The sequence below is a fragment of the Mameliella sp. MMSF_3455 genome, from assembly GCF_030733205.1.
In the GTDB taxonomy this organism is placed as follows: Bacteria; Pseudomonadota; Alphaproteobacteria; order Rhodobacterales; family Rhodobacteraceae; genus Antarctobacter.
Window position 1 is genome coordinate 1 of sequence record NZ_JASHJL010000019.1, and the last position, 95,455, is coordinate 95,455.

A 95,455-nucleotide genomic window follows, 5' to 3' on the forward strand; every position below is an offset into this window, starting at 1 on the left:
CCCCCCCCCCCCCCCCCCCCCCCATACTTGGCTTTGATCTTTTGTGCGACGACTTGTGGTCGGTTCCGTCAGATCCGCTCGATCGCCAGCGCGATGCCCTGACCGCCGCCGATGCACATGGTGATCAGCGCCCTGGATCCTCCGATCCGCTCCAGTTCATGCAGCGCCTTGACCGTGATGATCGCGCCCGTCGCGCCGACCGGGTGGCCCAGGGCGATGGCGCCGCCGTTGGGGTTCACCTTTGACGGATCAAGCCCCAGTTCCTTGTTCACGGCCAGCGCCTGCGCCGCGAAGGCCTCGTTCGATTCGATCACGTCGAAATCGCTTGCCGTCAGGCCGGTCCGCTTCAACAGGGCCTCGACCGCCGGGACCGGGCCAATGCCCATGACCTCGGGGCGCACACCGGCATGAGCATAGCCCAGCACCCGCGCCCGGGGTTTCAGGCCCGCGCTTTCGGCTGCCGAGGCCCGCGCCAGCACCAGCGCCGCCGCGCCGTCGTTGATGCCGCTGGCATTGCCCGCCGTGACGCTGCCGTCCTTCTGGAACACCGCGCGCAGGCCAGACAGCGCCTCCAGCGTCGTGGCCTTGGGGTGTTCGTCGGTGTCGAAGTCCACCATGTCGCGCTTCTTGCGCACCTGCACCGGCACGATCTGCTCGGCGAAACGTCCCTCGGCAATGGCCTTGGCCGCGCGTTCCTGGCTTTCCAGCGCAAAGGCGTCCTGCGCCGCGCGGCTGATGTCATGTTCCGAGGCGACATTCTCTGCCGTCACGCCCATGTGGCCGGTGCCGAAGGGGCAGTTCAGCGCGCCCAACATCATGTCCAGCGTCTTGACGTCGCCCATCTTGGCGCCCCAGCGCTGATCGGTGATGGCAAAGGGAGACCGCGACATGGCCTCGGCCCCGCCGGCCAGCGCGAAATCCGCGTCCCCCAGCATCAGCGACTGCACCGCCGAGACGATCGCCTGAGCGCCCGACCCGCAAAGCCGGTTGACGTTCATGGCCGGGGTACTGTCAGGGATGCCTGCCTGCATTGCCGCCACGCGGCTAAGGTACATGTCGCGCGGTTCGGTATTGATGACATGGCCGAACACCACATGCCCGATCTGCCCTCCGTCGACGCCCGCACGCTCCAGCGCGGCCTGGGCCGCCACTGTCCCGAGGTCAATGGGCGGCGTGCCTGCAAGGCTGCCGCCGAACGTGCCGATGGCGGTGCGCGCACCGCTCAGGATGACGATATCTTCGCTCATGGTCCCCTCCTGAATATGGGGGGACTATGCGCGTGCGACATGGGTTTGTCAGCCCTCAGGGCGGGTTTGCAAATTGAGACGTAACGGCACGCCACTTGTGGTAAACCGGACGAACAACTGGGAGGAAGCGCAATGGCCAACAGCGTTCAGGTGCTCTATCCGGCCACGGAGGGCACTCATTTCGACCATGACTACTACGTCAGCACGCACCTTCCGATGGTGACCGAGATCTGGGGGCCCTACCTCAAGACCGCCCTTGCCACCAAGGGGTTGTCCGGCGGGCCAGACACGCCGCCCGGCTTTCATGCCATCGCGACGCTGGTGTTCAAGGATGGCGCCGCGTTGAAAGAGGGCATGGGCAAGGCGCAGCCGCTGTTGGACGACATTCCGAAATTCACCGATTGCCAGCCACAGATGCTGGTCGGCGAAGTGATCGGCTGAAGCTCCCGGTCGCGTGTGTCAGTCGATGACTGGCGGGGCCGGGCCCTCATCCTTCAGCACCCGCACCTCGCGCTGCGGGAAGGGGATCGAGATGCCGTTGGCCTGGAAGGCGTCCCAGAGGGCGAGGTAGACGTTGCCCCGGATATTGGTCAGCCCGCCCGTGGGGTCGGTGATCCAGAAGCGCAGGACATAGTCCACCGAGGAATCGCCAAAGCCTATGATGTGGCAGACAGGGGGCTTGTGGCTGAGCACCCTGTCGACGCTTTGTGCGGCGGCAATGGCGATGCGGCGCACCTCATGCGGGTCGTCCTGGTAGGAGGTGCCGAAATGGATGTCGAGCCGCACGAAATCATTGGAATGCGACCAGTTCACCACCTGCCCGGTGATCAGGTCCTCGTTCGGGATCAGGTATTCCCGGCCATCGCGCGTGACCACGCTGACATAGCGCGCGCCCAGTGACTCGATCCAGCCAAAGGTCTCGCCCAGGCTGATGACGTCTCCGGGCTTGATCGACTTGTCGAGCAGGATGATGATGCCGGACACGAGGTTGGACACCACCTTTTGCAGGCCAAAGCCAAGGCCCACGCCGATGGCGCCGGACAGCACCGCCAGGCCGGTCAGATCCACCCCCACCGATTTCAGCGCGATGAAGAAGGCAGAGCCGAACAGGATCACCTGCAGGACCTTGACCGCCAGCACCTGCATCGAGGGGCTGATCGCGGTGTTCCGCCGGATCGAGGCCGCCGAGGCACCCGCCATCAGCCGGGCCAGGGCCAAGAGCACTGCCATGCTGACAACGGCCTTGATGATCAACCACATCGAAAGCCGCGTCTCTCCCATCGTGATGGCAATGGATTCCAGCGTGCTTTCCGCCTCGTCGGTCCAGCCGAGGATCGACAGCGTGGCCCAGGTCCAGGCGCCGTAGCGGACCACCACGCCCAGTGCCGGGTTCGCGATCAACCGAGTCGCGAAAGCGATGAACAGCCAGGCTGTCGACAGGTTCGCCACCACCCGCAGCAACAGCGACCGGTATGACCAGGTGAGTTCCTTCATCACCAGGAAAGCGATCCAGATCATCGCGACGAACAGCATCATCCGCATCCGTCGCTGCACGATCAGGCCGATCCGCAACCGCCATTTCGGCCAGTTCTCGCGGCTGCGCAGCCATTCGGAATAGCGCGGTCGGATGAGGGCACGCAGAACCCAGGCCAGCAGGAAGACGGCGAGAATGATCCCGATCTGGTAGGTGGTCCAGGGCCGCATGGCCTGTCGCCACAGCAACTCGCCTTCGGCCAGCAGGAATTCCCAGAGGCCGATCAGCGCCTCGGGGTCCAGCGGCAGCGGTTCCTGTGGGTCCATGTCACCTTCCGTCGGTGCGGGTTCGGGCAGTCAAAGACTATTGCAAAGGGGGCACCGTGCAACCCTCTGGCTTGCTTGACTTGTGGCCGAGGGCGGCGCAGCTTCGCGCCATGATCCTGAATTCTGCCATCGAGGCTATCGGAAACACGCCGCTTGTCGACCTCACCCGCGCCTGCGCGGCGCTTGGGGTCGAGGGCCGCATCCTGGCCAAGCCCGATTTCCTGTTGCCGGGGTTTTCCAAGAAGGACCGGGCGGCCCGCGCCATCATCGAGGCGGCGCGAGACGCGGGCGCGTTGCAGCCCGGGCAGCCGGTGGTCGAGCTGACCTCGGGCAACATGGGCACCGGGCTGGCCATCGTCTGCGGGATCCTGGGCCATCCCTTTATCGCGGTAATGAGCCGGGGCAACTCGGTCGAACGGGCACGCATGATGGCGGCGCTGGGCGCCGAGGTGGAGCTGATCGATCAGGCGCCGGGCAGTACGCCGGGCCAGGTCTCGGGCGCAGATCTTGCGCGGGTCGAAGAGGCGGCGCAGCGTATCACGCGGGACCGAGGCGCCTTTCGTGCCGATCAGTTCGGCCATCCGGGCAACCCCGCGGCGCATGAAACCGGCACCGGGCCGGAGTTCTGGACGCAGTCCGGGGGCGTGATCGAGGTCTTTGCGGATTTTGTCGGATCCGGCGGGACGCTGGCGGGCACGGCGCGGTTTCTCGCCCCCAGGGGCGTGCGTTGCTATGCGGTGGAACCTCGCGGCGCCGAGGCCATCGCCGGCGGTGATACCACGCAGCCGGATCACCCGATCCAGGGCGGCGGCTATGGCATGGCGGACCTGGTGCATCTGCGGGACGCCCCGTTGTCGGGAACCCTGTCCGTCAGCGGCGATCAGGCCCGAGAGCACGCCCGCCTGTTGGCACGGACAGAGGGTCTGTTTGCCGGCTATTCCTCGGGCGCGAACCTTGCTGCGGCGGCGGAACTGCTACGCGGGCCTGAACAGGGCCGTACCGTGGGGATCGTGCTGTGCGACAGCGGTTTGAAATACCTTTCGACCGACCTCTGGGCCGATGCGACCTGATCGTTCCGGCAATTCCTGAAAACGAATGACGCCGCCCCTTGGGGCGGCGCGGCGCTGGCACCCGTGGGGCCGGTCCGCCTGACAGGGCGACCGGTGTCCCGGCGTCACTCGACCAGAACGGTCAGCGGGGTGATCCCGCTTGATTCCACACGGGCCTGCACGCTGAACGCTGCCACGATCAGCACGGCGATCAGGCCAAGGTTGACGATGTTCAATGCGCTGCGCATCGGATGCCTCATTTCCTCATGCAACGGGTACGCAATGCCCCGGCACACGGATCAAGATTTTCGGAAGTCTTGCGCGGTATTTTCCCGCGGACCGCTGGAAAATGGGCCAGATCCTGTCATGCAACAAGGGGGCCGCGTCAGTTTGTCCACAGGCCGGAGCGGCCATGTGACCCTTGCCCGGCAAACCGCCGCCGCTGAATGTTTCTTTGTCATGGTGTGGACAGGCTGCCAACGTCGGGCATGCCTGGGGGTGTGTTTCACGGCGGGTCAGGAACCCTGCCGCGTATCCGCCAGGTGGTGCGAGCGGCAAGGGTCCACGTCCTTTAAGAGCGGCCCTGACGGGCGTCGGCGCTCTCTTGCGGGAATCTGTGCGAGGCTGTATCAGGCGGGATCATGAAACCCCATGTCGACAGGACAGACCGCGCGCGCTTGCGCGAACGTTTCTACGGCGCCACGCATACCGTGCTGGCCCGGCTACAGGCGCGCGCCTGAATTGCCCGGCGCGTGCCCGCGCCACCCTTCCGACAAGCCATTCGCCAATCAACGGGAGAGGACCGATGTCCCCCAAGACGCTTTATGACAAGATCTGGGATGCCCATCTCGTCCACGAGGACGAAGACGGCACCAGCCTCATCTACATCGACCGCCACCTCGTGCACGAGGTGACAAGCCCGCAGGCCTTCGAAGGTCTGCGCATGGCGGGCCGCTCCGTGCGCGCGCCGGACAAGACCATCGCCGTGCCGGATCACAACGTGCCCACCACGCAGGGCCGTGAGAATCCCGACCAGATGCCCGAGGACAGCCGCATCCAGGTGGCCGCGCTGGACCAGAACGCCAAGGAATTCGGCATTCACTATTACCCTGTGTCGGACATCCGTCAGGGCATCGTGCACATCGTCGGCCCCGAACAGGGCTGGACCCTGCCGGGCATGACAGTGGTCTGCGGCGACAGCCACACCGCCACGCATGGCGCTTTCGGCGCGCTGGCACATGGCATCGGCACGTCAGAAGTCGAGCACGTCCTGGCCACCCAGACGCTGATCCAATCCAAGTCCAAGAACATGAAGGTCGAGATCACCGGCAAGCTGGCGCCCGGTGTGACCGCCAAGGACATCGTCCTGCGCATCATTGCCGAAACCGGCACCGCCGGCGGTACCGGCTATGTCATCGAGTATTGCGGCGAAGCGATCCGCGACCTCTCGATGGAAGGCCGCATGACCATCTGCAACATGGCCATCGAAGGTGGCGCCCGCGCTGGCCTGATCGCGCCGGACGAAACCACGTTCGAATACGTCAAGGGCCGCCCCCACGCGCCGAAGGGCGCCCAGTGGGAAGCCGCGCTCAACTGGTGGAAGACGCTGTATTCGGACGATGACGCGCATTGGGACAAGGTGCTGACCATCCCCGGCGAGTCGATCGAACCCACCGTGACTTGGGGCACCTCGCCCGAGGACGCGCTGCCGATCTCGGCGGTCGTTCCCGCGCCCGACAGCTTCAAGGGTGGCAAGGTTGCCGCGGCACAGCGGTCGCTGGACTACATGGGCCTCAAGCCCGGCACGCCGCTGACCGACATCCAGATCGACACCGTGTTCATCGGTTCCTGCACCAATGGCCGGATCGAGGATTTGCGCGCCGCTGCCGAGGTCGTGAAGGGGAAAAAGATCAAGGACGGCATGCGTGCGATGATCGTGCCCGGGTCGGGCCTTGTCCGTGCGCAGGCCGAAGAAGAAGGCCTGGCCGACATATTCAAGGAGGCGGGTTTCGAATGGCGCCTTGCAGGCTGTTCCATGTGCCTCGCCATGAACCCCGACCAGCTGTCCGAGGGTGAGCGCTGTGCCTCCACCTCGAACCGCAACTTCGAGGGCCGCCAAGGCTACAAGGGGCGCACGCACCTCGTGTCGCCCGCCATGGCCGCTGCTGCCGCGCTGACCGGTCACCTGACCGATGTGCGCGCGCTGATGACCGAAAACGCCTGAGGATCCTGACCGATGGAAAAGTTCGAAAAACTCACCGGGATCGCGGCGCCCATGCCGCTGGTCAACATCGACACCGACATGATCATCCCCAAGGTCTTTCTGAAGACCATCAAGCGGTCGGGTCTCGGCGTGAATCTCTTCGACGAGATGCGCTATGACCGGCAGGGCAACGAGATCCCCGATTTCGTGCTGAACCAGCCGCAGTACCGCGAAACGGAGATCCTTGTCGCGGGCGACAACTTCGGGTGTGGTTCCTCGCGGGAACACGCGCCCTGGGCGCTCAAGGATTTTGGCATCAAGGCGATCATCTCGACCTCATTCGCCGATATCTTTTACAACAACTGCTTCAAGAACGGCCTGTTGCCGATCAAACTGCCGCAAGAGGCCGTGGACGTGCTGATGAAGGACGCCGAAAAGGGTTCCAACGCGCGCATGATCGTCGATCTGGAGGCACAGACCGTCACGACCTCGGACGGCGAGAGCTTCAGCTTCGAGATCGATCCGTTCAAGAAGCACTGCCTGCTCGAAGGCCTGGACGACATTGGCCTCTCGATGGAAAAGGCGCCCGCGATCGACGCCTTCGAGGCGCAGGCTGCGCAGGCACGTCCCTGGGTCTGATCCCGAGACTCTCGCCCCCGCCGCGGTCCGTGGCGGGGGCGTTTCCGGCTCTCCCAAGGGCCGTGATCGCCACACTCGCTAACGCCGGGTTAATGGATGGCCCGAATTTCGGGCAGGCCTCTTGTGGCAGTTTTTTCTTTTCCCCCAAGATATTGCGGTGTGTTCTTAACGCGCCTTTTTTGTGCCGCAGAATTGATGCAATCCCGCACCAGTGACTCCCCGAAAGGGACATGAATCTGAGCAAGCCTCCCTTGAATGCTTGAGCGATCCGGGGGAAAGGGGCAAAACTTGGGCAAGATTGAGGCAACCCGTCTTCAAGCGCGGGCTCGGGATGGAACAAGGGCGCGGCATCGTATCGCTCCCGTCCGGAACGAAAGGGCAGAACTGTGATCACGCGAATGGTGGCCGCCGGGGCGCGGGCATTCCTTGTTGTATTGCTCGTGGCGACGCCTGCGTTGCTGATGCCCGGAACCCGTGCCGAGACCACCCAGATCATAGCACTGATCGGCCTCGTGGCCGCCATCCTGACCCTCGTGGAATACTTGGCCGACGCGCCCTCGCTGATCGAATTCCGCTCGGCCCCGCCGTTCAATCGCATCCGCTTCTTCTCGCTTGCGCTGACGGTAATCCTTTTGACGCTGATCTGCCGCGGCGCGGTCCTGCCCTCGCCTCTGACAGACGGTCTGATTGCCTTTGGCCGTGGGATAGGAGAGGCGATGGATTTCTCCTTTTCGCCCGTGCACCTGATGCTGCTGGCGGTACCTGGTGAGGGCATGATCGAAGAGATCCGCCCGCTTGCGGGGCTGGCCTATGTCATTTCCCTTGTCACCATCCTGGTGTTTGTGGCGCTTGTGCGGATCCTGAACTGGCCCCTGGGGCGCGGTGCCTTCAATTTCTGGATCAACCTGCCGCTTTATGATCCCACCGCCGGTGGCGACATCCTGCGACGACTGCGCCGGGACAGCCACGTTAACGTAGCCTTAGGGTTCCTGCTGCCATTCTTGATTCCGGCGCTGCTGAAGGCCGCCGGGGTTCATGTGACGACCTTGTCCTGGGCCGAACCGCAAACACTGATCTGGACAATGAGCGCATGGGCCTTTTTGCCGGCAAGCTTGATCATGAGGGGGGTTGCGCTGATGCGCATCGCCGACCTGATCGAGGAAAAACGCCGCCGCGCCTACGCGCAGGCGGATCTGCAGGCGGTCTGATCCTCTTTTTCAGCTACATCCTGGTGGCTTGGGCGGCCTGTGCCGACCCGGTGCGCCTTGCCACCTGGCACGGCGATTTCAGCCGCAAGGGACCGGGACTGATGCTGGCGGACCTGGAAAAGGCGCCGCCTGACCTGTCGCCGATTCTTGCGACTGGTCCGGACATCCTGCTCTTGACCGACATCGACTATGACGCCGGACAGGCCACGTTGGGAAAACTGCGTGACCTTCTGTTGGACCAGGGACTGCGCTATTCGCATCTCTTTGCCCTGCGGCCGAATACGGGAATGGCGACGGCGCTGGACATCGACGGCGACGGCTACCGTGGCGGTCCGCGCGATGCGCAGGGGTTCGGATGGTTCGCAGGGCAGGGCGGGATGGCTTTGCTCTCGCGCTATCCGGTGGAACTTGGGGCCGATCACTCCGCGCTCTTGTGGAAGGACGTGCCTGACAGCGCGATTGCCCCCGACGATCCGGCCCAGGACGTGCAGCGCCTGTCCAGTTCAGCACATTGGGCACTGCGCGTGGCAACGCCCGAGGGCGGGCTGACTTTGCTGACACTGGCGGCAACCCCCCCGGTCTTCGACGGCCCCGAGGATCGGAATGGGCGTCGCAACCGGGATGAGGTTCTGCTTTGGACCCATGCGCTGGACGGCAAGTTGGGGTCCGTTCCCGACGCACCTGTCGTGGTGATCGGAAACCTCAACCTTGATCCCGCACGCGGCAATGGTCTGCAAGCGGCCGCGCGCCGGGTGCTGGAACACGCGCGCCTGCAGGATCCGATGCCCGATGCGGAAACCGTGACCTGGGACAGCACGGGGCCGATGCGGGTCAGCTATGTCCTGCCGGACCGGCAACTGTCTGTCATCGACAGTGGCGTCACGCCACCGTCGCCGGATCTTGGCCCGCATGGCCTCGTCTGGGTCGATCTGACCCTGCCTTGAGGACCGGCGCCACGGCAGCGGCCAGTGCGTCGTCCACCGGGGTCGATCGAAAGTCCGGCAAGAGCGCGTCGAAACTGTCCTTGGTCAGGTGATGCGGCTTGTCCCAGAGATAGCGCATTTCGACCAGTTTCGCGCCAAGGGGCCAGACCAGCGCAGCCAGGCGGACGGGCCACCACGCCATGCGCTTGACCCGCACCTGGCGTTTCAGGGTGCCACCGATCAGACCGGCCATGTCCTGCCCGGTCAGCGTATATCCGGGGAAATTCACTTCGGCGAACCGAGGCAACATCTCGCGCCGCTCCGCCAGGGCCACGGCGGCGCGGGCCATGTCGGGCAGGAAGGCCCAGGCATGCGGTACGGCCGGGTCGCCGGGATAGGTCAGCACACCCTTTTTCAACGAGGGCGCCATCTGGAGGTCGAACCAGTTGCCCGAAGCCGCGGTGTCCAGGAAATCCCCGGCGCGCAGCAGGATCACGGGGATGCCCGCGTCGCGGTAGGTCTGTTCCATCTCGATCCGTACGCGGCCCAGGGGGTTCCGCGCCGCATGGGGGACACCGGGGTCAAATGCCTCTGGCGCATCCTTGCCGAAGACATAGACATTGCCGGGAACGATCACCGTCGCGCCCGAGGCACGCGCCGCCGCGATCACCTGTTCGGTCAGACCCGGAACCTGCGTGGCCCAGTCTGTGTAGGCCGGGTTCCAGCCATTCACGATGATATCCACCCCCCGCGCCGCTTGCGCCAGGTCGTCCTGCCCGCGGTCGAACAGCGTGACCCGCCAGCCCGCGTTCCAGAAAGCCTCTGCCGCGTGACGTCCGAACCGCCCGCTGCCGCCCAGGATCAGCACATTGCCCGTCATCTGACGATCCTCCATCTGACATGCCACCCATGGTGCCTCATTCGCCAGATTTGAGGAATTGCCAGAATCCGCATCTCATGTATTCATGAATGAATGGATGCAATTGTCACCAAGCTTGACTGGTCGCTGGTCCAGACCTTCCTGACCGTGGCCGAAACCGGGTCACTGTCAGAGGCAGCACGACGACTGGGGATCTCGCAACCTACCGCTGGGCGGCAGGTTCGTCAGATCGAGACCACTCTGGGGTTGGAATTGTTCCGCCGCCAGCCGCGCGGACTCGCGCTCAGCGACGCCGGCGCCGAGTTGTTGCCCCATGCAAGGAGGATGGCCGAAGGGATGCGGGGGCTCAGCCTTGCGGCCGCAGGGCGGGCAGAGACACTCTCCGGTCCCGTGCGGATCACCGCCAGCGTCTTTACCGCGCAATACCATCTGCCGCCGATCCTTGCGAAATTGCGTGAGGCGGAACCGGAAATCAGCATCGAGCTGGTCCCCACGGACCGGTCCGAGAACTTGTTGTACCGTGAGGCGGATATCGCCGTCCGCATGTACCGTAGCGAACAACTGGACATTGTCACGCGCCACTTGGGCGACTTGCCGCTGGGGATCTACGCGGCGAAATCCTATATTGCGCGCCGGGGTCGGCCGGACACCTTCGAGGCGTTCCTTGACCACGACCTGGTTGGGTATGACCGCTCTGACCTGATCCTGCGCGGCATGCGAGAGATGGGTGTGGACGCGCAGCGGGACTGGTTTGCCACCCGCACCGATCACCACCCCGTCTATTGGGAGTTGATCAAGGCAGGCTGCGGGATCGGCTTTGCCCAGCGCAGCATCGGTGACGACGAACCGCTGGTGGAACGGGTGCTGCCGCAGATCCCGCTGCCGAGTCTGCCGCTCTGGCTGGCCGCGCATGAGGCGGTCCGGAACACGCCGCGACTCCGCCGCGTCTGGGAGGCGCTGGCCGAGGGCCTTTCGGTTCATGTCGGGCCGTAACAAGCGGGGTGATATTGACCAGAGTGCCCTCGCGCGCTACGGGCCTGACGTCACGAATAGGAGAGCCCGACCATGTCCAACCCTTCGCTTCTCATCCTGCCGGGCGACGGCATCGGCCCCGAGGTCATGGCCGAGGTCCGCAAGGTCATCGACTGGTATGGCGCAAAGCGCGACCTGGCCTTCGACGTGTCCGAGGATCTGGTGGGCGGCGCGGCCTATGACGCGCACGGAATGCCGCTGCACGATGATACGATGGCCAAGGCGCAAGAGGTGGACGCGGTTCTGCTGGGTGCCGTCGGCGGCCCGAAATACGACGTGTTGGATTTCAGCGTGAAGCCCGAGCGCGGCTTGCTGCGCCTGCGCAAGGAGATGGACCTGTTCGCCAACCTGCGCCCGGCCCAGTGCTTTGACGCGCTGGCGGATTTCTCGTCGCTGAAACCGGACGTGGTTGCGGGCCTCGACATCATGATCGTCCGCGAGCTGACCAGCGGCATCTATTTCGGCGAGCCGCGCGGAATCATCGAGGAAGGCAACGAGCGAGTGGGCATCAATACCCAGCGCTACACCGAGTCGGAAATCGACCGCGTGGCGCGGTCCGCGTTCGAACTGGCCATGAAGCGCGACAAGAAGCTGTGCTCGATGGAAAAGGCCAACGTCATGGAAAGCGGTGTGCTCTGGCGCGAGGTGGTGACCGAGGTGGGCAAGGACTACCCCGAGGTCGAGCTGAGCCACATGTACGCCGACGCGGGCGCCATGCAGCTGTGCCGCTGGCCCAAGCAGTTCGACGTGATCGTGACCGACAACCTGTTCGGCGACCTGCTGTCCGATGCCGCCGCCATGCTGACCGGCAGCCTTGGCATGCTGCCCTCGGCCAGTCTTGGCGCGCCGATGGCCAATGGCCGCCCCAAGGCGCTGTACGAGCCGGTGCATGGGTCCGCGCCCGATATCGCCGGTCAGGGAAAGGCGAACCCGATCGCCTGTATCCTGTCTTTCGCGATGGCGCTGCGCTACAGCTTTGACCTCGGTGACGAGGCGACGCGCCTGGAACAGGCCGTGGAAAAAGTGCTGGCCGACGGTGCACGTACCGCGGACCTGCTGGGCGAAGAAGGGGTCGATCCGGTGTCGACCAGCCAGATGGGCGACGCCATCGTCGCCGCTCTGGACGCCTCGCTGTAAGAAATTTCCCTCTCGACAGGGATGCTCGGGCCGGACAGGATCATCCTGTCCGGCCCGAAAGGTTTCTGCCCATGATGCGTCCCGCCTTGATCGCCTGCCTGCTTGCGTCGCCCCTCGTCGCCGAAGAGGTCCAGATCCTGCCCGACTATTCCGATTTCCGTGCGCCCCCAGCCCAGGTGACGGACATGCCGATGTCCCTGGTCCAGGACCTGGTCCTTGGGTTTCCGGGTGAAGGTGAGGGGCTGCCCCGGTTGGAGCTGACCGCAGAGATCACGGACGGACGGCTGATCATCGAGGTCTCGGAGGACGGCCTGGCCGATGATTCGACCCGAGCCCTTCAGCGCCGGTTCGAGTTCGTCCGCGCCGATGGCGGGTGGCAGCTCGTTGCCTTCGGTCATCGTCAACGCTGTAGGCGCGGCAACAGCGACGGCTGGACGGACCAGCCCTGCCCCTGACCGGGCGAAGATGCGCCTGTCCCCCTTGCGTTCCGGGCGCAATCATCCTGTGATAGCGATAACACGCGGTGCCAATTCACTCAGCATTACGGATTCCGGATGTCTCATAACGCCAAAGGCGCCCTTTTGGCGCTGCTCGCTTTCGGGGTGTTCTCGCTTCACGACGTCATCGTGAAGTGGCTGGGGGCCAGTTACAGCCCGGTCCAGATCGTCTTTTTCAGCGGGCTGTTCTCCTTTCCGCTGGTGACGCTGCTCCTGATCCGCGAATCGCAGCCCGGGACATTGCGCCCGGTACATCCCTGGTGGCTGTTGGTGCGGACCCTGTCCGCAGTCGCTACCGGCCTGTCGGCTTTTTACGCCTTTTCCGTTCTGCCCCTTGCGCAGGTCTATGCGATTCTCTTTGCCGCCCCCCTGCTGATCACGCTGCTGGCAATCCCGATCCTGGGCGAACAGGTGGGCCTGCGCCGCGGCATTGCGGTGGTCGTCGGCCTCTGCGGCGTTCTGGTGGTTCTGCGTCCGGGGACCACCGAACTGAGCCTGGGACATTTGGCGGCGCTGGTCGCGGCCTTTGCCAGTTCGCTGGCCTCGATCATCGTGCGCAAGATCGGCCATGACGAACGCAGCGTCGTGATGCTGCTATACCCGATCCTGACCAATTTCATGATCATGGGCGCGGCTTTGCCTTTTGTCTACAAGCCGATGCCGGCCCTGGAACTGGGCGGGCTGGCGTTGATGTCGGTCATGGCCTTTGCGGCCTCGGCGCTGGTCATCATGGCCTACAAGGCGGGCGAGGCCGTGGTGGTTGCCCCGATGCAGTATTCGCAGATTCTCTGGGCGGTCTTCACCGGGGCGATCTTCTTCAACGAGTACCCTGACGCTTGGACGGCGGCGGGTGCGGGAATCATCATCGCCAGCGGCACCTACATCGTGCTGCGGGAGGGCGGAAAATCCTCGACCAACCGCCCGGTGCTGCGGTCCCGGACCCGGTTCGAGACGGGGATGGTGCCCCGTGTGCGATTTTTCAGGAAAGACCAGGCGGCACGCGCGAAAGACCCGCAGCAAGCGCACGATTGAGCCTTGCCAAAGCCCCGGCGCTGGGCTATCCCGCCCGCCACGGTCGGAGTGTAGCTCAGCCTGGTAGAGCACTGTCTTCGGGAGGCAGGGGCCGGAGGTTCGAATCCTCTCACTCCGACCAATTTGATCATCCAGTGCGTCGGGGCCCTCTTGGGGCCCTTTTTTCGTTTCCGGAGAGATCGACGCAGCCTCCCTTCTTCGAACGAAAAGAACGCGGACGACGTCTTGCGAACGCCATTAATTCGAATATACATGAATTATGGAAAAGACTGATGCCATTGCCTCCCTCTCTGCCCTGGCGCATGACGCGCGGATCGACGTGTTCCGCCTGCTGGTCAACGCTGGCCCCGAGGGCGTGACCGCAGGCCAACTCGCGGAGCGGTTGAGCATCCGTCCCAACACCCTGTCAAACAATCTCAACATCTTGTCCGGGGCCGGCCTTGTGCGCTCTCTGCGCGAGGGACGGTCGGTGCGCTATTTCGCGAATATCGATGCGATGCGCGGACTGTTGGCCTTCCTGATGGAGGACTGCTGCGGCGGTCGACCCGAGCTTTGCCAGCCGTTCCTGGACCGGATCACCTGTGCGCCAACCGCGCCAACCGACATGGAGCCCGACCAATGACCGATACAACCGCCGATCCCGCGATGGGCACCTTTGAACGCTATCTCAGCCTCTGGGTGGCATTGGCCATGCTGGTGGGCCTGGGCATCGGCGTGATGGCCCCCGGTCTGGTGCAGGCCATCGCGGCGGCCGAGGTCGCCCGCATCAACCTGGTCGTCGCGGTGCTGATCTGGGCAATGGTCTTCCCGATGATGGTCGGGGTCGATTTTGGCGCGATTTCCGGCGTGGCGCGGCAGCCAAAGGGGCTGATCGTGACGCTGGCGGTCAACTGGCTGATCAAGCCGTTCACGATGGCGCTGATGGCGGTTCTGTTCTTCGACTATGTCTTTGCCCCCTGGATCGCGCCCGAGGATGCCGCGCAATACACCGCCGGGCTGATCCTGCTGGGGGCCGCGCCCTGTACCGCGATGGTCTTTGTCTGGTCCCAGCTGACCCGTGGGGACGCGACATATACGCTGGTGCAGGTGTCGGTGAACGACATCATCATGGTCTTTGCCTTTGCACCCATCGTCGCCTTTCTGCTGGGCGTGACAGAGATTTCCGTGCCTTGGGAAACGCTGGTCCTGGCAACGGTGCTCTATGTCGTGCTGCCGCTGATCGCGGGGTTGCTGACGCGGCGGGCATTGGGCAGCCAGCAAGCGGTCGAGAGGTTCACCGCGCGGGTCAAACCCTGGTCCGTGGTCGGACTGATCGCCACGGTGGCCATTCTCTTTGGCCTGCAGGGCGAGGTGATCCTGGCCCGGCCCCTGGTCATCGTTCTGATTGCCGTGCCGATCCTGGTGCAAAGCTACGGCATCTTTGCGCTGGCCTATGGCGCAGCCTATGCGCTGAAGGTGCCGCACCGGATCGCGGCGCCCTGCGCGATGATCGGCACGTCGAACTTCTTTGAACTGGCCGTGGCCGTCGCCATCAGCCTCTTTGGTCTCAATTCGGGCGCGGCGCTGGCGACGGTCGTGGGCGTGCTGGTCGAGGTGCCGGTGATGCTATCGCTGGTGGCCTTTGCCAACCGCACACGCGCGCGGTTCCCTGCCGCCTGAGCCTAGATCGAGGCGGTGATGCCGCCGTCGACAAACAGCGTGTGCCCGTTCACAAAGCTGGAGGCATCCGAGGACAGGAAGACGCAGGCCCCCACCAGTTCCTCGACCTTGCCCCAGCGGCCCGCGGGCGTGCGCTTTTCCAACCAGGCGGAAAACTCGGGGTCGTTGAACAGGGCCTCGTTCAGGGGTGTGTCGAAATAGCCCGGCGCGATGGCATTGCACTGCAGTCCGTGGCGGGCCCAGTCGGTCGCCATGCCCTTGGTCAGGTTGCCGACCGCGCCCTTGGTCGCCGTGTAGGGAGCGATGCCGGGCCGGGCGAGGGCGGTCTGGACAGAGGCGATGTTGATGATCTTGCCACGCCCGCGCCCGATCATGTGCCGCGCGCAGGCCTGGCCGACGTGAAAGACGCTGGCGACGTTGGTCTGCAGCAACTTGTCGAACATCTCGGCGGGGAAATCCTCCAGCGGGGTCCGGTGCTGCATGCCGGCGTTGTTCACCAGGATGTCGATGGCGCCGTGTTCTGTCTCGAACCCGTCGACCGCCCCGCGAACGGCGTCATGGTCAGTGGCATCGAAGGCAAGCTCATGCACCGTTGCGCCGGTGCCGCGCAGGGTTTCGGCGGCCTTGGCCAGCCTGCCCGCATCGCGTCCGTTCAGGACGATCTCGGCGCCGGCCTCGGCCAGGCCCTGCGCAAGGGCGTATCCGATCCCTTGTGAGGATCCGGTGACAAGCGCGCGTCGGTCGGCAAGCGAGAAAAGCTGGGACATTGGGTCTCCTCCGGTCGGGTTCGGGGCGATAGCGCGCGCTTCGGGCGGCGATGTCAACCCGCGCGGGGCTTGCATCCGGACGCTTGGCAGGGTCATTGGAGAGGCCGGACCATGTTCGGCGCAAGGATCGGAAGGGAGCAGGGACCATGCCGACAGATGCACTCTCGTGGATTGCCGTGGACTGGGGGACCTCGCGATTGCGGGTCTGGCCGATGGATGCAGAGGACCGTCCGCTGGAGTTGATCGAGTCCGACCGTGGCATGTCGCGCCTGGCGCCCGACGCCTTCGAGCCGACGCTGCTGGACCTCCTTGGGGTTCGCCTGCCCGATACGACCGTGCCGGTGGTTATCTGCGGCATGGCGGGTGCGCGTCAGGGGTGGGCAGAGGCGCCGTATGCCGCCGTCCCCTGTGAGCCGCCGGTTCGCGGGATCCGTCCGCCGGTGCAGGATCCTCGCCTGTCGGTGCAGATCCTTCCCGGTGTCCAGCAGGACCGCCCTGCCGATGTCATGCGCGGAGAGGAAACCCAGATCGCCGGCTTCCTGGCGCAGGAGCCGCGCTTTGACGGCGTTCTTTGCCTGCCGGGAACGCATACGAAGTGGGCCCACATCAGCGCCAGGGAAATCGTGTCCTTCCGGACCTTCATGACAGGTGAACTTTTCGCCCTTCTGAGCAACCAGTCGGTCCTGCGTCACACGATGACCGACGAGGGCTGGGATGCAGAGGTCTTTGCCAGCGCGGTCAGCGATTCGCTGTCCCGCCCCGCCGGACTTGCCGCCTCGTTGTTTACCCTGCGCGCCGATGCGCTGTTGCACGCGACCGGATCGGCAGCATCCCGCGCGCGCCTGTCGGGCCTGCTGATCGGGGCGGAACTTGCCGCGGCGCGCCCCTATTGGCTGGGCCAGGAGGTGGTGATCCTGGGCGAGGACGCGCTTGCCACCGCCTATGCCACGGCGCTCGAGCCGCAGGGTGTGCAACCCCGCCTGCTGCCCGCCGGGGATGTAACGCTTGCCGGTCTGACCGCAGCATACCACCAGATGAAGGACCCGACATGACCAGAGAGCTCATCGCCATCCTGCGCGGCCTGACCCCGGATGAGGCCGCCCCTGTCACTGAGGCGTTGATCGAAGCCGGGATCACCAAGATCGAGGTGCCGCTGAATTCCCCCGACCCGTTCGAGAGCATCCGGCGGATGATCGCCCATGCGGGCGACAAGGCGCTGATCGGGGCAGGGACGGTTCTGGACCCGGTCGAGGTGGGGCAACTTGCGGCGTTGGGGGCGGGCATGGTGGTTTCGCCCGACTGCAATCCGCGCGTGATTGCTGCGGCCAAGTCGGCGGGGCTCTTGTCCTATCCGGGCGTTTTTACCGCGACAGAGGCCTTTACCGCCCTGCGCAACGGCGCCGACGGGTTGAAGTTCTTTCCAGCGTTCAAGCTGGGGCTCGACGGGTTCTCGGCACTCAAGGCGGTGCTGCCGACCGAGGCCGCGACCTATGCCGTGGGCGGTGTCGGGCCAGAGGATTTCATCGACTGGCAAAAGGCCGGGATCACGGGGTTCGGTATCGGATCAAGCCTGTACAAGCCCGGGCGCACTGCCGCGGACGTCAAGACGCGCGCCGCGGAACTGGTGGCTGCCTATGATGCCGCTTTTGGGTGAGGCTTGACAGCGACGGCGCGGAATGTACGTTATAACATAACGAAACGGGGGAAGAATTTTCTCCCAATTGGAATGCCGTGCCGCCTCATGCCGTCCCTTTTTCTCGCAGTCGTGACCGCAAGCGCCCTGCCTGATCATGGGGACTACAGGTTAGGCGGCGCACGAGGAGCAGTGCTCTGATGGCAATGCCCCTGCAAATCTCTGACCTGGAGGTGCGCGCAGGCCGCCGGATGCTTTTGACGGTTGCCGAGCTTTCCGCACCGGCGGGCGCCCTTATCGGCATTCGCGGCCCGTCAGGCGCCGGGAAATCGACATTCCTGCACGCCCTCAGCGGCCTGATCGAGGCGCGTGGGCGCCTGTGCTGGGGAGAGGTGGACCTGCCCCGCCTGCGGCCGGAACGCCGAACCGCCTTTCGCGCACGGAACATGGGCCTGATCTTTCAGGACTTCCTGTTGTTCGAAGAACTGTCGCCGCAGGACAACGCGGGGCTTTCAGGCCTTTTCAAGCCACGCCGTAACCGAGAGGCAATCGGCGCCCGTGCCGCCAAGGCGCTGGCCCGGCTGGGCGTGCCGGAGGGCACCCGCACGGTCGGGTCCTTTTCCGGCGGCGAGCGGCAAAGGGTGGCCATTGCGCGTGCGCTGGCAACCGATCCGGGCCTGTTGCTCGCCGATGAACCGACCGCAAGTCTGGACCGCAGGGCTGCCGATGCCTTGATCGAAGATCTGACCGGCCTGGCGCGCGCTGGCGGCAAGACCCTGATCGCGGTGAGCCACGATACCCACCTGCTTGAACGACTGGACCGCGTGCTGACGATCGAGGACGGGCAAGTGACGGAGGATACCGGGGTGCAGGCCGCATGAGGGACAGTTGGGACAGCCTCCCCGTCCTGGCGCAGGACCTGATCATTGCCGGGGCACTCTTGCTGCCTTTGCTGGTGATCGGGGGCGTTTTGATGCGGGGATTCCGCCCCCTGCCGTTGGTCCGCGCGCTGATGTGGCGGTTTCGCTGGGCCAACCTGTTGTTCATCCTGTTGATCGCCGTGTCGACCGGCATGGGCATCGGGCTGATCGCGCAAGAGCGCGGGCTGCGGATCGGCAGCGCGCAGGCGGCGGAGAAATTCGACCTGGTGGTGACCGCGCCCGGATCGGAACTGACCATGATGCTGGCGGCGGTCTTTCTGCAGCCCAGTGCCGTGCCCCTGCTGGATGGGGTGGCCTATGACCGGATTGCCAACCACCCCCAGGTACAGATCGCGGCGCCCATCGCCTTTGGTGACAGCCACGACGGCGCGCCGGTGGTCGGAACTATCACGGATTTTGTTACCTACCTCAGCGATGGCCGGATCGAAGGGCGGATATTCGCCCGCTCCGGCGAGGCCGTGGTCGGGGCGGCCATCGACCTGCAGATCGGCGATAGGTTCACGCCAGCCCACGGCCGGGGCAGTGGCGCAGATGCCGAGGCCCATGAAGGGGTCGAGATAGAGGTGGTCGGGCGGATGGCGCGCAGCGGCTCGCCCTGGGATCGCGCGATCCTGATCCCGGTCGAGACCGTCTGGGAGGTTCATGGCCTGGCCAATGGCCACACCTTCGAAGAGGGCGACAGGATCGGCCCTCCCTTCACCCCCGAGCTGTTCCCGGGCACCCCGGCGGTGATCGTTCATGCCGGAGAGCTCTGGGCCAATTACGCGCTGCGGTCGGAATTCACCGTGGCCGGTGAGACGATGGCCTTTTTCCCGGGCACCGTTCTGGCCGATCTTTACCGGGTTATGGGGGACGTGCGGCAGGCCATGTCGGTGATGTCCATCGTGACCCAGGTGCTGGTGGCGGCCTCTGTCCTGTTGGGCCTGTTCATCCTCACACGCCTGTTCCAGCGGCAGTTGGCGATGCTGCGGGCGCTGGGGGCGCCGCGCCGCTTTGTCATGGCGGTGGTCTGGGGGTATGGCGTCACGCTGCTGGTGGCGGGAACGGCGCTTGGGCTGGCGTTCGGCTATGCCGCGGCCTTGGTCCTGTCGCGGATCGTGACGCAACGGACCGATATCCTGGTGACCGCGTCGATCACCTGGGCCGAGGTGAACCTGGCGCTGGGCTTTCTGTCGGCCATGTCTCTTTTGTCGCTAGTTCCGGCGCTTGTCGTCCTGACGCGCCCCGTAGTGGAGAACCTACGCCAATGAAACACCTGCTTGCCGCACTGTTGCTGATGACCACCCCGGTTCTGGCCGAAGAGGGGCATGACCACGATGAGCCGGCCCACGCCTTTGAAATCGGCGGGCTGGAAATCCTGCATCCTTGGACCAATGCCACCGATCATGATCACGCGCTGCTGTTCATGGATCTGCACAACGAAGGCGCGGCCCCGGTCGAGATCCTGGGCGCACGGCTGGACAGCGGCGTGGAAGGGCAGTTGGTCGGCTTTCGCATGAAGGGCGGCGAAATGGGGTTCGAGACCTTGCCGCCGATCCCGGTGGCCCCTGGTCGGCAGCTGGCGCTGGCGCCGGACGGGTTGGCGATCCGTTTCGACGGGCTTGAGGCAGTGCTGGAAGAGGGGCACCACTGGGAAGTGATCCTGCTGACCTCGGCCGGGGAACTGGAGATCGATGTCGTGATCGAGGCGGAAGACGCACGCCAGCACGGCCACGCGGGTCATTCGCACTGAGTTTTGTCGCAGGACCGGGCGGACGGGACCGGTGCGGCCCGCCTTGATGACCTTGCCCGGGGAGTTTTCCAGAGACGACACACGTAATGGCGTGGCTTTCAGCCTATACATACTGCATACTTTTCGTATCCAGAATGTATTGAGGCGTCCTGTGGACGAAACGCGATGACTGCCAGCCCAAAGGAAATCTGCCGCGAGGCGCTGCGAGAACGGATCCTGTTGCAGGACCTGCCGCCGGGGACAGAGTTGGACGAGGGCCGGATTGCCGCCGATTTCGGCCTGTCACGCACGCCGCTGCGTGAGATCTTTCAGGTCCTGGCGGGCGAAGGATACCTGCGGTTGGAGGCAAACCGGGGCGCCCGGGTCGTTTCGCTAGAGCTTGCGAGTTTGCGGGCGTTCCTGCAGACCGCACCGCTGATCCTGGCCACGGCTGCGCGATTGGCGGCCGAGGTCCGGGGTGGCGAGGGGCTGGAGGCGCTGAAGGCGGCGCAACTGCGGTTCCAGCAGGCCCTGGAAAGCGCGGACGACGGGGCGGCGGCGCTCGCGGATCACGGGTTTCATGCGCAGGTCGGCGAGATGGCGGCGAACCCCTACATGCTGCCCGCGCTGAACCGGTTGCTGATCGACCAGACCCGCCTCAGCCGCGGACTCTACAGCCCCGGCACCAAGAAAGCGCGCAAGCTGGTCAAGAAGGCCGTGCAGCAGCACGAGGCCCTGATCGGCGCCATCGAAACCGGCGCAGCGGACCAAGCCGCCGACCTGGCCCTGCAACACTGGGAACTGTCTCGTGGCCATATGGAGAGTTTCCTGCGCCCTGATCCGCTGCCGATGGCGCCGGTGGCGCAGGGCGCGGGTGCGGACTAGTTCCCTTCGGCCAGGTCCTTGAGGATCGGGCAATCAGGACGGTCATCGCCGTGGCAGGCATCAACCAGGGTCGCCAGCGTATCGCGCATCCCCTGCAACTGGGCGATCTTTTCGTCGATCCGGGTAAGGTGTTCCTCGGCCACACGCTTGACGTCGGCGCTGGCACGGTGATCGTCCTGGTAGAGGCCGACAAGAACGCGGCAGTCCTCGATCGAAAACCCCAGCGCGCGGGCCCGCGCCAGAAAGGCCAGTTTGTGCAGATCGCTGTCGCGAAAGGCGCGGTAGCCGTTGGCGTCGCGCGGCGGTTTCACCAGGCCGATGTCCTCGTAGTAACGGATCGTCTTGGCCGGCAGTCCGGCCCGTTCCGCGACCTCTCCGATGTTCATGCCGTTACCTCCCGGGTTTGGGGCTCTGTGGCGGCGGGGGCGTCGCCAAGCGCCCCTTGCAGCCCGCGCAGGCGCAATGCGTTGGTCAGGACAAAGACCGAGGACAGCGCCATCGCGCCAGCCGCCAGCATGGGCGAGAGCAACATGCCGGTCAGCGGATACAGCAGGCCTGCCGCAACAGGGATCAGCGCCACGTTGTAGCCGAAGGCCCAGACCAGGTTCTGCCGGATGTTGCGCATCACTGCCCGGCTGACATGCAGCGCATTGACGGCCCCGGCGACCGCCCCTGAGGACAGCACCACGTCGGCGCTTTCGATGGCGACATCTGTGCCGGTGCCGATGGCAAGGCCGACATCTGCCTCTGCCAAGGCGGGCGCGTCGTTGATGCCGTCCCCGACAAAGATCACGGGGCCAAAGCGGTCACGCAGTTCGCGCACGGCATCCAGTTTGCCTTCGGGCAGCACCTCGGCCTGGATCTGGTCGATGCCCAGGTCTGCGCCGATGGCCTCGGCTACGGGCCGCGCATCGCCCGAGATCATGGCCACGCGTATGCCGGCCCGTTTCAGGGCGTCCACGGCAGTGCGGGCGCCGGGCTTGATCCGGTCGGCCACCGCGAAGGCGCCGGCCAGCATGCCGTCCACGGCAACCAGCACCGGGGTCTGGGCGGCACGTTCCATCTGGTGCAGAGCGTCGGAGAGCGGGGTCATGTTGATGTTCTCGCGCGCCATCAGCCGCGCATTGCCGACCAGAACGGCGTGGCCTTCGACCCGCGCGCGCAACCCGTGTCCGGGAATGGCCTCGACCTCTTGGGCGGCAGGGGCTGGACCTGCGGCTTTCTCCAGGGCGCGGGCGATGGGATGTTCCGAACCCTGTTCGGCGGCGGCGGCGAGGCGCAGGACCGTGTCCGCATCGAACCCGGGCGCGGGTTCGCTGTGCACCAGTGCGGGGCGACCCTCGGTCAGTGTACCGGTCTTGTCAAAGGCGATCACCTTGGCGCCATCCAGCCTTTGGAGCGCCTCGCCTTTGCGAAACAGGATGCCCAGTTCGGCCGCGCGCCCAGTGCCCACCATGATCGAGACCGGCGTGGCCAGGCCCATCGCACAGGGGCAGGCGATGATGAGGACAGAGACACCGGCGACCAGCGCAAAGGTCAGGCCGGGCCCGAAGATCAGCCAGGCGAGGACCGTGAGGGCGGCGATGACCAGCACCGCGGGGACGAACCACAGCACCACCTTGTCGGCCAGCGCCTGGATCGGAAGCCGCGCGCCCTGCGCCTGTTCCACCATCGAGACGATGCGCGACAGGACCGTGTCGGCGCCCACCGCCTCGGCCCGTACACGCAGCGCGCCGGCGCCGTTGACCGTACCGCCGATGACCTGCGCGCCTTCGGATTTCTCGACCGGGGCAGGTTCCCCGGTGACCATGCTTTCCTCGACAAAGGACCGGCCCGAGATCACGATGCCATCCGTGGCGATCCGTTCGCCGGGGCGGACCTGCAGGATGTCGCCGGTCTGCAGTTCAGTAAATGGAATTTCTGCGGTTCCGAAGTCGCGTTCGACGCGGGCCATGTCGGGACGCAGGTCGAGCAGGTGGCGAATGGCGGCGCCGGTGCGCCCCTTGGCGCGCGCTTCCAGCCAGCGGCCCATGAGGATCAGCGTGACGATCACAGCAGCCGCCTCGAAATAGACGGCCCGGGCGGATTCCGGCAGCAGCGCCGGGGCAAAGAGCGCAACCGAGGAATAGCCCCATGCCGCCAGCGTCCCCAGCGCGACCAGCGAGTTCATGTCGGGGGCGCCCTTGACCAGCAGTGGCAGGCCAATGCGGTAGAACCGGCGGCCCGGCCCCACCAGGACCAGCGTCGTCAGCATGAATTGTACCGTCCACCACAGCGTTTGCCCCAAGGTGGCGTCAATCCAGTGGTGCAGGGCGGGGACGAGGTGGCCGCCCATGACACCGAGGAAGACCGGCAGGGTCAGGGCGCCCGCGATCAGGGTTTGCCGTTTCAGTGCAGCGGCTTCCTCGGCCTGGCGGGCGGTTGCATCGGGGGTCTCACCCGAGTCCAACGGCGTGGCCGGGTAGCCCGCCGCTGTCACGGCCTCGACCAGGGTCTGCGGATCGACACTGCCTGCCAGAAGCAGTGCCTCGGCGGTCTGCGCAGTCAGGTTAACACGCGCTTCCAGCACGCCGGGCAAAGCGGCCAGCGCCATTTCCACCCGGCCCACGCAAGAGGCGCAGCTCATGCCTTCGATGCGCAGGCGGATGCGCTGTTCAGCGGCAGGATACCCGGCCGTCTCGAGCGCGTCGCGCAACTCCCCGGCGCCGGTTTCGGTCTCGACCGTGGCCATCCGGTTGGCGAGGTTGACGTTTGCCTCGCCCACGCCTTCGACGCCTTCCAGCGCGCGCGTTGCCCGTCCGGCACAGCCGCCGCAGGTCATTCCGGTTACTTCGAATCGCAATCGAGTCATGGATCGTGCCTCCTGCGACTGGATATGGGGGTTCCAGTCATGGGAAGGTAAAGACCTGACGACGTTTTTTTTGAGGCTTAGCCCAGACCGGTTTCCTGCGCGATCTGCGCGCGCGACTTGCGTGCCCGTTCCGTGGCGGATTTCAACTGCCCGCAGGCTGCCATGATGTCCTCTCCCCGCGGGGTGCGGATCGGCGAGGCATAGCCGGCCTTGTAGATAATATCCGCGAACTTCTCGATCCGCGACCAATCCGACCGCTGGTAGGGCGAGCCGGGCCATTCGTTGAAGGGGATCAGGTTGATCTTGGCCGGGATACCCTTGATCAGCTTGACCAACCGCCGCGCGTCCTCGTCCGTGTCGTTCACATCCTTGAGCATCACGTATTCAAAGGTGATGCGTTCCGAGTTCGACAGGCGCGGGTATTCGCGCAGCGCGTTCAGCAGGGTTTCGATGTTCCAACGCTTGTTGATCGGCACCAGCTTGTCGCGCACCTCGTCGGTGGTGGCGTGAAAGCTTACCGCCAGCTGACAACCGATTTCCTCGGCGGTCTTGGCGATTTCCGGCACCACGCCAGAGGTGGACAGGGTGATACGGCGGCGCGACAGGGCGATGCCTTCACCGTCCATCGCGATCTTCATCGCGTCACGAACGTTCTCAAAGTTGTACAGCGGCTCGCCCATGCCCATCAGGACGATATTCGACAACAGGCGCGGGCCGCTCTCGCCCGTGCCGGTGCCCGGTTCCGGCCATTCGTCCAGGTCATCGCGCGCCAGCATGATCTGCCCGACGATCTCTCCGGCGGTCAGGTTGCGAACCAGCTTCTGTGTGCCGGTATGGCAGAAGGAACAGGTCAGCGTGCAGCCCACCTGCGAGGAAATGCACAGCGTGCCGCGGTCTTCCTCGGGGATGTAGACCACTTCGACCTCGTGCCCGCCGGCGATGCGGACAAGGTACTTGCGCGTGCCATCGGCCGAAACCTGACGCGAAACCATCTCGGGCAACGCGATCACGAAGTTTTCCGCCAGCAATGCGCGATAGGGTTTGGCCAGGTTGGTCATGGCGTCGAAATCGCGCACGCCCCAGTGATACAGCCACTGCCAGACCTGGTTGACCCGCATCTTGACCTGTTTTTCCGGTGTGCCGGCGGCCAACAGCGCCTCGCGCAGTTGCGGGCGGGTCAGGCCGATGATGTTCATCAGTCCCTCCGGCAGCTTGCGGGGGACGGTCAAGAGATCCTGGGTAATGGGCGTCGTCGCAGTCATGCGAAAAGGCTCCTGTCTGGCGCGAAGCCCGCCGTATACAGGATTCGCAGGCAAAGCCAAAGGGCCGGATGACATTTCGTCACGCGGCCCCTGCTTCTTCTCTCTTCAAATACTCAAGAAACGGCCTTGGGCCGTTCCCCTCGGATCAGGAACAGCGCGCCTCGGCGTCTTCAAAGGCGGCGGTGAACCCAAGCAGCGAGAAGGTGTCCTTGGTGGTGGTCCCGCGCGAGGAAACGGCGGTGATCACCGCGTCCGCGCCGCGCTTCATCGCGGTGATGATCCGGGTGTCGTCCTGCGGGGTGGCCGGCCAGGCCCATTCGCCTTCGGTATAAAGCTCGAACTCGCTGTCGCCGATCACCACGTTGACGGTCGACCCGTCCGCGAAGGGATAGCCGCCGGTAAAGGCGACCTGGCCGCTGACCCCTGCCTCGGGACGGAAGAAGACCATCAACAGGATCTCGCCCCGCGTCACGGCGACCACGCGGCCGTCCTTGGTGTTGACGCTTTCCTTGTAGGTGGTCACGGCCCAGCATTCGCGGGGCGTTTCCTCTTCGAACACCGACCAGTCCGTCATCGCGTCCACGCGCGCCGTACTGCTATCCTGCGCGCCTGCTGCCGCCGCGCTCAGCACAAGGGCGAGCGCGCCCAATCCCCGACCCAGACCTGAAATCATTCCTGCAGCCTCCAGCTGTCTCTACCTCGACTTCCGCACTGGGCCTTGAATGTCCCGGATGGCCCGCACACGAAAGGGTTTTTATCTCGACGGCGGGACAATAGCCTGAAAGAAGTCGGGCGTAAAAGCCCCGGTGGCAGATTATCGCTCAACTGTTGGAGGTTGTTCATGACAGCGGTTCCCCTGGTCGAAATTCATCGCGGACCCGTGATCGAAAGCTGGCATTCCGGGCACGCCGTGATCTGTGACACCGCGGGCGAAATCGTCGATGCCTGGGGCGACCCCGAGGCGGTAATCCTGCCGCGCAGTTCGGCCAAGATGCTCCAGGCGCTGCCGCTCGTGTCCTCGGGCGCGGCGCGGGAGGCCGGGCTGGGGGCAGAGCGGCTGGCACTGGCCTGTGCCTCTCATAACGGGGCGCCGCTGCATGCGCGGCTGGTGGGCGATTGGCTGGCCGAACGGGGCCTGACCGAGGATGACCTGCTGTGCGGGCCACAGCCCTCGCGGGACAAGGAATTGCGGTTCTCGATGATCCGGGAGGGGCAAGACCCCGGGCGTGTGCTGAACAACTGTTCCGGCAAGCACACCGGCTTTCTGACCTTGACGCAGCACTTGAAGGCGGGACCGGATTACGTCGATCCCGCGCATCCCGTGCAGTTGGCCTGCCGCGAGGCCTTCGAAGAGGTGACCGGCGAAACCAGCCCGGGGTTCGGCATCGACGGCTGTTCGGCCCCGAACTTCGCCACCACGATGACCGGCATGGCGCGCGCGATGGCGTTCTTTGCGGGCGCAGCGGGGCGGGGCGATGCGCAGTCGCGGGCGGCGGCGGAACTGGTGGAGGCGATGATCGCACACCCCGTTCTGGTCGCGGGCGAGGGGCGTGCCTGCACCCTGCTGATGCAGGCCGCGAAAGAGCCGGTGGCACTCAAGACCGGTGCAGAGGGATATTTCATCGCCATACTGCCCGCGCGCGGCCTGGGCGTGGCGGTCAAGATCGCGGATGGGGCGACGCGCGCCTCGGAATGCGTGATCGCGGCGCTGATGGTGCGATTGGGGGTGCTCGACGCGGACCACCCGGATGTGGCGCGCTTCCTGAATCCGCCGATTAGCAACTGGGACGGGTTGGTGACCGGGGAAATCCGGCCCGTGGCGGGGCTGGTCAGGCAGTGACGAATTCGCCCCTGGCATAGCCCTGCAGGTAGAGCAGGGCTGTCAGGTCACCGTGGTTCACCCGCAGGTCGCTCTGCGCCTGGACCGAGGGTTTCGCGTGCAACGCCACGCCCAGCCCGGCGCGGGTCAGCATGCCCAGGTCATTGGCGCCGTCGCCCACGGCGATCACGTCACAGGCGGAAATCCCCAGTTCGCCGGTGATTTCGTCCAGCGCCTGGACCTTGGCCTCGCGGCCCAGGATCGGGCGGCCGACCTCTCCGGTCAGCTCACCGTTCTCGATCAACAGCGTGTTGGCGCGGTTCTCGTCAAAGCCCAGCAGTGCTGAAACCCGCGTGGTGAAGGCGGTGAACCCGCCCGAGACCAGAACGCAATGCCCGCCCGTCGCGTGCATCGTCGCCAGCAGGGTCTTGCCGCCTGGCATCAGCGTGATGCGGGTCTCGACCACCTTGTCGATGACGCTCTCCGGCAGGCCCTTGAGCAGGGCGACCCGTTCGATCAGGGCGCCTTCGAAATCCAGCTCGCCGTTCATGGCGCGGGCGGTGATCTCTTTCACATGCGCGCCGACGCCCGCCTCTTCGGCCAGTTCGTCGATGCATTCCTGCTGGATCATGGTGCTGTCCATGTCCGCCAGCAGCATCCGCTTGCGCCGGTTCGCCTCTGGCAGGACGTTCAGGTCCGCCATCTCCGCGATGGAGGCGCGGATCTCGTCGAGGTTGCCGGGCGTGGTTTCCAGCGGGAATTCAGCTGCCTCGTCCGGGGAAAGCCAGCTGACCGTGCCGCCCCCCAGCGCGTTGCGCAGGTTTTCGACCAACGCCGGGTCGAGCTGTCCGGGTTTGGCGATGAGAGAGGCGATCTGCATGGGCGGCTCCGTCCTTGGTCGTCGCGTTTTTGTCATGGGCCGGCGCGGATGACCAGTGGCGCTCAGGCAAAGCTGCCCTGGCAGAACCAGCCGGGTGAGGCCATGCCGCCATGCGCGTAGAACAGCCAGAGCCTTTCGCCGCGGTCCGTATCGACCCGCCAGTAGTCACGCGGGCCCGAGCGCCAGTCGGGATCGTCCAGCCACCATTCCGGCGCGATCCGTTCCGGACCCGCTCGGGCGGTGGCCTGCCAGTCCCGTCCGCGCCAGCGAAACCGCTGCGGCGGGCGCGGCTGGTCTGGGGCGGCGACAGGCTCGGGCCGCCAGAGCAGCAGGGGGCGGATCACCGGGGGCGCGGGCCAGTCGCGTGCGGCCTGTGACCAGGCAGCGGCCAGGATTTGCGACGCCTTTTCAGGGATGTGACTGTCGGCAGGGGCGCGGCGCGTGATCGCCTCCATCCCCAGCCGGGCGCCAAGGCGACTGACCAGGTCCTCGAGCGCGGCGCCGCCGTGGATGCGGCGGGTGCCCTGTTGCGCGGCCTCCAGGTGGCCGGCGCGGGTGCGGGCATGGAGCGGTTCGTGCACCACCGCCTCCAGCCGCAGCATGTCGATGCCGGGCCCGGCATCCAGATCGGGGATCTTTAGCCTTATCAGGGGCATGAGCCGGTGGGGCTGGTCGCTGGCCACGGCGCTGGTGACGGTCTGCCAGTACATCTGGTGATCGCAGCGATGCGCCTCGATCCGCAGTGATCGGATGCCGCGGCCCCTGGCCTTGAGCGTGGTGCAGAGCCGTTCCGTCATGCGCGAGAGCGCCTCGGCCACGTCTTCCTCCAGCCCGATGGGATCGGGAAAGGACATGCGCAGGGCAAAGCGATCCGGCGGCGCGCTGGGCGAGACCGGTTCCGGCGCGGCGCCGGTGGCCTGGTCCAGCCGATCGACCAGGCCGCGCCCGAACCGGCGTGCCAGCGGCGCGCGGGGCTGACCCAGAAGATCTCCCACGCGGCGCAACCCGAGGCGGGAAAGCTGTTCGATAACATGGGGTTCCAGCCGTAATGCCGCGATGGGCAGGGGTGACAGCGCGCGCCAGCCCTGGCCGGGGGGCGCGATGCGTGTCCTGGTGCCCTGCGCGGCGGAGCGTGGCGGGGCGGTGCCGCCGCGGGTCCAGTGGCGGCGCTTGCCGGCGCGGGCGCGGGTGGCGGGGGCCTCCTGGTCGATGGCGTCGCCGGAGCGGGCGGGGTCTGCCTGTTGTTGCGAGAAGCGCGCCAGCGCCCAGGCCGCGCCCAGCGTGTCGGCGATGCCGAAATGCACCGTCAGGCCAAGGTCGGCGCAGTCCTGCGTGGCCTGTTGTGCCAGCTGTTCCTCACCGCCAAAGAGATGCGCGCAGCCGGTCAGGTCGATCACCAGAGCATCGGGCGGCTCCACCGCGACCCAGGGCGAAAACTTGCCCGCCCAGCGGTGCAGGGCGCCAAGAAAGGCTTTCTCCTGAATGGGTTGCGCCGGACGGGTGAGCAGGCCCGCGCACATGGCATGGGCGTCGCGCAGCGGCTGACCGGGGCGCAGTCCGGCCAGGGAGGCGGCCTGTGACAGCGATCCCAACACCTGCGCCGAGCCCTCTTGCGCGACGGTGGCAAAGGGCACTTCGGCCAGGTGAGGCTGGGCGCGGATCAGGCGTTCGGCGCCAAGGCGGGGGAACCAGAGCGAGAGGATTCGGCGGTTGGGCATGGGGAGTCGCGGGCAGAATGTTCTTGTTATGTTCTAATCCTCGCAGCACGCGGAGTCGAGTCCGGGAGGCGGGGTTTCAAGAGCGCACGGTGGGGTAACGGGGCGTACGCCGTGCGCGCAACACAAGACCTTGGGGGCGCGGTGTCCGCGACCACAAGGCGGAGGGCAGGTGTCACCCCGGCCCCGTCGCTGCGAATCGTACAAAACGTACAAAAGGTACGGCGATTCCAGCATTTTGTACAAAACGCGGGGCGGCCTCCGGCGTTGCGACGCGGCGCCGGCCGGAAATCCGGTTAACGGGCGCAAAGGTCGCAGGCCGGACGGGGGAGATCGGCGGCGCTGGTGTCGCATTTGTCGCGTGTCCGGTCGCCCCGTGACCTTTGGGAAACCCGCCTTGGCACCGGGCGTCCGGCGCCGGGCGAAGCGTGCCCAAAAAGGCCCGGCCCGCGCTTGCGACGGCCCTCGGTTTGCATCAGAGTCCGCGCAAATACAAATCCACGAGAAGGATGGACGATGCGCACAAGAGCCGCAGTAGCCCTGGAAGCGGGCAAGCCCCTTGAGGTCATGGACGTGAACCTGGAAGGTCCCAAGGCCGGCGAGGTCCTGGTGGAAATCAAGGCGACGGGGATCTGCCACACCGACGAGTTCACCCTGTCGGGTGCCGACCCCGAGGGGCTGTTTCCGGCGATCCTGGGCCACGAGGGCGCGGGCGTGGTGCTGGAGGTCGGCCCGGGCGTGACCTCGCTGAAGCCGGGCGACCATGTCATCCCGCTTTACACCGCCGAATGCCGCCAGTGCGAATACTGCCTCAACCCCAAGACCAACCTCTGCCAGAGCGTGCGCGCGACGCAGGGGCAGGGCCTGATGCCGGACGGCACCTCGCGCTTTTCGATGCTCGATGGCACGCCGATCCTGCACTACATGGGCTGTTCGACCTTCTCGAACCACACGGTTCTGCCCGAGGTCAGCCTGGCCAAGATCAACCCCGACGCGCCCTTTGACAAGGTCTGCTACATCGGCTGTGGCGTCACCACCGGCATCGGCGCGGTGATCTATACCGCCAAGGTCGAGATCGGCAGCCGCGCGATTGTCTTTGGCCTGGGCGGCATCGGTCTGAACGTGATCCAGGGCCTGCGGCTGGCGGGTGCGGATCAGATCGTCGGCGTCGACCTGAACCCCGACAAACGCGCCATGGCCGAGAAGTTCGGCATGACCGATTTCGTCAATCCCAACGAGGTCGAGGGCGATCTTGTGCCCTACCTGGTCGACCTGACCAAGGGCGGCGCGGATTATACCTTTGACGCGACCGGCAACGTGAACGTCATGCGCACGGCGCTGGAATCGGCGCACAAGGGTTGGGGCGAGTCGATCATCATCGGCGTGGCACCCGCCGGGGCCGAGATCTCGACGCGTCCCTTCCAGCTGGTCACCGGCCGGGTCTGGCGCGGTACCGCCTTTGGCGGCGCGCGGGGCCGGACGGACGTGCCGCAGATCGTCGACTGGTACATGGACGGCAAGATCGAGATCGACCCGATGATCACGCACACGCTGACGCTGGACGAGATCAACAAGGGCTTCGACCTGATGCACGCGGGTGAATCGATCCGCTCTGTCGTGGTCTACTGACCGGGACGGCGGAAACCCCGCCCCAGGCTTGTGGAAACGCCGGTCCATGAAGGGCCGGCGTTTTTCGTTCGGGGGGAGCGCGATGCCGGGTCATCGCGCCAGCCCCCCGGGCGTCTTTCCCTTCCCGGAAAACCGTCCTAGTCTTTTGCCCAGACCACCAAAGGACGGCCCATGCGCAACAAGATCCGTGAGCTCTATGTCGGTGAGAGCGACCGGGCGCACAGGTTCCGCTACGCGCTGCTGTTCTTTGACATCGGCACCATCCTCTTCGTGATTGCCACGTCCTTTACGCAACACGGCCCCTTCGTCGAGACGGTGGACGCGGTGTTCGGTGTCATCATCCTGGCGGAGCTCGGCGCGCGGTTCTGGATCTCGACCAACCGGGTGCGGCTGATGACGCGGCTGGTGACGATTGCCGACCTGATCGCCATCGTTTCCTTCCTGGCGCCGCTGGCGGGCGAGGGGCTGGGATTCATGCGGGTGATGCGGACGCTGCGGCTATTGCACACCTACCACCTGTCGGCCCAGCTGAGGCGCGACTTTGCCTATTTCCGCCGCAACGAGGATGTGGTGCTGGCGGTGCTGAACCTGGCGGTCTTCATCTTCATCATGACGGGGCTGGTCTATGCCACGCAGTACACCTTCAATCCGCAGATCCAGAACTATGCGGACGCGCTTTACTTCACCGTCACGGCGCTGACGACGACGGGGTTCGGCGACATCACCCTGCAAGGGGATGTGGGACGGCTGATTTCGGTCATCGTGATGATCTTTGGCGTCACCTTGTTCCTGCGGCTGGTGCAGGTATTGATCCGCCCCAACAAGGTGCGCGAGGAGTGCGAACAATGCGGGCTGGTGCTGCATGACGCGGACGCGGTGCATTGCAAGCATTGCGGCGCGGTGATCCATATCAGGACGGAGGGGCAGGCGTGATCATACGCAAGGCTGTCGAGGCGGACCGGGCGGCGGTCTGGACCATGCTGGAACCGGTGTTCCGCGCAGGCGACACCTATGCCATCGACCCGGACATCCCGCGCGAAGCGGCGCTGGACTACTGGTTCGGGCCGGAACGGCATGTCTTTGTCGCCGAGGACGCGGGAGAGGCCCTGGGCACCTACTACATGGTGCGCAACCAGAAGGGCGGCGGCAGCCATGTCTGCAACTGCGGCTATGTCACCGCCCCGGCGGCGCAGGGGCGCGGCGTGGCGCGGGCGATGCTGGCGCATTCGCTGGAAGAGGCGCCGCGGCTGGGGTTTCGCGCGATGCAGTACAATTTCGTCGTCTCGACCAACACGCGCGCGGTGGCGACATGGCAGCGCGCGGGGTTCGAGGTGGTGGGGCGCCTGCCCGGCGCCTTCCTGCATCCCGCCGAGGGTTATGTCGACGCGCTGGTGATGTACCGCACGCTGGCGGACAGGCAGGTGGCCTGACACCTTCCTTTCGGCCTAGTCCGCCGGAGGCGTTATCGTGAGTTCGACGGCCGAGTACCAATCGGCGATCGCGCGAATTTCCTCGTCGGTCAGCTCTGCGGCGACGGCGGACATGATCTCGTGTTCGCGTTTGCCGCGCTTGAAGGCCTTGAGCTGCGTGTCGATGTAGATGTTCGTCTCGCCGGCGAGGTTGGGGGCGTTCAGCAGGAGCGAGATGCCGTCCGCGCCGTGGCACGAGACACATTGCTGCGGGGCGTCTTCGGGGGCGACCCCCTCCGGCAGCCTCGTCTTGACCCCGTGCGCGGCGTACCAGGCCGCCACGTCCGAGATCTGCTGTGCGCTGAGGCCCGCAGCGACGACGCTCATCATCTCGTGCTGGCGCTGGCCGGTCTTGAAGGCCATGAGCTGCGCTTCGAGGTAGTCCTCCGGCTCGCCGCCGATGTGCGGCGCGATGGGGATCGCGGCATAGCCGTCGATGCCGTGGCAGGTGCGGCACATGTTCGCGATCTTGCGTCCGGCGGCGGGATCGTCTGCTGCGGCGGGGAGGACCAGGGTGATCCCGGCGAGCGTCAGCCCGCCGAGGATCGTTGCAAGGATGCGCCGCATCATTCGGCGGGCGCCGGGTTGTAGGCGATACGCCAGATGGCGCCGGCGAAGTCGTCGGAAACGAGCATGGACCCGTCCTTGAGGAAGGCGATGTCCATCGGGCGGCCGCGATATTCGCCGGTCTCTTCATCCAGCCAGCCATCGGCAAAGATCTCTGCGCTGACCGCGTCGCCGTTTTCGTCGAGGCGGGTGAACATCACCCGCGCGCCGACCGGCGTGGTACGGTTCCACGAGCCGTGCTGCGCCCAGAAGATGCCGCCCTTGTAGTCATCCGGGAAGGAATTGCCGCTGTAGAACCGCATCCCGAGATCGGCGGCATGGGCCGTCAGTTCCAGTTGCGGTTCGACGAATTCGACGCCTTCGGGACGCGGGACATCCTTGAAGTCGGGGATTTCGACACGCGCATTGGTCCAGGGGAAGCCGAAATGCTGGCCCGCCGCCGTCTGACGGTTCAACTCGCCCGGGGGAATGTCATCGCCCATGCCGTCGACCTGGTTGTCGGTGAACCAGAGATCGCCGTTGGCGGGGTTGAAGTCATGACCCACGGAATTGCGGATGCCGCGCGTATAGACCTCTCGTCCGGTTCCGTCCGTGTTGATCCGGATGATGCCGCCGATGCCGATTTCGTCGTACATCTCGACCTTGTCGGCGGGCTGCACGTTGTGCGGCTGTCCCAGCGAAATATAAAGCTTGCCGTCCGGGCCGACGCGACAAACCCGCGCGGTATGGTTGAAGCTTTCCTCTTCCTCGGGGATCAGATCGCCCTTCTCGACGACAACGCCCACGGCCGGGTCGGGCCCTTCAAAAAAGAACTCTGCCGCGGGGAAGGTCAGCACGCGGTTGCGCTCGGCGATGTAAAGGAACCCGTCTGGCGAGAAACAGGGGCCGTTCGGAATGTCGAAAGTGATTGACGGCGCAAAGTCGAAAACCTCGTCGGCCACGCGGTCGCGGTCGCGGTCCACCACCGACCAGACCTTGTCTTTGCGGGTGCCGACGAAGGTCACGGTGCCCTGCGGAGCCACCGCCATCGACCGCGCATCCGGCACGACCGCGTAGAGGCTGATTTCGAAACCGTCGGGGACATTGATGTGTTGCAGGATGCCTTCCAGCGCCTCGGCCCGGTCGCCGTCCTGCGCCACATGGGTGAACGTGGCGTCGGTGCGCTGCATGTTCGTCAGCTTGTCCATGTTGTCCTGTGCGAGGGCCGGCAGGGCCGTCATCGAGGCCAGGGCCAAGGCAGAGGCCAAGTGTCTTGTGGTCATAATTTCCTCCCAATTTTTCAAATTTGGTCGGCTTATCGTTGCGAAATATTGGCGCCGACTCGCGCTAGAGTAAATTGAACGCCCTTCAAGCTGTCAACAAATCTTACCAATTTGGCGATTTTCGTTTGCGATTGCGCCGGTCCCGCATTGGGGTCAGGATGCGCCCATGTCAAAAAACACTCTCCTCGCGGTGCTGATCGACGCCGACAACACCTCGCCGAAATACACCAAGGCGCTCTTTGACGAGATCGCGATCCTGGGCGAGGCCAGCGTGCGCCGCTGCTATGGCGATTTCTCCAGCCAGCAGATGTCGGGCTGGAACAAGGTGCAGGCGGATTTCGGCATCGTGCCGCATCACTCGCCCGCCAATACCGTGGGCAAGAACGCCAGCGACATCGCGCTGGTGATCGACGCGATGGACCTGATGCACACGGGGCGTTTCGACGGCTTTGTGCTGGTGAGTTCGGACAGCGATTTCACCCGGCTGGCCAGCCGTATCCGCGAACAGGGGCTGGATGTCTACGGCATGGGGATGCAGAAGACGCCAGATGCCTTCCGCAAGGCCTGCAAACGCTTCATTTTCCTTGAAAACCTGGATTCGGCCCCCGAGAAGGCCCCGGGCGACAAACCCAAGGCCAAGACCGATCTGACGCAGGCGCGGGACCTGATCTTCAAGGCGATGGAATCCATCGACCAGGACGACGAATGGTATCGCCTGGGCGATATCGGGCAGGTCATCACCGCCGCCAACCCGGATTTCGACACCCGCAGCTACGGCAAGCGCAAACTCTCGGACCTGGTGGCGGAACTGAAGGTTTTCGAAACCAAGCGCAGCGCCAGCGGCAACCAGCTTTTGCTGCGCCGAGTCGACTGAGCGGGATTTCCGGGAACCCGGAGCCCGCCTCGTGCGTTGATCCTGACGCCGTCCCGGAGGAGGCCGGTGCGGCGTGCGCAATCGTCAGGACATCAGAGGAGGATGGACTAATGGATCCAGTCAAGGCGACCGAAATCGCACATGCCCTTTACCGGGCGCATGGGGGCAAGGCCGAGGCGGAGGCCGCGCAGCGCGAACGGGAGTCCCGGGATGCGGGCGACGACCGGGAGGCGGAGAACTGGCGCGCGATCCGGGGCAGCATCCGCCAGATGCGCGGCGCCAACCAGAGCTGATGTAGGCGCCCGCTCTCGCGGCTGGCTCAGGGCCACCAGCTGGTGACCGTGGCGATCACGGCGCTGACCGTGACGATGCTGGCGGTGGTGGAAATCAGGATAGAGGCCGAGACGCGCTGCGGCGCGATGCCGTAGTGTTGTGCCAGAATAAAGACGTTGCCCGCCACCGGCAGCGCGGCGGCCGCAACCGCCACCGAGGCGCGGTAGGCATCGACCGGAAAGAAGATATAGACCCCAAGCCCCACGAACAGCGGGTGCAGCACCAGCTTGGCGAAACTCAGCCAGGCGGCGATTTCGATCCGTTCGGCGGATTTTGAGGCCAGCGAGGCCCCGATGGCAAAGAGCGCGCCCGGCGTGGCGGCATTGCCCAGCGTCGTCAGGAAGCTGTTGGCGACCTCGGGCACGGGCAAGCCGCTGGCCGAGACGGCAAGGCCGAGACCGATGGAGACGATCATCGGGTTTTTCAGCAGTCCCAGCAGCAGCTTCCACAGGATGCCCAGCCCCATGTGCCCCTCGCGCGCGCCCGTCACCAACAGCGTCAGGAGCGAGGAAAAGACGATCAGGTCGATGGAAAGGATCAGGATGATCGGGCCCACGGCCTCTTGCCCCAAAAGCAGCGCCAGCATGGGAACGCCAAGAAAGCCGGTGTTGCCGATGGCGGCGCATTGCGCCTCGATCGAGGCGGTGGGCAGGTCCAGCCCGCGCAGGAAGGCCACCGCCATGCCCAGGGCCCAGGTGACGGCGGTCCCCCAGAGATAGGCGCTGGCCAGCCGCGGCTCGAAGATCTCGTCAAAGCGCAGATTGGCCGAAAAGCGGAAGAGCATCGCCGAAAGGGCGAAGAAGAACACGAACTTGGTCAGTGCGGCGCTGGCCTCTTCCGAGAAGAACCGCGTCTTGGCGGCGCCATAGCCCAGCCCGATCAGGCCGAAGAAGGGCAGGGTCTTGAGGAAGATATCCAGCATGGCGCTGCTGTAGCACGGGGAACGGCGGGGTCAACGGCGCAGGCTCCCGGCTTGTTGATCCAATTGGAGGGCGACACCGTTGACAGCCATGCCCCCGGCCCCGGATCATGAGGCCATGACACCGGGAAAGGCCTTTTTGACGACGGAGGAGATTCGCAGCCTCTCGGCCCGTTCCGACCTCTGGGGCGCGGCGTTGCTGGCGCATTGCTGGGGGCTGATCCTTGGCGCGCTGGCGCTGTTCCTGTGGTGGCCCGGCGTGCTGACCTTTGTGCTGGCTTTCATGGTGATCGGCTCGCGGCAGCTGGGGCTGGCGATCCTGATGCACGAGGCGGCGCATAACGCGCTGTTCAAGTCGCGGAAACTGAACGAATTTGCCGGTGTCTGGCTGTGCGGGGCGCCGATCCTGGCGGATCTGGCTAGCTACCGGCACTATCACCTGATGCACCACCGCCATACGCAGACGGAACAGGACCCGGACCTGCGCCTGTCGAAACCCTTTCCGACCACCCGGGCCTCGCTGCGGCGCAAGCTGATCCGGGACATCACCGGGCAGACGGGGATCAAGCAGCGGGCGGCGCAGGTGGCCTTTGCCTTTCGCCTTGTGGGCGAGACCGAGGGCGTCAGCAGCCAGGACCTGGCGCAGGCCTTTCACGGGCCGGTGCTGACCCGGGCGCTGGTGGCGAACGTGGTGCTGTTCGCGCTGTTCTGGGCGCTGGGCGGCTGGTGGCTGTGGTTCGCTCTGTGGCTCTTGCCGCTGCTGACATGGTTCCAGATGGTGCTGCGGATCCGCAATATCGCCGAACATGGCGCGACCGAGTTCAGCGAGGATCCCTTGCGCAACACGCGCACCACCCTGGCCGGGCCGCTGGAGCGGCTGTTTCTTGCCCCCTACTGGGTGAATTACCATCTTGAACACCATCTGGTGATGCATGTGCCCGCGCATAACCTGCCGCGCCTGCACGCGATGTTGCGGGCCAAGGGCGTGACGGGGCGGATGATGCTGGCGAATGGCTATGCGCAGGTGCTGCGCGCGGCCTCGGCCCGGACGGCCTGACCGCCGCATGAGCTACAGGCGCCACCAGTTCATGACCTTGCCCGCCGAGGGCCGCGCCGAGCTGTGGCGGCTGGGCATCGGGCTGGTGCTGATCGTGGTGATCTGGTTCGCCCTGGCACGCGGCGTGATCGCGGTGCTGGGCAGCCTGATGGCGGGCGACGCCTACCTGACCTTGCTGGACAACCTGCAAAGCGGCGACACCCCCGGCAGCCTGACCCTTGTCCTGTTGCTGAGCGGGGCCCTGTGGATCGCCGCGATGGCGGTGGCAGAGATCCTGCACAAGCGGCCGGGGCGCAGCCTGATTGGCCCATGGCCGCTGTTCTGGCGCGATTTCCTGCGGGTGACTGGCGCTGTGGCGGTGCTGAACGCCGCGGTGTTGCTGTTGCCGCCCTGGGATTACCTGTCTTCGACGGTGCCGGGCCTGCCGGTGAACAGCTGGATGCTGTTCCTGCCGACGACTCTGGTGGTCCTGATCATCCAGACCGGCGCCGAAGAGGTCTTTTTCCGCGGCTATTTCCAGTCGCAGCTGGCGGCGCGCTTCCGGCATCCGCTGATCTGGCTGGGCTTGCCGTCGGTCGTTTTCGGCGTTGGCCACTACCTGCCCGGTGTCTATGGCGGCAACGCGGCGCTGATCGCGGTGTGGAGCGCGCTGTTCGGACTGGCAGCGGCGGACCTGACGGCGCGGGCGGGCAACCTCGGCCCGGCGATCGGGCTGCATTTCGTTAACAACTTCATGGCTTTCGCGGTGACCGCCCTGCAGGGGGAAATGTCCGGTCTGGCGCTGCGGCAGTTGCCCTTTGGTCCCGGCGACGAGGCGGCGCTTGCGGCGCTCTTGCCGTTGGATCTGGCGCTGATCGGGGTCAGCTGGCTGGCGGCGCGCGTGGCGCTGCGGTTGTAGGGCAGGGGATTGCCTGCGCGGGCGGGGCCACTGGCTTTGGTTGATTGCAATTCCGGGGCGGCTTGCCTATTTCTCGCCCATCCTGGAACCCGCGCGAGCCTTTCATGAACTGGATCACCAACTACGTCCGCCCCCGGATCAACTCGATCTTTTCGCGCCGCGAGGTGCCGGAGAACCTTTGGTCCAAATGCGACGGCTGCGGCACGATGCTGTTCCACCGCGAGATCAGCGACAACCTGAACGTCTGCACGAACTGCGGGCACCACATGCACATCACGCCGCGCGACCGGTTCCTGTCGCTGTTCGACGGCGGTGTGTTCACCGAGGTCGCGGTGCCCGACCCGCTGCCTGACCCGCTGCATTTCCGCGACCAGAAACGCTATCCCGACCGCATGAAGGCGGCGCAGAAGAGCATCGGCGAAAAGGAAGCCATGCTGGTGGCCGCCGGAGAGATCGGGCGGACGCCCATCGTCGCCGCTGCGCAGGACTTCAGCTTTATGGGCGGGTCGATGGGGATGTACGTCGGCAACGCCATCATCGCCGCGGCGCAGGAAGCGGTAAAGCTGGGCCGCCCGCTGGTGCTGTTTTCCGCCGCCGGTGGCGCGCGGATGCAGGAAGGCATCCTGAGCCTGATGCAGATGCCGCGATCCACGGTCGCCGTGCAGATGCTGAAAGAGGCCGGGCTGCCCTACATCGTGGTCCTGACCCATCCGACGACGGGCGGTGTGACCGCGTCCTACGCGATGCTGGGCGACGTGCAGATCGCCGAGCCGAACGCGCTGATCTGTTTCGCCGGTCCCCGCGTGATCGAACAGACGATCCGCGAAAAGCTGCCCGAGGGGTTCCAGCGCGCGGAATACCTGCTGGAACACGGGATGCTGGACCGGGTGACGGACCGCCGCAAGATGCGCGAAGAGCTGATCGTCATCACCCGTATGCTGATGAAGATGCCGCCGGCGACCTGGGGCGACCTGCCCGCGCCCGGCCCGGACGATCTGAAACCCTCCGCCGAGCCGAACGCGGCACTGGACGATTCCGCGGAGTAGTCTCCGCCTCTCGATAGGTTCCACCAAGATGACCGTAGTCGCGCCTGGGTCCGACCAGTTGCTGCAGCGCATGATGACGCTGCACCCCAAGATCATCGACCTGACGCTGGACCGGGTCTGGCAGCTGCTGGAGGCGCTGGGCCATCCGGAGCAGGAACTGCCGCCGGTGATCCACCTTGCGGGCACCAACGGCAAGGGATCGACCCTGGCCATGATCCGCGCCGGGATCGAGGCGGCGGGGCAGAGCTGCCACGCCTATACCTCGCCGCATTTGGCGCGGTTCCATGAGCGCATCCGCCTGCGCGGAGAGCTGATTTCCGAACAGGCCCTGACCGAGGTGCTGGACGAATGCGTGACCGCCAATGGTGGCGCGTCGATCACCTATTTCGAGATCACCACCTGCGCCGCCATCCTGGCGATGAGCCGGGTTCCGGCGGATTTCGTCCTGCTGGAGACCGGGCTGGGCGGGCGGCTGGATGCCACCAACGTCGTGGCCCGGCCCGCGGCGACGGTGATCACGCCGATCTCGATGGACCACGAACAGTTCCTGGGCGACACGCTGGCGCGGATCGCCGGGGAAAAGGCCGGGATCATCAAGCGGGGTGTGCCCTGCGTGGTCGGCCCGCAACCGGACGAGGCGCTGGAGGTGATCGAGGCGCGGGCCGAGGCGCTGGGCGCGCCCTTGCTGGCGCAGGGGCAGCACTGGCACGCCTGGGAAGAGCGCGGGCGGCTGGTGTTCCAGGATGAGAACGGGCTGCTGGACCTGCCGCTGCCGGCGCTGCCGGGCGCCCACCAGATCGAGAACGCGGGCGCGGCGCTGGCGGTCTTGCGGCACCTGGGCCTGGGAGAGGCCGCATTCGAGGGCGCCATGACCGAGGCGAACTGGCCCGCGCGGATGCAGCGGTTGCGGCAGGGGCCGCTGACCGAGATCGCGCCCGAGGCGGAACTGTGGCTGGACGGCGGACACAACCCGGCGGCGGGCAAGGCGCTGGCTGCGCATCTGGGCGGTCTGCCCGAACGCCCGACGCACCTGATCTGCGGCATGCTGAACACCAAGGACGCGCGCGGTTTCCTGGCGCCGCTGGCGGCGGTGGCCGACAGCCTCACCGCAGTGAACATCCCCGGCGAGGCCAATACGCTGTCGGCCGAGGACACCGCCCGCATGGCCGAGGAGTCCGGCCATCGGGCCCAGATGGCCGAAGACGTGGCTGCGGCCCTGCGCGCCATCGTGGCCGAGACGCCCGGCGCACGGGTGCTGATCTGCGGATCGTTGTACCTGGCGGGCTCCGTGCTGCGCGAGGGGATGAGCTGACGCCGGGCCCATGGCGTCCGCGTACAGGCCGAATCAGCCTTTTGATTTGGCTTGAGTTCCCCAGAAACTTGTAGGCCGCGAATCACTTTGTCTTGACTGATTCGCGGCGCTTTGCCTATATTTGGACAAGCTGCCGCGCCGAAACACACGGGGATGACGTGTTTCGCCGCATCTTGGGGGACAACTGAAAATGCTGCACAAAATGCGCTGCGCATTCGCAGTCGGACTCTGTCTGCTTGCCGCGCCGACCCTCGCCCGGTCGGTCGAGGTGACACAGGCCCCGACCCCGCAACCGCAGACCGCCAACCCGGCGTTGGCGATCACAGCGGCGCTCAGGGCCTCGCAGGGGGCAGCGGGCAAGGCCCCGGGGGTGGGTGCCGGCCCGGACGCACTGCGGACACGTCCCCGGGCCCGGGCAGAGGTCCATACGGTCCGGCAGGGCGACAGCCTGACCGCGATTTCCTACCGCTCTTACGGCGACACGATGCAATACATGGTGATCTACGACGCCAACCGCGACAAGATCTCCGCTCCAGACAGGATCCGGGTGGGACAGGAGCTGACCATCCCGGTTTTGTGACCAAGAAGACTACAGGCAAGCAACGAGCATAAAACTGGGGCCGGTTCTACCGGCCCCCTTTTTTTGCGCCCGGTGCCGGCCCTGTGTCAGGTGGACCACTCGGCGGCCTGCATTTCGCGCAGGCGGCTGGCGGTGCGTTCGAACTCGAAACTGCCCTCGCCCTCGACATAGAGCATTTCGGGCTGCGCGGCGGCAGAGGCGATCAGCTTGACCCGCGCCTCGTAGAGCGTGTCGATCAGGGTGACGAAGCGTTTGGCCTCGTTGAAGTTGCGGCGCGAGAGCTGCGGAATGTTCTCGATGATGAGGACGCGCACGCTCTCGGCCAGCTTGAGGTAGTCGGCGGGGCCCAGCATCCGGCCGCAGAGGTCAAAGAACGACGCCCGCGCGACACCGTTGTGATAGCGCGGCAATTCCACCTCGCGGCCCTTGACGTGCAGGGTCAGGGGTTCTTCCAGCCCGTGGGTCAGTTCCTCCCACAGGGCGTCGATCTGGCTGCGGGCCTCGGCGTCTGCGGGGGTGAAAAAGACCTTGGCCCCGGCCAGCCGGTCCTGCCGGTGGTCGCGGTCCGAGGCCAGTTCGCGCACCACCATCCGCTCCTTGAGGAAGTCGATGAAGGGCAGGAACAACTGCCGGTTCAGACCGTCCTTGTAGAGATCGTCGGGCAGCCGGTTCGAGGTGGTGACAACGGTGGTTCCGCCGTCGAACAGCGCCTCGAAGAGGCGGCCCACGATCATCGCGTCGGCGATGTCGGTGATCTGCATCTCGTCGAAGGCCAGCACGCGCACCGTGTCGCTGATGTCCTTGGCGACGGGTTTGATCGGGTCCTCGGCACCCTGGCTGCGCAGCTTGTGGATCGCGGCCTGGACCTCTTGCATGAAGGCGTGGAAATGCACCCGGCGCGCGGGCACGTCCAGCGTGTCGACAAAGAGGTCCATCAGCATGGATTTGCCCCGGCCGACGCCGCCCCAGAGGTACAGGCCCTGCGGCGCCTCGATGGTCTTGCGGAAAAAGCCGCGCTTGACCGGCTGTGCCAGGTCGGTGCGCAGCCGTTCCAGTTCGGGCAGGACGGCGGTCTGCGCCTCGTCCGGCTTGATCTTTCCCGATGCGACACGGGATTGGTAGACTTCTGTGACAGTGGCCATGCCCTCGCATAGCCAATGCGCGGGGCCTTGTGTAGAGGCGCCGTGCGGCTTGCGGGGGGACGGCGGCACATGGCAGGGTCGCTTGATGCGGTGACAGGCGGGGGGCGCGGATGGAGGACGAGGAACGGCTGCAAGAGCTGTGGCTGGACGGGACCGCCGTCACCGACCTGTCGCCGCTGGCGCGGTGCCGGGGGCTGCGCCAGCTGTCGATCCGGCGCACCGGGGTGACGGACCTGTCGCCGCTGAAGGGGCTGCCGAAGCTGGCGGTGCTGGACCTGCGCCCGATCCTGGGCCTGCCCGCGCTTTGCGAAGGCGAGGGCGAGGTGGGCATTTCCTTCGAGGACACGCCCGCCGCCCTGCGCGACCGGGCACTGGCGCGGATCGCCGAGACCGAGGACTCGGAGGTACGGGCCAGCGACCTTGTCGATCACCTGACCGGGGGCGCGCGCCTGACCGGCTGGCGCGGCGACGCATAAGGAATACTGAACCGAAACATCACGCATTCGAGATTGACGCTGGGGGACGAACGGGCGACTTCTCGGCGCCCGTGTTCCGGAGGTTCCATCATGTCGTCCCGTGCCCCGCTTTTTACGCCGGTCCTGATCGTCGGCTGCATCATCATCCTGGTCAGCTTTGCCGTCCGGGCCAGTTTCGGGGTCTTCCAGATCCCGATTGCCGAGGAATTCGGCTGGGCCCGGGCCGAGTTCAGCCTGGCCATCGCGATCCAGAACCTGGCCTGGGGCATCGGCCAACCGCTGTTCGGCGCCTTTGCCGAGCGGATGGGCGACCGGGTGGCAATCATCCTGGGCGCGGTGATGTATGCCATCGGGCTGGTCCTGTCGGGCCTGTCGAGCGATCCATTTTCGCTGCAGGCGCTGGAGGTTCTGGTGGGCTTCGGCATCGCGGGCACCGGCTTCGGCGTGATCCTGGCGGTGGTGGGCCGGGCGTCGAGCGATGCGAACAGGTCGATGTCGCTGGCCATTGCCACGGCGGCGGGCAGCGCGGGCCAGGTGGTGGGCGCGCCGGTGGCCGAGGCGCTGCTGGGGCTGATGTCCTGGCAGATGGTCTTTTTCGTCTTTGCCGGCGTGCTGCTGACGGTGCTGCTGACGCTGCCTCTGATGCGGGCGCCGGCGGCCTCGAAGACCGAGATCGAGGAGAGCATGGGCGTGATCCTGCGGCGGGCGTTCCGCGATCCCTCTTTCTCGCTGATCTTCATCGGGTTCTTTTCCTGCGGCTATCAACTGGCCTTCATCACCGCGCATTTCCCGGCGCTGGTGACCGAGATGTGCGGGCCGATTGCCGTGGGCAGCACGCTGCATTCTCTGGGGGTGACGACGACCTCGGCCTTGGGGGCCGCCTCGATCGCGCTGATCGGGCTGTTCAACATCGCGGGGACGCTGACGGCGGGCTGGCTGGGCAATCTCTTTCCGCGCAAGTACCTACTGGCGCTGATCTATACCGCGCGCACGGTCGTGGCCGCCGCCTTCATCCTGATGCCGATCACCCCGGGCAGCGTGCTGGTCTTTTCCGCCGTGATGGGCTCGCTCTGGCTGGCGACGGTGCCGCTGACCTCCGGCCTCGTCGCGCATCTGTACGGGCTGCGCTACATGGGCACGCTCTACGGCGTCGTCTTTTTCAGCCACCAGGTCGGCGGCTTCCTTGGAGTCTGGCTGGGGGGACGCCTGTATGACGTGACCGGGGATTACACGATGGTCTGGTGGATCGGCGTGGGTGTCGGAGCGTTGAGCGCGCTGGTGCATCTGCCGATCCGGGAAAACCGCCCGGCACCTGTGCCCGCGGTCGCCTGAGGCAAGGGGGGCGTTGCCCCCCGGCTCTGCGAGCCTCCCCCCAGAGGTATTCGGGGCCCAAAGAAACGCTGGACGTTCAGAGGTCGAGCGCGCGGGCGAGTTGATCCGTGTGGGTGTAGGTGAGGCCATGGCCGGCGCCGTCGATGACCTCTTGCCGGGCGGCGGGATTCCAACGGGCCAGGGTGCGCAGGGCGCCGAGCGGGATCACCTTGTCCTCGCGGCCCCAGACCGCCGTGACGGGGATCCCGGTCCCGGCGATCTTGCGGTGTTCCGCTTCCAGGGGCGCGTGCAGGATGCCCCGCAGCGAGGACAGCACCGACCACAGGAACCCGCGCCGGTCGAGCTGGGCCAGTTGCAGATCCGTGATCCCCTGGACCGAGGAGGGCAGGGCGCGTTCTGCCGCGATGCCCGCGCGCAATTGGCCGGGATACATCATGTGAAAGAGCCAGTCACCCAGCACGGGCACGCCGGTGGTGAAACGGGCAATCGGCCCGAGATCGTGGCCCAAGCCCGCGGGGGCCACGAGGGCCAGCCGGTGCACGCGGTCCGGGTGCGCGGCGGCAAAGCAGGTGACGATGGCGCCGCCCATCGAGTAGCCCACAAGGGTCACCGGGCCGTCGATCCCCTCATGCGCCAGCAGGTCGGACAGCTGCCGGGTGAAGAAGGCGCCGGTCTGGCGGCCGGGCGGCGCATCGGAAAAGCCGCGCCCGTAAAGATCATAGCTGAGCACCCTTGCGCCTGCGGCGGTCAGGTGAGGTATCAGGCCGCGCCAGACGAAGGAGGGGGTGGTCAACCCGTGGACGCAGACCACAATCGGGGCCTCCTCGGGGCCGGACCACTGGTAATGGGTGCGCCCCTGCGACAGGTCGGCGAATTGCCCGGGAGCGTTGGTCTGGAGACCGGCGACGTCTTGGCGGCGGGTTTCGCGCCAGGCGGGCAGGGCGGCGGCGCCGAGGGCGGCAAGCGCCAGAGCGCCGCCGGCCAGGGTCATGCCGCCTGCCAGGCGTCGAGGATGTAGCGCGCGCACATCAGGTCCAGATGCGCGCCGCCGCCGTTCTTGAACAGGGTGATCTCGTCGTCGCTGCGGCGCTGGAAAAGGTCCGGCGCATAGTAGTCGGCGACGATGTCATGGCCGGTGATCAGCCCGTTGGTCAGGGGGATCTTGAGCTCTCCGATATGGGCGAGGGTGGTGTCGTAGCTGTCCACGAAAAGGCGCGCGCGCTTGATCGCCGTGTCGTCGGCCTCGCGCATGTCGGGGCGGTAGGCGCCGATCAGGTCGATGTGCTGGCCGGGGCGGAACCAGTCGCCTTTCAGAAGGGGATCCGTGCTCATGGTGGCCGAGGTGACAATATCGGCGGCGCCCACCGCCTGTTCGAGATCCTCGGCCCAGGCGATACCACGCTCTTCGGCGAAGGCGCGGGCCTTGTCGGGTGTGCGGTTCCAGACCGTGAACTCTGCATCCGGGAAACCGGCGGAATAGGCCTGGTGCAGTGAGGCGCAGACCGTGCCCGCGCCGACGATCAGGATCCTGCGGCTGTCGGGCCGGGCCAGTTTCAGCGCCGCGCAGAGGCTGTCGCCGGCGGTCTTCCACTTGGTGACGAGGTGGAAATCCACCACCGCCGCCAGGCTGCCGTCGGTATCGTCGAAGAGGTTGACCGCGCCGCCGATCATCGGCTTGCCCTTGTCCGGGTTGCCGGGAAAGACCGTGGCCGCCTTGACCGCGATTCCCAGCCCGTCGATCCAGGCCGAACGATTCAGCAGCGTGTCCTTGCCGCGGTAGAGAAAGACATCCTCGATCTCGGCCTTGGGGCGCTGGTGGCCCGCGTCAAAGGCCCGCGCGAGGCCAAGCCAGTCGAGGTTCGTCTCGCCCTCGTCGAAGGGGATGATGGTGGTCATTGCGCCTCGCTTTCGGTCAGCAGACCTTCGGCGACGAGCCGTTCTGCCCAGCCGTCAGGTCCGGTGAAGTGATGGGTGTGCCAGCCGCGCGCGGCGGCGGCGGCAATATTGTCGGCGCGGTCGTCGGTGAACAGCAACGCCTGGCCGGGCAAGCCGAGCCGGGTTTCGACCTGTTCGTAGATCTCGGCTTCGGGTTTGATGACGCCCATGTGGCCGCTGACGAAGGCCTGGTCGAACTCGTTCAGGAAGTCGTAGGCCGGGGTGGCGATTTCCCAGGTGCCGATGCCGAAGTTGGTCAGCGCATGGACCGGCGTGCCCTTGGCCTTCAGCGCCCGCATCACGCGGACGGAACGGGGGATGGCCGGTTTCGCCATTTCCAGCCAGTCGTCGTGCCAGAGGCGGATTTCCTCACCCCATTCCGGGGTCTTTTCCGCCCAGTCGTAGACCGTGCCGCGGAAATCGCCGCCGCGGTCGATGACGTCGTTCATGCCGTGCAGGTCCAGTTGGGCGAACATGGCGCGGCGCCGGTCCTCGCCGATCCGTGCGTCGTAGTAGCGTTCGGGCTGCCATTCGATCAGCACGTTGCCGATGTCGAAGATCACCGCTTTGATGGTCATGTCTTTGTCTTCCCTGCCTGCCGGACAGCCCGTTCCAATGCGTCGAGGAAACGGCTGCGGTCGGCCTTTGTAAACCCCTTGCCCGCCCCCTGCCGAAAGGGATCGGCGGCGCGCAGGTCGCTCATCAGGTCGCGCATCGCCAGTTGTGCCCCGATGTTGGCCTGCGTCAGGGCAGAGCCGTCCGGGCGCAGGACCTGCGCGCCCGCCTCGACGCATTTGGCCGCCAGCGGGATGTCGTTTGTGATGACCACGTCGCCGGGGCCTGCGCGGTCGGCGATCCACTTGTCCGCCTCGTCGGGACCGTCGGGGACGATCTGCAGGCTGACCAGCGGGTTGCGCGAGGGGCGCAGCCCGCCGTTGGCGACCAGAACCTTCGCCAGCCTGTGCCGGGTGGCGACGGTTTCGGCCTCTGCCTTGACCGGGCAGGCATCGGCGTCGACATATAGCGTCATCGCGCGCTCCCGCGCGGGAGGAGATCCCGGCGCGGGGCGGGGACCGGGTCACGCATGGAGCGCCTCGGAGTGGAAGGCGACGTGGTCTTCCATGAAACTCGAGACGAAGAAATAGCTGTGGTCATAGCCTTTCTGCATCCGGAAGACGCCGTCCTGGCGGCGGGCGGCCATCGCCTCTGCCAGGCATTCGGGTTTCAGCAGGTCAAGGAACTGGTCGTCGCCGCCCTGGTCGATCAGCACCGGCCCGTCAAAGCCCTTGTCCCGCATCAGCAGGGTGGAATCATGCGGTGCCCAGGTGGTTTCGTCCGCGCCGAGATAGGCGCCCAGCTGCTTGCGGCCCCAGTCGCTGGCGGAGGGGTTGGTGATCGGCGCAAAGGCCGAGACGCTGGCGAAACGGCCCGGCAGGCCCATCGCAAGGGTCAGCGCCCCGTGTCCGCCCATCGAGTGCCCGGTGATCGCCTGCCGGCTCATGTCGAGCGCGAAGTTGGCGCCGACGAGGGCCGGCAGTTCCTCTGCCACGTAGTCCCACATGTTGAAATGCGGCGCCCAGGGCGTCTCTGTCGCGTTGACGTAAAAGCCGGCGCCCTTGCCCAGGTCATAGGCCTCGTCATCGGCCACGTCGTCGCCGCGCGGCGAGGTGTCGGGAAAGATCAGCGCCAGCCCGTGTTCGGCGGCCCAGCCCTGTGCGCCCGCCTTGACCATTGCATTTTCATGCGTGCAGGTCAGCCCGGAGAGATACCAGAGCACGGGCACCGGCACATGGGCCGCCTCTTCGGGCAGGAACAGGCCAAAGGTCATGTCGCATTTGCAGGCGTCGGAGGCATGCGTGTAAACGCCCTGGGTTCCGCCAAAGCATTTGTTTTCGGATACGGTCTTCATCGTGTCTCCCAGCGCGCCCGCCGGGGGCGCTTGTCATGTTCCGTAGCGTGCCATGAAGGTTTCGACGGCACCATCCACGACTCGTGCGATGTCGTCATCGCTGAAACTGGACTGAATGCCAAATATGATCTTGGGCCAGAGGTCCGCCTTGCAAAGCTCCGCGAACTGGTCCGAGGCCAGCGTCATGTCGTCGATCTTCAGTTCGCCGCGTTCGCAGGCGGCGGTGAGATAGTCCGTCATCACCTGGCGCATGATCATCGGCCCGCTCTGGTAGAACTGTCGGCCAAGCTCGGGGAAACGGTCGGATTCGGCGACGCAGATACGGAAGATCCGCTGTCCCATGTCGGAATAGAGAAAGCCCAGGAACTTGCGCCCGGCGCGCGCGAGAACCTCACGCGGGGGGCGGGTGAGGTCCATCGTCAACAGGGCTTGGTCGGCCTGGTTGCGGCATTGGGCGCTGGCCACTTCGATGAAGAGCAGGCGTTTGTCGGGGAAATAGCTGTAGAGCGTCGCCTTCGAGACACCCGCCTCGCGTGCGATGTCGTCGACGCTGGCGCCTTCGAAGCCGTCGCGCAAAAAGATATCACGCGCGCCATCGACCACTTGGTCGAACTTGCGCCCTTTCCGGACCGCCGGTTGTGTATTCATTGCGCCCCTCTCTTTCGCAGTGTCGATTATAGACTGATCAGTTCAGTTTGGGCAAGGAAGGCGAGGGATCACTTGCAGTCCTGCTGTTCCGTGCAGCCCTGCGAGGACACGTCGGGCTGTGGCTGTGGCGCGGGGAAGATGAGGTCGGGCAGAAAGGCCGGGCCGAGGTGGGCCAGCGCGGGACCGGAGACAAGGGCCGCGGCGGCGATGAGGGGAAGGAGGATGCGTTTCATGACTGGCTCCATCGCTGAAATCAAACTGAACGGTTCAGTAAGGTGAACTATGCGGTTCAGTTTCATTTTCAAGGGGCTGCTCGAATGCGGCAGATTGGCCAAGCGAGGGACTAGAGGCTTGCTCTTGGAGGAATGCCGGCTACTGTTTAGAACAATTCTAAAAAGAGGCTCCACATGCTCTACATGGGAAATCGCCGGCGGTTCCGTGATCTTTCGGAACAGGAGGTTCTGGCGCTGGCCATCTCCTCGGAAGAGGACGACGCCCGCATCTATCGCAGCTTTGCCGAACGCCTTCGGGCCGATTACCCGGACACGGCGGCCGTCTTTGACGGCATGGCCAAGGAAGAGGATGGCCATCGTCGCGCCCTGATCGACCTGCACAGCGCACGCTTCGGAGAGGTGATCCCGCTGATCCGCCGCGAACATGTGGCAGGGTATTATGCGCGCCGTCCCGTCTGGTTGACGGAAAACCTGTCGCTGGAACGGATCCGTGACGAGGCTGCCAGCATGGAACGGCAGGCAGAGCGGTTCTACCACATGGCGGCACAGAACGCGCAGGACGCGGACACCCGCAAGCTGCTGGGTGATCTCGCCGCGATGGAAGCCAAGCACGAGGACCGGGCGCACGAACTGGAGGCCGAGCACCTGGGCGGAGAGGCCCGCGACGAGGAGGACGACCGCGCCAAGCGGCAGTTCGTCCTGACCTGGGTGCAGCCGGGACTGGCCGGGCTGATGGATGGGTCGGTCTCGACCCTGGCGCCGATCTTTGCCACCGCCTTTGCCACCCATGATCCCTGGACGACCTTCCTTGTGGGGCTTGCCGCCTCTGTCGGTGCGGGGATCTCGATGGGCTTTACCGAGGCCGCCTCGGACGATGGCGAACTGTCGGGGCGCGGGTCGCCGATGAAACGCGGGATCGCCTCGGGCGTGATGACGACGGTGGGCGGGCTGGGCCATGCGCTGCCTTACCTGATCCCGCATTTCTGGACCGCCACGACCATCGCGCTGATCGTCGTTTTCATCGAGCTCTGGGCGATTGCTTGGATCCAGAACAAGTTCATGGAGACGCCCTTTCTGCGCGCAACCTTCCAGGTGGTGCTGGGCGGGGCGCTGGTCTTTGCCGCCGGGGCCTTGATCGGGTCCGGGTGAGGGGCGGTTCGGGACGGTGGGCGCCGCTCTTTCAGCAAGCTGAAATTCGCCCCGCCCGCCGTCCCACCGGGCGCCTGCCGCCGGGGGCCGTGGTGGTATACAGGGCGGTGCTAGACGCTTGTGCCGCTGTCGGGGCTTCGCTATTCCAAGAAAAACCCACTCCACGGGAGGAGCCAAGCCCATGCTCAAGCGTCCATTCGACAAGACCACACTGCCCAGCCGCCATGTTACCGAAGGCCCGGCGCGCGCTCCGCATCGGTCGTTCCTGTACGCGATGGGCCTGACCGAGGAAGAGATTCACCAGCCGCTGGTCGGCGTGGCGACCTGCTGGAACGAGGCCGCGCCGTGCAACATCGCGCTGAACCGTCAGGCGCAGGCGGTCAAGCTGGGCGTCAAGGAAGCCAGCGGCACACCGCGCGAGTTCACCACCATCACCGTCACCGACGGTATCGCGATGGGCCACGAGGGGATGCGCGCCTCTCTGGCGTCGCGCGAGGCCATTGCCGACACGGTGGAGCTGACCATGCGCGGCCATTGCTATGACGCCATCGTGGGCCTTGCGGGTTGCGACAAGTCGCTGCCGGGGATGATGATGGCGATGGTGCGCCTGAACGTGCCGTCCGTCTTCATCTATGGCGGCTCGATTATGCCGGGCCGGTACAAGGGCAAGGACATCACCGTCCAGGATGTCTTCGAGGCGGTGGGCAAGCACCAGGCCGGCGCCAACAGCGACGAAGAGTTGCGCGCCATCGAAAAGGCGGCCTGCCCCTCGGCCGGGGCCTGCGGCGGCCAGTTCACCGCCAATACGATGGCCTGCGTCTCCGAGGCGATCGGCTTGGCGCTGATGAATTCCTCGGGCGCACCGGCGCCCTACGAAAGCCGCGACGCCTATGGCACCGCTTCGGGCATCGCCGCGATGCACCTGCTGGAACAAAACATCCGTGCGCGCGACATCGTCACCCGGAAATCGCTGGAGAATGCGGCGCGTGTCGTGGCCTGCACCGGCGGTTCCACCAACGCGGGGCTTCACCTGCCGGCCATCGCGCATGAGGCGGGGCTGGAATTCTACCTTGACGATGTCTGCGACATCTTCCGCGACACGCCCTATTTCGTCGATCTCAAGCCGGGCGGAAACTACGTTGCCAAGGACCTGTACGAGGCGGGCGGTGTTCCGGTGGTGATGAAGGAACTGCGCAAGGCGGGCATGATCCACGAGGACTGCATGACCGCCAGCGGCCGGGCCATCGGCGAAGAACTGGACCTGATCGAGCGCGAGGCCGACGGCAAGGTGATCTATCCGATCGAAACGCCGATCACCAAGACCGGGGGCGTCGTCGGCCTGAAGGGCAACCTTGCCCCGCAGGGCGCCATCGTGAAGGTCGCAGGCATCGCGGCCGAGGACCAGGTCTTTACCGGCCCGGCGCGGGTGTTCGAATGCGAAGAGGACGCCTTTGAGGCGGTCAAGATGCGCGCCTACAAAGAAGGCGAGGTCATCGTCATCCGCAACGAGGGTCCCGCAGGCGGCCCCGGCATGCGCGAGATGCTGGCCACCACGGCGGCGCTGTCGGGCCAGGGCATGGGCAAGAAGGTGGCGCTGATCACCGATGGCCGGTTCTCGGGCGCGACGCGGGGGTTCTGCGTGGGACACGTCGGCCCCGAGGCGGCGCATGGCGGTCCGATCGCGTTGGTGCAGGACGGCGACGTGATCACCATCGACGCGGTGAACGGTGCCATATCGGTCGATCTGACGGACGAGGAACTGGCCGCGCGCAAGGAGGCCTGGGCAGGCCCCAAGGAGACGATCTACGCTTCGGGCTCGCTGTGGAAATACGCGCAACTGGTGGGCGAGACCTACAAGGGTGCGGTGACGCATCCCGGCGGTGCCGCCGAGAAACACGTCTACGCGGACCTCTGACCCGGTGGCGGCGCGCAATCTACTGATGTGCGCCGCCGGCGCGCTGTTCCTGGCGGGGTGCAACACCCTGCCGGGGTCGAACCCCGACGGCGCGGACGCCGAGGCGCGCGCGGGTCTCGCCGCCTTGTTCGCGGGGACGGGCGGACAACGGCGCGCGCCGCTGGCCAAGGCCAGCCTTGCGGGGGGCGACGTGGTGGTGGCTGGCCCGGATGGTTACTGCCTGGATCCGGACACCAAGCGCGCCGGACCGGAACGCGGGTTCGCGGTGATCGCCTCGTGCCATATCCTCAGCGGCGGACAGGCAGGGCGTCCGGTGGCCCCGGTGCTGATCACCGTGACGGTGGGTCCGCGGGGCGACATGACCGACCTGCCCACGCCGCAGGCCCTGGCTCAGGCGGCGGGGTCCGAATTGTTGGACGGGAATACCCGCAGGGGCCGGGTCACCGCCCATCTTTCCAGCGGTGGCGACACGATGTTCGAGGGCAGCGACCCGCGCTATTGGCGGGCGGCCTTCCTGCAGGGCGGGCGACTGGTCGGGCTTGCGCTTTATGCGCCGCGCGGCAGCGCGCTTGCAGGAGGCAGGGGGGAGGCCATGCTTGGCAGGGTCAAAGACAGTATATCGCGTCTCAGCCCCCAGGATGCAGGAGGCGCGCAGCCAAAACCGGCAAACGGTCTGCTGGGGCGTTTATTCAATCGTTAGGATTTGCCAGAGTAGTTTCCGATACGGAGACGGGTCCCCGTGACCATTGCGCTTTGGCGCGACAGGTCGGGGTCGGACTAGAACACGGGGGCGACAGTGCAGGACTGGTTGGGCCGGGCAGGCCATGCCGCCATGCTTCGGCGCTGGACACGGCTGGCGCGTGCCGCGGCCGGGATGGATCTGGCCGAATTGCGCCGACAACGGACGCGGGCCCGACGGCTGCGGGCGCGTCTGGACGAGGTTCTGCATGTCGCGGATGCGCGGCTTGCGCTGCCCCAGGTCGGCAACCAGTCCTTTCCGCGCCCCAGGGATGCTGACTGGGCCTGGCGCCCCGAGATATGGAGCGGACCGCTGCCGGTACAGGGTATCGCCGAGGTCCAGAGCAAGACCCCGCTGGGACAAGAGGCGCGCCTGTTCCACGATTGCCCGCGGTCCGAGATCACGATGCGCCAGGTTCGCAACCGGCGCGTCGCAGACCTTGCCGCCTATGGGCTGCAACTGGATGTCTTTGGCTTTTCGGGATCCTACCTGTCGCTGGCGGTGGAATTGCCGGAGACGGCGGCGCAGGGGCTGACGAAACAGCATCTGGTCCGGGTCGAAACCATCGTCGAAATGGAGCGTCCGCTGGAGATTTTCGCCCGCCTGAACGTCAAGCACGGTCCGAACACCGAACAGGTTGTCCGCGAACTGCCTTTGAACGCCGAGTCCGTGCAGGTGGAGTTTGACCTGGCCTATTCGCGCCTGAACGAGAAACGGGTCGAGAAGATCTGGCTGGACCTGATTTTTGAGGGGCCGCGAATGAACCAGGTCACGCTGCGCGACCTGACCTTCAGCCGTCGTCGCAGGGCGGCGTTGTGACTGCCGGAAAGGCCAAGCCATGAGCGTGTTCACACTGACCAAGACAGGGTTTCGCGATGGCCTGTGGGAGGGGTTGTTGGTGCGGCAACAAGGCTCTGAACAGGCGCCCGAGATCGTGGCCAGCTTCGGGGATCGCCCGGTCCACGGCGTCACCCTGACCGACGCCACCGAACCGGGCCGCTGGGTCGTCGAGGTGCCCGTCCCGGTCGAGGCCCTGGGCGACGGGGTCAGCACTGTCCTGATCCGCGACGCGCGCGACGAGACTGTGCTGGACAGTTTTACCCTAATCGCGGGTGAGGCGCTGTCAGAGGACATCCGCGCCGAAGTTTCATTGCTGCGCGCCGAACTGGATCTCTTGAAACGGGCCTTTCGCAAACATTGCCGCGATGTCGATTGACCTGACATAGGGGGCCAAGGGGGCGATTGACCTTCGCCGCGCGCAGGTCCAGTGTTGCGCCATCCCCGAAGGAGCCCCCATGTCCCCGCTGCGTGGCATCGCGCTGAAACTGACTTCTGTTGTTCTGTTCACCATTATGGCCTCGCTCATCAAGGCGAGTTCTGCCCATGTGCCAACCGGCGAGGCGGTGTTCTTTCGATCATTCTTTGCCATGCCGGTGATCGTGGCCTGGCTGGCCGTGCGGGGCGATCTCAAGACCGGGCTGAAGGCGAAGAACCCGGTGCTGCACGTCTGGCGCGGGCTGATCGGCGTGACGGCGATGGGTTGCGGCTTTGCGGCGCTGGGATTGCTGCCCCTGCCAGAAGTGACGGCGCTGGGCTTTGCCGCGCCGATGCTGACGGTGCTGCTGGCCGCGTTGCTGCTGGGAGAGCGGCTGCGCCTGTTCCGCCTGTCGGCGGTGGTCCTGGGGCTGGTCGGGGTGTGCATCGTGCTTTGGCCCCGGCTGACGCTGGATGCGGTCGACAATGCGGCCATGCTGGGGGTGGCGCTGGTGCTGGCCTCGGCGGTGATGCGGGCGCTGGCGCAGATCCAGATTCGGCGCATGGTCGCGGTCGAGGAGACCTCTGCCATCGTCTTCTATTTTTCGCTGACGGCGACGGGGTTTTCCCTGCTGACGCTGCCCTTCGGCTGGGTGATGCCGGACGTGCATGTGCTGGCGATGCTGGTGGGGGCAGGGCTGATCGGCGGCGTGGCGCAGATCTTCATCACCTCGGCCTATCGCTTTGCCGGGGCGGCGGTCGTGGCGCCCTTTGACTATGCCTCGATCCTTTTCGCGATACTGTTTGGCTATGCCTTTTTCGATGAGGTGCCGACGGCGATGGTTCTGGTCGGCTCGGCCATCGTGATCGCGGCGGGCGGCATCATCATCTGGCGCGAGCGCCAGTTGGGCATCCAGCGCGGCAAGGCCCGCCCCAATATGACCCCGCAGGGGTGAGGCGCGGCCCGGGCATAGCCCCGGCCCGAAAGGAGGCGCAGCCCGGGCGTGGCTTCGACAAGTGCCTACAGATCGAAGGCCTCTGCCATCAGGTAGCCCGGTGCCATGAGCAACCGGCGCTTCCGACCAAGCGGAAAGCGCGGCGGCGGGGTGGCGAGCCAGTCCGGGGCTTCGGGGCGATTGCCCAAAACATGATCCGCCGCCAGCCGTCCGGCATAGGAACCCATCGCGACACCGTTGCCGTGAAAACCCAGCGCGGCGAACAGGCCGGGGTGGTCCGGCACCGGCCCGACAAAGGGCACGAGGTTGCGCATCAGGCAGACGAGACCGGACCATTCATGCGTGATCTCCACGTTCTTCCAGGCCGGGAAGATCCGCGCGAAATCTGACCGGATGCGGCGCGACAGCCGCGCCTCGGCGCCCGGCGTCGCGCGCAAGCCCCCACGCATCCCGAAGAGGAACCGCCCGTCCGGCAACTTGCGAAAATAGTGCAGCAGAAGCCGCGTGTCATAGGCCATCTGGTCCGACCACCAGCCCGCCGCCTCCTGTTCCGCCGCGCTCAGCGGGCGGGTGACAATCACGTTGGATTGCAGCGGCAGAGTCCGGGCGCGCAGCCAGGGCGGCAGGGTCTCGTGGCTGTAGCCATTGGTCGCGAGGATCACCTTGCCGGCGGTGACCGTGCCGCGAGCGGTTGTCAGGCGCCAGCTGTTGCCGTCCCGTTCCATCCCGGTGACGGGACTGTGGGCGAAGAGGCGCGCGCCCTTCGCTACTGCCGCCCCGGCCAGCGCCGCATGGTACTTGCGCGGGTTCAGGGCAAAGCCGATGGGCAGGGTCATGCCGCCATGCCACGGTCCGCCAAGGCCCCGCGCGGCGAGATCCTCCGGCGGATGCAGTTCAGGCGTTACCCCATAGAGTGCGGCGGTTTCATCGGCCTCTGAGCAAAGCGCCTTGTAGGCGCGGGGCTTGTGCGCCAGCAGGGTTTCGCCCTGTGAATGCCGGTCGACCTGCCAGCGGTGACGGTCGATCAGTCCTTCGACATGGGCCACGGCGGCCTTCTCGGCCTCGGCCCAGCCCTGAGCGGCGCCTTGTCCGAACCGCCGGTTCAGCAGCGCGGCGGGGGCCTTGCTGCCGCCAAGGCAACAGAACCCGCCATTGCGTCCCGAGGCGCCCCAGCCGGGATGTTCGGCCTCCAGCACGGCGAGTGACGTGCCGCGCGTGGCCAGATGCAGGGCGGCGTTCAGACCGGTAAATCCGCCGCCGATCACCGCGACATCGACGGTCAGGTCGCCGTCCAGCCGCGGCCAGTCACCGGCCGTGACCGTATCGGCCCAGAAACAGGCCCCCTGTGGCCCGTAGGCCGCCGGTTCATACAGACGGCTCACGCGGTACGTTGCGCGGCCTGCTCCTCGCGCCGGCGCTGGACCGCGGCACGTTTCGACACCAGCGAGGCAGTGATGACCCCCACGGTCACGATGCCGATGAGCAGGGTGGAAAGCGCGTTGATTTCCGGCGAAACCCCCAGACGGACGGCGGAGAAGACCTTGATCGGCAGGGTCGTTGCGCCCGGCCCTGTGGTAAAGCTGGCGATCACAAGGTCGTCCAGCGACAGGGTGAAGGCCAGCAGCCAGCCGGAAATCACGGCAGGCGCGATGATCGGCAGTGTGATCAGAGTAAAGCTTTCGAAGGGCGAGGCGCCAAGGTCCAGCGCCGCCTCTTCCAGCGCCTGGTCAAAGGTGCTGAGCCGCGACGAGACCACGACCGAGACGTAGCACATGGAAAATGTCGTATGTGCCAGCACCACGGTCAGCACGCCCCGATCCAGCCCGATGCCGATGAACAGCAGCAAGAGGGACAGACCGGTGATGACCTCCGGCATGACAAGCGGCGCGTAGATCATGCCTGAAAACAGCGTCCGGCCCGGGAAACGGCCCGCGCGGATCATCACGTAGGCCGCCATCGTGCCCAGCACCGTGGCGATGGTCGAGGAAAAGAAGGCAACCTTGAGCGTGACCCAGGCGGCGTCGAGGAATTCCTCGTTCTGCAGCAGTTCGCCGTACCACTTGGTCGAGAAGCCCGCCCAGACCGTCACCAGCCGGCTTTCGTTGAAGGAATAGACCACAAGCAGGATCATCGGCAGGTAGAGAAAGGCAAAGCCGAGGGTCAGGGAAGTGGCGTTGAACCAGCTGAAACGTCTCATCGTCCCGCCTCCCGCGCCTTTTCCTCGGACCGCTGGAACAGCACGATCGGGATGATCAGTATCAGCAGCAGGACCACCGCCACGGCGCTTGCCACCGGCCAGTCGCGGTTGGAGAAGAACTCTTCCCACAGGACCTTGCCGATCATCAGGGTATCCGACCCGCCCAGAAGCGAGGGAATGACGAATTCGCCGATCGAGGGGATGAAGACCAGGAAACAGCCTGCCACGATACCGTTGCGCGACAGCGGGATCGTCACCAGCCAGAAGGCGGCGAGCCGGGACGAGCCCAGGTCCTCTGCCGCCTCCAGCAGGCTTTCGTCCATCTTCTCCAGTGCCGAGTAGATCGGCAGGATCATGAAGGGCAGGTAGGTGTAGACGATACCGATGTAGACGGCGGTGTTTGTATTGAGGATCGTCAGCGGTTCGCCGATCAGGCCGATCCCCATCAGGAACTGGTTGAGTACGCCCTCGGTCGACAGGATGCCGATCCAGGAATAGACCCGGATCAGGAAACTGGTCCAGAACGGCAGGATCACCAGCATCAGCAGCGTCGGGCGCCATTCCTGCGGCGCGCGGGCCATGCCGTAGGCGATCGGATAGCCCACCAGAAGGGTGCAGAGCGTGGCGACGGCGGCGATGCGGACAGAGCTGAGATAGGCCTTCCAGTAGAGATCGTCGGTGGTCAGGAAGGTGAAGTTTTCCAGATCCAGCCCGGTAAAGAAGGCCCGTATTCCCGCCCAGCCTTCGTTCAGGTCCAACTGCGGTGCGTAGGGCGGCCGGGCCAGCGCGATGTCCGAAAGAGAGATCTTCAGGACGATGATGAAGGGCACCAGAAAAAGGGCCAGCAGCCAGAGGTAGGGAACGGCGATCAGGACGGCGCGGCGCATCATTCGTCCTTCAGGACAACGCCGGCGGTGGCGGTGAAGCTCAGCCAGACCTCGTCTTCCCAGGTGATGTCACGTCGCGCAATGCGGCGGGTGTTGGCGGCCTGCGCCTTGACCATCACGCCGCCCTCGATCTCGACATGGTAGGTCGAGATATTGCCGAGGTAGGCGATGTCGATGACCTTGCCTTTCAGCGTGTTGGGCGCGTCGGGACGGGTCTTGGCGATGCCCAGCTTTTCCGGGCGCAGCGCAAGGACGACCTTTTCGCCGTCCAGCACGGGATCGCCGTTTGCGGCGATGATCGCCGCCTGGCCTGTGGACCAGTCGATTTCCAGCCCGCCGGGTGGAATGTCCTGCGGCCGGGGTGGGGCGGCCGGTGTCTGTGGGGCTGCGGCCCTGGGCGCCTCGGCGGCACTGGGCGGCGGCAGGCGGCGGGGTTCATCCTCGATCCACTTGCCGAAGATCGGGCTGAGCAGCTTGTCATGCAGGGCGCGGCCAAGCGTGTTGGGCTGCGGTCCTGTGCGTTCGGCGATGGAGGCAGAGGTGCTGGCCGTCGCCTTGGGGGGGGCCGGTTTCGTTTCCGGTGTGGGCTCGACGGCTGCTTCGGGCGGGCTGTCCGCGGGCCGTGCCCGCGCCGTGCCGCGGATCAGGTTCACGTCACCGATGAAATCCGCGACGTAGACCGAATTCGGCGCTTCGTAGATCACGTCGGGTGTCGCCACCTGCACGATGCGGCCCTCGTCCATCACCGCGACCCGGCTGGCCACGGTCATCGCCTCTTCCTGGTCATGGGTGACGATGATGAAGGTGGTGCCGGTCTTTTCCTGGATATCCATCAGCTCGAACTGCGTTTCCTCGCGCAGTTTCTTGTCGAGCGCGCCCAGAGGTTCGTCGAGCAGCAGGAGTTTCGGCGCCTTGGCGAGGCTGCGGGCAAGCGCCACGCGCTGGCGCTGGCCGCCGGAAATCTGGTGCGGCTTGCGTTGGGCAAAGCGGTCGAGCCGCGTCAGGCGCAGCATTTCCTTTACCCGTGCGTGGATTTCGTCCTTGGGCTTTTTCTCGCGGCGCAGGCCGAACGCGATGTTGTCGTAGACCGACAGATGCGGGAACAGGGCGTAGCTCTGGAACATCATGTTCACGGCGCGCTTGTTCGGGGGAACATGGCCGATATCGACGCCGTTCAGCAGGATCTGACCCTCGGTCGGTTCCTCGAACCCGGCCAGCATGCGCATCAGGGTTGTCTTGCCGCAGCCCGACGGCCCGAGCAGGGCAAAGAATTCGCGTTCGTAGATGTTCTGGGTGAGGTCGTCGATGGCGGTGAAATCGCCGAAACGCTTGGTCACGCCCTTGAACTGGATGAGAGGTTTCGCCTCTGGATCATTCCAGGGGGCAAAGACGGAGTCGGCCATGATTAGTCACCACGCAGAAGGCGGACCGCGCCCTTGGGACGCGGTCCGGATTTGGGCTCAGGTGCCCGATTTGATCTTGGTCCACAGGCGCGTCACGGTACGTTGCACGCGCGGCGGATAGGGCGTGGTGGTAAAGGTGTTGTCCAGCGCCGCGGCATCCGGGTAGATCGCCGGGTCGCCGATCACGTCCTCGGCCAGGTATTCCTGCGCGGCCTTGTTGCCGTTGGCGTAGTAGACGTAGTTCGACGCCGCCGCCATGTTCTGCGCATCCATGATGAAGTTCAGGAAGGCATGGGCGCCCTCGGGGTTCGGAGCATCGACCGGGATGGCCATCTGGTCGAACCACATTTGCGCGCCCTCGTCCGGGGCGTAATAGCTGACCGTGACGCCATTGTCGGCTTCGGCTGCGCGGTCGCGCGCCTGCAGCACGTCACCCGACCAGCCCACGGCCACGCAGATGTCGCCGTTGGCCAGCGCGTTGATGTATTCCGAGCTGTGGAACTTCTGGATGTAGGGGCGGATCGGCATCAGCACCTCTTCGGCGCGGGCGATCACGTCCGGGTCATGGCTGTCGGGATCCTCGCCGAGGTAGTTCAGCGCAGCCGGGATCATCTCTGCCGGGGCATCCAGCATGTGGATGCCGCATTCCGCCAGCTTTTCCGCGTTCTCGGGCTTGAAGATCAGGTCCCAGGAGGTGACGGGCGCGTCCTCGCCCAGGATTTCCTTGACCTTGGGTTCGTTCACGCCAAGACCGGTGGTGCCCCACATGTAGTTGATGGCGTATTCATTTCCGGGGTCGTACTTGGCCGTCCGGTCCGAGATCACGTCCCACATGTTGTCGATGTTGGGCAGCTTGGACTTGTCCAGTTTCTGGAAAGCGCCGGCCATGATCTGGCGCTGCAGGAAGGTGCCGGTGGGCACCACCACGTCGTAGCCCGAGCCGCCGGCGAGCATCTTTGTTTCCAGAACCTCGTTGCTGTCGAAGACGTCGTAGACCAGCTCATAGCCGGTTTCCTGCTCGAATTTCTCCAGCAGGCTCTCGTCGATGTAGTCAGACCAGTTGTAGACGCGCACCTCCTCGGCGGAAGCCATGCCGGCCGCCAGCGCAAGGGACGCCATCATCGTCACAAGTGTCTTGGTCATGTTATTCTCCCGGTTGGTGGCGGGGGTCTTACGCGCCCCGTCCCCAAATTTTGATCATAAGTTGCGCTGTGGTGCAACTTCGGCGATGTTTCCACGGCCTGCTGTCCTGCGCAAGGGATGGCGGAAACGGTATGCCCCGGGGGGACGGCGATGGCGGAAAATGCGGCAGAGGCGCGAACGCAGGCGGGGATGCCGGCGCATGAACAGGTGTACCGCAGTCTGCGGGACGCGGTGCTGTTCGGAGTGTTGGCGCCGGGAGAGCCGGTGACGATCCAGGGGCTTGTGGAGCGGCTTGGGGCGGGGATGACGCCGGTGCGTGAGGCGATCCGGCGGTTGACGGCCGAGGGGGCGTTGCAGGCGCTGGGGAACCGGCGGATCGAGGTGCCGGTGCTGGGGGCGGCGGCGGTAGAGGAACTGACCGAGGCGCGTCTGGCGCTGGAGCCGCGGCTGGCGGTGCGGGCGGCGGAGCGGGCGGCTCCGGAGGACGTGGCGCGGCTGGTGGAGATCGATGCGCGGCTGGACCGGGCGATCCTGCGGGGCGACATCGAGGGTTACCTGCGCGAGAATCATGCCTTTCATTCCGTGTTGAACGATACCGCCGAGGCGCCGGTGATGAAGGCGCTGACAGAGTCGCTCTGGCTGCGGTTCGGGCCGTCGCTGCGGGTGGTCTGCGGCCAGATGGGCACGCGCCACCTGCCGGATTGCCACAAGGACCTGGTGCGTGCACTGGAGGCGCGGGACGGCGCGGCGGCGGTTCGGGCGATCGAGCAGGACGTGGCGCAGGGGATGGAAATGATCCTGCAGAGCCTTTGAGCGGGCGCGCCGTTCGGAGGCGGCTGCTCGGGGTGCGGACCGGCCCGCCCACCGTCTAGAAAGGCGTTGTGCGGCCGCGGAAACTGAACTGGTCAGTCTGTACGTTTTGTACAAAATGTACGCCGTTTTCAGCATTTTGTACAAACCGGTAGGGGATCGTTAACCTTGCCTGGCCGGGGGTCGCGCGCGGCATGGAGGGGCGTGGTTGGTGACCTTTGCCGCGCAAAGGCACCCTTGTCGCTGGCCGCGCAAGACGGGGCTTGCGCGGCGTGATTCGATTGACTTCCGGAAATTTGATCATATTCTGCGCCCCAACCCAATTCCGGAGGCCGCGCATGACCCTGCTTACCCCCAATTCGCCCACCGCAGACCTGCAGGCGCTGGACGCCGCGCATCACCTGCATCCCTTCACCCACGGTGCCGGGCTGGCCGAAAAGGGCGCGCGGATCGTGACCCGGGCCGAGGGCTGCTGGCTGACCGACAGCGACGGCAACCGCATCCTGGACGGGATGGCGGGCCTGTGGTGCGTGAACATCGGCTATGGCCGCAGCGAACTGGCCGATGCGGCGCAGCGCCAGATGCTGGAACTGCCCTTTTACAACACCTTCTTCCAGACCTCGCATGTGCCGGCGCTGAACCTGGCGGCGAAGCTGGCCGAACTGGCGCCGGGCGACCTGAACCACGTCTTTTTTGCCTCTTCGGGGTCGGAAGCGAACGACACGAACCTGCGGCTGGTGCGGACCTACTGGCAGGAGAAGGGCCAGCCTGAACGCCAGGTGGTGATCTCTCGCTGGAATGCCTACCACGGGTCGTCGGTGGGGTCGGGCAGCCTTGGCGGCATGAAGGGGATGCACGCGCAGGGCGGAATGCCGATCGCCGATATCCACCATATCGACCAGCCCAACTGGTGGAGCGAAGGCGGCTATGCCACGCCCGAGGCATTCGGCCTTGAGCGCGCGCAGGCGCTGGAAACCGCGATCCTTGAAATCGGCCCCGAGAAGGTCGCCGCCTTCATCGCCGAGCCGATCCAGGGGGCCGGCGGTGTCATCGTCCCGCCCGAGACCTACTGGCCCGAGATCCAGCGCATCGCCCGGAAATACGGCATCCTGCTGATCGTGGACGAGGTGATCTGCGGCTTTGGCCGCACCGGCAACTGGTTCGGCAGCCAGACCTACGACATCCAGCCGGACATCATGACCGTCGCCAAGGGCCTGTCGTCGGGTTATCAGCCGATCGGGGCCTCGATCGTCACCGACGAGGTTGCCAAGGTGATCGAGAACACCGAGTTCAACCACGGCTATACCTATTCCGGCCACCCGGTCGCCTGTGCCGTGGCGCTGGAAAACCTGCGCATCCTCGAAGAAGAGGGGATCGTCGACCGCGTGCGGGACGAAACCGGCCCCTATCTGAAGGAACGCTTCGAAAGCCTTGGGGATCACCCGCTGGTGGGCGAGGTCAAGATCGTCGGCATGATGGGCAGCCTTGCCCTGACCCCGGACAAGGCCACGCGCGCACCCTTTGCCGAGCCGGGGACCGCCGGGCTGATCTGCCGCGAGCGCTGTTTCGCCAACAACCTGATCATGCGGCATGTCTATGACCGCATGGTGATCTCTCCGCCGCTGGTGATTTCGAAGGATGAGATCGACACGCTGGTGGAGCGGGCGCGCAAGAGCCTGGACGAGGCGCTGGAACAGCTGAAGGCCGAAGGGCACATGGACATCGCGCAGGCGGGGTGAACCCCGGCCTGTCCGAGCGGTACGGGCTGCTTTCGCTCAGCGCTTGATCCAGACCTTGGCCGTCTCGAATTCGTCGGCGGTGAAGAACCGGGTGTCTGCGCCGCTGAGCGTGCGCAGCGCCCGTTCGCCCAGTCTTTGCCAGGCGGCGTTTCCGACAATCGCGGCGCGGTCGATCAGGCGGTAATGGTCGCGCACCACCTTGAGGTGTTCAAACAGCGCGCCCAGCCCCTGCCAGCCGTCAAAGTCGCGCGTGTCGATCAGCAGGCGAAAGCGGTCGTTGGCGCGGATGAAGGCATCCAGATCGTCGGATTCCGCGTCATAGATCGAACTGTCGAGTTGGCCGCGCAACTGGACGTGCAAGACGCCATCGCCGAGATCGGTCTGGTGAATGGCGCCCAGGGATTCGGACATCCAGCGCCGGGCCTCCTCGGATTCGTCGGGCGGAAAGACCCGGACCGGGCAGGGCATCAGCACCGACAGGCCGGTGACGGCGCGGCGAATCCAGGGCCTGTCCGTCACCACCGCCAGCCGGTCGAAGCCGCGCCAGTGGCGCAATCCCATGCGCGCGTCGTCGAACAGGGCGCCAAGGGTGAAATCCTCGAAATCCGGGCCAAAGATTACGAGGACGCGAATCCTCTCGTGGTCCTCGATGGCGGTCTCCAGCGCGGGGACAAGGATCTGTTCATAGTCCTTGTCGCTGACGACGCCGGAGACATGCACCTCGTAGAGACCGGGGTGGCCGGTGGTCTTTACCTTGATCATGGCATCCTCCGTAGCTTGTGTGGCAGCAGTCGGGGGCGCTGCGTGGCCGGCGTCCTGACGCAGGTCACGGCGGGGGGGATCAGGCGGTGACGCGCTGCGGGGCGCCGGTGGCCATGTTGGTGCCGACGTAGGGTTGTTTCGCGGCCTTCCAGGCGGCAAACCCGCCGTCCATATGGGCAATGGTCTTTATCCCGGCGTCGAGGGCCGCGCGCGCGACGCGTTCCGACCGCACGCCGGAGCCGCAGTGAAAGACGATCCGCTTGTCCGACTGGCCGGGCAGGGCGTCGGGCTTGAAGAAGGCCATCGGCATCAGCAGCGCGCCTTCGATGTGTTCGAACATGTATTCCTGCGGGGTGCGCACGTCGATCACCACGATCGACCTGTCGGCAATCCCCTTGGCGACCTCTTCGACGGTCCACGTCTCGAAGGTGGCGTCCCCCACGGTTTCGGTTTTCATTTCCTGTCTCCTCGGCGGCTGCTGTTTGGCGCGCGGGCGGTCAGGCGCGCTGCGCCCTGCCTCGACATTCAGATAGTCGAATATCAGCGCGTTGCAACCGGGGAGACTGTGGGGACTGGTCTGCGGGAGGGCGGGCAATCGTGCCGCCGTCCGGGTGATCCGGCCGCGCAAGGGGTGGCCTGGATCGGTCTGGCCCCGGCCCGCCGCCGGGGCACCAGCTGTCAGCCGGCCTTCTTGATCGCCGAGACGGGGCGGAAGAAGGTCCTGGCGAATGTCTCGCCGTACAGGGCGCAGATGGTTTCGAAAGTGATCAGGGGAACTGGCACGACTGCCTCCTTTGGTTGGGGTGTCGGAATTGTTAGCGCAACTTTATTTCAATGAAAAGCGCTAACGGGTTTCTGTTATTACCGACCTTCGTCGTAACCCGGGGTCGCGAAGGCGGGTGAGGAAGTCTCTGACGCCCCTTTTCAGAATCGCTCGGATCCTGCTAAGTCTTGTGGGGTGAATACACAGGACCGCAATATCCGCCCGCTCATCCGACAGCTGGACGAGGCCGCCATCAACCGCATCGCCGCCGGCGAGGTGGTCGAACGGCCTGCATCCGCGGTCAAGGAACTGGTCGAGAACGCCATCGACGCGGGTGCCCGGCGGGTGCGTGTCGACATCGCGGACGGCGGCAAGACGCTGATCCGGGTGAGCGACGACGGCTGCGGCATGACCCCCGAGGACCTGCCGCTGGCGCTGTCGCGCCATGCGACCTCCAAGATCGACGGCAGCGACCTGCTCAATATCCATTCCTTCGGCTTTCGGGGCGAGGCGCTGCCATCGCTGGGGGCGGTGGGGCGCCTGACGGTGCAGAGCCGCGCGCAAGGCGCCGAGGGCGCCGAGATAACCGTGGCCGGGGGCGTGGCAGGGGCCGTGAAACCCTCTGCGTTGAATGCCGGGACGGTCGTGTCCCTGCGCGATCTCTTTTTTGCCACGCCCGCGCGGCTGAAGTTCCTGCGCTCGGACCGGGCCGAGGTCATGGCGATTTCGGACACGGTGAAACGGCTGGCGATGGCGGAACCCTCGGTGGGCTTCACCCTGCGCGACGTGAGCGGTGGGCAGGAGCGGGTGACGTTCCGCGTCGATCCCGAAACCGGCGACCTGTTCGACGCGCTGCGCGGGCGGCTGGGGCGGATCATGGGGCAGGAGTTCATCGAGAATGCCCTGCCCATCGACGCCGAACGCGAAGAGGTGCGGCTCACCGGCTATGCGGCGTTGCCCACCTATTCGCGTGGATCCGCCGTGGCGCAGTTCCTTTTCGTCAACGGGCGCCCGGTGCGGGACAAGATGCTGATCGGCGCGTTGCGCGGCGCCTACCAGGACTTCCTGTCGCGAGAGCGGCACCCGGCGGTGGCGCTGTTCGTGGATTGTGACCCGCACCGGGTGGACGTGAACGTGCATCCCGCGAAATCCGAGGTGCGGTTCCGCGAACCGGGCGTGGTGCGCGGGCTGATTGTCTCGGGCCTGCGGCACGCGCTGGCCGAGGCGGGGCACCGGGCCTCGACCACGGTGGCGGGGGCGACGCTGGGCGCGATGCGCCCCGAGCAGCCCAGCCAGCCGCGCGTCTACCAGATGGACCGGCCCTCCTTGGGGGCGCGGCAGTCGAGCTATGCCGCGCAGGCACCGGGGTTCGCGGATTTCAACGGCGGGTATTCGGGCCGCGTGGTAGAGCCCGCGCCGACCGAACAAGAGGCCCCGGACCAGATCCGGGACGGCGTTGCGCCTGATGGCGCCGCTCCGGACCGGACCGCTGAACGGGTTTCGCTGCCGCTGGGGGCCGCGCGGGGGCAGGTGCATGAGAATTACATCATCGCCCAGACCGAGGACGGCGTGGTGATCGTCGACCAGCACGCGGCGCATGAGCGGCTGGTCTATGAAAAGCTGAAACACCAGATGGCGGAAAAGGGTGTGCCCGCGCAGGGTCTGCTGATCCCCGAGGTGGTGGACCTGTCGCCGGACGATGCCGCGCGGCTGCTGGCGCGGGCGGATGATCTGGAACGCATGGGCCTGCGGATCGAACCCTTTGGCGCCGGGGCGATTGCCGTGCGCGAAACGCCCGCGATCCTTGGCGAGGTCAACGCCGAGGCGCTGGTGCGCGATATACTTGACGAGCTTTCGGACACCGGCGACAGCGGGTTGCTGCAGGAACGGATCGAGGCGATCCTGTCGCGCATGGCCTGCCACGGCTCTGTCCGGTCGGGCCGCGTGATGCGGGCCGAGGAGATGAACGCGCTGTTGCGCGAGATGGAGGCGACGCCGCATTCCGGCCAGTGCAACCACGGGCGGCCCACCTACGTCGAGTTGAAACTGTCGGATATCGAGCGGCTGTTCGGGCGCACATGATCGAGATTGGCGGCGCCCAATACAGCCTGGACGACCCTCTGACGCTGGCGGTTCTGGGCGGCGGCGGTGTGGTCCTGCTGATGCTGTTGCTGCTGGTGCTGGCGGTGCGCGCGGCGGGGCGGGCGGCACGGGCCAGCGCGCCGGTTCTGCAACATGTCAGCCACCTGTCGCACCGGGTGCAGGGCCTGTCCGAAGGGCAGGAGCGTCTGGCTGGCGGGCTGCATCACGTCACAGAGGCGCAGGCCAGCAGCCAGACCGCGATGCTGGAGCTGATGGAGCGGCGGCTGGCCGAGGTGCAGGAGCGCATGGGCGAGAGCCTGCACGGATCGGCGCGGCGCACGGCGCGGTCCCTGGGCGAATTGCAGGAGCGCCTGCAGGCCATCGACAAGGCGCAGGCCAATATCACCAAACTGTCGGGCGACGTGCTGTCCTTGCAGGATATCTTGTCGAACAAGCAGACGCGCGGCGCCTTTGGCGAAATCCAGCTGCGCGAGATCGTCGGCAAGGCGCTGCCTGCCGATTCCTTTACGCTGCAGGCCACGCTGTCGAACGGGCGGCGGGCCGATTGCCTGATTCACATGCCGCAGCCGCCGGGACCGATCGTGGTCGACGCCAAGTTCCCGCTGGAGGGGTACGAGGCCCTGATGCAGGCCGAGGGCAAGGATATGCAGGCCCGCGCGGCGCAGGCCTTTCGCCTGTCGGTGCGCAAGCACATCCGGGACATTGCGGCGCGCTACATCATCGAAGGTGAGACCGCCGAGGGCGCGCTGATGTTCCTGCCCTCCGAGGCGGTCTATGCGGAACTGCACGCGCGCTTTCCCGAGGTGGTGCGCGAGGGGTTCGAGGCGCGGGTCTGGATCGTCTCTCCGACCACCTGCATGGCGACGCTGAACACCCTGCGCGCCGTGCTGAAGGACGCGCGGATGAAGGAACAGGCGGGCGCGATCCGGCGCGAACTGGCGCTGCTTTATGGTGATGTCGAGCGGCTGACCGGCCGGGTGGCGAACCTGGACCGGCATTTTGGCCAGGCGGCGCGGGACATCGAGGAAATCAAGATCAGCGCCGACAAGGCGGGGCGGCGCGCGCACCGGCTGGACCAGTTCGATTTCGAAGAGGTCGAGGCGCCGCGGATCCCGGTGCTGCGGCTGGGCGATCCGGCGGAATAGACGGTTGTGCCCAAAGGGCGCGGTTCTGCCCGAAGGCTGCCCAATTCCTGCCCTCTCCACCCCCTAGGCCGGCGGCATGTGCGACAAGGACACGATCGATTTCCGCAGTACGGAACACTTGCCCAGAAAGCGACGCCGGCAGTGGGCGTTCTTGGCCATCCTGGCGGGGATCACTCTGGCGGTCTGGGCGTTGGTGTTGACGCAATGGGGGCTTGCCGCGAGAGGGCAGACAGCGGCCATGCTGCGGCTGTTTCGCTAGGGCGCAGCGGCGTCAGACATATCGCGCGATTAGAATGTTGTCAGAGCGGTTGAACCGAATGCGGTTCAACGCGTTATACTCAAGAAGAATCACGGGGTTGAACCGGATTTCGGACGCGGACGGAGACGCCGCGCCGCCATCCCGTCCGCGTGGCACCGCCCCGATGCCGGGGTGGGAGGAGGTGTCGGATGCGCGAGAGAATTTGTTTAGCGTTAAACGAGGTGTCATGCGCTGGGTGCATGGATGTTATGCGGCTGCGCGTCTGCCGCAAGGGCAATCGGACTGATACACCCTGCCCAACCGTCGGGAGGTTTGGGAGAGGCGGGGCGAAAGCCGGTTGCACCCCAGTAACAGATCCGATTGTTTAGGATTAAACCAATCGCGCCGCGCCGGGCGCAACAAAGGGAAGAGGGCATATGAAAGATACCCCCCAGGACGTCGATCCCGTCGAGAGCCAGGAATGGCAGGACGCGATCGAAGACGTGATCGAGCGCGACGGGGCCGACCGCGCGCATTTCCTGCTCGACAAGGCGGTGCAAAGCGCCCGGGCCGCGGGTGCCAAGCTGCCCTTTTCGGCCACCACCCCCTATCAGAACACCATCTCGCCGGATGACGAGGTCGATGTGCCGGGCGACACCGAGATGGAATGGCGCATCCGCACCATCAACCGCTGGAATGCCATGGCGACGGTGGTCAAGCGCAACAAGGAAAGCAGCGAATACGGTGGGCATATCGCCTCCTTCGCCTCGTCCGCGGCGCTCTATGATATCGGGTTGAACCACTTCTGGCGCTCGAAGTCCGCGATCCACGGCGGCGACCTGGTGTTCTTTCAGGGGCACGTCATCCCGGGGATCTACGCGCGCTCCTTCATGGAGGGACGCATCAGCGAGGAAGAGCTGAAGAACTTCCGGTCCGAGGTGAACGGCGGCGGCCTGTCGTCCTACCCGCACCCCTGGCTGATGCCGGACTACTGGCAGTTCCCGACCGTCAGCATGGGTCTTGGCCCGCTGATGGCGATCTACCAGGCGCGGTTCATGAAGTACCTCGAGAACCGCGGGCTGATCGAAAAGCAGGACCGCAAGGTCTGGGCCTTCCTCGGCGATGGCGAGATGGACGAGCCGGAAAGCATCGGTGCCATCCACCTGGCGGCGCGCGAGGGGCTGGACAACCTGATCTTTGTCATCAACTGCAACCTGCAGCGGCTTGACGGGCCGGTGCGCGGCAACTCGAAGATCGTGCAGGAACTGGAGGGCAACTTCCGCGGCTCGGGCTGGGACGTGATCAAGCTGCTCTGGGGCCGGGGCTGGGACGAACTGCTGGAACAGGACACCAGCGGCAAGCTGCGCCAGCTGATGGACGAGACCATCGACGGCGACTACCAGACCTTCAAATCGAAGGACGGCGCCTATATCCGCGAGCATTTCTTTGGCAAGTACCCGGAGACCGCGGAACTGGTGAAGGACTGGACCGACGACCAGATCTGGGCCCTGCGCCGCGGCGGTCACGATCCGAAAAAGGTCTACAACGCCTTCAAGCGCGCCACCGAGGCCGAGGGCCAGCCCACCGTCCTGTTGGTCAAGACCGTCAAGGGTTACGGTATGGGCACCGCCGGTGAGGGGCAGAACACCACTCACCAGCAGAAGAAGATGCAGCTGGACCAGCTCAAGGCCATGCGCGACCGGTTCAAGATCCCGGTTACGGATGAAGAGCTGGAAAAGGACATCCCCTTTGTCAGCCTGAACAACGCGCAGAAGGCCTACCTGGCCGAGCGGCGCAAGGAACTGGGCGGGGCTTTCCCCAAGCGGTCCACCGAGGCGCCCAAGCTGGAAATCCCGGGACTGGACAAGTTCAAGGGCCAGCTGGAATCGACCGGCGACCGCGAGATTTCCACCACCATGGCCTTTGTCCGCATCCTGACCACGCTGCTGCGTGACAAGCAGGTGGGCAAGCAAGTGGTGCCAATCGTTCCGGACGAAAGCCGGACCTTCGGCATGGAAGGCCTGTTCCGGTCGGTGGGCATCTACAACCCGAAGGGCCAGCAATACACGCCCGAAGACCGTGAACAGATGTCCTATTACAAGGAATCGGAAAACGGTCAGGTGCTGCAGGAAGGCATCAACGAGGCCGGCGCCATGGCGGACTGGATCGCGGCTGCGACCGCGTACAGCAACCACGGCGTGCCGATGATCCCGTTTTACATCTACTACTCGATGTTCGGGTTCCAGCGGATCGGCGACCTGGCCTGGGCGGCAGGCGACAGCCGGGCGCGCGGCTTCATGCTGGGCGGTACCGCCGGGCGGACCACGCTGAACGGCGAGGGTCTGCAGCACGAGGACGGCCACAGCCATATCCTGGCCGGCACGATCCCGAACTGCATCAGCTATGACCCGACCTTCAGCTACGAGGTCGCGGTGATCGTGCAGCACGGGTTGCAGCGGATGTTCGTCGATCAGGAGGACGTGTTCTTTTACCTCACCCTGATGAACGAGAACTACAAGCACCCCGACATGCCGATGGGTTCCGAAGAGGGCATCATCAAGGGGCTGTACCGCTTCCGCAAGACGGCCAACCCGGCCAAGAAGCACGTCAACCTGATGGGCTCGGGCACGATCCTGGTGCAGGCGATCAAGGCCGCCGACATGCTGCAGGAGGATTTCGGAGTGACCAGTGACATCTGGTCGGCCACCTCGTTCAACGAACTGGCGCGCGATTGCCAGGACGTGGCGCGGCACAACCGGCTGAATCCCTTTGCCGAGCAGAAGACGTCCTTTGCGGCGCAGACGCTGGCGAACATCACCGGGCCGACCATCGCCGGCACCGACTACATGAAGAACTACGCCGAGCAGATCCGGGCCTGTGTGCCGGGGCGCTACACGGTGCTGGGCACGGACGGTTTCGGCCGCTCGGACAGCCGCGTGAACCTGCGGCGCTTCTTTGAGGTGGATGCCAACCACATCGCCGCGGCGGCAATGGTGGACCTTTGGCGCGAGGGGGCTGTTTCGGACAAGGATCTGGAGGCAGCGCTGAAGAAATACGACATCGACGGCGGCAAGCCGAACCCGCGTCTGGTCTGATACGGCGCACGAGGAGACAGGAAATATGACCGTAGAAGTAAAAGTGCCGGATATCGGCGATTTCAGCGATGTGCCGGTGGTGACCGTCCTGGTGAGCGTGGGCGACACGATTGCCGAAGAAGACCCGATTGTCGAACTGGAGTCCGACAAGGCAACGATGGAAGTGCCGTCTTCCGCCGCGGGCGTGGTGAAGGAGATCAAGGTCTCGGAGGGGGACAAGGTGTCCGAGGGCGCGGTGATCCTGATCGTCGAGGGCGAAGGCGCCCCGGCGGCCAAGGAAGAGCCCAAGGCCGAGGCCCCGAAAGCCGAGGAGCCCAAGGCGGCCTCTGCCCCGGCGGCGGCGCCTGCGCCCGCGCCGAAGACGGATGCCGGGTTCTCCAAGGTGCATGCCTCGCCGTCGGTCCGGGCCTATGCCCGCCGGGTCGAGGTGGACCTGAACAAGGTGAACGGATCGGGCCGCAAGGGCCGCATCCTGCGCGAGGACGTGGAAAAGGCGCTGAAGGCACAGACGGTCCCGGCGGCAGCCGGTGGCGGCGCCGTGTCCGGCGGCATGGGCATCCCGCCGATCCCGGCGGTGGACTTTTCCAAGTTCGGGCCCGTGGAAGAGGTGGAGATGAGCCGGATCAAGAAGATCTCCGGCCCCGCGCTGCACCGGTCCTGGCTGAACATCCCGCATGTCACACACAACGACGAGGCGGACATCACCGATCTGGACAAGTACCGCAAGGAAATGGACACGATGGCCAAGGAAGACGGCTATCGCGTGACCCTGCTGTCCTTTGTCATCAAGGCCAGCGTTTCGGCGCTGAAAAAGCACTGGGAGTTCAACTCGTCCATCCATCCGGACGGCGACAAGCTGATCAAGAAGGACTTCTACAACATCGGTTTCGCGGCGGACACGCCGAACGGGCTGATGGTGCCGGTGATCAAGGACGCCGACCGCAAGGGGCTGGTCGATATTTCCAAGGAACTGATGGAACTGTCCAAGGCCGCGCGCGAGGGCAACCTGAAGTCCAAGGACATGCAGGGCGCCACCTTCACCATCTCGTCGCTGGGCGGGATTGGCGGGACCTCGTTCACGCCCATCGTGAACGCGCCCGAGGTGGCGATCCTTGGCCTGACCCGGTCCAAGATGCAGCCGGTCTGGAACGGCGAGGAATTCGTGCCGCGCCTGATGCAGCCGCTGTCGCTGTCCTATGATCACCGTGCCGTCGACGGTGCCTTGGCCGCACGCTTTGTCGTGACGCTCAAGACGCTCTTGGGCGACATGCGCAAGTTGATGTGGTGAGGTGAAAACGATGGAAGTCAAAGTACCCGATATCGGTGATTTCTCCGAGGTGCCCGTCGTTGCGATCCTGGTCAGCGTGGGCGACACCGTCAGCGAGGAAGACCCGCTGATCGAACTGGAAAGCGACAAGGCCACGATGGAAGTGCCCTCGCCCGCCGCGGGCAAGGTCGTGGAGATCAAGGTTTCCGAAGGCGACAAGGTCGGCGAAGGCTCGGTCATCCTTGTGCTGGAAGGGGCGGATGCCAAGGAAGAGGCGCCGAAGGACGAGGCACCCGCCGCCGAGGCGCCGAAATCCGTGGCCGCCACCGGCAGCGCCAGCGGCCCCGGTGACGTGCATGCCGAGGTTGTCGTGCTGGGTTCCGGCCCCGGCGGCTATTCGGCGGCCTTCCGTGCCGCCGACCTGGGCAAGAAGGTGGTTATGATCGAGCGCAACCCGACGCTGGGCGGTGTCTGCCTGAACGTCGGCTGCATTCCGTCCAAGGCGCTGTTGCATGTCGCCAAGGTCATCACCGAGGCCGAGGAGATGGGGTCTCACGGGATTAAGTTCTCCAAGCCGGAGATCGACCTGGATGCGCTGCGCGGCTTCAAGGACGGGGTCGTCGGCCAGCTGACCGGCGGGCTGGACGGCCTGTCGAAGGGGCGCAAGGTGCAGGTCGTGCGTGGCTATGGCAAGTTCACCGGGCCGAACATGATCGAGGTGCAGGGCGACGACGGGGTCAAGACCGTCTCCTTTGACCAGTGCATCATCGCCGCCGGGTCGGAACCCGTGGATCTGCCTTTCATCCCGCATGACGATCCGCGTGTGATCGACAGCACCGGTGCGCTGGAGCTGAAGGACATTCCCGAACGGATGCTGGTTCTGGGCGGCGGGATCATCGGGCTGGAGATGGCCTGTGTCTATGATGCGCTGGGGTCCAAGATCACGGTCGTCGAACTGATGGACCAGATCATTCCGGGCGCCGACAAGGACATCGTCAAGCCGCTGATGACCCGCATCAAGGGCCGGTATGAAAACATCTTCCTCAAGACCAAGGTGACGGCGGTCGAGGCGTCGGATGCCGGGCTGAAGGTGACCTTCGAGGACGACAAGGGCGAGAGCTTTTCCGATACCTTCGACAAGGTGCTGGTGGCCGTGGGGCGCAAGCCGAACGGCAAGCTGATCGACGCCGAGAAGGCCGGTGTCGCGGTGGATGACCGTGGGTTCATCGCCGTGGACAGCCAGCAGCGGACCGGCGTGAACCATATCTTTGCCATCGGTGACGTGGTGGGCCAGCCGATGCTGGCGCACAAGGCGGTGCACGAGGGCAAGGTGGCCGCCGAGGTCTGTGCCGGGGAAAAGCGGCATTTCGATGCCAAGCTGATCCCGAGCGTGGCCTATACCGATCCCGAAGTGGCCTGGTGCGGGCTGACCGAAACCGAAGCCAAGGCGAAGGGCGTCAAGTACGAGAAGGGCGTGTTCCCCTGGGCGGCCTCGGGCAAGTCGCTGTCCAACGGGCGCAGCGAGGGCGTGACCAAGCTGTTGTTCGATCCCGAGGACGACCGGGTGATCGGCGCCTGCATCGTGGGCACCAACGCGGGCGACCTGATCTCGGAGGCGGCGCTGGCCATCGAGATGGGCGCGGACGCGGTGGACCTTGGCCACACGATCCACCCGCACCCGACATTGTCGGAGACGGTGAACTTTGCCGCCGAGATGTTCGAGGGCACGATCACCGACCTGATGCCGCCGAAGAAGCGCAAGAAATGAACGCCTGAGAGGGCTGTTGGGAAGGGGCGGCGCGAGCCGCCCTTTTTCGTGTGCGGTCGCCGGGACGGGACTGTTTGCGGCTACGCCGCAAAGACGCCCGCCCGCCGACCCTTGGGGCGGGCCGAGCGCCGCGCGGCGTCAGGCATCGCTGGCGATCTGGGCAACCGCGTCGCCGCGACTCACCCGGCCCGGAACGCGTTTGGCGAGCAGGAAACCGGCGAAAGGCGATGCGACCTCGACCCGTGCGCCCCAGGGTTTCAGGGGGTCATGGATCTGTCCGATGGGTTCGCCCGCGGCGACCGGATCGGCGATCTGCTTGAAAGGTTCGAAGAGGCCCGCGTCATAGGCATAGACCGAGCCGCGGGCCTGAACCTCTCTGGTGCCCCGGGGGGCGTCGGGACTGTAGTCGGGCAGCATGTCCAGCGCATGCAGGATGCGCTGCAGCCCGCGTTCTGTCATGGCCAGGACCTGTGGGTCCAGGGTGCCGCCACCGCCGAGTTCCGCCATCATCGAGATCACGCCCTTGCGGTTCGCACCTGCCATCGCGGTGCGCCCGGTCGAGTGGCGGCCGGGGCTGGAGGCGAAGACCCAGGCGTAGGGCAGGTCGAAGGCGGTTTGCAGGCGGGCCAGAAGCGCGGCCTCGCGGTCATCCGCTCCGGGGCCACGCAGCACCGTCGGCGGATAGAGCAGCGAGGTGCCCCCCGAATGCAGGTCGATCAGGACATCCGACCGGGGGATCAGGATCTCTTCGACGTAGTGGGCGATCATGTCTGTCGGGGTGCCGGAGGGATCTCCGGGGAAGCTGCGGTTGAGGTTGCCATCATCAACGGGGGAGCAGCGGCGTCCGGCCTCGGCGGCGGGCGCGTTCAGGGCCGGGAGCAGGATCAGCCGGCCCCGAATGCGGGCCGGGTCAAGCTCTCGTGCAAGCCGGGTGATGGCGAGTTGGCCTTCGTATTCGTCGCCGTGGGTGCCGCCGGTCAGAAGCAGTGTCGGGCCGGGGCCATTGCAGAGGCAGACGATCGGGACGCCGATCCAGCCATAGGCGCTGTCATGGGTGGAATGCGGCACGCGCAGGTAACCCGCCTGCCGACCTTCGGCGTCCAGATCCACTTCGGCGGTGATATGCGTCATGACCCGGCCCCCTTTTCCGGGGCCGAGCCTAGGCGGGCGGCGGCGCGGAAGCCAGCCTCAGATGTTCAGGAATGGCTGTGCCAGCCGCGCGAGGCCCTTGAGCCGCAGCGGCGCGTCGGTGACGGCAAGGCAGATGCAATCCTGCGAGATGTCCGCGACCGGCGTATGCTGCAGGTCCGCGTCGGCGATCTCGATGTCGCCACGGGCGAAATAACCCTCGTCGTCCTGGAAGGCACCTTGCAGGACCAGCGTCAGTTCCAACCCGCGGTGGCCATGATCGGGCATGGCCGTGCCCGCGGGGATGTAGAGCAGCCGTGCCGTGGCATCCGGCGAGGTTTTCAGGATCGCCTGTTTGACGCCCATGCCGACGGGACGCCATTTCACCGCGTCCAGCGAACCGCCGATGTAATCCAGCAGCGGCGCCGGGGCGACCGGATCCTGCGGCACCTTGATGTCACGCGGCGCGGGGGCGTTCATTGCCCTGATCATCGCCAGCGTGGCGTCGAGGCAGCCGTCGTCCAGCGTCTCTGCCTTTGTCGTGTCCAGAACGGCGCCGCCGAGGGCGTCATGCGCCTCGACCGCCGCGCGGCAATCGTCGCAGAGCGAAACATGGCTGGCGATGATGAGATTGACGGCCTCGGGCAGCGTGCCCGCGGAATAGCCCATGATGAGGTCGTCGGTCAGGTGGTGTCGGATCGTCGTCATCGAAGCATCACTTCCTGTCCATGGCGTGTCTGAGGCGCTGGAGCGCCAATCTGATACGGGATTTGATCGTGCCGAGCGGCAGCCCGGTGGCCTCGGCGATCTCGCTGTGGGTGAGGTCGCCGAAATAGGCCTTTTCGATCAGCTCCCGCTGTTTCGCGGGGAGAGAGGCGAGCGCCTCTTCCAGGTGTTCCGTTTCCTGTTGCAGGCCCAGCCGGTCTTCCTGGTCCGGCTCTGCCTCGGGGCCCCAGGGCAGATCCTCGGGCTCGGGTCGTTTCTGTTTGCGCAGGGCGTCGATCCGACGGTTCCGCGCGATGGTAAAGATCCAAGTCGCGGCCGAGGCGCGCGCCGGATCGAATTGTGCCGCCTTCTGCCAGACGGTGGCCATGACGTCCTGGACGCATTCCTCTGCCTGCGCGGCATCGGCGCCCGAGCGCATCAGAAAGGCCTTTACCCGGGGCGCGAAGTGCCGAAACAGCGCGACGAAGGAGGCCTCGTCGCGGTGGTCTCGGATTCGGATCAGCACCGCGGCCCAATCCGGGCCACTGTCGTCTGCAGTTCCTGCGCTCACGGGTTTGGCCTTGTCACGGTCATCCCCCCTGACATGCCCATTGATCGCCGGGGCCGCAATGGGCGTAGCGTCGCGGGTGTCGAGAGGTTCAGTCGCGCCAAACATAATCGGATTACGCAGGGGGGACGGGATCGGATCACCGGATGCGAAAAAAAGTTTTCCGGGCTTTTTTCATCCGCGCGGCGTGTCGGGCCGTAAGAGGTTGGAAAGACCAGCAAGCCAAGGATCAGGACAGACAATGCCATTTGAAGCCAGCAGCAGCGTCGCACGCAGGATCGCCGTGATCGGTGGCGGGATCTCGGGCATGGGGGCCGCGCACATGCTGGGCGAACAGCATCGTGTCACCCTGATCGAGGCAGAGCCGCGCCTGGGTGGTCATGCGCGGACCAAACTGGCCGGCAAGGACGGGACGCAGCCAGTCGATACCGGTTTCATCGTGTTCAACTATGCCAATTACCCGCTGCTGACCTCGCTGTTCGATCGGTTGGATGTGCCGGTGGCAAAGTCGGACATGAGCTTTTCCGCCAGCCTGCGTGGCGGGGCGATGGAATATGGGTTGCGCGACCTGCGGGCCGTCTTTGCCCAGAAGCGCAACGCGCTGAACCCACGGTTCCTGGCGATGATCCGGGACATCATGAAGTTCAACTCGCGGGCGCTGGACGCGGCGCGGGATCCTGCCGTCTCGCTTGGCGATTTCCTGGAGAACATGGGGACGGGCGACTGGTTCCGCGACTACTACCTTTTGCCGCTGTCCGGGGCGATCTGGTCGACGCCCACCGACAAGATCCTGGATTTCCCGGCTTACGCGCTGATCCGGTTCTTCGAGAACCACGCCTTGTTGAGCCACACCGGCCAGCACCAGTGGTACACGGTGCAGGGCGGATCGGTGGAATATGTCCGGCGGCTGGGCGCCGCGCTGATGCGTCAGGGGGTGGACCTGCGGCTGGGCGCCCCGGTTGGCGGTGTCCGGCGGACTGCCGCCGGGGTCGAGGTCCGGCTTGAGGGCGGCGAATGGGAGAGCTTTGACGAGGTGGTTTTTGCCACCCATTCGGACGACACGCTGCGGCTGTTGTCGGATGCGCGTCCGGCGGAACGGGCGGCGCTGGAAAGGATCGCCTATCAGCCGAACCGGGTGGTGCTGCATTCCGATGCCTCCCTGATGCCGCGCCGCCGGGCCTGCTGGTCGTCCTGGAACTATACCGAGGCGCCCCGGAAAGAGATGAACTGCATCGACCTGACCTATTGGATGAACTGCCTGCAACCCATCCCGCAGGACGATCCGCTGTTCGTGACGCTGAATTCCACCCGTGCGATCCGGGAGGAGCTGATCCATGACGAGGTCACCTTGCGGCACCCGGTCTATGACCTTGGTGCGTTGCAGGCTCAGCGCGAGATCGCGGCGATGAACGGCGAAAGCGGGACATGGTTCTGCGGGGCCTGGATGAAGAACGGCTTTCACGAGGACGGACTGGCCAGCGCGGCGGACGTGGCCGATGCCATCCTGGCCCGGGGACCGGTCAAGGAGGTGGCATGAGCACTGTCGACCTGATCCGGGGCCATTCCTTCCACGGGCGCAAGGGCGATGTGGCCAATGCGTTCCGCTATTCGGTGGACTATGTCCTGCTGGATGCGGAGACCGAGGTGCAAGGCCCGCGCCTGTTTTCGCGCAACCGGGGCAATCTGACCACGGTGCAGGACCGGGATCACGGCGGCGCACCGGGAAAGGGGCGCGGCGCGGCCTGGGCGCGCGAGGTGCTGGATGCGCATGGGATCATCTTTGACGGGCCGCTGATGTTGCTGGCGCAGCCGCGGCTGCTGGGCCATGTGTTCAACCCGGTTTCCTTCTGGCTGGCCTACGACCGGGACGCCTTGCGCGCGGTGATTGCCGAGGTCACGAATACCTTTGGCGACAGGCATTCCTATCTTTGCGCCCATGCCGACGGCGCGCCGATCACGCCCCATGACCGGATCGAGGCGCAGAAACTCTTCCATGTCTCGCCGTTCCAGCCCATCGCCGGGGGCTATACCTTTCGTTTCGACATCCGCGCGGATCGCGTCGGTGTCTGGATCGACTTCAGCCATGACAAGGGCGGGGTGATCGCCACGCTTTGCGGGCCGCGCGCGCCGCTGACGGACGGCGCCATCCTGCGGTCGGCCCTGCGGCGGCCGTTCGGGGCGCGCCGGGTTCTGGCGCTGATCCACTGGCAGGCCCTGAAACTGTGGTGGAAGGGCGCGCGCTATCGCATCCGCCCCGAGCCGCCGGCGCGCGGGGTAAGCGGCGGCCCCGCGCCTGAGGCCATCAGAAAGGCATCGTGATGACTGCACTTCTTTATACCCTTCTGGGCGCCACGATTGTCCTGGCGCTTGCCCTGCTGCGGCAGCGGATGTTCGGCTTTCTGGCACAGAGACCGGCGGACTATGAGGATGACCGCGGCGCGCCGTTCGACGTGCGCACCCATTTGAACGGCCCGCTGATTTGCGAAGGTGTCATCTATGGGCCGACGGGGCGCGTCACCTCTCGTTTCGTCGGAGAGTTCGACGCCCGCTGGGACGGAAACGAGGGCGTCATGGACGAACATTTCCGGTATGAATCCGGTTCCGAGCAACACCGGCAATGGAAGCTGAGGCTGGGCAACGACGGGCGCATCCGTGCCACTGCGCCTGACCTTGTCGGAGAAGGCGAAGGCCAGCAGAGCGGCCCATCGGTGCGGTTGCGCTATCGGATCCGGCTGCCCGAGGACGCGGGCGGCCACGTTCTGGACACGGTCGACTGGATGTACCTGGCGCCGAATGGGACCATCGTGAACCGGTCACAGTTTTGCAAGTTCGGCTTCACCGTTGCCGAGCTGGTCGCCACCATGCGGCCAAAGGAGGTCGTGTGAGAGACTGGAAGGGCAAACGGTATTGGCTGGTGGGCGCCAGTGAAGGGCTGGGCGCGGCCCTGGCGCGGAGGCTCAGCAAGGCCGGCGTGGAGTTGATCCTGAGCGCGCGCAGCACGGACAGCCTGCAGGCGCTGGCGGATGAGTTGCCGTCACGGGCGCAGGTGGAACCGGTCGACGTGACCGATGCCGAGGCGCTGGAGGCGGTTGCAGAGCGGATCGGAGAGATCGACGGGGTGATCCAGGTGGCGGGCGCCTACTGGCCCTTCGGGGCGCAGGACTGGGACGCGGCACGCGCCAACACGATGGCGGATGTGAATTTCACCGGGGCAATGCGCCTGGCGGGCGTGGTGGTGCCGCGATTCGTGGCACGCGACCGGGGGCATTTCGTGCTGACCGGGTCGCTGTCGGGCTATCGCGGGTTGCCGGGGGCGGCGGCCTATGTCTCTTCCAAGGCGGGGGTCATGGTTCTGGCGCAATCGCTCCATGCCGATCTGCGCAAGACCGGGGTGCAGGTGCAGCTGCTTGTGCCGGGCTATATCCGCACCCGGCTGACCGACAAGAACGATTTTGCCATGCCCTTCATCATGGACCCGGAAAAGGCGGCGGAAATCTGTTTCCGTCACATGTCGGGAAGCGGCTTTCAGCGGGCCTTTCCGCGCGGGTTTTCCTGGCTGTTCCGGGGCAGCCGTTTCCTGCCGGACTGGCTGTACTATCGGCTGTTTGCGTAAGATCAAGGTTTGACTCCTCTTTTCGCGTCATCTCTTGTCGAAGACGCAGAAGGAGACGCGAAATGCAGAACATCAGCCCAAGGAAGGTGGCCGCGGTCATCGTCATGGCGCGTGAGCTGAGCCGCGCCGAGGGCGAGTTGCGCGGTTTGATCGACCGGATGGACGAAGAGGAACAGGCTGCGCTGGTTGCGGTCATGTGGATCGGCCGGGGCGCATTCGACGCCGATGACTGGGACGAGGCCTATGGCACTGCCCAGGCCGAGGCGACGACGCCGACGGCGGATTACCTGATCGGCACGCCGCACCTGGCCGACAACCTGGAAGCGGGGCTGGAGGCCTTTGGCTATGACGCCACCGGTGAGGAAGACGACCTGTTGCGGCGCGGGGCGTGAGGCCAGGCGTTGCCGGGGCGCGCGCTATCTGAGCGCGCGCCCCTTTAGGATGGCCCCGTCGCCGAACCGGGCGCGAATCGCATCCGTGGCGCGTTCGGCCTTGGCGCGGGTTTCGGCCTGCGGGTCCAGGAGATCGCCGGACAGGTCGGCCTGCGCCTCTGGCACGAGGTCGGAAATGCCTGCCCCTATCAGCCGGTAGGGCTGTCCGGGCGGCATCTGGTCGAACAGCCCGCGCGCGGTGCGATAGATCCGGTCGGCGATTTGCGTGGCGCCGGGCAGGGCAGTGCGGCGCGTCACGATCCGGAAATCCGAGCGGCGCAGTTTCAGCGTCACCACCCGGCCCGCCACGCCCTTGGCCTTGGCCCGGTCAGAGACCTTTTCCGCCATCCGCCAGAGATGCCCGTCGAGGATATCCGCATCGGCGGTATCCTCGTTGAAGGTGGTCTCGTTCGAGATGGATTTCATCGGCGCGTTGCGCGTCACGCGGCGCTTGTCTTCGCCCCTCGCCAGGTGCCAGAGCCTCTCACCCATCGATCCGAAGCGCGCCGTCAGATCGCGCTGTTCCCAGCGCAGCAGGTCCTCGAAGGTGCGGATTCCGGCCTTTTCCAGCGCGCCCTGCGTGGCCTGTCCGACGCCCCAGATCAGGCGGATCGGCTTGCGGCGCAGGAATTCCTGCGTCTCGCCCTTGCCGATCACCGCGAATCCGCGCGGCTTGTCGAGGTCGCTGGCGATCTTGGCCAGGAACTTGTTGTGGGACAGGCCGATGGAGCCGGTCACGCCCAGTTCGGATTTCATCCGGCCCACCAGCCGTGCCAGCATGACGGCGGGCGGGGCGCCGTGCAGGCGCGCGGTGCCGGTAAGGTCAAGAAACGCCTCGTCCAGAGACAGCGGTTCGATCGCCGGGGTCAGTTCCTCCATCATGGCGCGAATCTGTTTCGACACCTCGGCGTAGACGGACATGCGCGGCTTGACGACAACCGCATCGGGGCAGAGGTCCAGCGCCTTGAACATCGGCATCGCCGAGCGCACGCCCCGGATTCTGGCGACATAACAGGCGGTCGAGACGACACCGCGGCGCCCTCCGCCGATAATAACCGGTTTGTCGGCCAGTTCCGGGTTGTCGCGCTTTTCTACGCTTGCATAAAAGGCATCACAGTCCATGTGGGCAATGGAGAGATCCCATAGTTCGGAATGCGAGATCACCCGCGGCCGCCCGCAGGCCGGGCAGCGGGCGCCGGTTTCGAACTGGGTCAGGCAATCGCGGCACAGACTGGGCATGGCCGCAGTATAATGCGCGGCAGAAAGGGGCGCCATGAGTGATCCGAGACAACAGTTCGCGGGCGCCAAGCTGATGCTCTTTGCAGGGGCGGAGCTGATCGTTTTGCGGCGTGATCGAAAGCCGTCAATTCCCTGGCCCGGCTACCTGGATTTTCCCGGCGGCGAACGCGACGGGGCGGAAACCCCCGAGGCCTGCGTCCTGCGCGAAACGCAGGAGGAACTGGGGCTGACGCTGGCGGAAACCGATCTGCACAAGGCGCATCTGCGCGACGACGCGGGCAAGGTGAACTGGTTCTTCGCGGCGCATCTGCCCAAGGGGATCGTCGATGACGTGGTCTTTGGCGACGAGGGCGAGGAATGGCTGGTGATGCCGCCGGCGGATTTCATCGACTCCGACGAGGTGATTCCGCACTTCCGCGATATCCTGAGGGTCTACCTGGAAAAAAGGCCGGGACCCGCAAACTGACGCGGGCCCCGGCAGGACGCCGCCGCACCCGAGGGACAAGGGGCGCGGCGGTGCGGCTCATACAGGCGTGTAAAGAGCCGAACCCGAGGGATGGGGGCAGATCAGGCGGCGGTCGGCATCTCGACGGCCGGCAGGCGCAGTTGCAGCCGTTCGGGCGTGCCCAGCGACAGGCGCGCGCGCATCCAGAGGCCGCGCGCGGCCTCTTCGAAATCGGTGGTGACGGGCGCCGCGTATTGGCTGGCGACTCGCAGAAGGCCTTGGGGGGTGACGACGGTGACCAGGGCTTCGAAGCATTGTTCGGCGGCGTTGTAACGCACCTGGTCGATGCGCGGGGTCCACGTGCTCATTTCGGTCTCCTAACCTCATGACCTTTTGTCTGGCCCGGTTTTTTCCGGCCTTTGGAAAGAGGTAGGGAGAGGATCGCCGGGTTTCATCTGGCCGACAGGTCAGGAATACCCCCGGTACAGGGTATTTTTCGCGGATTTTCGCCGGTTTGTCGGGGTTTGCGCGCCGGTTTGCCGGTGTCCGAAATGCGCGGGAACGCCTTTTCGGCCCATGCGTTGTAACATGGTGCGCGCGCTACGCGTTCCCGGTACACGTCCCGCGTCAGCCTGTTGCCGTGTCTTGCCGGCGCTCCGCGATGCGGCGTGCAGTATCAGTTCGTGCGTTGAGCCTGCGGTGACGCCATTTCCGACAGGATCGCCTGAGCCGCGGCGCGGGGATCGGGCGCGCGATGGATCGGGCGGCCGACAACGATATGGTCGGCGCCGTCGTGGATGGCCTGCGCCGGAGTCGCGATGCGTTTCTGATCGCCGACATCCGCGCCTGCGGGCCGCACACCCGGCGTCACGATCAGACGGCCCTCGGACTGGGGCAGGGCGCGGACCAGTGCCGCCTCGTTCGGAGAGCAGATGATGCCGTCGGCCCCGGCCTCGAACGCGCGGCCGGCGCGGGTCTGCACCAGATCGGGGATCGACCCCTCGGCGATCATGGCGGCGTCCAGGTCACTGCGGTCGAGCGAGGTCAGGATCGTGACGGCCAGGATCTTCGTGTTCGACCCTGCCGCTCCCTCCTTGGCGGCGCGTACCACGTTCGGGTCGCCGTGAACGGTCAGGAAGTCCAGGTCGAACTGGGCCACGCCACGCACCGCGGCCTCGATCGTGGCGCCGATGTCGAACAGCTTGAGGTCGAGGAAGATGCGCTTGCCGTGCTCCCCCTTCAGCTCGTTGGCCAGTGCCATCCCGCCGCCGGTGAGCATCCCCAGCCCGATCTTGTAGAAAGAGACCGCATCGCCGAGGCGGTCGACAAGGTCGATCCCTTCGATCACGTTCGGGACATCGAGGGCGACGATCAGGCGGTCATCGGACATGGGGCGGGCTCCTGCTCTGGGGTTCGGGATCACATGAAAGCCCTTGCACACAAGGTCAAGATGGCGCGCGTTGCTTTTTTGCAACGTCGCTCACTTGAACAGATCGTGAGCCGCGACCATCTTGGAAGCGAGGCCCCGAAACGCCCGTGTGCTGCATGGCCAGGCGCGACGCAATTCAAGGGGCGCTTGATGGAAGGAGACAGATATGAACTTGGAGAAGTTCACGGAACGTGCGCGCGGATTCATTCAGGCCGCGCAGACAGTTGCGATGCGGGAAAGCCACCAGAAGCTGGCCCCGGAACACCTGCTCAAGGCCCTGCTGGACGACGAAGAGGGGATGGCGTCGAACCTGATCGCCGCCTCCGGCGGTGAGCCCGCACGCGTGGTGCAGGTGCTGGACACCAAGCTGGCCAAGATCCCCAAGGTTTCGGGCGATGCTGGGCAGGTTTACCTGGATTCGGCCACCGGCAAGGTGCTGGACGAGGCCGAAAAACTGGCGAGCAAGGCCGGTGACAGCTATGTGCCTGTCGAGCGGATGCTGACCGCGCTGGCGATGGTCCGCAGCCCCGCGAAAGAGGCGCTGGAGGCCGGCAAGGTCACGCCGCAAAAGCTGAACGAGGCGATCAACGACGTGCGCAAGGGGCGCACGGCGGATACCGCGAACGCCGAGGACAGCTATGAGGCATTGAAGAAATACACGCTGGACCTGACCGAGCGCGCCCGTGAAGGCAAGATTGACCCGATCATCGGCCGCGACGACGAGATCCGGCGCACGATGCAGGTGCTGTCCCGCCGGACCAAGAACAACCCGGTCCTGATCGGTGAACCGGGCGTCGGCAAGACCGCGATCGCCGAGGGCCTGGCCCTGCGGATCGTGAACGGTGACGTTCCGGAAAGCCTCAAGAACAAGCGCCTGCTGGCGCTGGACATGGGGGCGCTGATTGCCGGTGCGAAGTATCGCGGCGAGTTCGAGGAGCGGTTGAAGAGCATCCTGTCCGAAGTGACGTCGGCCGCGGGTGAAATCGTGCTGTTTATCGACGAAATGCACACGCTGGTCGGTGCGGGCAAGGCGGACGGGGCGATGGATGCCTCGAACCTGCTGAAACCGGCGCTGGCGCGGGGTGAACTGCACTGTGTCGGTGCCACCACGCTGGACGAGTACCGCAAGCACGTCGAGAAGGACGCGGCCCTTGCGCGGCGGTTCCAGCCGGTCATGGTCGAGGAACCGACGGTCGAGGACACGGTGTCGATCCTGCGCGGCATCAAGGAAAAGTACGAGTTGCACCACGGCGTGCGGATCTCGGACTCGGCGCTTGTGACCTCGGCGACGCTGTCGCATCGCTATATCACCGACCGTTTCCTGCCGGACAAGGCCATCGACCTGATGGACGAGGCCGCCAGCCGCCTGCGGATGGAGGTGGATAGCAAACCCGAGGAGCTGGACGCTCTGGACCGGGACATCCTGCAAAAGCAGATCGAGGTCGAGGCGCTGCGGCTGGAAGACGACCAGGCTTCCAAGGACCGGCTGGCCAAGCTGGAAAAGGACCTGTCCGAACTGCAACAGCAGTCGGCCGAGATGACCTCGCGCTGGCAGGCGGAGCGTGACAAGCTGGCCTCGGCCCGCAACCTCAAGGAGGAGCTGGACCACCTGCGCGTGGAATTGGAGACCGCAAAGCGCGACGGCAACTTTGCCCGCGCCGGTGAGCTGCAGTACGGGCGCATCCCCGAGATCGAGCGCAAGCTGAACGAGGCGGAAGGCGCCGAAGACGATGTCATGGTCGAGGAAGCGGTTTTGCCCGAACATATCGCCAGTGTTGTCGAACGCTGGACGGGTATCCCGACCTCAAAGATGCTGGAGGGTGACCGCGAAAAGCTGCTTCGGATGGAGGGCGAGCTGCACAAGCGGGTTGTCGGCCAGTCGCAGGCGGTTACGGCGGTGGCCAATGCCGTCCGTCGGGCGCGCGCGGGCCTGAACGACGAGAACCGGCCGCTGGGATCCTTCCTCTTCCTTGGCCCGACCGGCGTCGGCAAGACCGAGCTGACCAAGGCGGTGGCGGATTTCCTCTTTGACGACGACAGCGCGATGGTCCGCATCGACATGTCCGAGTTCATGGAGAAACACGCGGTGGCCCGCCTGATCGGTGCGCCTCCGGGCTATGTCGGCTACGACGAGGGCGGTGTCCTGACCGAAGCCGTGCGGCGGCGGCCCTACCAGGTGGTGCTGTTCGACGAGGTCGAAAAAGCGCATCCGGACGTGTTCAACGTGCTGCTTCAGGTGCTGGACGATGGCGTGCTGACCGATGGCCAAGGCCGGACCGTGGATTTCAAGCAGACGCTGATCGTGCTGACCTCGAACCTGGGCAGCCAGGCGCTGTCGCAGTTGCCCGAAGGCGCGGATTCCAGCCAGGCCCGGCGCGACGTGATGGACGCCGTGCGCGCCCATTTCCGGCCCGAGTTCCTGAACCGCCTGGATGAGACCATCATCTTTGACCGCCTCAAGCGCGAGGACATGTCGGGGATCGTGGACATCCAGCTGTCCCGCCTGCTGAAACGGCTGGCAGCGCGCAAGATCCGGCTGGAACTGGACGATGACGCGCGGACATGGCTGGCGGACGAAGGCTATGATCCGGTGTTCGGTGCGCGCCCGCTCAAGCGGGTGATCCAGCGGGCGCTGCAGGATCCGCTGGCCGAGATGCTGCTGGCGGGCGACGTGGCGGACGGTGACGTGGTCGTCGTCTCTGCCGGGGCCGATGGTTTGATCATCGGCGACCGGGTGGGCGCCACGAACCGGCCCAAGCCGGACGATGCCGTCGTCCACTGACCCTTTGCGGCACGGATGCGGAAAGGCGGGGGAGACCCCGCCTTTTTCGTGTCCGCGCGTGAACGGCCCGGCCATCGTTTCGTGGGGCTGGTGACACAGCCCGGTTCACCAGCCCTCGCGGCGCCTGGTACCGAAACCGGAAGGGCGCCGTCAGGACGTTTCCATGTTGAGCGGGTTGTCGATGAGCTTGCGCCACCCGTCGACGACCTTCTTGCGGTCGGGCAGGCTTTTTTCCAGTTCGGCCAGCACCTGTTCCTGGTAGGCCGCCATCGCTTTCATCACGTCCGCCTTGCTGCTTCCGGGCACCGGGATGTACTTGCCATCCTTGTCGTTGGTGTATTCGTACTTGATCCGGTTCAGGTGCTTGTCGGGGTCGATCGCCTCATCGGCGTAATACCCGATAAAGTAGTGATGGCGGAATACGACGTGATGCTCTGCGCCATAGACCACGCGGCTCTTCCGCTTTTCGCGGATCTTTTCCCAGACGGCATCGGCGTGGTCCGCGTATTGCTTGGCATATTTCGCGACCGAGCCGGTCTTGGGGACGCCATAGCTCGACTTCAGCGGATTGAAATTCTCATCCCTGTTGGTGGGATCGACATTGGCGATCTCCTGCAGGATCGACAGGTGCATCCCCGCTCCAAGCAGGAAGACCGGGAAACAGGCCAATTGGTATTTTTCATCCATCAGCGTCCCCAGCATTCCGTCCGTCCCGATGAAGAAGGTGTTGGAGTAGTCGTGCAGATGGTAATCGAAGAGGTTCTTGCGGTCCTGCTGGACCCGAAGGTCCGATTGCAGACGGGCCGGCGCGTAGACGTTGTTCAACTCGTTGCGCAGGGCAACGAAGGTGCCCGCGATTTCGTCGATGGTCTGCTGCTTCAGCTCTTGTTGCATCAGTTTTTGCATGCCCTCGAAATAGGCGTCGAGGGTCGATTTCTTGTCGTCCGGGAACAGCGCCCCGAGGATAGTGTCGATGATCGCGCCGGCAATCGCCCCTGCGATGACGCCGCCTGCCATCTGGGTCAGGTTGCCGCCGATCGCCTTGAGCGCGTCCTTGGCCATCTGGTCGGCCAGTTTCTTTGCCACGTCCACGGCGATGCTGTGCGGCAGAGAGGCCGCGGCCAGAACCATCACGGGGGGCTCGATCAGGCCCAGTTGATCATCGACCGGCTCTGCCGCCGCCGCGCTGTCAAAGCGCAAGGCGCCGGTTTGCGCGTCCACGACGACGTTGCGAAAGATGTATAGCAGGCGGGCCATCGAGGTTTGCCGGTCGACGAACACCGTTCCCGGCGGAAACACCTCCCAGGGTTCGGACAGAAAGGCAAAGCGTTCGTGAACCAGGGTTTCGCCGGGGAGCATGGGCGACTCGGCATTCAACTCGTCTATGGCGCAGCGCACGCGCAGTTTCAGCATCGTGTCATCGGACTGCGACAGCACCGGATGCTCATAGCTGAGCGGAACGTCCGAAGCGTCGACATAGGCCCCTTCGGCATCGATGACAGTTGGCCCAGGATCGCCCAGAGCATCGAACCCGGCCTTCAGTTTCTGGATGGTATAGGTTTCTCGGTCCACACCGTTTTCGACGGAGGCAACCATCGTGCTGATGGACGCGCGCACGGTGGGTTCTGCAAACATGGGCATAAGTGATCCTGGTCAATGGATTGGTCTGATCGGAAGGGTGGCAAACCGAAAGCCTGCCTCATTAGGGGAATTCGATCAAATCATTTCTACCCAGGGTGTATTTGACGCAAGTGTATCCGCGTATGTGGGCCGACCGAAAGACCGTGTCGCAACGCCCGCCAGAGTGATTTGGCGGGCGGACCTCTGCCGGGCAGCGATTGGAGTTGTGCCGCAGAGGGCGGTGCCCGGGGCATTCAAGCGTGGCTTTGGAAAAAGTGTCTGAAACGAAGCTGGCAAAAAAACAGGCCCGCGCGAGGGCGCGGGCCTGTCAGATCCGTGTCGAGCGGGCCTTACATGCCCGGCATGATCACCTTGTCGATGACGTGGATCACGCCGTTCGAGGCCTCGATGTCGGCGGTCACGACGCTGGCATCGTTGACCATCACGCCATCGTCGAGGTCGATTGTGATTTCCGATCCTTCGACGGTTTTCGCCATCATGTCATCGCTGAGATCGGTCGACATGACCTTGCCCGCCACAACGTGGTAGGTGAGGATCGCGGTCAGCTGGTCCTTGTTTTCGGGCTTCAGCAGATCCTCGACCGTGCCTTCGGGCAGGGCGGCAAAGGCTGCGTCGGTCGGGGCGAACACAGTCAGGGGGCCGTCACCCTTGAGCGTGTCGACAAGGCCCGCCGCAGTGGCTGCCGCCAGCAGGGTTTCAAAGCTGCCTGCCTCTTTGGCGGTATCGACGATGTCCATCGAATGACCGCCGGCAAAGGCCGGAGCGGCAATGGCGAGAGCGGTCGTGGCGGCAAGGAACGTTCTACGGATCATGGAAATCCTCCATTGGTTTCGCAGTTGCGATGTGTCCGTCACATCGAAAAGGTCTACGGGAGGAATGGCGTACTGGATGAGGCGGAATTTCTGTGCGCGCGGCTTGACGACCGCGGGTCGGCGCCTAAGCCAGAGGCACGGCGCGTTTCCAATTACATCTTTGTGAATTGGGGCGGCGTTTTTTCCGGTGTTCCGGCCGAAAATGCAGGAAACGGCGCCAGCGCGACGGGCCGTTTCCCTCTGCCTGTATCCTGATGGCTGTACGGGTCGGAACGGGGGGCGCTCAGTCCAGGCCGATGGCCGACCGGGCGATGCCGTCGAGCAGGGCCTCGACCTTTTTCATTTCCCCCTCGGGGAATTCGCGGAAACCGATTGTCGTGATGTCCGGGGTCTCCGGTCGGACGATGACGAAGATGTCGTAAGGGCAGAAGACCACGTTCATCGGGTCAGCCTCCATCACCTCGCGGCTGATCTTGGCCGAGCAAAAGCTGAAGATGTCCGCGTTGGTAAAGATGGTGACGTCCGATCCCACGTCCGCCTTGGTCCGCTCCAGCATGGCGCCGGTGTGACTGACCGCGTCGATCACCAGGCCTTCGTCGAGGATCGCGTTTTCCAGACCAAAGACGACATCGTCGAAACTCTGGTCGGTGTCGTAGCTGATGATGCCCTGTGCCATCGCTCCGCTCGCCACGAGTGCGAGCGCGGCGGCGCTGATGAAGTGTCTCATGCTCTCTCCCTTTCACGAATTACGCAGACGGGCTGCCATTCGTCTGTGATGGTGGCAGAGTATCGATTGAAAAACAGCATGACCTTGAGACAGATCAACACATTCAGGGGGTAGAATATGGAATACGCGATGGCCGCGCTGCAATATCTGGCGCTTTTCTTCGTCTTCATGATCGGCGTGGGCGTGGCGCTTGTCATCGTGATGTATGTCATCGACAAGACGCAGACCGGGGACGCGATCCGTCGCAACTACCCGGTGATCGGGCGGTTCCGCGCCCTGTTCACCGAGCTGGGAGAATTCTTTCGCCAGTATTTCTTCGCGATGGACCGCGAGGAGATGCCGTTCAACCGCGCGCAACGCAACTGGATCTACAATGCCAGTTCCAGCAAGGGGAACACCGTCGCCTTTGGCTCGACCCGGAATCTGAACGTGCCGGGGACACCGATCTTCATGAACGCGGTCTTTCCGCCGCTGGACGATCAATATGCCTCGACCGAGCCGATGATGATCGGGCCCTATTGCCGGGAACCCTATCTGGCGCCCTCGATCTACAATATCTCGGGCATGTCCTACGGCGCGATCTCGAAACCGGCGGTGCAGGCGCTCAGCCGGGGGGCCAAGCAGGCCGGGGTCTGGCTGAACACCGGGGAAGGCGGGATGTCGCCCTATCACCTGGAGGGCGGTTGCGACATCGTCTACCAGATCGGCACCGCCAAGTTCGGCGTGCGAGACCAGGACGGCAACCTGAGCGATGCCAAGCTGAAGGAAGTTGCCGCTAATCCGAACGTCAGGATGTTCGAGATCAAGCTGAGCCAGGGCGCCAAGCCGGGCAAGGGTGGCATCCTGCCGGCGGCCAAGATCGACGAAGAAGTCGCCGCCATTCGCGGCGTGCCTATGGGCAAGGACGCGATATCGCCCAACCGTCACCGCGAGGTGGATGATTTCGACGGGCTGCTGGACCTGATCGCCCACATCCGCGAGGTCACGGGCAAGCCGGTCGGATTCAAGACCTGCATGGGCTCGGCCGATCCCTGGTTCGCCTTCTTCAAGAAAATCAAGGAACGCGGCGAGGAACACGCGCCCGATTTCATCACCGTCGACGGGGGCGAGGGCGGCACCGGGGCCGCGCCGCTGCCGCTGATCGACCTCGTGGGCCTGCCCCTGCGCGAGGCGCTGATCCGCATGGTGGATCTGCGCGACCTGGCCGGGCTGCACGACCGCATCCGGATCGTGGCCAGTGGCAAGCTGGTCAATCCCGGTGACGTGGCCTGGGCCATCTGCCTGGGCGCGGATTTCGTGACCTCGGCGCGTGGGTTCATGTTCTCGCTGGGCTGTATCCAGGCGCTGAAGTGCAACAAGAACACCTGCCCGACCGGGATCACGACGCACATCCCCTCTTTGCAAAAGGGGCTGGTGGTCTCCGAGAAGGACAAGCGCGTCGCGGCCTATGCCAAGGCGGTCATCAAGGAGATCGAGACCATCGCCCATTCCGTCGGCGTGGGCGAGCCGCGCCAGATGCGGCGTCGGCATGTGCGGGTGGTCAAGGATGACGGCTCGTCCGTGCAGATGAACGAGATCTACCCCTCGGTCCGGCTGGGCGACGATGGCGCCGCCGGGAACCGCATGTTCGAAGAGGCCATTCGCCGGATGCAGGTGGACGCAAGGGCGCCGTGATCGCAAGCGCGGGCGGCTCTCCTCCCGTCTGCCCGCGATAGGGCTGTCTGTGATATGCTGCGGACGGTTCCAGCGTGATTTTTTGACCTAAGCCTTTTCATCCTTGGGGGGAGACATGGACGACCAGCATTTCGAACAGGCCGAAGAGGGGCTTGATCCCGCGGATTGGAATGTCGTGCGGGACGTGGCGCATCGGATCGTGGATGACGCACTTGCCCATGTCCGCGACGTGCGCGACCGGCCTCTCTGGGCCGAGATGCCGGAGGAGGTACGCCAGAGTTATGCCGCGCCCCTGCCGGTCGATCCGCAACCGTTGGCCGACATTTACGGGGAAATGCAGGAGAACCTGTTGCCTTACCCGATGGGCAACATCCATCCGCGGTTCTGGATGTGGTACATGGGATCGGGCAGTTTCAGCGGCGCGCTGGCAGAGTTCCTCTCTGCGATCGACGGCTCCAACCTTGGCGGCGGCAACAATGCCGCCGCCCTGATGGACCTGCAGGTCGTGGACTGGCTGAAACAGATGATGGGTTTTCCCGAGACCGCCAGCGGCACGCTGGTCAGCGGCGGATCGATGGCCAATATCATCGGGCTGACGGCGGCGCGCAATGCGATGGCGGGTGTGGATGTCCGAGAAGAGGGAATCGCGGCAATTGCCCAGCCGCTGCGCTTTTACGGGTCCGACCAGTTGCACAGTTGTCACCAGAAGGCGGTGGAACTGCTGGGCCTGGGCAATCGGGCGCTGCGGCGGGTGCCGTCGGATCGCAACCTGCGGATGGACATGGGTGCGCTGCGCGAACTGATCGCCGAGGACCGCGCCAAGGGGTATCGCCCGGCCTGCGTCATCGCCACCGCCGGGACGGTCAACACGGGCGCCATCGACGACCTGCCGGCCATCCGCGCGCTGTGTGACGACGAAGGGCTGTGGTTCCATGTCGACGGCTGCATCGGGGCGCTGATCGCGATTGCGCCGGGCAACCGGGACTTGGTGCGCGGGCTGGAGACGGCGGACTCGTTGGCGCTTGACCCGCATAAATGGCTGCATGTGCCCTTCGAGGCGGGCTGTGCGCTGATCCGGGATGCCGACCGTCATCGCCAGACCTTTGCCGTGCACCCCGAATACCTGGAGGAAAAGCCCCGAGGTGTCGCGGCGACGGAATACCTGCATGACTACAATCTTCAGACCTCGCGCGGCTTTCGCGCCCTAAAGGTCTGGCTGACGCTCAAGGAGCATGGGGTCGAGAAGTTCGGCCGCCTGATCGATCAGAACATCGCGCAGGCGGCCTATCTCGCCGCCCGGATAGAAGAGGTGCCGCACCTCGAACTGATGGCGCCGGTGACGATCAACATCGTCTGTTTCCGGTACCAGGCGCCGGGACTTGCAGATGCGGGCCTTCGCGAGCTGAACACGGAGATCATGTTGCGGATGCAGGAGGCGGGCATCGCCGCCCTTTCCGATACCACCGTCGCCGGGCGTCATTGCCTGCGGGTGGCGATCTGCAATCACCGCACACGGCGCGCCGACCTCGATCTTCTGGTCGAGGAGATCTGCCGGATTGGTGTGGAGCTGGAGGCCTGACGCCTGTCACCTGTGCGTGCCGTGTTACATCCGCGTGACGCCAACGTGAGAGATCGTTTGTTTGGGCAAAAGCGTGCATCGCCTATCTTCAGTTCAACAAAGCACCCTTGGAGGACACATGGCCAACCGCTGGACAAACAAGCTTAGCCGTTCCGACGTCACGCCGGAGCCGATCTTCATGAACCGTCGTCGCGTGCTGGCGGGGCTGGGTCTTGGCGCTGGCGCGGCAGCGGGTGGTGGCGCACTGCTGGGGGGCATGCCGTCCGCGGCCCTGGCGCAGGACGCGCTGGAGCCCAATGCCTTCGAGGACATCACCTCTTACTGCAACTACTACGAATTCGGCACCCGCAAGGGAGATCCGGCCGAAAACGCCCACATGCTGACGACGCAACCCTGGTCGATTCAGATCGACGGGCTGGTCGACAAACCCGGGGATTACGCGCTTGAGGACATCCTGGGCCAGATGACCATCGAGGAACGCATCTATCGGTTCCGTTGTGTCGAGGCCTGGTCGATGGTGGTGCCCTGGAACGGGTTCGAACTGGCAGACCTGCTGGACCTGGCGGGGGTAAAGCCCGAGGCGAAATACGTTGCCTTCGAAACGGTGCTGCGCCCCGAGGAAATGCCCGGCACCCGTTACCCGGTGCTGGACTGGCCCTACGTCGAGGGGCTGCGCCTTGACGAGGCGATGCATCCGCTGACGATGATGGCGACGGGCATCTACGGCAAGACGATTCCCAACCAGAACGGCGCGCCGATCCGGCTGGTGGTGCCGTGGAAATACGGTTTCAAGTCGATCAAGTCGATCGTGCGGATCACCCTGACCGATACCCAGCCGCCCACCTCCTGGAACAAGGCCGCCGCGCGCGAGTACGGTTTTTACTCGAACGTGAACCCGACGGTGGATCACCCGCGCTGGAGCCAGGCGACCGAGCGGCGCATCGGCGGCGGTCTGTTCGCGCGCCGTCAGCCGACGCTGATGTTCAACGGGTACGAAGAGGAGGTCGCATCGCTCTACGAGGGCATGGACCTCAAGGCGAACTTCTGATGCTGGCAGATGCCATCAACAAGACCGCTCGGCGGGTGCCCACCTGGTCGCTCTACCTGCTGCTGGCGGTGCCGGCGCCCTGGTACCTGTACCAGGGCCTGACCGGGGGGCTTGGCGTCGAGCCGATCAAGGCGTTGGAACATGCACTGGGTGAATTCGCCCTGCAGTTGGCCATCGCCGGTCTGGCCGTGACGCCCCTGCGCCGTTGGGCCGGGGTCAACCTGCTCAAGTTCCGGCGTGCCATCGGCATCATGACATTCACCTTTGTCTTTCTGCACCTGCTGGTGTGGCTGGTGCTGGACGTGCAGATCCTGAGCCAGATCTGGGCGGACATTCTCAAACGACCCTACATTACCGTGGGCATGGTGGGCTTTGCCTTGATGCTGCCCTTGGTGGCGACCTCGAACAACTGGTCGGTGCGGAGACTGGGGCCGCGCTGGCGCAAGCTGCACCGCCTGACCTATCCCGCGGTACTGCTAGGGGGCGTGCACTACCTGATGCTGGTGAAAGGGTTTCAGATCGAACCCCTGGCCTACCTCGGCGTGATCTGCCTGTTGCTGGCACTGCGCGTGCGGATAACGCCCCGCCCCCGACTCGCCTGAGGTTTTTTTCGGTTGGCCCGGAGGGTGAATCGCGACGATTCAGGCCCGCAGGACTGTGAAAAAGCCGGCCTCTTGGGGGTAAGCTTGTGGATAACCCAAGATATGGAGCCGCAGCCCGTCACGGTGCAGCAAGGGGCAACGATGCCAGCGCCCGAAGCGCAGATTTCTTTGCGCCTCAATGCACTGATATTGCGCAGTTTTTGGGCTTTCTTGAAAAAAAGATGACGAGAGGCCAAAAAACTGCTTGCGGGTTTGGATTGGTAACCGTAAAAGCCCCTTCACCGGCGGCGCTGAGGCGCACGACGGGA

The 95,455-nt window shown here is 65.4% G+C and carries 93 protein-coding genes, 1 tRNA gene and 1 pseudogene; 56 read left to right on the forward strand and 39 right to left on the reverse strand.

Going from position 1 to position 95,455, the window contains the following annotated elements; genetic code table 11:
- Nucleotides 1–68: 68 nt before the first annotated feature.
- On the reverse strand, nt 69–1,247 hold the full coding sequence (locus RBB42_RS14880; protein WP_305970154.1) for an acetyl-CoA C-acyltransferase family protein: 1,179 nt from the start codon (nt 1,245–1,247) through the stop codon (nt 69–71).
- A gap of 132 nt (nt 1,248–1,379) precedes the next feature.
- Here RBB42_RS14880 and RBB42_RS14885 point away from each other — a divergent pair, with 132 nt between their 5' ends.
- Nucleotides 1,380–1,688, forward strand: coding sequence for an EthD family reductase (locus tag RBB42_RS14885; RefSeq protein ID WP_305970155.1), 309 nt, complete (start codon nt 1,380–1,382; stop codon nt 1,686–1,688).
- Nucleotides 1,689–1,706: 18 nt separating this feature from the next.
- Here RBB42_RS14885 and RBB42_RS14890 read toward each other — a convergent pair whose 3' ends face one another.
- Nucleotides 1,707–3,047 carry a mechanosensitive ion channel family protein gene (locus RBB42_RS14890; protein ID WP_305970156.1) on the reverse strand — a complete coding sequence of 447 codons (1,341 nt, stop codon included), beginning with the start codon at nt 3,045–3,047 and terminating at the stop codon, nt 1,707–1,709.
- 110 nt (nt 3,048–3,157) lie between these two features.
- Between RBB42_RS14890 and RBB42_RS14895 the strand changes: the two genes are divergently transcribed.
- Complete coding sequence (locus tag RBB42_RS14895; RefSeq protein WP_305970157.1) at nt 3,158–4,117, forward strand: PLP-dependent cysteine synthase family protein; 960 nt, start codon at nt 3,158–3,160, stop codon at nt 4,115–4,117.
- Between the two features lie 104 nt (nt 4,118–4,221).
- Here the strand turns inward: RBB42_RS14895 and RBB42_RS14900 are convergent, their stop codons facing one another.
- Entirely contained in the window at nt 4,222–4,344 is a 123-nt protein-coding gene (locus RBB42_RS14900) for a hypothetical protein (protein WP_263281699.1), read from the reverse strand.
- Nucleotides 4,345–4,901: 557 nt separating this feature from the next.
- Here RBB42_RS14900 and leuC point away from each other — a divergent pair.
- The 4 genes from leuC (at nt 4,902) to RBB42_RS14920 (ending at nt 9,090) form a co-directional block, all read left to right on the forward strand.
- Nucleotides 4,902–6,320, forward strand: coding sequence for a 3-isopropylmalate dehydratase large subunit (leuC, locus tag RBB42_RS14905; protein WP_305970158.1), 1,419 nt, complete (start codon nt 4,902–4,904; stop codon nt 6,318–6,320).
- Nucleotides 6,321–6,332: 12 nt separating this feature from the next.
- Nucleotides 6,333–6,938, forward strand: a complete 606-nt coding sequence (leuD, locus tag RBB42_RS14910) for a 3-isopropylmalate dehydratase small subunit (RefSeq protein WP_306043723.1) — start codon at nt 6,333–6,335, stop codon at nt 6,936–6,938.
- 386 nt (nt 6,939–7,324) lie between these two features.
- Nucleotides 7,325–8,146 carry a hypothetical protein gene (locus RBB42_RS14915; protein WP_371931832.1) on the forward strand — a complete coding sequence of 274 codons (822 nt, stop codon included), beginning with the start codon at nt 7,325–7,327 and terminating at the stop codon, nt 8,144–8,146.
- A 23-nt stretch (nt 8,147–8,169) separates the two neighbouring features.
- Entirely contained in the window at nt 8,170–9,090 is a 921-nt protein-coding gene (locus RBB42_RS14920; protein WP_305970160.1) for an endonuclease/exonuclease/phosphatase family protein, read from the forward strand.
- Here the strand turns inward: RBB42_RS14920 and RBB42_RS14925 are convergent.
- Nucleotides 9,026–9,964, reverse strand: a complete 939-nt coding sequence (locus tag RBB42_RS14925; RefSeq protein WP_305970161.1) for a Rossmann-fold NAD(P)-binding domain-containing protein — start codon at nt 9,962–9,964, stop codon at nt 9,026–9,028. The genes RBB42_RS14920 and RBB42_RS14925 overlap by 65 nt on opposite strands.
- Nucleotides 9,965–10,042: 78 nt before the next feature.
- Here RBB42_RS14925 and RBB42_RS14930 point away from each other — a divergent pair, with 78 nt between their 5' ends.
- The 7 genes from RBB42_RS14930 to arsB all read left to right on the forward strand — a co-directional run bounded on the left by RBB42_RS14930 (nt 10,043) and on the right by arsB (nt 15,306).
- Nucleotides 10,043–10,942: a LysR family transcriptional regulator gene (locus RBB42_RS14930; protein WP_305970162.1), complete on the forward strand. Its 900-nt coding sequence runs from the start codon at nt 10,043–10,045 to the stop codon at nt 10,940–10,942.
- Between the two features lie 72 nt (nt 10,943–11,014).
- Entirely contained in the window at nt 11,015–12,118 is a 1,104-nt protein-coding gene (leuB, locus tag RBB42_RS14935) for a 3-isopropylmalate dehydrogenase (RefSeq protein WP_306043724.1), read from the forward strand.
- Between the two features lie 71 nt (nt 12,119–12,189).
- Nucleotides 12,190–12,573, forward strand: a complete 384-nt coding sequence (locus tag RBB42_RS14940) for a hypothetical protein (protein WP_305970164.1) — start codon at nt 12,190–12,192, stop codon at nt 12,571–12,573.
- A gap of 99 nt (nt 12,574–12,672) precedes the next feature.
- Nucleotides 12,673–13,647, forward strand: coding sequence for a DMT family transporter (locus tag RBB42_RS14945; RefSeq protein WP_305970165.1), 975 nt, complete (start codon nt 12,673–12,675; stop codon nt 13,645–13,647).
- Between the two features lie 44 nt (nt 13,648–13,691).
- Nucleotides 13,692–13,768, forward strand: a tRNA-Pro gene (locus tag RBB42_RS14950).
- A 138-nt stretch (nt 13,769–13,906) separates the two neighbouring features.
- The gene (locus RBB42_RS14955; RefSeq protein ID WP_305970166.1) at nt 13,907–14,269 is read left to right on the forward strand and encodes an ArsR/SmtB family transcription factor; all 363 of its coding nucleotides are present in this window, start codon (nt 13,907–13,909) and stop codon (nt 14,267–14,269) included.
- Nucleotides 14,266–15,306 (forward strand): ACR3 family arsenite efflux transporter, encoded by a 1,041-nt coding sequence (gene arsB, locus RBB42_RS14960; RefSeq protein WP_305970167.1) that lies wholly within the window; start codon nt 14,266–14,268, stop codon nt 15,304–15,306. The genes RBB42_RS14955 and arsB overlap by 4 nt, the downstream gene beginning before the upstream one ends.
- A 2-nt stretch (nt 15,307–15,308) precedes the next feature.
- Here arsB and RBB42_RS14965 read toward each other — a convergent pair whose 3' ends face one another.
- Nucleotides 15,309–16,073: an SDR family oxidoreductase gene (locus tag RBB42_RS14965; protein WP_306043725.1), complete on the reverse strand. Its 765-nt coding sequence runs from the start codon at nt 16,071–16,073 to the stop codon at nt 15,309–15,311.
- 146 nt (nt 16,074–16,219) lie between these two features.
- Here RBB42_RS14965 and RBB42_RS14970 point away from each other — a divergent pair, with 146 nt between their 5' ends.
- The 6 genes from RBB42_RS14970 to RBB42_RS14995 all read left to right on the forward strand — a co-directional run bounded on the left by RBB42_RS14970 (nt 16,220) and on the right by RBB42_RS14995 (nt 21,243).
- Complete coding sequence (locus tag RBB42_RS14970) at nt 16,220–17,125, forward strand: 2-dehydro-3-deoxygalactonokinase (protein WP_305970169.1); 906 nt, start codon at nt 16,220–16,222, stop codon at nt 17,123–17,125.
- Nucleotides 17,122–17,727 carry a 2-dehydro-3-deoxy-6-phosphogalactonate aldolase gene (locus RBB42_RS14975; RefSeq protein WP_305970170.1) on the forward strand — a complete coding sequence of 202 codons (606 nt, stop codon included), beginning with the start codon at nt 17,122–17,124 and terminating at the stop codon, nt 17,725–17,727. The genes RBB42_RS14970 and RBB42_RS14975 overlap by 4 nt, the downstream gene beginning before the upstream one ends.
- 179 nt (nt 17,728–17,906) lie before the next feature.
- The gene (locus tag RBB42_RS14980; RefSeq protein WP_305970171.1) at nt 17,907–18,587 is read left to right on the forward strand and encodes an ABC transporter ATP-binding protein; all 681 of its coding nucleotides are present in this window, start codon (nt 17,907–17,909) and stop codon (nt 18,585–18,587) included.
- Entirely contained in the window at nt 18,584–19,897 is a 1,314-nt protein-coding gene (locus RBB42_RS14985; RefSeq protein ID WP_305970172.1) for an ABC transporter permease, read from the forward strand. The genes RBB42_RS14980 and RBB42_RS14985 overlap by 4 nt, the downstream gene beginning before the upstream one ends.
- Complete coding sequence (locus tag RBB42_RS14990; RefSeq protein ID WP_305970173.1) at nt 19,894–20,379, forward strand: copper chaperone PCu(A)C; 486 nt, start codon at nt 19,894–19,896, stop codon at nt 20,377–20,379. Before RBB42_RS14985 ends, RBB42_RS14990 begins: the two co-directional genes overlap by 4 nt.
- Before the next feature lie 165 nt (nt 20,380–20,544).
- Entirely contained in the window at nt 20,545–21,243 is a 699-nt protein-coding gene (locus RBB42_RS14995) for a GntR family transcriptional regulator (RefSeq protein WP_305970174.1), read from the forward strand.
- Here RBB42_RS14995 and cueR read toward each other — a convergent pair.
- From cueR to RBB42_RS15015, 4 genes are all read right to left on the reverse strand, one after another.
- Nucleotides 21,240–21,629, reverse strand: a complete 390-nt coding sequence (gene cueR / locus RBB42_RS15000) for a Cu(I)-responsive transcriptional regulator (protein ID WP_305970175.1) — start codon at nt 21,627–21,629, stop codon at nt 21,240–21,242. The genes RBB42_RS14995 and cueR overlap by 4 nt on opposite strands.
- Entirely contained in the window at nt 21,626–24,094 is a 2,469-nt protein-coding gene (locus tag RBB42_RS15005) for a heavy metal translocating P-type ATPase (protein ID WP_306043726.1), read from the reverse strand. The genes cueR and RBB42_RS15005 overlap by 4 nt, the downstream gene beginning before the upstream one ends.
- 77 nt (nt 24,095–24,171) lie before the next feature.
- Nucleotides 24,172–25,356: a dual-specificity RNA methyltransferase RlmN gene (gene rlmN / locus RBB42_RS15010; protein ID WP_305970177.1), complete on the reverse strand. Its 1,185-nt coding sequence runs from the start codon at nt 25,354–25,356 to the stop codon at nt 24,172–24,174.
- A 145-nt stretch (nt 25,357–25,501) separates the two neighbouring features.
- Entirely contained in the window at nt 25,502–26,029 is a 528-nt protein-coding gene (locus tag RBB42_RS15015) for an invasion associated locus B family protein (protein WP_305970178.1), read from the reverse strand.
- 168 nt (nt 26,030–26,197) lie between these two features.
- Between RBB42_RS15015 and RBB42_RS15020 the strand changes: the two genes are divergently transcribed.
- On the forward strand, nt 26,198–27,196 hold the full coding sequence (locus tag RBB42_RS15020) for an asparaginase (protein WP_305970179.1): 999 nt from the start codon (nt 26,198–26,200) through the stop codon (nt 27,194–27,196).
- On the opposite strand, the gene serB is transcribed toward RBB42_RS15020, so the two are convergent.
- Together serB and RBB42_RS15030 are read right to left on the reverse strand one after the other, a co-directional pair.
- Entirely contained in the window at nt 27,186–28,055 is an 870-nt protein-coding gene (serB, locus tag RBB42_RS15025) for a phosphoserine phosphatase SerB (RefSeq protein ID WP_305970180.1), read from the reverse strand. The genes RBB42_RS15020 and serB overlap by 11 nt on opposite strands.
- A gap of 62 nt (nt 28,056–28,117) precedes the next feature.
- A complete protein-coding gene (locus RBB42_RS15030; RefSeq protein WP_305970181.1) occupies nt 28,118–29,773 on the reverse strand; it encodes a Y-family DNA polymerase in 1,656 nt (551 codons plus the stop codon).
- A gap of 513 nt (nt 29,774–30,286) precedes the next feature.
- On the opposite strand from RBB42_RS15030, the gene RBB42_RS15035 reads away from it, so the two are divergent.
- The 3 genes from RBB42_RS15035 to RBB42_RS15045 all read left to right on the forward strand — a co-directional run bounded on the left by RBB42_RS15035 (nt 30,287) and on the right by RBB42_RS15045 (nt 32,829).
- Nucleotides 30,287–31,399, forward strand: a complete 1,113-nt coding sequence (locus RBB42_RS15035; protein WP_305970182.1) for an S-(hydroxymethyl)glutathione dehydrogenase/class III alcohol dehydrogenase — start codon at nt 30,287–30,289, stop codon at nt 31,397–31,399.
- 171 nt (nt 31,400–31,570) lie between these two features.
- The gene (locus RBB42_RS15040) at nt 31,571–32,332 is read left to right on the forward strand and encodes an ion channel (RefSeq protein WP_305970183.1); all 762 of its coding nucleotides are present in this window, start codon (nt 31,571–31,573) and stop codon (nt 32,330–32,332) included.
- A 44-nt stretch (nt 32,333–32,376) separates the two neighbouring features.
- Nucleotides 32,377–32,829 carry a GNAT family N-acetyltransferase gene (locus RBB42_RS15045; protein ID WP_305970242.1) on the forward strand — a complete coding sequence of 151 codons (453 nt, stop codon included), beginning with the start codon at nt 32,377–32,379 and terminating at the stop codon, nt 32,827–32,829.
- A gap of 15 nt (nt 32,830–32,844) precedes the next feature.
- On the opposite strand, the gene RBB42_RS15050 is transcribed toward RBB42_RS15045, so the two are convergent.
- A complete protein-coding gene (locus tag RBB42_RS15050) occupies nt 32,845–33,435 on the reverse strand; it encodes a c-type cytochrome (RefSeq protein ID WP_305970243.1) in 591 nt (196 codons plus the stop codon).
- Entirely contained in the window at nt 33,435–34,697 is a 1,263-nt protein-coding gene (locus tag RBB42_RS15055) for a PQQ-dependent sugar dehydrogenase (protein ID WP_305970184.1), read from the reverse strand. Before RBB42_RS15055 ends, RBB42_RS15050 begins: the two co-directional genes overlap by 1 nt.
- Nucleotides 34,698–34,863: 166 nt before the next feature.
- Between RBB42_RS15055 and RBB42_RS15060 the strand changes: the two genes are divergently transcribed.
- Nucleotides 34,864–35,571, forward strand: a complete 708-nt coding sequence (locus RBB42_RS15060) for an NYN domain-containing protein (protein WP_305970185.1) — start codon at nt 34,864–34,866, stop codon at nt 35,569–35,571.
- A 110-nt stretch (nt 35,572–35,681) separates the two neighbouring features.
- Nucleotides 35,682–35,864 (forward strand): hypothetical protein, encoded by a 183-nt coding sequence (locus RBB42_RS15065; RefSeq protein ID WP_305970186.1) that lies wholly within the window; start codon nt 35,682–35,684, stop codon nt 35,862–35,864.
- 26 nt (nt 35,865–35,890) lie between these two features.
- On the opposite strand, the gene RBB42_RS15070 is transcribed toward RBB42_RS15065, so the two are convergent.
- Complete coding sequence (locus tag RBB42_RS15070) at nt 35,891–36,826, reverse strand: AEC family transporter (RefSeq protein ID WP_305970187.1); 936 nt, start codon at nt 36,824–36,826, stop codon at nt 35,891–35,893.
- Between the two features lie 115 nt (nt 36,827–36,941).
- Here RBB42_RS15070 and RBB42_RS15075 point away from each other — a divergent pair, with 115 nt between their 5' ends.
- The 5 genes from RBB42_RS15075 to RBB42_RS15095 all read left to right on the forward strand — a co-directional run bounded on the left by RBB42_RS15075 (nt 36,942) and on the right by RBB42_RS15095 (nt 41,716).
- Nucleotides 36,942–37,880: a fatty acid desaturase family protein gene (locus RBB42_RS15075; RefSeq protein ID WP_305970188.1), complete on the forward strand. Its 939-nt coding sequence runs from the start codon at nt 36,942–36,944 to the stop codon at nt 37,878–37,880.
- A gap of 7 nt (nt 37,881–37,887) precedes the next feature.
- Nucleotides 37,888–38,778, forward strand: a complete 891-nt coding sequence (locus RBB42_RS15080; protein WP_305970189.1) for a CPBP family intramembrane glutamic endopeptidase — start codon at nt 37,888–37,890, stop codon at nt 38,776–38,778.
- 104 nt (nt 38,779–38,882) lie between these two features.
- The gene (gene accD / locus RBB42_RS15085; protein WP_306043727.1) at nt 38,883–39,824 is read left to right on the forward strand and encodes an acetyl-CoA carboxylase, carboxyltransferase subunit beta; all 942 of its coding nucleotides are present in this window, start codon (nt 38,883–38,885) and stop codon (nt 39,822–39,824) included.
- A gap of 28 nt (nt 39,825–39,852) precedes the next feature.
- Complete coding sequence (locus RBB42_RS15090; protein ID WP_305970191.1) at nt 39,853–41,136, forward strand: bifunctional folylpolyglutamate synthase/dihydrofolate synthase; 1,284 nt, start codon at nt 39,853–39,855, stop codon at nt 41,134–41,136.
- Nucleotides 41,137–41,326: 190 nt separating this feature from the next.
- Complete coding sequence (locus RBB42_RS15095; RefSeq protein WP_305970192.1) at nt 41,327–41,716, forward strand: LysM peptidoglycan-binding domain-containing protein; 390 nt, start codon at nt 41,327–41,329, stop codon at nt 41,714–41,716.
- Between the two features lie 86 nt (nt 41,717–41,802).
- On the opposite strand, the gene zapE is transcribed toward RBB42_RS15095, so the two are convergent.
- The gene (gene zapE, locus RBB42_RS15100; RefSeq protein WP_305970193.1) at nt 41,803–42,858 is read right to left on the reverse strand and encodes a cell division protein ZapE; all 1,056 of its coding nucleotides are present in this window, start codon (nt 42,856–42,858) and stop codon (nt 41,803–41,805) included.
- Nucleotides 42,859–42,968: 110 nt separating this feature from the next.
- Between zapE and RBB42_RS15105 the strand changes: the two genes are divergently transcribed.
- Together RBB42_RS15105 and RBB42_RS15110 are read left to right on the forward strand one after the other, a co-directional pair.
- A complete protein-coding gene (locus RBB42_RS15105) occupies nt 42,969–43,334 on the forward strand; it encodes a leucine-rich repeat domain-containing protein (RefSeq protein ID WP_305970194.1) in 366 nt (121 codons plus the stop codon).
- A 90-nt stretch (nt 43,335–43,424) separates the two neighbouring features.
- Entirely contained in the window at nt 43,425–44,666 is a 1,242-nt protein-coding gene (locus RBB42_RS15110) for an MFS transporter (protein WP_305970195.1), read from the forward strand.
- A 76-nt stretch (nt 44,667–44,742) separates the two neighbouring features.
- Here the strand turns inward: RBB42_RS15110 and RBB42_RS15115 are convergent, their stop codons facing one another.
- The 7 genes from RBB42_RS15115 to RBB42_RS15145 form a co-directional block, all read right to left on the reverse strand.
- Nucleotides 44,743–45,657 (reverse strand): alpha/beta fold hydrolase, encoded by a 915-nt coding sequence (locus RBB42_RS15115; protein WP_305970196.1) that lies wholly within the window; start codon nt 45,655–45,657, stop codon nt 44,743–44,745.
- Complete coding sequence (locus RBB42_RS15120; RefSeq protein WP_305970197.1) at nt 45,654–46,562, reverse strand: ornithine cyclodeaminase family protein; 909 nt, start codon at nt 46,560–46,562, stop codon at nt 45,654–45,656. The genes RBB42_RS15115 and RBB42_RS15120 overlap by 4 nt, the downstream gene beginning before the upstream one ends.
- Nucleotides 46,559–47,179: an HAD family hydrolase gene (locus RBB42_RS15125; RefSeq protein WP_305970198.1), complete on the reverse strand. Its 621-nt coding sequence runs from the start codon at nt 47,177–47,179 to the stop codon at nt 46,559–46,561. Before RBB42_RS15125 ends, RBB42_RS15120 begins: the two co-directional genes overlap by 4 nt.
- Nucleotides 47,176–47,631: a YaiI/YqxD family protein gene (locus RBB42_RS15130; RefSeq protein WP_305970199.1), complete on the reverse strand. Its 456-nt coding sequence runs from the start codon at nt 47,629–47,631 to the stop codon at nt 47,176–47,178. Before RBB42_RS15130 ends, RBB42_RS15125 begins: the two co-directional genes overlap by 4 nt.
- 48 nt (nt 47,632–47,679) lie before the next feature.
- Nucleotides 47,680–48,510 carry an S-formylglutathione hydrolase gene (gene fghA / locus RBB42_RS15135; protein WP_305970200.1) on the reverse strand — a complete coding sequence of 277 codons (831 nt, stop codon included), beginning with the start codon at nt 48,508–48,510 and terminating at the stop codon, nt 47,680–47,682.
- Nucleotides 48,511–48,543: 33 nt separating this feature from the next.
- Entirely contained in the window at nt 48,544–49,158 is a 615-nt protein-coding gene (locus RBB42_RS15140; RefSeq protein WP_305970201.1) for a TetR/AcrR family transcriptional regulator, read from the reverse strand.
- Between the two features lie 68 nt (nt 49,159–49,226).
- Entirely contained in the window at nt 49,227–49,391 is a 165-nt protein-coding gene (locus RBB42_RS15145) for a hypothetical protein (RefSeq protein ID WP_306043728.1), read from the reverse strand.
- A gap of 174 nt (nt 49,392–49,565) precedes the next feature.
- On the opposite strand from RBB42_RS15145, the gene mbfA reads away from it, so the two are divergent.
- The 6 genes from mbfA to RBB42_RS15175 all read left to right on the forward strand — a co-directional run bounded on the left by mbfA (nt 49,566) and on the right by RBB42_RS15175 (nt 55,404).
- A complete protein-coding gene (gene mbfA, locus RBB42_RS15150; RefSeq protein ID WP_305970203.1) occupies nt 49,566–50,540 on the forward strand; it encodes an iron exporter MbfA in 975 nt (324 codons plus the stop codon).
- Nucleotides 50,541–50,721: 181 nt separating this feature from the next.
- Entirely contained in the window at nt 50,722–52,455 is a 1,734-nt protein-coding gene (ilvD, locus tag RBB42_RS15155; protein WP_305970204.1) for a dihydroxy-acid dehydratase, read from the forward strand.
- 25 nt (nt 52,456–52,480) lie between these two features.
- Nucleotides 52,481–53,155, forward strand: a complete 675-nt coding sequence (locus tag RBB42_RS15160; RefSeq protein WP_305970205.1) for a dihydroxy-acid dehydratase — start codon at nt 52,481–52,483, stop codon at nt 53,153–53,155.
- 96 nt (nt 53,156–53,251) lie between these two features.
- The gene (locus tag RBB42_RS15165) at nt 53,252–54,013 is read left to right on the forward strand and encodes a DUF6478 family protein (protein WP_305970206.1); all 762 of its coding nucleotides are present in this window, start codon (nt 53,252–53,254) and stop codon (nt 54,011–54,013) included.
- 19 nt (nt 54,014–54,032) lie between these two features.
- Nucleotides 54,033–54,410: a hypothetical protein gene (locus tag RBB42_RS15170; protein WP_305970207.1), complete on the forward strand. Its 378-nt coding sequence runs from the start codon at nt 54,033–54,035 to the stop codon at nt 54,408–54,410.
- Between the two features lie 79 nt (nt 54,411–54,489).
- Complete coding sequence (locus RBB42_RS15175; protein ID WP_305970208.1) at nt 54,490–55,404, forward strand: DMT family transporter; 915 nt, start codon at nt 54,490–54,492, stop codon at nt 55,402–55,404.
- A 65-nt stretch (nt 55,405–55,469) separates the two neighbouring features.
- On the opposite strand, the gene RBB42_RS15180 is transcribed toward RBB42_RS15175, so the two are convergent.
- The 5 genes from RBB42_RS15180 to RBB42_RS15200 are packed head-to-tail and all read right to left on the reverse strand — an operon-like array spanning nt 55,470 to nt 61,034.
- The gene (locus RBB42_RS15180; protein WP_305970209.1) at nt 55,470–56,786 is read right to left on the reverse strand and encodes an NAD(P)/FAD-dependent oxidoreductase; all 1,317 of its coding nucleotides are present in this window, start codon (nt 56,784–56,786) and stop codon (nt 55,470–55,472) included.
- Nucleotides 56,783–57,601 (reverse strand): ABC transporter permease, encoded by an 819-nt coding sequence (locus RBB42_RS15185; protein WP_305970210.1) that lies wholly within the window; start codon nt 57,599–57,601, stop codon nt 56,783–56,785. Before RBB42_RS15185 ends, RBB42_RS15180 begins: the two co-directional genes overlap by 4 nt.
- Nucleotides 57,598–58,488 (reverse strand): ABC transporter permease subunit, encoded by an 891-nt coding sequence (locus tag RBB42_RS15190; protein WP_305970244.1) that lies wholly within the window; start codon nt 58,486–58,488, stop codon nt 57,598–57,600. The genes RBB42_RS15185 and RBB42_RS15190 overlap by 4 nt, the downstream gene beginning before the upstream one ends.
- The gene (locus RBB42_RS15195; protein ID WP_305970211.1) at nt 58,488–59,891 is read right to left on the reverse strand and encodes an ABC transporter ATP-binding protein; all 1,404 of its coding nucleotides are present in this window, start codon (nt 59,889–59,891) and stop codon (nt 58,488–58,490) included. Before RBB42_RS15195 ends, RBB42_RS15190 begins: the two co-directional genes overlap by 1 nt.
- A gap of 57 nt (nt 59,892–59,948) precedes the next feature.
- Complete coding sequence (locus RBB42_RS15200; protein WP_305970212.1) at nt 59,949–61,034, reverse strand: polyamine ABC transporter substrate-binding protein; 1,086 nt, start codon at nt 61,032–61,034, stop codon at nt 59,949–59,951.
- A gap of 150 nt (nt 61,035–61,184) precedes the next feature.
- Between RBB42_RS15200 and RBB42_RS15205 the strand changes: the two genes are divergently transcribed.
- Nucleotides 61,185–61,847, forward strand: a complete 663-nt coding sequence (locus RBB42_RS15205) for a GntR family transcriptional regulator (protein ID WP_305970213.1) — start codon at nt 61,185–61,187, stop codon at nt 61,845–61,847.
- Nucleotides 61,848–62,182: 335 nt separating this feature from the next.
- Nucleotides 62,183–63,583 (forward strand): aspartate aminotransferase family protein, encoded by a 1,401-nt coding sequence (locus RBB42_RS15210; RefSeq protein ID WP_305970214.1) that lies wholly within the window; start codon nt 62,183–62,185, stop codon nt 63,581–63,583.
- Between the two features lie 36 nt (nt 63,584–63,619).
- Here RBB42_RS15210 and RBB42_RS15215 read toward each other — a convergent pair whose 3' ends face one another.
- Both RBB42_RS15215 and RBB42_RS15220 read right to left on the reverse strand, forming a co-directional pair.
- Nucleotides 63,620–64,345, reverse strand: a complete 726-nt coding sequence (locus RBB42_RS15215) for a SpoIIAA family protein (RefSeq protein WP_305970215.1) — start codon at nt 64,343–64,345, stop codon at nt 63,620–63,622.
- Nucleotides 64,346–64,424: 79 nt separating this feature from the next.
- Nucleotides 64,425–64,802, reverse strand: a complete 378-nt coding sequence (locus RBB42_RS15220; RefSeq protein ID WP_305970216.1) for a rhodanese-like domain-containing protein — start codon at nt 64,800–64,802, stop codon at nt 64,425–64,427.
- Nucleotides 64,803–65,303: 501 nt separating this feature from the next.
- Between RBB42_RS15220 and mutL the strand changes: the two genes are divergently transcribed.
- The 5 genes and pseudogenes from mutL (at nt 65,304) to lpdA (ending at nt 74,724) form a co-directional block, all read left to right on the forward strand.
- Nucleotides 65,304–67,190, forward strand: coding sequence for a DNA mismatch repair endonuclease MutL (gene mutL / locus RBB42_RS15225; RefSeq protein WP_305970217.1), 1,887 nt, complete (start codon nt 65,304–65,306; stop codon nt 67,188–67,190).
- Nucleotides 67,187–68,356, forward strand: coding sequence for a DNA recombination protein RmuC (locus tag RBB42_RS15230; protein WP_305970218.1), 1,170 nt, complete (start codon nt 67,187–67,189; stop codon nt 68,354–68,356). The genes mutL and RBB42_RS15230 overlap by 4 nt, the downstream gene beginning before the upstream one ends.
- 675 nt (nt 68,357–69,031) lie before the next feature.
- Nucleotides 69,032–71,689, forward strand: a complete 2,658-nt coding sequence (gene aceE, locus RBB42_RS15235) for a pyruvate dehydrogenase (acetyl-transferring), homodimeric type (protein WP_305970219.1) — start codon at nt 69,032–69,034, stop codon at nt 71,687–71,689.
- A 10-nt stretch (nt 71,690–71,699) separates the two neighbouring features.
- Nucleotides 71,700–72,977, forward strand: a pseudogene (gene aceF / locus RBB42_RS15240) (dihydrolipoyllysine-residue acetyltransferase); the annotation flags it as partial.
- 10 nt (nt 72,978–72,987) lie between these two features.
- On the forward strand, nt 72,988–74,724 hold the full coding sequence (gene lpdA / locus RBB42_RS15245; protein ID WP_305970220.1) for a dihydrolipoyl dehydrogenase: 1,737 nt from the start codon (nt 72,988–72,990) through the stop codon (nt 74,722–74,724).
- A 138-nt stretch (nt 74,725–74,862) separates the two neighbouring features.
- On the opposite strand, the gene RBB42_RS15250 is transcribed toward lpdA, so the two are convergent.
- From RBB42_RS15250 to RBB42_RS15260, 3 genes are read right to left on the reverse strand one after another with little or no spacing between them, the layout of a single operon-like run.
- The gene (locus tag RBB42_RS15250) at nt 74,863–75,855 is read right to left on the reverse strand and encodes a succinylglutamate desuccinylase/aspartoacylase family protein (protein ID WP_305970221.1); all 993 of its coding nucleotides are present in this window, start codon (nt 75,853–75,855) and stop codon (nt 74,863–74,865) included.
- A 57-nt stretch (nt 75,856–75,912) separates the two neighbouring features.
- On the reverse strand, nt 75,913–76,560 hold the full coding sequence (locus tag RBB42_RS15255; protein WP_305970222.1) for a ChrR family anti-sigma-E factor: 648 nt from the start codon (nt 76,558–76,560) through the stop codon (nt 75,913–75,915).
- A gap of 7 nt (nt 76,561–76,567) precedes the next feature.
- Nucleotides 76,568–77,233: a sigma-70 family RNA polymerase sigma factor gene (locus RBB42_RS15260; protein WP_371931761.1), complete on the reverse strand. Its 666-nt coding sequence runs from the start codon at nt 77,231–77,233 to the stop codon at nt 76,568–76,570.
- 133 nt (nt 77,234–77,366) lie between these two features.
- Between RBB42_RS15260 and RBB42_RS15265 the strand changes: the two genes are divergently transcribed.
- From RBB42_RS15265 to RBB42_RS15285, 5 genes are all read left to right on the forward strand, one after another.
- Nucleotides 77,367–78,662, forward strand: coding sequence for an NAD(P)/FAD-dependent oxidoreductase (locus RBB42_RS15265; protein WP_305970224.1), 1,296 nt, complete (start codon nt 77,367–77,369; stop codon nt 78,660–78,662).
- Nucleotides 78,659–79,444, forward strand: coding sequence for a DUF1365 domain-containing protein (locus RBB42_RS15270; RefSeq protein WP_305970225.1), 786 nt, complete (start codon nt 78,659–78,661; stop codon nt 79,442–79,444). The genes RBB42_RS15265 and RBB42_RS15270 overlap by 4 nt, the downstream gene beginning before the upstream one ends.
- The gene (locus RBB42_RS15275) at nt 79,444–80,010 is read left to right on the forward strand and encodes a DUF3833 family protein (protein WP_305970226.1); all 567 of its coding nucleotides are present in this window, start codon (nt 79,444–79,446) and stop codon (nt 80,008–80,010) included. Before RBB42_RS15270 ends, RBB42_RS15275 begins: the two co-directional genes overlap by 1 nt.
- Complete coding sequence (locus RBB42_RS15280; protein WP_305970227.1) at nt 80,007–80,738, forward strand: SDR family NAD(P)-dependent oxidoreductase; 732 nt, start codon at nt 80,007–80,009, stop codon at nt 80,736–80,738. The genes RBB42_RS15275 and RBB42_RS15280 overlap by 4 nt, the downstream gene beginning before the upstream one ends.
- A gap of 62 nt (nt 80,739–80,800) precedes the next feature.
- Complete coding sequence (locus RBB42_RS15285; protein ID WP_305970228.1) at nt 80,801–81,130, forward strand: DUF3775 domain-containing protein; 330 nt, start codon at nt 80,801–80,803, stop codon at nt 81,128–81,130.
- Between the two features lie 24 nt (nt 81,131–81,154).
- On the opposite strand, the gene RBB42_RS15290 is transcribed toward RBB42_RS15285, so the two are convergent.
- Nucleotides 81,155–82,408 carry a DNA polymerase IV gene (locus RBB42_RS15290; RefSeq protein ID WP_305970229.1) on the reverse strand — a complete coding sequence of 418 codons (1,254 nt, stop codon included), beginning with the start codon at nt 82,406–82,408 and terminating at the stop codon, nt 81,155–81,157.
- Nucleotides 82,409–82,442: 34 nt separating this feature from the next.
- Between RBB42_RS15290 and RBB42_RS15295 the strand changes: the two genes are divergently transcribed.
- Nucleotides 82,443–82,874 carry an NUDIX domain-containing protein gene (locus tag RBB42_RS15295; RefSeq protein ID WP_305970230.1) on the forward strand — a complete coding sequence of 144 codons (432 nt, stop codon included), beginning with the start codon at nt 82,443–82,445 and terminating at the stop codon, nt 82,872–82,874.
- A gap of 101 nt (nt 82,875–82,975) precedes the next feature.
- Here RBB42_RS15295 and RBB42_RS15300 read toward each other — a convergent pair whose 3' ends face one another.
- Complete coding sequence (locus RBB42_RS15300) at nt 82,976–83,221, reverse strand: hypothetical protein (protein WP_052244820.1); 246 nt, start codon at nt 83,219–83,221, stop codon at nt 82,976–82,978.
- A 308-nt stretch (nt 83,222–83,529) separates the two neighbouring features.
- Complete coding sequence (gene pyrF / locus RBB42_RS15305; protein WP_305970231.1) at nt 83,530–84,243, reverse strand: orotidine-5'-phosphate decarboxylase; 714 nt, start codon at nt 84,241–84,243, stop codon at nt 83,530–83,532.
- A gap of 205 nt (nt 84,244–84,448) precedes the next feature.
- On the opposite strand from pyrF, the gene clpB reads away from it, so the two are divergent.
- Nucleotides 84,449–87,064: an ATP-dependent chaperone ClpB gene (clpB, locus tag RBB42_RS15310; protein ID WP_305970232.1), complete on the forward strand. Its 2,616-nt coding sequence runs from the start codon at nt 84,449–84,451 to the stop codon at nt 87,062–87,064.
- 150 nt (nt 87,065–87,214) lie between these two features.
- Here clpB and RBB42_RS15315 read toward each other — a convergent pair whose 3' ends face one another.
- From RBB42_RS15315 to RBB42_RS15325, 3 genes are all read right to left on the reverse strand, one after another.
- Entirely contained in the window at nt 87,215–88,699 is a 1,485-nt protein-coding gene (locus tag RBB42_RS15315; RefSeq protein WP_305970233.1) for an insecticidal delta-endotoxin domain-containing protein, read from the reverse strand.
- A 335-nt stretch (nt 88,700–89,034) separates the two neighbouring features.
- Nucleotides 89,035–89,517, reverse strand: coding sequence for a fasciclin domain-containing protein (locus RBB42_RS15320; RefSeq protein WP_305970234.1), 483 nt, complete (start codon nt 89,515–89,517; stop codon nt 89,035–89,037).
- 283 nt (nt 89,518–89,800) lie between these two features.
- On the reverse strand, nt 89,801–90,244 hold the full coding sequence (locus RBB42_RS15325) for a DUF302 domain-containing protein (RefSeq protein ID WP_305970235.1): 444 nt from the start codon (nt 90,242–90,244) through the stop codon (nt 89,801–89,803).
- 117 nt (nt 90,245–90,361) lie between these two features.
- Between RBB42_RS15325 and RBB42_RS15330 the strand changes: the two genes are divergently transcribed.
- The 4 genes from RBB42_RS15330 (at nt 90,362) to msrQ (ending at nt 95,147) form a co-directional block, all read left to right on the forward strand.
- Nucleotides 90,362–91,918: an FMN-binding glutamate synthase family protein gene (locus RBB42_RS15330; RefSeq protein WP_305970236.1), complete on the forward strand. Its 1,557-nt coding sequence runs from the start codon at nt 90,362–90,364 to the stop codon at nt 91,916–91,918.
- A gap of 115 nt (nt 91,919–92,033) precedes the next feature.
- Nucleotides 92,034–93,497, forward strand: a complete 1,464-nt coding sequence (locus tag RBB42_RS15335) for a pyridoxal phosphate-dependent decarboxylase family protein (protein WP_305970237.1) — start codon at nt 92,034–92,036, stop codon at nt 93,495–93,497.
- Nucleotides 93,498–93,615: 118 nt separating this feature from the next.
- A complete protein-coding gene (msrP, locus tag RBB42_RS15340) occupies nt 93,616–94,545 on the forward strand; it encodes a protein-methionine-sulfoxide reductase catalytic subunit MsrP (protein ID WP_305970238.1) in 930 nt (309 codons plus the stop codon).
- Nucleotides 94,545–95,147 (forward strand): protein-methionine-sulfoxide reductase heme-binding subunit MsrQ, encoded by a 603-nt coding sequence (msrQ, locus tag RBB42_RS15345; protein ID WP_305970239.1) that lies wholly within the window; start codon nt 94,545–94,547, stop codon nt 95,145–95,147. The genes msrP and msrQ overlap by 1 nt, the downstream gene beginning before the upstream one ends.
- Nucleotides 95,148–95,186: 39 nt before the next feature.
- Here the strand turns inward: msrQ and RBB42_RS15350 are convergent.
- A partial coding sequence (locus RBB42_RS15350; RefSeq protein ID WP_305970240.1) for a hypothetical protein occupies nt 95,187–95,455 on the reverse strand: 269 nt, incomplete at its 5' end.

Excerpts from the sequence above, each read along its gene's own strand:
- RBB42_RS15175 (WP_305970208.1), top strand. The coding sequence starts at position 54,490 with ATGTCCCCGCTGCGTGGCATCGCGCTGAAACTGACTTCTGTTGTTCTG.
- RBB42_RS15005 (WP_306043726.1), bottom strand. The coding sequence starts at position 24,094 with ATGACTCGATTGCGATTCGAAGTAACCGGAATGACCTGCGGCGGCTGT.
- RBB42_RS15140 (WP_305970201.1), bottom strand. The coding sequence starts at position 49,158 with ATGAATACACAACCGGCGGTCCGGAAAGGGCGCAAGTTCGACCAAGTG.
- RBB42_RS14900 (WP_263281699.1), bottom strand. The coding sequence starts at position 4,344 with ATGCGCAGCGCATTGAACATCGTCAACCTTGGCCTGATCGCCGTGCTG.
- RBB42_RS15220 (WP_305970216.1), bottom strand. The coding sequence starts at position 64,802 with ATGAAAACCGAAACCGTGGGGGACGCCACCTTCGAGACGTGGACCGTC.
- RBB42_RS15090 (WP_305970191.1), top strand. The coding sequence starts at position 39,853 with ATGACCGTAGTCGCGCCTGGGTCCGACCAGTTGCTGCAGCGCATGATG.
- aceE (WP_305970219.1), top strand. The coding sequence starts at position 69,032 with ATGAAAGATACCCCCCAGGACGTCGATCCCGTCGAGAGCCAGGAATGG.
- RBB42_RS15195 (WP_305970211.1), bottom strand. The coding sequence starts at position 59,891 with ATGGCCGACTCCGTCTTTGCCCCCTGGAATGATCCAGAGGCGAAACCT.
- leuC (WP_305970158.1), top strand. The coding sequence starts at position 4,902 with ATGTCCCCCAAGACGCTTTATGACAAGATCTGGGATGCCCATCTCGTC.
- RBB42_RS15130 (WP_305970199.1), bottom strand. The coding sequence starts at position 47,631 with ATGACGCTATATGTCGACGCCGATGCCTGCCCGGTCAAGGCAGAGGCC.
- RBB42_RS15095 (WP_305970192.1), top strand. The coding sequence starts at position 41,327 with ATGCTGCACAAAATGCGCTGCGCATTCGCAGTCGGACTCTGTCTGCTT.
- RBB42_RS14885 (WP_305970155.1), top strand. The coding sequence starts at position 1,380 with ATGGCCAACAGCGTTCAGGTGCTCTATCCGGCCACGGAGGGCACTCAT.
- mbfA (WP_305970203.1), top strand. The coding sequence starts at position 49,566 with ATGCTCTACATGGGAAATCGCCGGCGGTTCCGTGATCTTTCGGAACAG.
- RBB42_RS15075 (WP_305970188.1), top strand. The coding sequence starts at position 36,942 with ATGACACCGGGAAAGGCCTTTTTGACGACGGAGGAGATTCGCAGCCTC.
- pyrF (WP_305970231.1), bottom strand. The coding sequence starts at position 84,243 with ATGTCCGATGACCGCCTGATCGTCGCCCTCGATGTCCCGAACGTGATC.
- RBB42_RS14985 (WP_305970172.1), top strand. The coding sequence starts at position 18,584 with ATGAGGGACAGTTGGGACAGCCTCCCCGTCCTGGCGCAGGACCTGATC.
- RBB42_RS15320 (WP_305970234.1), bottom strand. The coding sequence starts at position 89,517 with ATGATCCGTAGAACGTTCCTTGCCGCCACGACCGCTCTCGCCATTGCC.
- RBB42_RS14925 (WP_305970161.1), bottom strand. The coding sequence starts at position 9,964 with ATGGAGGATCGTCAGATGACGGGCAATGTGCTGATCCTGGGCGGCAGC.
- RBB42_RS15050 (WP_305970243.1), bottom strand. The coding sequence starts at position 33,435 with ATGCGGCGCATCCTTGCAACGATCCTCGGCGGGCTGACGCTCGCCGGG.
- RBB42_RS15040 (WP_305970183.1), top strand. The coding sequence starts at position 31,571 with ATGCGCAACAAGATCCGTGAGCTCTATGTCGGTGAGAGCGACCGGGCG.
- RBB42_RS15275 (WP_305970226.1), top strand. The coding sequence starts at position 79,444 with ATGACTGCACTTCTTTATACCCTTCTGGGCGCCACGATTGTCCTGGCG.
- RBB42_RS15105 (WP_305970194.1), top strand. The coding sequence starts at position 42,969 with ATGGAGGACGAGGAACGGCTGCAAGAGCTGTGGCTGGACGGGACCGCC.
- RBB42_RS14970 (WP_305970169.1), top strand. The coding sequence starts at position 16,220 with ATGCCGACAGATGCACTCTCGTGGATTGCCGTGGACTGGGGGACCTCG.
- RBB42_RS15300 (WP_052244820.1), bottom strand. The coding sequence starts at position 83,221 with ATGAGCACGTGGACCCCGCGCATCGACCAGGTGCGTTACAACGCCGCC.
- RBB42_RS15290 (WP_305970229.1), bottom strand. The coding sequence starts at position 82,408 with ATGCCCAGTCTGTGCCGCGATTGCCTGACCCAGTTCGAAACCGGCGCC.
- RBB42_RS15185 (WP_305970210.1), bottom strand. The coding sequence starts at position 57,601 with ATGAGACGTTTCAGCTGGTTCAACGCCACTTCCCTGACCCTCGGCTTT.
- arsB (WP_305970167.1), top strand. The coding sequence starts at position 14,266 with ATGACCGATACAACCGCCGATCCCGCGATGGGCACCTTTGAACGCTAT.
- RBB42_RS15325 (WP_305970235.1), bottom strand. The coding sequence starts at position 90,244 with ATGAGACACTTCATCAGCGCCGCCGCGCTCGCACTCGTGGCGAGCGGA.
- RBB42_RS14995 (WP_305970174.1), top strand. The coding sequence starts at position 20,545 with ATGACTGCCAGCCCAAAGGAAATCTGCCGCGAGGCGCTGCGAGAACGG.
- leuD (WP_306043723.1), top strand. The coding sequence starts at position 6,333 with ATGGAAAAGTTCGAAAAACTCACCGGGATCGCGGCGCCCATGCCGCTG.
- RBB42_RS15060 (WP_305970185.1), top strand. The coding sequence starts at position 34,864 with ATGTCAAAAAACACTCTCCTCGCGGTGCTGATCGACGCCGACAACACC.
- leuB (WP_306043724.1), top strand. The coding sequence starts at position 11,015 with ATGTCCAACCCTTCGCTTCTCATCCTGCCGGGCGACGGCATCGGCCCC.
- RBB42_RS15015 (WP_305970178.1), bottom strand. The coding sequence starts at position 26,029 with ATGATTTCAGGTCTGGGTCGGGGATTGGGCGCGCTCGCCCTTGTGCTG.
- msrP (WP_305970238.1), top strand. The coding sequence starts at position 93,616 with ATGGCCAACCGCTGGACAAACAAGCTTAGCCGTTCCGACGTCACGCCG.
- RBB42_RS15315 (WP_305970233.1), bottom strand. The coding sequence starts at position 88,699 with ATGTTTGCAGAACCCACCGTGCGCGCGTCCATCAGCACGATGGTTGCC.
- RBB42_RS15170 (WP_305970207.1), top strand. The coding sequence starts at position 54,033 with ATGAGCGTGTTCACACTGACCAAGACAGGGTTTCGCGATGGCCTGTGG.
- RBB42_RS15250 (WP_305970221.1), bottom strand. The coding sequence starts at position 75,855 with ATGACGCATATCACCGCCGAAGTGGATCTGGACGCCGAAGGTCGGCAG.
- RBB42_RS14940 (WP_305970164.1), top strand. The coding sequence starts at position 12,190 with ATGATGCGTCCCGCCTTGATCGCCTGCCTGCTTGCGTCGCCCCTCGTC.
- RBB42_RS15270 (WP_305970225.1), top strand. The coding sequence starts at position 78,659 with ATGAGCACTGTCGACCTGATCCGGGGCCATTCCTTCCACGGGCGCAAG.
- zapE (WP_305970193.1), bottom strand. The coding sequence starts at position 42,858 with ATGGCCACTGTCACAGAAGTCTACCAATCCCGTGTCGCATCGGGAAAG.
- RBB42_RS15205 (WP_305970213.1), top strand. The coding sequence starts at position 61,185 with ATGGCGGAAAATGCGGCAGAGGCGCGAACGCAGGCGGGGATGCCGGCG.
- msrQ (WP_305970239.1), top strand. The coding sequence starts at position 94,545 with ATGCTGGCAGATGCCATCAACAAGACCGCTCGGCGGGTGCCCACCTGG.
- RBB42_RS14930 (WP_305970162.1), top strand. The coding sequence starts at position 10,043 with ATGGATGCAATTGTCACCAAGCTTGACTGGTCGCTGGTCCAGACCTTC.
- RBB42_RS15190 (WP_305970244.1), bottom strand. The coding sequence starts at position 58,488 with ATGCGCCGCGCCGTCCTGATCGCCGTTCCCTACCTCTGGCTGCTGGCC.
- RBB42_RS15260 (WP_371931761.1), bottom strand. The coding sequence starts at position 77,233 with ATGTTTGGCGCGACTGAACCTCTCGACACCCGCGACGCTACGCCCATT.
- RBB42_RS14945 (WP_305970165.1), top strand. The coding sequence starts at position 12,673 with ATGTCTCATAACGCCAAAGGCGCCCTTTTGGCGCTGCTCGCTTTCGGG.
- RBB42_RS15160 (WP_305970205.1), top strand. The coding sequence starts at position 52,481 with ATGTGCGCCGCCGGCGCGCTGTTCCTGGCGGGGTGCAACACCCTGCCG.
- lpdA (WP_305970220.1), top strand. The coding sequence starts at position 72,988 with ATGGAAGTCAAAGTACCCGATATCGGTGATTTCTCCGAGGTGCCCGTC.
- RBB42_RS14955 (WP_305970166.1), top strand. The coding sequence starts at position 13,907 with ATGGAAAAGACTGATGCCATTGCCTCCCTCTCTGCCCTGGCGCATGAC.
- cueR (WP_305970175.1), bottom strand. The coding sequence starts at position 21,629 with ATGAACATCGGAGAGGTCGCGGAACGGGCCGGACTGCCGGCCAAGACG.
- RBB42_RS15265 (WP_305970224.1), top strand. The coding sequence starts at position 77,367 with ATGCCATTTGAAGCCAGCAGCAGCGTCGCACGCAGGATCGCCGTGATC.
- RBB42_RS15020 (WP_305970179.1), top strand. The coding sequence starts at position 26,198 with ATGACAGCGGTTCCCCTGGTCGAAATTCATCGCGGACCCGTGATCGAA.
- RBB42_RS14980 (WP_305970171.1), top strand. The coding sequence starts at position 17,907 with ATGGCAATGCCCCTGCAAATCTCTGACCTGGAGGTGCGCGCAGGCCGC.
- RBB42_RS15120 (WP_305970197.1), bottom strand. The coding sequence starts at position 46,562 with ATGACCACCATCATCCCCTTCGACGAGGGCGAGACGAACCTCGACTGG.
- accD (WP_306043727.1), top strand. The coding sequence starts at position 38,883 with ATGAACTGGATCACCAACTACGTCCGCCCCCGGATCAACTCGATCTTT.
- RBB42_RS15065 (WP_305970186.1), top strand. The coding sequence starts at position 35,682 with ATGGATCCAGTCAAGGCGACCGAAATCGCACATGCCCTTTACCGGGCG.
- RBB42_RS15295 (WP_305970230.1), top strand. The coding sequence starts at position 82,443 with ATGAGTGATCCGAGACAACAGTTCGCGGGCGCCAAGCTGATGCTCTTT.
- ilvD (WP_305970204.1), top strand. The coding sequence starts at position 50,722 with ATGCTCAAGCGTCCATTCGACAAGACCACACTGCCCAGCCGCCATGTT.
- RBB42_RS15145 (WP_306043728.1), bottom strand. The coding sequence starts at position 49,391 with ATGAAACGCATCCTCCTTCCCCTCATCGCCGCCGCGGCCCTTGTCTCC.
- RBB42_RS15045 (WP_305970242.1), top strand. The coding sequence starts at position 32,377 with ATGCTGGAACCGGTGTTCCGCGCAGGCGACACCTATGCCATCGACCCG.
- RBB42_RS14975 (WP_305970170.1), top strand. The coding sequence starts at position 17,122 with ATGACCAGAGAGCTCATCGCCATCCTGCGCGGCCTGACCCCGGATGAG.
- serB (WP_305970180.1), bottom strand. The coding sequence starts at position 28,055 with ATGCAGATCGCCTCTCTCATCGCCAAACCCGGACAGCTCGACCCGGCG.
- RBB42_RS15200 (WP_305970212.1), bottom strand. The coding sequence starts at position 61,034 with ATGACCAAGACACTTGTGACGATGATGGCGTCCCTTGCGCTGGCGGCC.
- RBB42_RS15035 (WP_305970182.1), top strand. The coding sequence starts at position 30,287 with ATGCGCACAAGAGCCGCAGTAGCCCTGGAAGCGGGCAAGCCCCTTGAG.
- RBB42_RS14880 (WP_305970154.1), bottom strand. The coding sequence starts at position 1,247 with ATGAGCGAAGATATCGTCATCCTGAGCGGTGCGCGCACCGCCATCGGC.
- clpB (WP_305970232.1), top strand. The coding sequence starts at position 84,449 with ATGAACTTGGAGAAGTTCACGGAACGTGCGCGCGGATTCATTCAGGCC.
- RBB42_RS15215 (WP_305970215.1), bottom strand. The coding sequence starts at position 64,345 with ATGATCAAGGTAAAGACCACCGGCCACCCCGGTCTCTACGAGGTGCAT.
- RBB42_RS14990 (WP_305970173.1), top strand. The coding sequence starts at position 19,894 with ATGAAACACCTGCTTGCCGCACTGTTGCTGATGACCACCCCGGTTCTG.
- RBB42_RS14895 (WP_305970157.1), top strand. The coding sequence starts at position 3,158 with ATGATCCTGAATTCTGCCATCGAGGCTATCGGAAACACGCCGCTTGTC.
- RBB42_RS15110 (WP_305970195.1), top strand. The coding sequence starts at position 43,425 with ATGTCGTCCCGTGCCCCGCTTTTTACGCCGGTCCTGATCGTCGGCTGC.
- RBB42_RS14890 (WP_305970156.1), bottom strand. The coding sequence starts at position 3,047 with ATGGACCCACAGGAACCGCTGCCGCTGGACCCCGAGGCGCTGATCGGC.
- RBB42_RS15080 (WP_305970189.1), top strand. The coding sequence starts at position 37,888 with ATGAGCTACAGGCGCCACCAGTTCATGACCTTGCCCGCCGAGGGCCGC.
- RBB42_RS15070 (WP_305970187.1), bottom strand. The coding sequence starts at position 36,826 with ATGCTGGATATCTTCCTCAAGACCCTGCCCTTCTTCGGCCTGATCGGG.
- RBB42_RS14965 (WP_306043725.1), bottom strand. The coding sequence starts at position 16,073 with ATGTCCCAGCTTTTCTCGCTTGCCGACCGACGCGCGCTTGTCACCGGA.
- RBB42_RS15285 (WP_305970228.1), top strand. The coding sequence starts at position 80,801 with ATGCAGAACATCAGCCCAAGGAAGGTGGCCGCGGTCATCGTCATGGCG.
- fghA (WP_305970200.1), bottom strand. The coding sequence starts at position 48,510 with ATGAAGACCGTATCCGAAAACAAATGCTTTGGCGGAACCCAGGGCGTT.
- RBB42_RS15335 (WP_305970237.1), top strand. The coding sequence starts at position 92,034 with ATGGACGACCAGCATTTCGAACAGGCCGAAGAGGGGCTTGATCCCGCG.
- RBB42_RS15115 (WP_305970196.1), bottom strand. The coding sequence starts at position 45,657 with ATGACCCTGGCCGGCGGCGCTCTGGCGCTTGCCGCCCTCGGCGCCGCC.
- RBB42_RS15210 (WP_305970214.1), top strand. The coding sequence starts at position 62,183 with ATGACCCTGCTTACCCCCAATTCGCCCACCGCAGACCTGCAGGCGCTG.
- RBB42_RS15055 (WP_305970184.1), bottom strand. The coding sequence starts at position 34,697 with ATGACCACAAGACACTTGGCCTCTGCCTTGGCCCTGGCCTCGATGACG.
- rlmN (WP_305970177.1), bottom strand. The coding sequence starts at position 25,356 with ATGACTGCGACGACGCCCATTACCCAGGATCTCTTGACCGTCCCCCGC.
- RBB42_RS15330 (WP_305970236.1), top strand. The coding sequence starts at position 90,362 with ATGGAATACGCGATGGCCGCGCTGCAATATCTGGCGCTTTTCTTCGTC.
- RBB42_RS15230 (WP_305970218.1), top strand. The coding sequence starts at position 67,187 with ATGATCGAGATTGGCGGCGCCCAATACAGCCTGGACGACCCTCTGACG.
- RBB42_RS15030 (WP_305970181.1), bottom strand. The coding sequence starts at position 29,773 with ATGCCCAACCGCCGAATCCTCTCGCTCTGGTTCCCCCGCCTTGGCGCC.
- RBB42_RS15255 (WP_305970222.1), bottom strand. The coding sequence starts at position 76,560 with ATGACGACGATCCGACACCACCTGACCGACGACCTCATCATGGGCTAT.
- RBB42_RS15125 (WP_305970198.1), bottom strand. The coding sequence starts at position 47,179 with ATGACCATCAAAGCGGTGATCTTCGACATCGGCAACGTGCTGATCGAA.